Consider the following 113048-nt stretch of genomic DNA (forward strand, 5'->3'; position numbering starts at 1 on the left):
ATCGGTTAACTCGATCGGTACCGCAGACGGACCTGGATGCCTCATACACATCAGAATAAGAAATTATCCGACAGATTTCAGGTGCACGACACTAGGCATCTCGGCGCTGGTAGCGGTCGTACAGCAGCCCTCCGGCCGGACCGAGGAGCCCTTCAAGGATGCCTTCCGGCAGGCGTTCCACGCCGGACCTGCTTACGTCGGCGGCCCGGCGGAAGACCTCCGCCCTTTCCCGCAGGCGGTTCGCCACCGTTCCAGCGGCCTGGGTCATCGTGCCGAGTTCGGCCCGTACGCGGTCGTGGTGCGGGCCGTTCCAGCGCATCCGGGCCAATGCGTCGTGAACCGGCTTGAGGACGTCTTCGACGGCTTCCGCAAGATCGTCCGCTTCATGCGCCAAACGCATCATTTCATCATATTGCGACACCGCACCCCCGCCCCGCGTCTCATATCAATCATGGAGAATCCTTCCATATAAGGCGAAGCGCAGGTAGATTCCGCCCGGTGGAGCCCGAGCGACTGGTCGATCCGGAGGAGCTTGAACAGCTGGCGAAACTCCTCACCGATCGGCGGCAACTCGCCGAGCAGTACTACGCACGCGCCGGTCAGCTCATCGGCCAGGCGCAGGCAGGACCCATGGTCAGCGTGCTGCGCTGGGCCACGGACGCCCCCGCCGAGTTGCTGAACCGGGCCTCGATCGCCCGGGCCGCCGAAAAGGGCGGCGACCCGTTCGTCGCGCTTAAGGCATTCGGCCTGACGACGTCAATTGGGTCGGTATCGGCCAAGCAAGGTACGCGATTAAGTGGCGACCTTAAAGCTGTGCTCGAAAAGAACAAAACGGCCACCCCTGAGGAGCGGGCCGCCGCCGTCCGGACGTACTTCGCCAAGCTCAAGGCGGACGAACGGTCGTGGCTCACGGCCAACCAACCCAACCTGGTAGGCGGTCTGGACGGGGCCCCCAGCGCCGTCCGCTTCGCCGCCAACAAACTGCTCATCGAACGCGCCCTCACCCACGAGCAGCAGGAACTAGCCCACCTGAAGGCCACAGACCCGAAGAACCCGCAAGTAGCCGTCCTGGAGGCCCGGGTCGCCCGTCTGACCGAGTTCCAGCAGCCGCGCATCACCGGCGACGGCCAGTCCAAGCCCCGCCAGTTCCTCCTCTTCGACCCGGCCAACGACGGACTCGTAGCCGAGGCCTTCGGCGACCTGGCCAAAGCGGCCCACGTCGCCGTCATGGTCCCGGGCATCACCAACCGCCTCGACAACTACAAGGACATTGCTAAGGACGCTGAAGAGCTCATCAAGGACCGACGGACGGGTAAGGATCTCGCCGACACGGCGGTGATCACCTGGCTCGGTTACGACACCCCGGAGTTCGGTGATTCCCCCTTGCCGAACAAAGCCGAAGCCGGCGCTCCGGAGCTGCATTCCTTCCGCGCCGGACTGGAGCTGGCCAAGAGCGCCAAGGTCTCCCTCTTCGCGCACAGCTACGGCACCTTGCTGTCCAGCAAAGCGCTGCAGCAAGGCACTTCATTCAACGCGGTCGTGTTCATGGGCAGTCCCGGACTGGGCTCCAACATCGAGAATGTGGCCGACCTGAAACTTCCGTCCGGTACACCGGTATTCGCCATGCGCGCGCCTGGTGACTGGGTCTCCTACACGCAAGCCCACGGCAGGGACCCCTCGGAAATGTCAGGCATCCAACGGCTGGCCACCGGACGGTCGTCTGGCCATTCGCAGTACTACATGGCCGACAACATCGCACTATCAAACCTACAGACGGTGCTCGTCGGGGACGGTTGCCTGCAGACCTTCACCGGCTCACCCGACCTGGACGACGAGAAGCCTGGAGCGGGGTTCGCCCGGATGTTGGTGCGAGAGATGCAGAGCCATGTTCCGCAATGGAAGACCGGTGAGCTGGGCGCAGCCCTTGATCCCATCATCAAGGGGCTGCAAGCGGGGACCGTCGATACGAACGCACTGTCGCTTGGTGCCGCGACTGTCGGCAGAGGAACCATCCTGGCCGCGACAATGGCCGGGTTGCACACGGCGGGGCTCGACGGCTACTTCTCCACCCAGGACGTCGCGGACATCATCGCCAAGAGCATGGGAGAGGCCATCAAGGAGTTCGGCACTGCCGTGGATCAAGAGATTGAGAGAGGTCTGCTCCCATGAAGGATCAGGAAGCTTGGCGAGCCGAAAGCTTCGTCACTCTTTTGTCGGCATCCCCCTCGAACCGGAGCAGCCCGACATGACGATCGGCATGCCCTACAGACGCACCCTCGCGATTCTCGCGCTGCTCTTCGGAGTGACCGCCTGCACGGACGAATCGAGTACCGCCATGACTCCCGAACAATCCCGACAAACCTTGATCAATGAGGCGAAGGCCATCATCCAAGCCGTTCTCCCAGGCACGGAACCGCGGGTGGTCGTGCAGACTAAGGACGCCCCCTGCGGGGGGGCGGTCGGCACCGACCACTCCAGCGTCGAAAGCCTCATCAATGTACACAGTGACGCCGTTGACAAGTCGCTGACCTCAGAAGCGGTGTTCAACAAGGTTGTAGGCGTCCTTAAGCAGCGAGGATGGACCATCAACTACACCCAGAACTATGTAGCTGGGGCCAAGCGGAAAGGCTTCGGGGGGATCAGCGCGGGGGTAGGTGACTCTCCAGTTGGGATCAACATCTCGGGCGACACCGAATGCGTGACGAACCCGGATGCGTAGGGCGTGCGGAGTCACGCCGCCAGTTCGGCACGCAGATTGTCACGGAACTCTCGTACCGCCACCGTGGTGTCGTACGGCTCCAGGCGGTCTGCGAAGCCGGTGATGAAGTCCACCGAGCGAGCCGAGCTGAGCGTCTTGGCCATCGGGATCGCGGCCCGCGCGGAGTCCAGGGCCTGCCCGAGTTCGCCCATCGCCAGGTAGGCATCGGCGGCGTGCACCAGGTTGAACTGAGCCGAGCGGGGAGCGCGTTCATGGAACGCCTCCACGGCCGCTTCGGCACACTCCGCCGCCCGCTGGTGCTCACCGAGCAAGCTCCAGCAGCGCCCCGCCTCCGCGTTCAGTTCCACCTCCTCGTGTAGGGCGATCCACGCCGGATCACGATCGGTGGCACCTGTGGAGTGGACCCGTTCGGCCTCGACGAGCAGGCCCTCAATCTGTCGGGCGCTGTGCTTGTCCCCCGTCTCGGCGGGCCTTGCCCGCAGGGCTGTGGCCCAGGCTTCTCTGATCATCAGCAGTGCCGTCACACGCGGCGGTGCCTGCCCGCAGCGGGCCGTGTCGGCCGCGGCCCGTGCCAGCCGGACTGCCCATACGGGCTGCTCGGTGTGGATGGCCTGCTGGGTCAACGTCGACAGTACCCAGGCCCCCGTGATCGAGTCGTCCCCCGCCTTGGCAAACCTCAGCGCCTGCCCGAAGTGGTGCTGAGCTCGTCCATGATGATGCATGTCGAATGACGTCCAGCCCGCCATCCAGCTCATGCCCGCCGCCGCGCTCAGCAGCTTGGCGCCGACCTGCTCGTCGTAGCGGCCGTGGAGCAGGGGGGTGACGTTGCTGTTGAGGTAGCGCAGGACCACCGGGCGGACCAGGCCCGCGCCGAACTGGTGGTCCATCTGGCTGAACGCCTGGCGGGCCTCGTTGACGCGGGTGACGTCCGCCATGCCGACCGCCCGCCCGGAACCGGCGTGACCGGTGGACGCGGCCGGACTGTCGTACGTCCAGGATGTCAGCCACTCCCCCAGCGCGGCGGGTACGAACGGCAGCGTGGCCAGCAGGTGACGGCGGGACGGATCCATCTCGAACCTCCACAGAAGGTCGGCCGACTTCACCGTAGCCTCCAGCGAGCCGCCCCCACAGTCCACCAGCGGCCAGCAAGGTGTCTCCACGAAGGCCCACCCCTCGACCCACCGTTCCACGTCGATCGCCGCGACGCCGAACACGGCCGCCATCCGCGCCCGGTGCCGCGCACGTACCCCCTGCTCACCCCGCTCCCACCGCGCCCACGTCGTCGGCGACACCCCGACCGCCTCCGCCGCCGCCTCCTGGCTGAGCCCCTTCCGCCGCCGCGCCCTGACCAGCTCCGGACGGCCCGCCTCACGCTCCAGCGCCCCCATGACCACCCCATCGGTAATCGTTCGATCGCTTCCTGTGACGACGATTACACCCCGGCCACCCGCACGCCAAGCCCTTCCGGGCAAACGACCAGAGATCGACCACCGCTGGTGCCGCCCTCCCCCGCTCCCGGCCAACGAGCAGGCAGCCACGTTCATTCGGCTCGCCCGTTGACCTTTCCTGCTGTCCACCGCCACCGACAGCGAACGGAGCCCCTTTATGCCACCCGCCGACCGCACCTCCCAGGAACCCGAGGACCACACCCCCGACCCCCTGGATCGACCGGAACACTTGGACCAGGAGCCTTCTGCGGACAACCGCGACATCCGCGTACTCGTGCGGACCCTTCCCCACGGCTCGGCCGCGCGCCACGCCCGTACCGTCATCCGCGAAGTCCTCCAGCAAGCCGGCCTGACCCAGGACGCGGTGACCGACGCCGAGATCATCGCCGGCGAACTGGCCGCGAACGCCGAACGGCACGCCCGCCAGCCGTACGAGCTGCGGATCTTCCACCTCGACGGAGTCCCCACCTGGTGTGAGATCGTCGACGGCGACCCGGACCCCGAGAAGATCCACGACGCCTTCCAACGGCTGTCCACGCTCCCCGAGCCGGACCTGTCCCTGCTCGCCGAGAACGGACGCGGCCTGCTGATGACCTACGAACTGTCCCAAGGCCACTGCCAGGCATACCGGACGACCACGACCACCAACGCCCCCGGCAAAGCCGTCGCCTTCGCCCTCCCCACCGCCTCCGGAACGCACCTGACCTCCGCCCTCCCTCACGTCAGGGCTTCGCGCTCAAGCGGTTCCTGGACCGGGCCGCCGGGCCGGGTCGCTCCGACGAACGCCGAGCGGCACGCTCCGCAGCCGTAGGAGCTCATCACCCGAAGCCGGGCGCTAAACCGGGCGCTAAAGAGGAGCTTCCGGCGTCCGGTACGGCCTGATGGCCGGGCTCACCAGGGCCTGGCACCCGCCGGCAGGGGGCGTTCGAGGATTTCCCGGGTGAGCATGACGCCGGTGATGCTCGCCGCCAGTAGCAACGGCTCACCTCTTTCCGCCGCGCTATCGCCGGGCCCTACGGGGAATCCGGCCTGCTCCATGAGAGGGAGGAGATGGTCCGGGTCGCTCCCCCATCGTGAGCTGCTGGAAGCGTCCGGGTCGAAGCCGGTGACCACACTGCCGTCGCGGGCGTATGCGAACGCTTCCGAGGCGTTGTCGTTCCTGACCACCGACACGGCTCGGGTGCCGGCCGACAGCTCCTCGATCGCCCCCAGGCACTCCTCTCCGTGCACCTCGAGGAGCACCGCCCAGTCGCCGATCCGCGCGGCCAGCACGGTATCGGGGAACAGACCATCCCGCATGAGCTCGGCGAACGTCATGGAGCGGACGGACGCGGCGGGGACTCCGAATCTCGCCAGCGCCTCGTGTTCGTCAACGCCCTCGATGAACGTCAGGCACCATGTGTCGTCGACTTCGTAGTCATCCGCCAGCCAGGCGATGTCCTGCTTGCTCAAAGCCGTCATGACGCCATCCACGTGCTCGACTCGGGACAATTGGACCCGGGTCAGGCCGCCGAATGCGGGCGGACTGACCCGGGGCGACGATCTGCGGAGAGACCTTACCGGAGGGCCGAGATCCTGATCAGGGAACTCGGGACAGGAAGACTTACTGCAGATCGAGCCAGAATCGGTCGCGGCGGAGTACGTCCAGGATCGTGTTCTCCGCTTCGATGTCAGCGGCCGTCGCGAAGTCACCCGCGGATTTCTGGATGCGCGTCAGCGGCGCACCGTACATGGCGCGTACGACGGCGGCTCCCGCCTGCGCCGCCTTTACGGTCAATTCCCCGTCAGTGATCAGCATGTGCGCAGGATAGCCGTGGCTGCTCCACCGCCTGATCGACGAGATCGACGAACGTGGCTTCCCGACCGCCGGCACATCGAACGGCCATGGCTCACGCGGTGCGGGCGGGGGCGCGGAAGACCTGGCGGGTGTGCCATTCGATGTTGGCGGCGTCGACGGGCGCGTGACCTGGTTGTGAGCGGCGGATCGGGCGTTCGGCCAGAGCGAAGACCATCGCCCTGGCGGCGGGCGTCCGGCCGACGAACTTCGCCGAGACGGTGATCGTACGCTCGCCGGTCATGCCGAGGACGCCCTTGTCGAACAGCTTGTGGTGAATCGAGCACAGGCACAGTCCGTTGGCGACGTCGTCCGGCCCCTCGAACGCCCGCCAGCGGACGTGGGCGGCGTCGAGGCCGACCGTGGTGCCGTCCAGCCAGCCGTCGTACGCGCAGAACGCGCAGCAGTACTCGTACGCGATGAGGACCTTCTCGCGGAAGGCGGGATCACGCCGGAGCGTCGTACGCGCCGGGACGCGGGCCGGATCGGCCGCGTCGTAGGTCTCCAGATCGAGTCCGGTGAACTGACAGATGTCCTCGTGCAGTGAGGGTTCGAAGTTCGCGTCGAGCAGGTGCCGTGCGAGGCGGACCACCAGGTGGGAGTCGTCGGACAGTGCGCGCAGGAGGTCGGGGTGGAGCCGGCCGGCGGCCTGGGAGTCACGAAGACGGCCCAGCTCCGGGCCAGGACTTCCCGGTCCGTTCACGGTGTCGACGAGCCAGATGCCGTCGTTGGTCAGGTGGTGGAACGGGTAGCCGGGGCTGGTCTGCCTCGGCGGCCCGAACTCCTTGAGCAGGCGCTTGAGGTCGGCCTCCGCGCCGCTGAACGGGATCGGCCGACCGCCGTGTCGCTGGAACCGGCCGAGGGCGTAGAGCAGGAGGAGCGGCTTGTGCGGCGCTCGTTCGCCGTCGCGCGTCCAGCGCCTGACATCGGCGACGCGCTGCACCCAATCCATGGCCCATCACCTTACGACGATGCTTCGTCGTGGCGACAGGTGTCGGTGTCCGACGATGACGAATCGCGAGGAGCCGAGCCGATGGATGGCCGGACCCGGAAGCGGTGACCGGTACGGTGACGGGGCTCCGAATACCTTTGTGCATCGAGTTCACATGTGCTGTAATTGACGCAGACGCACACCAGTGCACTCGTGGAGAGGACTTGGATCGTGATCACCCCCGTCACGCACCTGGACGAGTTCCGTGCCCGCGCCTCGCGGGCGAGTCGCCGTTCCCGTCACCTTGAGCTTCGGCGTGGCCGGGCCATGCACCTGCTCGACATCGAGAATCTCGTGGGCTCGACCCGTCCGACGACCTCCGAGGTCGAGGAGGTGATGACGATCTACGAGGCGCTCGTGCCGACAGGGCTCATGGACCACTACGTCGTGGCCGTGAACCACACCGCGCTGCTGGCGGTGGGGATCGCGTTCCACGGGGTGCGGTTGCTGGCCCGGTCCGGGCCCGACGGCGCCGACAGCGCCCTGGCCGAGACGGCCTACCAGGACCGTATCGACCTGCGGTTCGAGCGGGTCGTCATCGGATCCGGTGACGGCTTCTTCGTCGACCTCGCCCGGTGGCTGACCGAAGCGGGCCTGCACGTGACCGTCGTCTCGCGTCCCGGTTCTCTCAGCCGGCGCCTGTCCACCACCGTCCGCGACATCATCCCTCTCGAACCGCCCACGCAGCACGCCGCCTGACAGACCGCCCTCACCTGCCGCCGCCGGGCCCACGCCCGGCGGCAGCAGACCCGGTTCAGTAAAGGCGGGTGAGGGTGATGTCGTCTCCGATGATCTTCTGGGCGAGGAGGAGTTCCACCTCGGAGGCGTCGGCGGGGCTGGGGCCGACGATCACGTCGGCTGCCGCGAACAGGGAGTGCAGCCCGTCCGCGCCCTCCTGGCTGATGCAGGGCACCCCGGCCGGCTCGGCGTCCGTGTAGATCACCTTGGCGATCGACCGGCCGTCGGAATCGTGGAACCCGTGGGCCAACGTCCATCCGTGATCGAGGGAGGTGCCCATGTCCAGAGCCGAGTTCCCGAGGAAGGTGACTCTGAGCTGCGGCGCCACCCAGTGCTCGGCGTTGTGCAGGTAGCCGGCCGGTGACAGGTAGGCCCACGGCTCTGTGAGGAAGGTGCCCACCATGAGGCGCCGGGCGTGGATGAACTCCTCGTAGCCGTCGAGGAACCCGGTCACCCAGTCGACGAGATCAGGTTGCAGGTGGGCCATGGACTCGCGAAACGACGCGAGGGAGCGCTCGTCGCGGTCCAGGGACCGGCGCAGGGAGTCAAGGGTCGGCGGCTGCCCGGTCAACTCGTCCCACCGGGCGAACGCGTGCGTCATGTCCCCGTCCCCGAAGAACCCCCGGGGTCCCGTCGCCTGCATCGCCTTGGCGAGCAGCGCGAACCGGACCAGTGGATGGGCCTGGTCCTGTGCCGCGAGCGGGTCGCCCAGCAGGACCCATCCGGTGAACATCGCCATGAGATCGGCGATCGGGGGCGCCCCGGCGAAGGCGAAGGCGTTGCCCAGGTAATGCAGAGCCACGCCGTAGCGGTTGCCGGCCTGCATCATCAGGGTCAGGAACCGCCCCGCGACGTCCTGCCCCAGGGAATCGGACGCTTCCTGCGCCTGGACGAGGAATGCCGACGCCTCCTTCAGGTGCGCCCCCGTGAGGCCGAGGCCGCCGCCCCCTTCCGGAGGCGCCTCGAACTGGATGAGCCGGGCGCGGTATCCCTCGCACACAGTGATGAGATGCGCCAGACTCGTCGAATCCGTCGACATGACATTTATCTTCTTATATACGGAGTAATCGGGATTTTCCGGAAGAAAAGGAAAATCCATGGGTAACGTGAGTCTTTCGCCCATGTCGGCGAGCATGGCCGCCCAGTCCTCACGCTCACCCGGCGACATGCGGCACCACGTGGTGATCGGTACGGGTAACGCGTCCGCCCGGTCCCAGATCCCGTTCCCGCGCAGGTTGACCAGGAGCTGGATCAGGTTCAGGCCCAGCACCACGCGCGTCCGCATGTGCCGTGCTCCAGCCGGGGACAGCAGGAAGTCGTGGAAATGCCGCACCTCATGAGGGAGCACGGTAGTGCTGGAGACGGCGTCCAGGAAGGCCGGATCATCCAGCTCGGACAACCGCTCAGGCACCTCCACGCCGAGCGCGTAACGTCGCAGCTGGTCCCACCTTTCGGCCGAACCCACCGTCAGCGCGATTCCGGGGAACCTCGGGTCGAAATCGCCGAAGACCGTGCTCACGGCTCGGTCATCCCGGTCACCAACCGGAAGGCCGCCTTGATCTCCTCCTGGGTCAGATCGGTCTTCGCCTCGATCGTCACCTTGCGCAAAGGCCCCTCGAAGACCAGCTTCTGCGTCTTGCCCGCTCGCATGCGTTCCCAGAGCTGGGGGATGATCGGACCCTCGATGAACAGCGCCGAGACGAGAGCGACGATCGACTCCACCGTGCCCAGGTCGAGGGCCAGCCGGCCTGGATCGGCCACGGGTGCCCGGGCGACCACGGTCTCCCCCGCGCCGGTCAGCTCCTCCGCCAGAAACGACACGGTCTCCTCGTCGGCCAGGATCCGGATCCTGCGCTTCGACCCGCTCATGCTCACCATCCCTTTTCGTGTCAGTGAACGCCCCTCGCACGCCCGTACGGTCACGCTGGGTCCCCGGAGTCGGTGGCGAACGAAGCGTCGGGCGACGAGCGCCCCGGACATCGGGGCGTTTCTCGTGAAGGATTCGCGACTCGACAGCCCTACGACAATCGTTCGCAAATGAGGCATATGGATACAGCGAGGCGTCATTTTACGTCCAGAGCCGGGCTTCATCACGGGAGATTGGCATGAATACCAGACGGCGGAGTCGGTGGATTCATTTCCTCTAGCACTGACTGCGGCCGGGCGTGAATCACGTACACGTGCCCCGGACCAGAACCTTCTTCCTCCAGCCTTCTAGACTACGTTGGCATCCACATGGGATGTGCTGACGTGGGAACACGTTGGACGAGGAGAGCTGGAGGCCGGCGATCAGCGGAGACGAGGCGACCGTCACGTCGGCCGACATCGCGCGCATGGCGGGGGTCGGGCGCGCCGCGGTGAGCAACTGGCGGCGCCGGCACGAGGACTTTCCCGAGCCGGTCGGCGGCACGGCGACCAGCCCGACCTTCTCCCTCAAGGATGTCGAGGCGTGGCTGCTCGGCCAGGGGAAGGTCGAGGAGCTGCCCTTGCGGGAGCGGGTCTGGCAGCAGATCAGAACGGCCACCGACGAGATCCGGCTCGGCGAGGTGGCGGCCGAGGCCACCGAGCTGCTGCGCGGCCAGGGCAGGCCCCGGCTGGTGCCGCGGACAGCGTGGAAGCTCATCAAGGAGTACGCGCAGGAGCGCGGCACCGCGGAAGCGACCCGATTCCTGCTGGACCGCTACGCCGAGGTCCACTCCCGCCGCCTGGTCGAGACGCCCGCCGAAGTGGCGGACTTCATGGTGAGGCTGGCCGGGCCGGGCGTCCACACGATTCTGGACCCCGCCTGCGGCCTGGGGATCCTCCTCGCGATGAGTGGAGCGGAGCGCGCGTACGGGCAGGAGTGCGACGGCTCTCTCGCCCGGCTGTCGCAGACGCGCCTTTCGCTGGACGGAGTCGAGGGCGAGGTGCGGGCCGGCGACTCCCTCCGTCAGGACGCCTGGCCGGGCGTGACCGTGGACGCCGTGCTGTGCCATCCCCCCTTCAACGAGCGCAACTGGGGATACGACGAGCTGACGAGCGACCCGCGCTGGGAGTACGGCCTGCCGCCCAAGTCGGAGTCGGAGCTCGCCTGGGTCCAGCACGCGCTCGCCCACCTGAACCCCGGCGGTGTGGCGGTCCTGCTGATGCCCGCCATCGCGGCCAACCGCCGATCGGGGCGGCGCATCCGCAGCAACCTGCTCCGCCGGGGCGTCGTCCAGGCCGTGATCGGCCTCCCGCCGAAGATGGCGTCGGGGACCGGCCTTCCCGTGCACGTCTGGGTCCTTCGCAAGCCCGCGGGCGACGGCCGTACGCCGTCACGCGTGCTGATGGCCGAGGCCGGGCCCGCCGGTTTCGACGCGATCGCCGAGCGGTGGCAGGCATTCCAGGATGATCCCGACCGCGAGGTGGACGTGCCGGGTGAGATCCGCACCGTCCCGATCATCGATCTGATCGACGAGGACATCGACGTGACTCCGGCACGGCACGTGGGCGTTGCGGACGAGGCGGGAGGCGACTACCCCTCCTTCCGCGAGCAGTTCGTCCGCCGCCTCGAACGTCTCGCGACGCTGGTGCCCGACGCGCTGCCCGGTAAGGCCAGGGAGATGCCGATGGTCCTGCTCTCGGAGCTGGAACGGACCGGAGCGCTGACGATCCACCAGTCCGGCAGGTACGACGTCGACGGCACGGGTGAGCTCGTACTCGACGCGAGCCGCCTGTTCACCGGAGGACCTGTCGTGACGCGCACGCGGCCCGAGGACAGGGTCGTGATCCGGCCGGGTGACGTGGTCGTGGCGACGCGCGACCGGGAGATCGCCGCCGAGGTGATCGAGGACGCCGGTCTCCTGCTCGGCCCTCGTCTCACCCTTCTCAGGCCCGACGCCGACCGAATCGACTCGTACTTTCTCGCGGGGTTCGTACGCACCCTGTCGCTGTCGACGGGCGGCACCCAGTCGGGCCTGACGCGCTTCGATCCACGGCGTGCCCAGGTGCCGCGCCTCCCTCTTCCCGGGCAGCGCCGCTACGGCAAGGCGTTCAGGAACCTCTTCGCCTTCGAGGCGGAGCTCCGCGAGGTGCACGGGTCCGGCCTGACGGTGGCGGCGTCCGTCGCCATGGGGCTCGCCAGCGGCGCGCTGGACCCCCCGCCACCGGCATGATCTCAGCCTTGGTCGTCCAGGGGGCTTGTACGAGCTGACGCGTCGGCCGGTGCCCGGCGGGCAAGGTCGGGCACCGGCGAGCGACCCTCGTCAGGCGGCGTCGAGGCGGCCCACTTCCTCGGGGGAGAGCTTCAGGTCCACCGCGCCGACCGAGTCGCGGATCGTCTCGGGGCGCGAGGAGCCCGGGATCGGGATCAGGATCGGCGACTTGGCGAGCATCCACGCCAGGCACACCTGGTGCGCGCTCGCTCCATGCTCCTTGGCCACGTCCTCGAAGGCGCCGAAGCGCGAGCCCAGCTCGCCCGAGCGGACGATGCCGCCGAACGGGCTCCACGGCAGGAAGGTGATGCCGAGCTCGGTGCAGAGCTCCAGCTCCGGCTCGCTGGAGCGGAAGGCCGGGGAGAACTCGTTCTGCACGCTCACCAGACGCCCGCCGAGGATCTCGTTCGCCTGCCGGATCTGGGCGGGGTCGGCGTTCGAGATGCCCGCGAAGCGGATCTTGCCCGCGTCGAGCAGGTCGCGGATCGCCCCGACCGAGTCCGCGTACGGCACCTTCGGGTCCGGGCGGTGGAACTGGTAGAGGCCGATGGCCTCGACGCCGAGCCGCCTGAGCGAGGCGTCGCACGCCTGCTTGAGGTGCTCGGGCGAACCGTCCAACCTCCAGGAGCCGTCGCCGGGGCGCACGTGGCCGCCCTTCGTCGCGATCAGCACGTCGGAGGTGTCGCCGCCGTACCCGGCGACGGCGCGGGCGATCAGGGACTCGTTGTGGCCGACCTCGTCCGCGTGCAGGTGGTAGGCGTCGGCGGTGTCGAACAGCGTCACGCCCGCGTCCAGCGCGGCGTGGATGGTCGCGACCGAACGCCGCTCGTCGGGGCGCCCCTCGATCGACATCGGCATCCCGCCGAGCCCGATCGCGCTGACCTGGACATCGCCGATGCGGCGAGTCTGCATGGGAGTTCCTCCTCGAATGAGTGGTACCTGTCCAGTCTTTCCTGCCCGCCGTCGATCCGTCCAACAGCCCCGGCGCACCGCGTCGGATTCGCCGGGCGACCACAGCGTGGAGGGGTCATAGGAGCAGGCGTACCGCCGCGACGAAGGTGAGGAGCAGTGTCACCCGTTCGAACCACGTCCTGTTGATGTGGTCGATGACCGCGCGACCGGCCGCGGCGCCGACGAGGACGGCCGGGGCGGTCACGGCGGCGAAGGCCAGCGAGGCGGGGGTGATGAGCCCGAGCCCGACGCTGAACGGCACCTTGAACGCGTTGATCGTCAGGAAGAACCACGCGCTGGTCCCGAGGAATCCCAGCATCGGCATGCCCGCCGCGAGCAGGTACAGGGCCATGATCGGGCCCGCGGCGTTGGCCGTCATGGTGGCGAAGCCGGAGAAGACCCCCGCGAAGGCGGCCACCGCCCGGTGGTGGGCCAGGGACGCCTCGGCCCCTCTGCGCCGGTTCCAGAAGTGGACGGCGATGATGACCAGCAGGATCACCCCGATGAGCCGTCTCATCTGCGCGTCGTCGACCCAGCGGACGACGACGGCGCCGGCCACCACTCCGGCGGCCACCCACGGGAAGAGCCTGAGCAGCCTCGGCCAGTCGGCGTGGCGGCGGTAGGAGGCCACGGCCACCACGTCGCCGACGAGCAGGAGCGGCAGGAGCGTGCCCGTGGAGCTCCTCGTCGGGAGCACGAGCGCGAACAGGGCGACCGCCACCGTCCCGGTGCCGGCGACGCCGGTCTTGGAGAACCCTACGAGGACCAGCGAAAGCAGCAGCACCGCCCACTGCGCGACGTCGAGGGACGGCATCAGCCTCGCCCGAAGGCGCGCCCCTCGACGTGCGCCCGGCCTGAGCAGCCGTGCGCCTGGCCCGGGAAGCCGTGTATCCGATCTCGGAAGTCGCGTGCCCGGCCTGGGAAGCCATGTATCCGATCTCGGAAGTCGCGTGCCCGGCCTGGGAAGCCGCCCGCGGCGTGTCGGCCTGGGGCGGGCATGTCCGGAGCGGACCCGATCTCGGGAAGGGCGTCGGGGGTCGCGTCTTCGATCGGCATGAAGCCCAGCATCCTTGGACAATACGACGGCCCGCAATCCTTTCCTCCGCCCGGTGGGCAGGCGTCCGCCGCCGCACCAGGTCTCGGCGGAACCTACAGGCGACCGGCCCGGTGCGCGGCCGTCCTCACGTGATGGCCACTTCGGCTTCGATCTCGACGGGGATGGAGTACGGGAGCTCGGCCAGGCCGACGGCGGAGCGGGCGTGTCTTCCCTGGTCGGGACCCCAGAGTTGGAGGATCAGGTCGGAGAATCCGTTGATCACCGCCGGCGTGTGGGTGAACCCGGGCGCGGTGTTGACCATGCCGAACACCCTCAGCCAACCGGTGATCCGGTCGAGGTCGCCGAGTTCCCGCTTGAGGCTCGCGAGGATGGCCAGACCCGTCAGCCGCGCCGCCTGGTAGCCCTGCTCGCGGGTGAGCCGCTCCCCGACCTTGCCCAGCGGCTCGGCCAGCGAGCCGTCCGCCGCCAGCGGCCCGTGCCCGGATACGAAAGCACGGTCGCCATGCACCCTGACCCAGGGGAACGGCAGCTCGGCACCCGTCGGCAGCCGCATCGGCTCGGGCAGCACGAGCCCCAGTTCGTCCAGTCTCTTCTCGATATGCATGAAGGCCATCCGTAGTGGCACCCTCTCCCCCAGGTCAAGTACGCGCAGCCCTGGTGCGCCGCACCGGGCGGGGACGGCACAATGGTCTGGGTGCCGGGTTATTCGTGTTCCGGGACACCGGCCGGAGGGAGTCGGTCATGGAGATGGCATGCGGGGTGCCCGCCGCCGGGCCGCGTTTCATGGAGATGGCATGACTCAGATACCGCGACCCCAGGTCTGGCCGACCCTGCGCGCCCGCGACGCCCGCACGCTCATCGCCTTCCTCGTCGAGGCGTTCGGCTTCGAGGAGACCGTCGTGTACGGCGAGGGCGACCGCGTCGACCACGCCCAGCTCGACTGGCCGCTCGGCGGAGGGATCATGCTCGGCTCCGTTCGTGAGCCCGGTGAGGACGACCCGTGGTCCCTGTCCCCTGGCACCTTCGGCGCGTACGTCGTCACCGACGATCCCGACCGGCTGTTCGCCCACGCCACCAGGGCCGGCGCGGAGGTGGTCCACGGGCTGCGCGAGACCGACTACGGATCCCGCGAGTTCGCCGTCCGCGACCCCGAGGGCAACCTGTGGTCCTTCGGCACCTACCGCGGCGAACCCCGCAAGGGCTGACCCCTGGCGCGCTTCCGTCACGACCGACGCGACGAGAAGCGGCCTCCACCGGCGGGGTGCCGGCCTCCGCCTGTGGACGTGTGTCGATAAATGTCGGGGTCCTTTGATAGACGTAGGCCATGGGTGTGACTGTCGATGAGTTCCTGGTGATGCTCGACCAGCTTCCCGAGGTGAAGCAGAGCGACGGCGACGACTGGATCGCGCTGAAGGTGCGCGGCAAGGGCTTCGGCTACCTGTGGGAGAAGACCGAGACCGTGGGGCTCAAGGCGACCATCGACGAGCAGATCGCACTGGTGGCCGAGCGGCCGGAGGTGTTCGAGCCCCAGTTCACCGCGGGCCGGTTCGGCTGGGTCGTGGTCCATCTCGCGAAGATCGATCCAGATGAGCTTCTGGAGCTGGTCACCGAGGCCTGGTGCCTCACGGCTCCCAGGCAACTGGTCGACGCCCACGAGTCCGGTCCGCTGGGGCGAGCCATGCCACCCACGCGCTGAGGCGCCCGAACCACGGCGGGGTGCGCTCGGCCGGCCGTACGAGCATCGGGGGGCGGAGGCGCGTCGCCGCGCCCCCGCCCCGCCCGAAGCCGTTGCTCCGCGGGTGCGACCGTCCTGCTGGAGACCGGACGGTCTCAGCGGGTGATCGTCGGAGCGGGTGTGCCCTGGGGCTTGGGGACGCGGATCGTGCTGGTCGGCTTGGAGCCGGCCTTGCGTGAGTCCGCGGTGATGTAGCAGTCGTAGTAGCAGTAGTAGGCGTCGCAGTAACGCAGGAAGCAGATCACGCCACTCGCGTCGTCGGTGGCTCGCGTGCACGCCGCCGCCGGTGACATCTTGGGCGATGCGGCCTGAGCCGTTGTCGCGGGGAACGCGACGAACAGACCGGCTCCGGCCAGCACCACGGCGGCCAGGGTTGTGCCGACATTACGCATGATTCCTCCTCGCTCCCGCCGCTGCCTGGACATCTGCCACAAGCAGTCGGCGAAGATCCTTTGAAACTCCAGTTGCCGCCACCCTAAGCCACTGAATAGTTACTCACAGTCATCGGCACGACCGGCGCGTCACCCATGGCGCCGGCCGTGGACGCGGCGCGTGGGGGCAGGTGCCGTGACGTTGGGCTCAGGGGTGAGTAAGGGGTCGAGCGGTGATCGGTAATAGGCTTGGCCGTCGATGTCCCGCAACCTAACGCCTCAGATTCACGGCCCCAAAAGGCCCTCCACGCTTCTGCTCGCATGCGCCGCCGGAGTCGCGGTCATGATCGTTGGAGGCGTCCTCGTACTCGACGGAGCGAAGGGGTCGTCCGCCCAGAGCACCCCGTACGGTTCGTCGGATCCGGCCGGGCGCCCGCAGGCGACGCACCCGGCTCTCGCCGCGTCCAAGCCGTCGCCCACACCGGGGCCCGGAGACACGTCACACCCGGACTCCAAGGACGAATCCGGCACTCCGAGGAAACAGCTCCCGGGTGAGCGAGATCAGCCGCCCGTGGTACGGGTCCCGCAGGCCGCGAAAGGCCGTTACTCCGTGGTTCAGGGGACCGCCCGGCCGCCGAAGAAGAGCCACGGAAAGGTGATCCGGTACATGGTGGAGGTCGAGAAGGGCCTTCCCTTCGAGAAGGAGGCGTTCGCGGCCGCGGTACACCGGACCCTCAATGACCCGCGTAGCTGGGGGTCCGGGGGCCGCCTGCGGTTCAAGCGTGTCGATCACGGGCCCGTACGGTTCCGCGTGGCCCTGTCCAGCCCCGCGATGACGAACGCGCGCTGCCTGCCGATGAGCACGTACGGCGAGCTTTCCTGCTGGAACGGCAGGCAAGCGGTCATCAACGCGAAGCGGTGGGGTCAGGGCATCCCGGGCTACCGCGGCGACCTGGCGTCCTACCGGGAGTACGTGATCAACCACGAGGTGGGCCACGCGCTCGGGCACGGCCACGAGTTCTGCCCCGGTCCCGGCAGGCGGGCCCCGGTGATGGTCCAGCAGACGATCTCCCTCCAGCGGTGCCGCCCCAACGCGTGGCCGTTCCGAAACGCCCGCACTCCCGAGAGCGCGTCAGCCGATCGGTGAGGCCGGGGTCACGGGCGGGGCTCGCGGAGCAGGCGTTCGCGGAGTTCGTTCTTGAGGACCTTGCCCAGGGGGTTGCGTGGCAGGGTGTCGACGCAGGCGAGGTGGGTGGGCAGGTACCACTCGGTCATGCCGCGCCGCAGGAGGTGGTCGCGCAGGCCGTCGAGGGTGGGCGGGGTGCCTTCGGGAACCACGACGGCGCACACCATCTCCTCACCGACGGTGTTCTGACACCCGACGATGGCCACGTCGGCGACGGCCGGGTGCCCCAGCAGTTCGTCCTCGACCTCCAGGACCGGGATCGGGTGCGGGCTGCCGACGCGGTCGGCGACCCTGGACAGGTAGCGCAGGCCACCGCGTCCGTCCTCCGCGACGAGGTCCCCGGTGTCGTACCAGCCGCCCGCGGTGTCCGGAGCCCACACGAGCCTCCGGCTGCCGAGCTCGAAGGTCCCCACGCACACCGATGAACCGCGCACCCACAGCCGGAACACCGCGCCGCCGACCTCCCGATCGCCGGAGGGGCCGGGGCGGCCGGACGCGCAAAGGGCGTCCGAGCCGGGGAGATCAGGGGAGCCTGAGGGATCGAGGGCGTCGGGGGCGTCGGGGAGGAGGCGGACCTCGCGGCCCGGGGTGGGGCGGCCGATGCTCTGGCCCGGCCAGTCGGGCGGATCGTCGGCGGCCGTCAGGGTGATCCCGCCCGTCTCGGTCATCCCGAAGCCGTTGACGAGCCCTGGGCAGAGCAGTTCACGGATCGGTGCGACGAACGAGGCGGGCAGCGGAGCTCCGGTGCTGGTCACCAGGCGCAGGCCGGGCAGGGGACGTCGCCGCCGCCGCTGCGCCCGGACCAGGTTGCCCAGCATCTCCGGCGCCCCGAGGAAATGGGTGACGTGGTGCCGCGCGAGGAGGTCCAGCCAGATGTCCGGGTCGCGGGTGTCGGCGAACACGGATGTGCACCGCGCCACCAGGGGTGTCAGCACGTTGGTACGCATCCCCACCGAGTGGGTCAGATCGGCCGGGGTGCCGACCCTGGGATCGCGCACGTCGCGCAGCGCGCCCCGCCTCGCCCGGGTGGAGGCGTACTGCGTGTTGGGCGTGTGCAGCACGCCCTTGACCTCGCCCGTCGTCCCGGAGGTGAACAGCACGAGGGACACCTCGTCGCTCCGGGCGAAGGACGTGCCGTCGCCGGCCGCGGCTGAGGGCGTACGTGCTCCCGGCGAGCCGGACGGAGCCGGAGTCCCCGAGCCGTCCAATCCATCCGAGCCGTCCGAGGGATCGGCCCCTGTGCCGGAGGACCCGTCCGAGCCGTCCGAGGGATCGGCCCCCGTGCCGGAGGACCCGTCCGAGCCGGGGAGGAGGGGGCCGAGAAGGTCGGTGAAAGGGATCGCGCCGGTGGTACGGGCGTCGCCGATGACCACGCAGTGACGGAGCCATGGCAGGCGGTCGCCGAGGTCGGCCAGAACGCGGGCGGGACTACGGCCGTCCGGCCTGTCGAAGAGACCCTCCCCCCGGCCGGCGGAGCCGTCCCCCCGACAGGCAGCGTCCCCTCGACCGGCGGCGACGTCACCCCGGCAGGCCGCGTCCCCTCGACCGGCGGCGACGTCACCCCGGCAGGCCGCGTCCCCTTGACCGGCGGGGGCGTCCTTCCGGCCGGCGGAGCCGTTCCAGCGGTCGACGGTGACGCACACGCTCGCCTGCGTTCCGGCGAGGATGCGCTCCACCTCGCGCGGCCCCATGGTCATCATCATCGGCACGGCGACCGCCCCGGCGTCCAGGCACGCGAGGGTCAGCGCCGCGGTCTCCCACCAGTTGGGAAGCTGGAAGGCGACCGCGTCCCCAGGGCGGACCCCGAGCTTCCGGAGCCCCGCCGACAGGCGGCCGACGTACACCGCCAGCTCGCCGAAGGTCACGGTCACCTCGCGCCCCTCGTCCCCGCGCCAGTTGACGAACGCCGTGCGGCCGGGGACCGCGGACGCCGCGTCGCGGAGGTCGTCGACGAACGACTCCCGTCGCCACCACCCCTGCGCGTAGTACATGTCCGCCGTCGCCGGCGGAACGCGCCGCGCGCCGACCAGGGCGCCTATCCCCCGCTCACCGCACTCCCGCATGACCGCCCCCGCTCACCGCACCCGCTCACCGCACCCGCCGCAAGACCGCCCCCGCTCACCACACCCGCACATGACCGCCCACGCTCACCGCACCCGCCGCGCGACCGCCCCCGCTCACCGGACCGGGCGGTTCACCGGACCGCCGTTTGGCCGCCGCCGGGCTCGGGGGGACGCAGGGTCAGGACGCGCCTGCGACGCCGGGCCGCCATGCTCTGGAACGCCGCCGTGTCGTTCAGGTGGGGGAACGGCTCGTCCGGCACGGGAACCCGGAGGAAGTCGCACAGCGGCTCCCACCCCTGGCACACCTCGTACACCAGCAGCCGGTCGGCGGGAACCGCGGCCAGCACGTGGGCGGTATGCCACTCGAAGACGCCCATCGCGTACTCAGGGTCCCCGAACCGGGCCCCGAAGGTGCCTTCCCAGATGACCCTCTCGCACATCCGCCGGCGGCACCTGAGCCCCCGGCAGGCCCCGTCCTCCAGCCTCATCAGCATCCCGGGCCATCCCGGCTGCCGGTGGCTGGACCGGTAGATCGTGTCACGCACGCTCGCGTACCACCTGCCGGTGTCCCGCACGGTGAGGATCACCTTTGCGTCCTGGTAGGCGTCCAGCAGTTCCTGCCAGAAGTAGCACGAGGGCCAGTCGACCGTCGCCTGGTATCCCTCCAGCAGCTCGTCCCAGGCCACCCGTTCCCCCTGTGCGGCCGCCTCCCATCCCCTGATCCGGTCGACATCGCCGTCGAGTGAGGACATGTGATGACATGGCCCACGGCCGAGACGCTCCAGGGCCGCTTTGAGCGAGTACGTTCCCGTCCGGCCCATGCCGGCCCCGATGACTTCCACCATGCGTTCCCCCTGTGCAGGACGGCGCTTCCGCACGCCTGGCGGGGACTTCGATCGCGAACCTGATCGCGAGCGCTGCGAGGGCGAATCCGCACCAGTCCCGCATGTCGTTCTTTCATCCTTACACGGCGGGAAGCGGTCCCCCGAGACCGGGGAGGCTCCCCCAAGGCCCGGCAATACTCCTTGACACGCCGTATTACAAGAGTGGGATCAGAGGTCAAGATCCCGTATGGTGACCGTCGTGATCCCGGGCTTTGTCTTCCGCGCGGACCCGCTGAAGTCGCGATGTGTCGACGGGCACTTCGCGCGGCAGGCCCGGACCTTACGGGACCTGGGCGGCGCCGTCGCGCTCGTGGACCACGACGCCCGCAAGGAGCGCGCGCTCTGACTGAGAAAGGGTCGCAGATGCGCAGAACGCTTGCGGTCACCGCCTCCATGGCGGCGACCTTGCTCGTCACCCTTCCCCCGGCCCACGCCGATCCGTCCGCCGCCCCGCCCTCCCGCCAGGAGGCCTACAGGTCGGCCGCCGCCGCGTACGGCGTGCCCGAGAACGTCCTGCTCGGCGTGTCCTACCTGGAGTCCCGCTGGGACACCAACCACGGCCTTCCCAGCGTCACGGCCGGGTACGGTCCGATGCACCTGACGGACGCGCGCACGGCCCTCGCCGGGGCCGTCCCCCATCACAGCGAGGGCGCGGAGGACCCGCGCGGCGACGACGCGCGCCCGTCCAAGCTCCCCAAGGCGTCCGAACCCGCGCAGCAGCCCGAAGCGGGGTCGCAGACGGCCGACGAGGCCGCCCGCCTCACCGGGCTCCCGGCGGAACAGCTGGTCAGGGAACCGAGTGCCAACCTGCTCGGCGGAGCGGCCCTGCTCGCCCAGTACCAGAAGGACCTGAAGATCCCGGCGAGCTCCGATCCGGCCGACTGGTACGGCGCGGTGGCCCGGTACTCGGGGGCGCAGGACGCCGAGACCGCCCGGCAGTTCGCCGACGAGGTGTTCACCACCCTCAAGGAGGGCGTGAGCAGGGTCACCGACGACGGTCAGAAGGTTTCGCTGCCCGCCTCACCGGAGATCGCTCCGCGCATGGAGCAAGTGGACCGCCTGGGGCTGCGCGAGGCCGAGGGCAAGACCGTCGAGTGCCCGAAGAGGCTCGCCTGCGAATGGTTCCCGGCGCCCTACCAGAAGCTGGGGGACGCCCCGGGCGACTACGGCAACCACGACCTGTCCGACCGGCCGCGCAACCAGCGGATCGACTACATCGTCCTGCACGACACCGAGGAGACCTACGACAAGACCCTCAGGCTCGTGGCCGATCCCACGTACGTGAGCTGGCACTACACGATCCGCTCGGCCGACGGTCACATCGCCCAGCACGTGAGGACCAAGGACGTCGCCTGGCACGCCGGCAACTGGTACGTCAACGCCAAGTCCATCGGCATCGAGCACGAGGGCTTCCTGGCCAAGGCCGGCTCCTGGTACACCGAGGCGATGTACCGCAGCTCGGCCCGGCTGGTGCGCTACCTCGCCAAGCGGTACGACATCCCGCTGGACCGCGCGCACATCCTCGGCCACGACAACGTCCCCGGCACGATCCCCGGCAACGTGGCCACCATGCACGTCGACCCGGGGCCGTACTGGGACTGGGGCCACTACTTCGAGCTGATGCGCCATCCGTTCACCTCCAGGGGCGGCGCGCACGGCGGCATGGTGACGATCAGGACGGACTACGCGAACCACCAGCCGCGCTACACCGGCTGCGACAGGCCCGGCGTGGACTGCCCGCCGCACGGTTCCGCGTCGGTCTGGCTGCACACCGAGCCGAGCGAGGACGCGCCCCTGGTGAAGGACATCGGGCGCAGGCCCGGCGGGGACTCGACGTACGACGTCTCCGACCACGGCGCCAGGGCCACCACGGGCCAGCAGTACGCGCTCGCCGGCAGGAAGGGCGACTGGACGGCCATCTGGTACCTCGGCCAGGTCGCGTGGTTCCGCAACCCCCATGACCACCCCACCGCGGTCAACGCCACCGGCCTGGTCGTCACGCCGAAGCCCGGCCGCGACTCCGTGCCGGTGTACGGCAGGGCCTATCCGGAGCCCGAGGCGTACCCGAAGGGCGTGCCCGTGCAGGCGATCGTCCCCCTGCAGTACTCGATCCCGCAGGGCCAGCGGTACGCCGTCGGCCTGGCGACGCGCGGCGAGTACTACTACGCGGTGACCTTCGACCAGGACACCCACACGGTGGTCAGGGGCCGCACGCTGTACTACCAGATCCAGCTCGGGCACCGGGTCGCGTTCGTCAAGGCCGACGACGTGTACATCGCCCCGTCGTCGCTCGGCGCACCGCGCTGACGCCGGCTCAGTAGTCGGGGAGGATGCCCCGCACTCCCCTGCCGGTCTGCGGGTTCTCGGGGGCCCGCACTCCGGTGAGGCTTTCCGCGAGGACGAGCGCCGTGGTGACGTCCGCCTTGGGGCCGTCCTCGCCGTCGGCGGTGACCAGGCCGAGCTCGCGCATCTCCACCAGGTGGCGGTCGGGCTCGCTGCCCGATCGGGAGTCGCCGGGGAACTGGGGGTCGAAGCTGAGGATCTCCTCGCCCCCCTCGTACAGCACGAAGGTCTGGTCGAAGTTCACGTTGCGGAACACGCTCACCACCACCGTGCCGGCCGAGAGGGGACGCAGGACCTGGTCCATGGTGGCGGCGTAGCCGTTCTCCTCGATCAGCAGCGCGCCGCCCTCGCAGGGCTCCGCCACCAGGAGGCCCTCCAGCAGGTCGTCCTCGTCGTCCTCGTCGGTGAGCGGTTCGACTCCGACGCGGCGCAGCGCCTCCTCCGGCGTGAGGTCGCGCACGAAGGTGAAGCAGTAGCCCGTGTCGCCGCGCGAGAACCAGTCGTATCCGGTGTGGCCGGTGCCGCTCACGTGAAACCCCCCACGTTCGAAGGATGGAGAGCGACCATTCTCGACCCGCGCGGTGACCATCCCGTGGCCCGGCGGTTGCCACGGCGTGCACATCGCCCGCCGAGAAACCGACGGCGATGAGCGCCTCCCGCCGAAGACGGCGATGCGCATCACCCGCCGGAACGAGACGCAGCGCGAACAGGCCGGACCGAAACGCCGACGGCGCCCGGCCCCGTCGTGGGACCGGGCGCCGCCCGGAGCGGAACTCAGTCGTTGAGGTGCTGGCGCAGGTAGGAGTCCACCTGGTCGAGGGCGATGCGCTTCTGGGCCATGGAGTCGCGCTCGCGGATCGTCACGGCCTGGTCCTCAAGGGTGTCGAAGTCGACCGTGATGCAGAACGGCGTGCCGATCTCGTCCTGGCGGCGGTAGCGGCGGCCGATCGCTCCCGCGTCGTCGAACTCGACGTTCCAGCGGCGGCGGAGCTGGGCGGCGAGGTCGCGGGCCTTGGGCGACAGGTCGGAGTTGCGCGACAGGGGCAGCACGGCGGCCTTGACCGGCGCGAGCCGGTGGTCGAGCCGCATGACCGTGCGCTGCTCCATGACGCCCTTGGCGTTGGGCGCCTCGTCGACGGTGTACGCGTCCATCATGAAGGTCAGCGTGCAGCGGTCGACGCCTGCCGCGGGCTCGATGACGTACGGGACGTAGCGCTCGCCGGAGTCCTGCTCGAAGAACGACAGGTCGGTGCCGGAGGCCGCCGCGTGGGTGGTGAGGTCGAAGTCGGTGCGGTTGGCCACCCCCTCCAGCTCACCCCACTCGGAGCCGGTGAAGTTGAAGCGGTACTCGACGTCGACGGTGCGCTTGGAGTAGTGCGACAGCTTGTCCTTCGGGTGCTCGTACAGCCGGAGGTTGTCGCGGTTGATGCCGAGGTCGACATACCACTGGAAGCGCTGGTCGATCCAGTACTGGTGCCATTCCTCGTCGCTGCCCGGCTTGACGAAGAACTCCATCTCCATCTGCTCGAACTCGCGGGTGCGGAAGATGAAGTTGCCCGGGGTGATCTCGTTGCGGAACGACTTGCCGATCTGGCCGATGCCGAACGGGATCTTCTTGCGGGACGACTGCTGCACGTTGAGGTAGTTGATGAAGATGCCCTGCGCGGTCTCGGGCCGGAGGTAGGCCAGGCCGGACTCGTCCTCGACGGCGCCGAGGTAGGTCTTGAGCAGGCCGTTGAACATGCGGGGAGCGGTGAAGGCGCCCTTGGTGCCGCAGCTCGGGCAGGTCAGGTCGGCCAGGCCGTTCTCGGGGGCCTTGCCGCCGTGCTTCTCGGCGTACGCCTCTTCGAGGTGGTCGGCGCGGTAGCGCTTGTGGCAGGACTGGCACTCGGTCAGCGGGTCGACGAACTCCCTGACGTGGCCGCTGGCCTCCCACACCTCGCGGGCGAGGATCACCGAGGAGTCGAGGCCGACGACGTCGTCGCGGCCCTGGACCATGGACTTCCACCACTCGCGCTTGACGTTGTTCTTGAGCTCGACACCGAGGGGACCGTAGTCCCAGGACGCGCGCAGACCTCCGTAGATCTCGCTCGACGGGTAGACGAGCCCGCGGCGTTTGGCGAGGCTGACGATCGTGTCCATGATGTCGGTACGGCGGGCCATCAAGAATCTCCATCCGGCTGGCGGTCGGGGTTGGGTTTATCGATCAGAGGGCGCGTCACCTGCCCGATCACCCCCAAGCTTAGGGGAACCGGTGACGCGACCCGCCCACAATCGGCGTCCAGGGCCAAGCCGCCCCTGGCGCGCGGTTCAAGGTTTGCTGACCAGAACCTCGAAGGCGCTTGGCTCATTGATCATCAGTGTCATGAGCGGATACATCTCCATGCGCGCGGCCGACAGGGCCCGGCGGTAGAACCCGGCGCCCTCCCACTCGCTGACGACCGCCCACAGGTCGGGCTCGTCCACGGATCTTCCGACGTGCCCGCCGAGATATCCGGTCTGGGCGGCGAGCGTGCCGAGGATCGACGTGGCCTTCTCGACGAACTCGTCGGCCCGCGCGTCCGGGACGGAGTACCTGATGAGGGCAAGCATGCCGTTCAGCATGCCAGTACGCATAGGGTGCCGTGACGAAGCCCTCCGACGTTAGGCTCGAAGCGTGGCCGACAAGCACGATCCCAGCGACTCCTCGCCGTCCTCGTCCTCCTCGCCGAAGCGTGGCGTGCCCGACCATCCGCTGGCGCAGCGCGGGCGGCCCACCGGCCGTACGGGCGCCGGTCGCACGGCGTCGCGGCCCCTTCCCCGGGGCGAGCACTTCCTCACGCCGGGGGCCACGGGCCTGCGCCGCACGGTGGAGCAGAAGAGCGCGGCCCCGCTGGTCTTCCTGTACGGGCTGCCGCGCTGGGTCCTCCCTGTCGTCCTGGTGATCCTGCTACTGGTGGGGTTCGCCGTGGCCGACTGGCGGGGTGGCGTCGCGGTCCTGCCGGTGATCGGCTTCGTGGGCTGGCTGGCGTACATGTCGTGGCCGTCGCTGGGCACGGGGGCCCGGATCCTGCGCGTCGCGCTCGCGACGTTCCTGATCGCCGTCGCCGCCGCCCGTTTCGGGCTGTTCTGAGGGACGCGCCCAGCAACGATTTTGACAACGGTTTTCATTCTGGCGCATACTTGTGCGCGTGATGCCCTTTTCGTCCGGATACAACCGGCGCAAGCCGTCCACATACCGGCGCCCTCGCGCCATCTCCCTCCTCCTCGGCGCCGGGGCTCTCCTCGCCGCGACCGCGTGCTCGGCGGGCACCAAGGCCTCCGCGGACGAGCGGGGCACGGGCAAGCCGAGGGTTCTGGCCGCCTTCTATCCCCTTGAGTGGATCTCCACCCGCGTCGGCGGATCGGACGTCACGGTCACCGGGCTGACCCAGCCCGGCGTCGAGCCGCACGACCTGGAGCTGACCCCGCGCCAGATCGCCGACATCGAGCGGGCCGACCTGATCGTCTACGTCAAGGGCGTCCAGCCGGCGGTCGACGACGCCGTCCAGGAGCACGCCAAGGACCGGGCCTTCGACGCCGCCTCCACGATCACCACGCTGCCGGCGGGCGCGGAGGAGCACCAGGAGGGCGAGGACGCCCACGGGGGGCCCGGCTACGACCCGCATGTGTGGCTCGACCCGAGCAGGCTGGCCACCGTGGTCACCGAGCTCGGCAAGAGGCTGGCACAGGCCGACGCCGCGCACGCCGCCGCCTACACCGGCCGGGCCGACTCGGCGGCCGGGGAGCTCGGCGCCCTGGACAAGGAGTTCCGGCAGGGGCTGACCACCTGCTCCAGCCGCACGATCGTGACCGGCCACGCCGCCTTCGGCTACCTGGCCGACCGCTACAAGCTCAAGCAGGTCGGCGTCAGCGGCGTCGACCCGGAGGCCGAGCCCTCCCCCGCCCGCCTGGCCGAGGTGGCCGGGGTCGCGAGGCGGGAGCGGGTGACTACCATTTTCACCGAGGAACTCGTCAGCCCCAAGGTCGCCGAAGTCCTCGCCAAGGAGGTCGGCGCCACGACGGCGGTTCTCAACCCGATCGAGAGCCGTCCCCCGGCAGGGGACTACCTGTCCGCCGCGCGCGCGAACCTCTCCGCTCTCCGCACCGCACTTGGATGCTCATGACGCGATCAGCACAGGCGACCGGCGTGGCCCCGGCGCAGTCGCCGGGAGCCGCGCCCGTCGCGTTCGCGATGGCGGCCGGCCATGTCAGCCTCGACGGGCGGCCCGTGCTGCGCGGCATCGACCTGCGGATCGAGGCGGGCGAGGTGGTGGCCGTCCTCGGCGCCAACGGATCGGGCAAGTCCACGCTCATCCGGGCCCTTCTCGGCCTGACGCCGCTGTCGGCCGGCTCCGCCGAGCTGTACGGCGTGCCGCCCGGCCGGTTCCGCGACTGGTGGCGCATCGGCTACGTGCCGCAGCGCCTGTCCGTCGGCGGAGGGGTGCCGGCCACCGTGCGCGAGGTGGTGGGCTCCGGCCGCGTGGCCCGGCAGCGCCGGCTGCGCCGTACGAGCGCGGGGGACCGGGCGGCCGTGGCCAGTGCGCTCGACGCCGTGGGTCTCACCGGACGGGCCGGCGACCCCGTGGGGTGGCTGTCGGGGGGCCAGCAGCAGCGGGTGCTCATCGCCCGCGCGCTGGCGGGCGAGCCGGACACGTTCGTCATGGACGAGCCGACGGCCGGCGTGGACGCCGAGAGCCAGCGGCACCTGGCCGCCACGCTCGCGACGCTGGTCGAGCAGGGCAAGACCGTGCTGCTGGTCGCCCACGAGCTGGGGCCGATGGCGCCGCTGATCACACGGTCGGTCGTCCTGCGCGACGGCCGCGTCCTGCACGACGGCGCGCCACCCGCCGGGCCGGGCCACCGTCATGACGGCCCCGTCCTCGACGGCGCGCCGGACGGGACGAGCTGCCACCCCCACCCCGGCCACGAGCAGGCGCGTCCCCATGCCTACGAGGTGTCCGGCGGGCCGATGAGCCCGGGGGCCACGCAGTGATCGAGATGTTCGAGTACGACTTCATGTGGCGCGCGCTGATCGCCGCGCTGCTCGTGGGCCTGGCGGCTCCCGCCGTCGGCACCTTCATCGTCCAGCGGCGGCTCGCCCTGCTCGGCGACGGCATCGGCCACGTGGCCCTGACCGGCGTGGCGCTCGGCTTCCTCACCGGGACCGCGCCCGTGCTCACCGCCGTCGCGGTGGCGGTGCTCGGGGCGGTGACCATCGAGCTGGTCCGCGCGCGCGGCCGTACGACCGGGGACGTCGCGCTCGCGCTGCTGTTCTACGGAGGCATCGCGGGCGGGGTGCTGCTCATCGGGCTGGCCCCCGGCGGCAGCAACTCCACGCTCACCTCCTACCTGTTCGGCTCGATCAGCAGCGTCACCGCCGAGGACGTGTGGGTCATCGCGGTGCTCGCGGCCTTCGTTCTGGGCGTGGTGGTGATCTTCGGCCGCGAGCTGTTCGTGCTCTGCCAGGACGAGGAGGTCGCCAGGGTCAACGGGCTGCCGGTGCGCTTCCTGAGCCTGCTCATCGCGGTGACGGCCGCGCTCACCGTCGTGATCGCGATGCGCGTGGTCGGATTGCTGCTGGTCAGCGCCCTGATGGTGGTCCCGGTGGCCACCAGTCAGCAGGTCACGCGCGGCTTCACCACGACCATGCTGCTGGCCATGGCGCTCGGTGTGATCGCGACGGTCGGGGGGCTCACGTCCGCGTTCTACGCGAGCGTCGCGCCGGGGGCCGCGATCGTGCTCCTGGCGCTCGCCGGCTTCGTCCTGGCCCTCGGCGTGGGTAGATTCGTACGGCGAGGTCGTTCACAGGAGCCCAGTACATGAGCGTACGGTCATGCCGTACACAGGCCCAGTACATGAACGTGTGGTCATGCCGTGCATGGGAGTGCAGCCGATGACGAACCGCCGAGACGCCGTGCGGGACATCCTCGTCCACAGTGAGGGTTTCCGGAGCGCGCAGGACATCTACGCCCAGATGCGTTCCGACGGCGCCAAGATCGGGCTCACCACCGTGTACCGCGCCCTGCAGGCGCTGGCCGACTCCGGCCAGATCGACGTGCTGCGCACCGACGACGGCGAGTCGGTCTACCGGGCCTGCGCCACCGGCACCCACCACCATCACCTGGTCTGCCGCCACTGCGGCCGTACGGTGGAGGTGGCCGGGCCCGCCGTCGAGCGGTGGGCGGAGGGCGTGGGCGCCGAGCACGGCTTCACGGCGATCACGCACACCGTGGAGGTCTTCGGCACCTGCCCCTCCTGCTCGGCCATCGCCTCGGCGGGCTGACCGCCGGTCCGGCGGCCCCCGGGTACGTCCCCGGCGGGCCGTTCGCCGTCCGTCCCGGACCGGCCGCCTCCTGGCCACGTCCCGGACGTCTCTCCCTGGAGCAATCTTGTACGGGCCCCCCGACCGGATACGCTTCCGGGACCGGGAGTCCGGAGCGCGAGCGGCTTCCGCGCCCCCCGGCGACCGTGCCGCCGCCCGCACCACGTCCAACAGGAGAGACCATGCCATTCAGCCATGACATGGTGTGCTCGCTCGCCGCCGTGGCCGACCTGGTCAACACCGCGCCCGAAACGGGCGGCCCGGACGGCCTGACCGGCACCGGCGATCTCGACGCGTTCGTCAAGCGCCACGAGATGAGCGGCATCGAGGTGGTCGGCGCGGCCGACCTGGAGCAGGTGCGCGCCCTGCGCACGACGTTCCACGAGGTCTTCACCGCTCCCGACTCGGCCACGGCGGTCACCCGGCTCAACGTCCTGCTCGACCGCACCCAGATCACGGCCCGCCTGACCGAGCACGACGGCTTCCCCCTGCACGTGCACTACTTCGCCCCCGGGGCCTCGGTGGCCGAGCACCTGGCCGCCGACTGCGGAGTGGCGCTGGCCCACCTGCTGGTCGAGGGCGAGTGGGAACGCCTGCGCACCTGCTCCGCGCCCGACTGCGACAAGGTCTTCGTGGACGAGTCCCGCAACCGTTCGCGGGTCTACTGCGACAGCCGCACCTGCGGCAACCGCATGCACGTCGCCGCCTATCGCGCCCGCCGCAGGGCGTGAGAAGTCCCCCGCGAGGCTGAGGCGGCGCGGGGTGCGGACCGGTAGATTCTGGCGCGACAGAAGCGGACCAGGTCCGCAGATCTCCCGAAGTATGTGAGGCAAGATGTTCGGGATCATTCGCCCCTGCGGGGAACACTCCTGCCCATCGCTGCACCGCGCCTGGCTGGCGCACCTGTGCGGGCTCTGCCTCACCCTCCGCGACGGACAGGGCCAGGGCGCCCGGCTGGCCACCAACTACGACGGGCTGATCATCTCGGTGCTCACCGAGGCTCAGGGGACGGCCGCCTCACCGCACCGGACGGCCGGGCCGTGCGCGCTGCGCGGCTTCAGGCAGGCCGACGTGGTCGACGCCCGCGCGGAGGGGGTACGGCTGGCGGCCGCGGTCTCGCTCGTCCTCGCGGCGGGCAAGCTCCGCGACCACGTGGCGGACGGCGACGCCGCCCCCGGCACCGGCCCGGCCCGCAGGCTCCTGGCGGCCCGGTGGGAGGCGGCCGGCGCCCGCATGGGCACTTCGGTCGGATTCGACGCCGGCGTGCTGACCGCGACGATCGACCGCCAGCTCGACCTGGAACGCCGCCTCGCCGCGCCCGGGGCCCCCGGTGTGCTCGCCCCGGAGGGAAGGGACGACTTCAGGGGTGGGGCCGTGGCCACGCTGATGGAGCTGACGAGGCCCACGGAGGACGCGGTGGCCGCCGCGTTCGCGCACACGGCCACCCTGTCGGGGAGGGCGGGCAACGCGGCCCCGCTGGCCGAGGCGGGCCGGTTCTTCGGTCGGATCGCCCACCTGCTGGACGCGGTGGAGGACCAGGCGGACGACGACGCGCGCGGGGCGTTCAACCCGCTCACCGCGACCGGCGCCACCCGGCAGGAGGCCTGGCGGCTCTGCGACGACGCCGCGCACGGCCTGGACCTCGCCCTGCGCGAGGTGGAACTGGAGGACCGGCACCTGGTGCAGGTGCTGCTCGGCACCGAGGTGAGCCGGGCGGTGGAGCGGACCTTCGCCCTCACGGCGCCCGGAGCCTCCTACGAACGCCCCGGGTTCGTCCGCAAGTCCGCCGCCGGGGTGGCGACCTTCTTCACCTGCGGGATGTGGCGCCCGAGGTGGAGCAAGAGGAACGGCCGCCCCTGCGACGACCGCTGCTACCTGCGGTCCTGCGACGGCTGCGGCACGTGCGCCTGCGACGGCGCGTGCTGCGACTGCTCCCTCTGAGCGCCCTGCCCGAGTGCTCAGACCTGGTTGGGGAGGGCACCGCCGTACCTGCGGTCACGCTTGGCGAACGCCTCGCAGGCCTGCCACAGGTCACGGCGGTCGAAGTCGGGCCAGAGCTGGTTGAGGAAGACCATCTCGGCGTACGCCGACTGCCAGAGCAGGAAGTTGGACGTGCGCTGCTCGCCGGAGGACCGTACGAACAGGTCGACGTCGGGGATGTCGGGCTCGTCGAGGTAGCGGGCGAAGGTGCGCTCGGAGACCTTGTCGGCCCTGACCCTGCCGGCGGCGATGTCCTGCGCCAGCTTCACCGCGGCGTCGACGATCTCGGCCCTGCCCCCGTAGTTCACGCAGAACTGCAGGGTCAGCGTGCGGTTGTCGCGCGTCATCTCCTCGGCGTCCTGGAGCTCCTTGATGACGCTCTTCCAGAGCCGGCCGGGCCGCCCGGCCCAGCGCACCCGGACGCCCATGGCGTGCAGCTCGTCGCGGCGGCGGCGGATCACGTCGCGGTTGAACCCCATCAGGAAGCGGACCTCGTCGGGGGAACGGCGCCAGTTCTCGGTGGAGAAGGCATAGGCCGACAGGTTGGGGACGCCGAGCTCGATGGCCCCCTCGATCACGTCGAACAGCGAGGCCTCACCCGCCTTGTGACCCTCGGTCCTCGGGAGCCCGCGCGCCTTCGCCCAGCGCCCGTTGCCGTCCATGACGATCGCCACGTGCCGGGGGACCAGCTCGCGCGGGATCGGGGGCGGGACCGCCCCGGACGGGTGAGGGGTGGGCGGGCGGACGTTCACGGTCGGTTTCTCCTGTGCGTGTCTGTCGGGAGGTGGGTGGGTGTGTCTGTCTGGGTGTCCGTGGGAGGGCCGGGCGCGGCTCAGACGCGCTCGACATGTCGTAGCGAGCGTATTCCGTGTTCGAGGTGCCATTGCAGGTATGCCGCGACCAGGCCGCTGCACTCGGTGCGGTGCCGCTGCTCGGAGGCGTCGGCGGAGTCCCAGTCGCCGCGGATGAGCGCGATCATGAGGCCGATCGTCTCGGCGGCGGGCACGGCGGCCCCCGGCGGGCGGCACCCGCCGCAGACCACGCCGCCCGCGGCGATGGCGAAGGCCCTGATCGCGGGGGTCGAGCAGCGGGCGCAGGAGTCGAGCGCGGGCGCGTAGCCCGCGACCGCGAGGGACCGCAGGAAGTAGGCGTCCAGGACGAGCCTGGCCTCGTGGCCTCCCTCGACGAGCGTGCGCAGCCCGCCGAGCAGCAGCAGGAACTGCCGGAGCGCGGGCTCCTTCTCGCCCACCGTGAGCCGGTCGGCGGTCTCCAGCATGGCGGTGCCCGCGGTGTAGCGGGGGTAGTCGGAGACCAGCGACTCCCCGTACGGCCGGAGCGTCTCGACCTGCGTGATCACGTCGAGCGAGCGCCCAGTGTGGAGTTGCAGGTCGACGTGGGTGAACGGCTCCAGTCGCGCGCCGAACCTGGAGGTGGTGCGCCGGACCCCCTTGGCGACCCCCCGCACCTTGCCGGTGCGCTTGGTCAGGATCGTGACGATGCGGTCGGCCTCGCCCAGCTTCTGGGTGCGCAGCACGACGCCCTCGTCACGGTAGAGGTTCACCCGCCCAGTCTAGGGACGTGCCGCAGCCCGAGGACGAATCGGATGCCGGCCCGATGCGGCCGCCGGGCGAGCCCGGCACCGGCTTCCCCCAGGTGAGACCACGAATCGAAAGGGAACCCAGGGACACACGAAACAGGATGTGACACCCGCAAGCGACGAATCGATCTCGGGTCAACCATGGATGCCATCCTTTGGAAGAACAGTCACTAAACTTTGCTCCCTGGCGACACCCCCTGTTAATCGCCTCCGCCCCCCGCACGCTGCCTGAAAGGGTGACATGACCCGCGTGGTCCTGCTGGGCGCATCGCCCGGCCCGATCGGTTCTCCCGAAAAGCACGTCCCGCCCGGTCGCCTGGTGCTGACGTCGCTACCCGGCTCGCCCACGGTCCTATCCCGGCTGCACGGCCAAGTGGCCTCGATGGACCCCGAGCCCGTCGCCCTCGTCCGTCAGGGCGACGCCGGCGACTACCGGTCGTTCCCCGGCACGGTCGTGGAGTCCGGCGACCTGGCCGGGGATCTGCGCGCACTGGCCGACGCCGTCGAGCACACGACGGACAACCTCTTCCTCATCCCCGCCGGCGTCGTGATCCACGACGAGCTGATCTACCAGATCACCAAGTCCAAGCGGGGCGCGCTGGCGCTGATCGTCAAGGAGCCGCGCCAGGAGGACGAGCACGGCGAGCCGATCCAGCCGGACATCCCGATCGAGGAGGCCGAGCCCGAGATCGGCGACCGCGTCCTCGAAGGCCTGCCCGTACGGCTGCGCGCGGGCCGCTCGCGCGTCATCTCCGCCGGTTCTGCCTATCACCAGGTCACCCGGCCGAACGCGGTGGCGCTCGGCCCGCTCCACCTGCACCAGCGCCACGCGGCCACCCTGGCCGAGACGGCCCGCGAGCTCGCCGACCTGGCCCACCTGTTCGGCCCCGAGGACGACCTGGTCCAGCTGATCGTGCTCGGCCTCGTCCGCAGGGGCGTCTCCGTCGGCACCCGCGGCCGCAGGGACCTGTTCTTCTCCCGGGTCGGCTCCCAGACCGAGGCCGACGCGGCCGTGGCCGCGATGTCGGAGTTCGACGAGGACCGCGCCCGCCTGAACAACGCGGTCAAGGGCGCCGACGGCTTCTTCACCACGTACTTCGTCAGCACCTACTCCCGCTTCATCGCCCGGTGGGCGGCCCGGCGGGGCCTCACGCCCAACCAGGTCACGCTGATCTCGATCGCGCTCGGGGTGCTCTCGGCGCTGGCCTTCGCCACGGGCACGCGCCCGGGCTGGGTGGCGGGCGGCCTGCTGATCTACTTCGCCTTCGTGTTCGACTGCGTCGACGGCCAGGTGGCCCGGTACGCCCGCAAGTTCGGCGTGCTGGGTGCGTGGCTGGACGCCACGTTCGACCGCGCCAAGGAGTACATCGTGTTCGCCGGCCTCGCCGTCGGCTCCATCGTCGCCGGTCAGGGCGACGTGTGGACGCTGGCGCTGGTCGCGCTGTCGGTGCAGTCGGTGCGGCACCTGCTCGACTTCTCCTTCGGCGCGGCCAACCGGCGCAAGCCGCCCGTGCCGCTGCCGACGCTGGCGCTCACCGCCACCGACGACCGGCCGCTCCGTGAGGCGCTGGAGCAGCGCCGGGCCTCGCGCAGCACCGGCGTGCGCGGGCTGCTCAAGCTGTGGACCCAGGCCGGGCGGTTCCGCGCCGTCCACTGGGCCCGCAAGATGATCGTCTTCCCCATCGGCGAGCGCTTCGCCGCCATCGCGATCACCGCGGCCATCTTCGAGCCCCGGGTCACGTTCCTCACGCTCGTGATCTGGGGCGGCGTCGCGGCCACCTACACCCTCACCGGACGTCTCATGAGGTCGCTCGCATGATCACCCATCCGCAGGCCGCAGCCGCCCCCGTTCCCGATCCCGACGAGGAGCGCCGCCGGATCCAGACGGCCCGCCTGCTCGCCTACCGCGACGACGGGCCCCTGGTGGCGCTGCTGCGCGACAAGATGGGCCCGGGGCTGCCTCCGGTGCCCGCCGGGCTGGCCTCGCTGCTCGCCGTGATCGCCATCGGCGTGACCGGCGTGCTTGGCGACGGCGCCGCGCCCGCCAAGGGGGCGGTCATGCTGCTCCCGGTGCTGGTGATGGTGGCGCTGATGGTGCCGACCGCGCCGCGCGACCACCTCGGCAGGTTCGACTGGCTGGTGCCGCCGCTGATCAGGGGCACCGAGTTCCTGACGGTCATCGTGCTCGGGCTGGCCGCCGGCACGCCCAAGTGGCTGCTGTTCGTGCTCATCTACGTCGTCGGCTACCACACCTACGACACGGTGTACCGCACGCGGCAGAGCATCTGGCCGGCTCCGTGGGTGTTCCAGGCCGGGCTCGGCTGGGAGGTCCGGCTGCTGCTCCTCGGCGCCGGCGCGGCCCTCGGCCTGCTGACCTGGGTCGTCGCCGTGATGTCGGTGTACCTCGGCGTGCTGTTCGCCATCGAGAGCGTCAAGAGCTGGGTCGGCCTCGACAAGCAGAGCGCCCTCGCCCAGGCCTCCGACGACCTGGAGGCATCCCCCGAGGACGCCCTGGAGCAGGCGACCGGCGAGGCCGACAGGGGGTAGGACCCGCACGAGTACAGGACGCGGCAAAGGCCGGGTGCAGAAGGGGGCTCCCCTTCTCCACCCGGCCTTTCGCATGTGTCAGGCGTTCTCGCGCTGGAAGCGCCGGGTGCCGGCGGCCACGCCGGCGAGGACGAACAGACCAAACTTGGAGTTACTTGAACTTTGGAGTGACTACTAACTGTGTACCGGAGGCGAAGCGGCTGTATACAGGCACCGTGGAGTTGGATGCGCTTGATCGTGCGATTGTCGGAGCCTTGGTCGAGGACGCTCGCTCGACATACGCCGAAATTGGGCATCAAATCGGGCTTTCGGCCCCTGCGGTCAAGCGGCGGGTCGACCGACTGCTGAGCACCGGAGCCATCACCGGCTTCACCGCGCGCGTGGAGCCCTCGGCACTCGGCTGGACCACCGAGGCGTACGTCGAGCTCTTCTGCCGGGGCAAGACCTCCCCCGCCGAGATCGGCATGGCCGTCGCGCGCCATCCCGAGGTGATCTCCGCCTGCACGATCACCGGCGAGGCCGACGCCCTGCTGCACATCCGCGCCAAGGACGTCCGGCACGTCGAGCAGGTGATCGAGCGCGTGGCCTCCGAGCCGTTCGTCGTACGCACCAAGAGCGCGATCGTGCTCTCCCGCCTCATCGACGACCCCCCTCACTCACGTAACGGAGCGCCCCATGAGGTCTGAGGCCGGTGGGGCGCCACGGCACGCGCCGACACACCGATGAAACATCCCGTAACCCGCACGACCATCTGGTTGTGACCACTTAAACGGCTTTCCGCCCATACGCAACAAATCACCGCTTGCACGGCTGACAACGCAACCGATCCACGCGAGCGCGCAAGGTCCGCGCCTGGCCCGGACCTGCCGCCGTTCCTAGGCTGAAGCCATCCTTGACCAGCCGTTTCCGACGGAGTGATAGATGGCCCACAGCCGGCATTACCTCATGTGTCGTCCCGAATACTTTGCGGTCGAGTACGCGATCAACCCCTGGATGGACCCGAGCGCGGGGGCGGACGCCGCCACCGCCGTCCGCCAGTGGGAGCGTCTCAAGGACGTCTACGAGGAACTGGGCCACACGGTCAGCCTGATCGACCCGATCGACGGCCTGCCGGACATGGTCTTCGCCGCCAACGGGGCCCTGGTGGTCGGCGGCCGGGTCTACGGCGCGAAGTTCGCCACCGCCGAGCGCACCGCCGAGGGACCCGCCTACCTCAACTGGTTCACCGCCAACGGGTACGGCCCGGCCATGGAGCCGACGCAGACCAACGAGGGCGAGGGCGACTTCCTGACCCTCGACGACGTGATCCTCGCCGGCACCGGCTTCCGTACGGCGATCACCGCGCACAAGGAGGCCCAGGAGTTCCTCGGCCGCCCCGTGGTGACGCTCGACCTGGTCGACCCCCGCTTCTACCACCTCGACACCGCGCTGTTCCCGATCGACGGGCGCAACGTGGCGTACTACCCGGGCGCGTTCTCGCCGGGCAGCCAGGAGGTGCTGCGGCACATGTTCCCCGATGCCGTCCTCGCCTCCGCCGACGACGCCGCCGTGCTCGGGCTCAACGCCGTCAGCGACGGCCACAACGTGATCGTCAACGTCGAGGCGGGCGAGCTGTCCCAGGAGCTGAAGCGCCGGGGTCTCAACGTCATCCCCGTCGACCTGAGCGAACTGCGCAAGGCCGGCGGCGGTCCGAAGTGCTGCACTCTGGAGATCCGCACATGAGCAGAACCCAGGAACTGATCGAGCTCAGCGAGCGGCGCAGCGCGCACAACTACCACCCCCTGCCGGTCGTCGTGCGGGAGGCGCGTGGCGCCTGGGTCACCGACGTCGAGGGCAGGCGCTACCTCGACTGCCTGGCGGGGTACTCCTCGCTGAACTTCGGGCACGGCAACCCCAAGATCCTCCAGGCGGCCCAGGAGCAGCTCCAGCGGGTCACGCTGACCAGCCGGGCGTTCTTCCACGACCAGTTCGCGGACTTCTGCCAGGGGCTGGCCGACCTGTGCGGCAAGGACATGGTCCTGCCGATGAACACCGGCGCCGAGGCCGTCGAGACCGCGATCAAGGTGGCCCGCAAGTGGGGCTACGAGGTCAAGGGCGTCGCCCCCGGCCAGGCGAACATCGTGGTCATGGAGGACAACTTCCACGGCCGTACCACCACGATCGCGAGCTTCTCCACCGACCCGGACGCCCGTGACGGCTTCGGCCCCGCGATGCCGGGGTTCACGATCGTGAAGTACGGCTCCGCCGAGGCGATCCACGACGCGATCGACGAGAACACGGTCGCGGTGCTGATCGAGCCCATCCAGGGCGAGGCGGGCGTGCTGGTGCCGCCGACCGGCTACCTGAGCCAGGTCAGGGAGATCTGCACCGAGAACAACGTGCTGCTGATCGCCGACGAGATCCAGTCGGGCCTCGGCCGCACCGGCGACACCTTCGCGTGTGACCACGACGGCGTGGTCCCGGACATGTACGTGCTGGGCAAGGCGCTCGGCGGGGGCGTGGTCCCGGTGTCCGCCGTGGTCGCGAACGCCGACGTCCTCGGGGTCATCAAGCCCGGACAGCACGGCTCCACGTTCGGAGGCAACCCGCTGGCCTGCGCCGTCGGCAACGCCGTCATCGAGCTGCTGGGGACCGGCGAGTACCAGGCCAGGGCCAAGGAGCTCGGCGCGCTCCTGCACGAGAGGCTGAGCGCCCTGATCGGGCCGGCCGGCCAGGGCGGCCACGGCGTCGTCGCGGTACGCGGGCGGGGCCTGTGGGCGGGCGTGGACATCGATCCCTCGATCGGCACCGGCCGCCAGGTCTGCGAAGGCCTGATGCGGCGCGGGGTCCTCGCCAAGGACACCCACGGTTCAACGATCCGCCTCGCGCCCCCGCTGGTGGTCTCGGAAGAGGACCTCAACTGGGCCGTCGACCAGCTCGCCGCCGTCCTTTCCGAGCTGGCGGCCAAGTAGGGCGTCGTTCGCCTGCCGGGTTCGGCTCGCGCCTCAGGGCGCGAGCCGTACCTTGGTCAGCTCCTCGAAGGTGGGGCGGGCGGTGTGCCAGCGCAGCTCCGCCGAGCGGCCGTCGAGGTCCAGGGCGGCGAGCGCGTTGGGGAACCACGGGCCGTTGGTGATCTTCCAGCGCAGGCGCCGCCGGGGCAACCGGACCGTACGGGTGAGGACGCCGCCGATGACGCTGGCCACCCCGAACGACCCGATCACGTTGGCGAGGCGCAGCGTGCGGCTCAGCGGGTTGCGGATCGGCGAGCAGACCGCCTGGTAGATTCGGGCGGATTCCAGGTCGGCGGACGCCGGGCCCGCCGCCGCCAGGTACGAGTAGTGCACGTCCCCCGAGAGCAGCACGATGGTGGCGGGCGCCCTTCCCCTGCGCCCCGCGGCCACGTCGGCGAGCACGCCGCCCAGTTCCTCGAACGACCGGCGGAACGCTCCCCAGTGTTCGAGGTCGAGCGCCTGGCGGATCTTCTCGCCCCAGGCCGTCGCCCTGCGGCCCCACGCCCCGCCCGCGACGGCCTCGTTCCAGCTCTCCACGTCGAAGATGCCGCTCGGGAGGAAGACCGGGACCGAGGATCCGATGAGCAGGTGGTCGAGGTCGCCGGTGGCGTGCTCGGTGAACCAGTTCCACTCCTCGTCGTCGAGCATGCGGCGACGACGGGGGTCGAGCTGCCGGGCGCACCGGGTGTCGAGCATGATCAGGCGGGTCCTGCCGATGTCGCGCGTGTAGCTCCACCGCGTCGAGGAGGGATCCTCGTCGGCCCTCTTCGCGAACGCGTCGAGGGCGGCGGCCCCGTCGCCCTCGCTCCGGTGGAGCTCCGCGTACATGGGGTCGGCCTTGCGCTCGGACGGCGAGAGGTTGCCGAGGTGCTGGTAGACCCAGTACGCGCCGAGCGCGGAGGTGATCCGGGCGGACCACCACGGCACCTCGGCCATCTTCTCCCGCCAGGCCACCGAGGTGTTCCAGTCGTCGCGAACGTCGTGGTCGTCGAAGATCATCGCGCTGGGCACGGTGGACAGGACCCAGCGGACCACCGGGTCGGTCCAGGCCTGCCGGTACAGCTCGGCGTACTCCTCGAAGTCGACGATCTCGTCAGGCCCGTCCTGCCTGCGGGCGTGGATGAAGTCGAGCATCTCCTGCGAAGGCTCGTCCGCGTACACCTGGTCGCCGAGGAAGAGCACCAGGCTGGGCAGGTCCTCCCCCTGCAGCAGGCGCTGACCGTACTCGCGGAGCACGTCGACGCCGTGGGTGGCCACGTGCGCCTCGTCGTGGGGGACGGTGGTCCGGCAGGAGCCGAAGACCACGCGGCTGAGCTCCTCCAGCGGGCAGATCCGGCTGTCGGGGAAGCCCTCGACCGGCCACACGCGCTCCCCGTCGAGCTCGACGGTGTACGCCCCGGTGGCCTCGATGTCGACGATCGCGTAGTGATGACCGTGCACGGTGAAGGTGCGGTCGGCCGCGTGCGTACCGTCGACCGCGACCGTGACCTCGCACGGCTCGCTCGTCTCGACCCATATGGACGCGCTCGTCTCGTCGACGTACCGCAGCATCGGCCCTACCAGCAAGTCGGGCACTTGACCTCCCCTTTGGAGCAGCGTTATGAACCATATGCGCAAACTCGCCCTGGTGGAGGTCAGCCTTCGAGGGACCTGACCAGCAGTTCGAGCTCGTGCATGAGCCGCTCGGTGCGCTCGGCGCCGTACGTCGCGAGGATCGCGCGGTGGTGCTCGGCGATGCCCGCCTCCAGGCGGCTCAGAAGGTCATTGCCCCGATTTGCGAGGAAAACCGCCACTCTGCGGCGATCTGCCGGATCATGGCCCCTGTAGACCACCGCCCGCTCCACGAGCCGGTCGACCGCCTTGGTCAGCGTGGGGTGCGGCATGAGCGCGGCCTCCGCGAGGTCGCCCATGGTGTGACCCCGGCCGTCGGCGAGCGCCTGGAGGATCCGCCACTGGTCGACGGTCACCTCCTCGGCGGCGAGCACCGAGGCCAGGTCCCGGTTGACGCTCCGCTCGGCGCGGCTCAGAAGGTACGCCAGCGAGGACCCGAGCCCCGTCGTCGTCGCCGATCGCACGGAGGTCTCCCGCCCTCCGCCGTCCCCGGCCGATTCCCGCCCCCCGCCGCTCCCGGCCGATCTCACGGACGATCGCCGCGCCCATCCGTCCTCATCGGACTCCGCCGTCACCATCGAGGCTCCCTTCGTCCGTGAGTGCGCAAGGAGGATACTCTTGCACGTGGCCGATCCCGTCACGGTGGTCATCGACCCCCTTGAAGCTCACCTGCTCAGGGCCGAAACGCTCCGCGTCGGCCTGGTGGTGCCCGTCTCCGGCGTGCTCGGCCTTCTCGGCCCGTGCGCGATCAACTGCGCCATGCTGGCCGCCTCCGAGGTCAACGCCACAGGAGGCGTGCTCGGCAGGCCGGTCGAGCTGGTCCTCGTCGACGGTGGCCGGAGCCCGGCCCAGGTCGCCCGCGAGGTCCACGGGCTGGTGCGCGCGGGAGCCGTGCAGGCGCTCGTCGGCACCCACGCCAGTGACGTGCGCGTCGCCATCGAACGCTCGCTGGGCGGCGCGGTCCCCTTCGTCTACACGCCGCCCTACGAGGGCCGCGCGCGCGACCCCGGGGTCTACTTCCTCGGCGAGCCGGCGTCCCGGCAGGTCGGCCCGGGTCTCGACTGGCTGATCGACCACCGGAGTGCCAAGCGCTGGTTCCTGCTGGGCAACGACTACGTCTGGCCGCGCCTGGTCCACGCCTCGGCGCGCCGGCACATCCGGGCGCGGTCCGCGACCGTCGTCGGCGAGCGGTTCGTCCCGTCCGGCACCGCCGCGATGGCCCCGCTGATCGAGGAGCTGGCCGCCGTACGGCCCGACGCGGTGCTGCTCAACCTCATCGGCAGCGACCTGGTCACGTTCAACCGGGCCTTCACGGCGAGCGGGCTCGGATGCGCGCGGCTGTGCGGGGCGCTGGAGGAGCACGGCCTGCTGGCCATCGGTGGCGACTCCACCGGCGAGCTGTACGCCGCCATGGGCTACTTCGGGAGCATCGCCACCGACGCCAACCTCAGCCTGGCCGAGCGCTACGCCAGGCGGTTCGGCCCGTCCGCCCCGCTGCTGAACGGGCACGGCCACGGCTGCTACGAGGGCGTGCTCATGCTCGCGGCGCTGGCGGGCCGCGCCGGCAGCCTCGCCGTCCCCGCGATCGAGGCGGTCGCCGACGGCACCACGATCACCAGCGGCCGGGGCCGCCTCACCCTCACCGACCGCCACGTGCGGCAGCGGGTCTACGTGGGACGGGCCGACGGGCTCGACTTCCAGATGGTGACCTCCGCCTAGGCCGGGCCGTACGGCGTGACCATCACCGGCCCGTACGGTCTGACCGGCTTGGGCGGTGTGACCGTGCCCGGCCCGCGCGGTGTGCCCGGCAGGTGCGGTGTGACCGGCAGGTGCGGTGTGACCGGCGGGTGCGGTGTGACCGGCGGGTGCGGTGTGACCGGCGCGTAAAACTTTCAATGGAAATCTTTTCGTTTTCAAGGAATACCCCTATCGTACGGCTCTGCCCCCGCGTTTGAAGGAGCCGTCCATGTCTTCTCCCTCCGATATCTCGCCATCGTCCGCGTCCCCGCCGGGCGCCGGTCCCGGCGTGGAGCGCTTCGGCTACAAGCAGGAGTTGCAGCGGTCGTTGAGCTTCACCGACCTGCTGATCTACGGCCTGATCTTCATGGTGCCGATCGCGCCTTTCGGCATCTTCGGCGGCGTCTTCCAGGCCTCGGGCGGCATGGTGGCGCTGGCCTACGTCATCGGCATGGTCGCGATGGCGTTCACGGCGCTGTCGTACTCCCAGATGGCGCGGGCCTTCCCGATGGCCGGCTCGGTCTACACCTACGCGGGACGCGGGATCTCCGCCCCCGTGGGCTTCCTCGCGGGCTGGGTGATCCTGCTCGACTACGTGCTCGTGCCCGCCCTGCTGTACCTCGTGGCGAGCGCGGCCATGGCGTCGTTCGTCCCGGCCGTGCCGATCTGGGGCTGGCTGATCGGCTTCATCGTGCTCAACACCGTGGTCAACTACCTCGGCATCGAGATGACCGCGCGCATGAACAAGATCATGCTGGTGGCCGAGCTGATCGTGCTGGCCGTCTTCCTGGTCATCGGGCTCGTCGCCCTCGCGCAGGGCAAGGGGCACGGCAACGCGCTCAGCCCGCTGTTCGACTCCTCGACGTTCTCCTGGCCGCTGGTGTTCGGGGCCGTGTCGGTGGCGGTGCTGTCGTTCCTCGGCTTCGACGGCATCTCGATGCTGGCCGAGGAGAGCCGCGAGGACACCCGGAAGCTCGGCCGGTCGATGATCTACGCGCTCGCGCTGGCGGGCGTGCTGTTCGTCGTGCAGACCTGGGTCGCCGCGCTGCTCGCGCCCAACCGCGAGGAGCTCCTCACCAAGGGCGACCCGGCGGGCACGGCCTTCTACGACACGGCCGCGTACGCGGGCGGCCACTGGCTGAGCGTGCTCACCGCCGTCGCCACCGCCGTGGCCTGGGGCTTCGCCAACTCCCTCGTCGCCCAGGCTGCTACCTCGCGCCTGCTGTTCGCGATGGCCCGCGACCGCCAGCTCCCGAGCTTCCTCGGCAAGGTCCACCCGAAGCACAAGGTGCCGGTCAACGCCACCTTCCTGGTCGCCGTGGTGTCCCTGGCCCTCGGGCTGTACATGAGCTCGCGCGACGACGGCATCACGCTGCTGGGCACGCTGGTGAACTTCGGCGCGATGACGGCGTTCCTCGCCCTGCACGTGTCCGTGGTCGTGCACTACGTCGTGCGCAAGGGCAGCCGCGACTGGTGGCGGCACCTCGTCGCCCCGGCCATCGGCTTCCTGATCCTGCTCTACGTCGTCATCAACGCCAAGGTCGCCGCCCAGGTGCTCGGCTTCGTCTGGCTCGCGATCGGCGTCCTCGTCCTCGCCGGCAGCTACATGATGGGCCGGCGTCCCACCCTGTCCGCGATCAACACGGAGGTCTCCGAGTGAACGTCGTCTCCTACCAGCCCAGCGCCGAGGAACTGTCCTACACGTTCGGCGGCCGTCCCGCCGTGGGCAGGATCAAGCCGGGCACGGTCGTGGAGCTCTTCACCGAAGACTGCTTCGGCGGACGGGTGCGCGGCTTCGAAGACCTCCCCTCGAAGGTGTGCGAGTTCCCGTACCTGAACCCGGTCACCGGGCCCTTCCACGTCGAGGGGGCCGAGCCGGGCGACACGCTCGCGCTGCACTTCGTCTCCATCGAACCGGCACGCGACTGGGCGGTCTCCACGACGTTCCCGCACTTCGGTGCGCTGACCGCCACCCACACCACGGCGATGCTGCACCCGCCCCTCGAAGAGGTCGTGTGGCTGTACGAGGTCGACGTGGACAAGCGGGTCGTGCGTTACCGGGCCAGGCGCGGCGACTTCAGCGTCGAGATGCCGCTCGACCCGATGCACGGCACCGTGGGCGTCGCCCCTGCCGCTTCCGAGGCGAGGATGACGATCACGCCGGACGCCCACGGCGGCAACATGGACACCCCCGAGCTGCGGGCCGGGGTCACGGTCTATCTGGGCGTCAACGTCGAGGGCGGGCTGTTCTCCATCGGTGACGGGCACTGCCGCCAGGGGCACGGCGAGGTCTGCGGCACGGCGGTGGAGGCGGCGATGAACACCGTCGTCGCCGTCGAGCTGATCAAGGGCGTCGCCACTCCGTGGCCGCGCCTGGAGGACGACGGGCACCTGATGTCGACGGGTTCGGCGCGCCCGCTGGAGGACGCCTACCGGATCAGCCAGCACGACCTCGTCACCTGGACGGCGTCGCTGACCGGGCTCGACGAGCTGGACGCCTACCAGTTGATCAGCCAGGGCGCCGAGGCTCCCGTGGGCAACGTGTGCGACACCAACTACACGATGGTCGCCAAGCTCCCGAAGGCGTACCTCGGCGGCCCGGAGGTCTACGAGTCCGCCCACACCCGCCTCCGCGCCCTCGGCGCCCAGTACCTCTCCTCCCGTTGATCTCGCGCGACCGATCATGAGACGAGTGGCCTCTCCTCCCGCCTGTGGCCGGGCCCGTAATCCTGAACGGGCCGACGGCCGCGGCAGCGCACTGAACCGGTAACCGGCCGGCGCGCGACATGCCCCTCCCCGTCCCATGGCACACCCCTCCCCCGCGTGCCGGACGGGTGAGGGGTGTGTCTTTCACCGCCGAAAGCCCCTGCGCCCTCCGAGAGGATCGCCTAGCAGGAGCCCTTCGCGCCGAGGGCCTGGGCGACGATGTCCTCGCACACGGCGTGGGTGGCGAGGGCGTCCTCGGCCGAGATGACGCGGCCGTCCCGCACCGAGGAGAGGAACTCGTGGCAGAGCCGCTCGATGCCGCGCTGCCGGGCGACCGGGGTCCAGTCACCGCGCCGGGTCACCGTCTCCCCGCCGGAGTGGTCGGCCACGTCGCCGAGGTTGACGACCCTGCGCTTGCCGCCACCGCCGATCACCTCGCAGGTCTCCTCGCTCGCCCCGCTGACCCTGCTCATGATCCCGATCGCCGTGAACGAGGAACCCCCACCAGAGGGCGGTCCGGAGAGGTGAAGGACCACGTGTTCCAGAAGCCCGTCACGGAGCCGCAGGTCTACCGACATTTCCGAAATATCGCCCGGCGCGAGAAATCGCAGCGTATCCACCACGTGGATGAAGTCGTCGAAGACCACCCGGCGTGGGTCGTCCGGCTGCCCTGCCCGGTTCTTCTGCATGATGATCAGATCACGCGGAAGCTCCCGCAGCCCCGCGTACCCAGGGGCGTACCTCCTGTTGAACCCCACCATGAGCGACCGCCCGCGCTCGCTCGCCAGCCGTACGAGCTTCTCGGCGTCGGCCAGGTCATAGGCGATCGGCTTGTCGACGTACACGTGCGCACCGGCCAGCAGGAGCGACTCCACGATCTCCACATGCGCCCGGGTCGCCGCGTGCACGAACGCCGCGTCGATCCCGGCGTCGATCACCTGCTCGACCGAGGTGTGCCTGGCCGGGACGCGATAGGCCTCCCCCAGGCGGTCGAGCGTCGCCCTGTTCCGCGTGCAGAGCAGCAGATCGATCCCTGGAGTCGCCCCCAGAACCGGCAGATAGGCCTTCTCAGCGATGTCCCCGAGCCCGATCATCGCCACGCGCGTGGTCTCCATCCCGAGAGACTACGGCCGCCACCGCCACCACCGTGCCCGGCGGTCACGAAACCCTGGGTCGACCGGCTGAGCAAGCCACCAGAGGATTCGCATGTCACGTCTTGGAGCGCCGGACGCCCTTCTCCTTGGCTGCCGGCGCGACGTACGGCTCGGTCCCGCGCGACGTCAGCCGCCATACGCCCGAGCGGAACTGACTGGCTTCACTGCACATCGCGGACAGATTGTGCGCGATCAATGTCGTGCGCTCCTCGACCTTCGACTCCCCCGGCAGAAGGAACACCACGACTTTGGCCTTGAGGTAGGCCTGATGCTCATGCGGGCGTTGGAAGATGTGGATGTCCGACGCGATCACTACCCAGCCGTGCTGCCCGACCATCGGGAGCCATTGATCATCAGGCGCACCGAGTGCCTTGTCTCGCGATCCGAACAACTCGGCCGGCGTATGGACCTGATAACCCCAGGCCTGACAGCAGTTTGCGCACGCTGCGGCTGACGCTGTTCTCATCGAGATAGAACTCAGGCGGCGTGGCCCAGGAGGATGCGGGTGGCGGTTCTGACGTCGTCGAGCGTGACTCCGAGCTCATCGACGATCACCTCGGGCGCCTCGCCTGCCTTCATCATGGCGGCGACCTCTGCTACCCGCGTGCGTGTACCGGCGAAGATAGGTTGCCCGAACGCCCGAAGCGGGTCGACCACCACATTCGAGGGAAGGCAGCTTCGCAGGCGCAGACTCCCGGGAAAGCCGTCCTCGGCACGCATGACGTAGTCGAGGTAGTCGGTCACTATCTCGCGGATCACATGCTGACCGGTTCTGGCCTCGATGAGCCCCGCACCGGCTTTGGTGCGTGAGAAGTCCCAGAGAACGTCGATGCCGTCCGTCGCCAACTCGGGAGCAAGGAGGGCGTACTCGTGCCCGAATTCCTTCTGCAGCCGTTGAAGCGCCGGCCGAATCTTGTGCGGCTTCACTCCCGCCCGCTTCAGTGCGTCCAGGACGTACGCCTCGGCCATGGCCACGAACGGCACGGTCGCCTCCCGCGACCCGGCAAAGGGAAGGACATGCAGAAGCGGACTTCCCCGTTCGTAACCCCGCGCCCAGCGGTTGAAGGTCTGCTGCCGGATATCGAGGAAGCGTGCGGCATCGCTCTGATTCAGCAGACCAGCCTGGGTCCTGATGTCGTCCATGTCGCGTTCCTCCTCCCCTTGCCGTGCCCGTCATCATCATCGCCGATCGACCATTCACCGGATAGGGCGCCCCGCCGCAGATGCACCGGCGTGCGCCCTTTCATCGATCACGTTCCGAGTCTCCGTGCGCGACACTCTGATGTCACCGCAGAGGACCCGATCCACTTTCGCTTACACAGCGTAGGGTCCTGGCTACGAGATCGCACGGTGAACGAGGTCATCGGCGGTCGGGTTGATGAGCGGTGAGACGGCGCCAGCGGTGGCGAAATCGCGGGTGGGATGGGGCGTACGCCGGCTGGGAGGCGTGGTGATCATTTGGTGGGGGTGGCGGTGCGCAGCCAGGCGATGGTGTGCGGAAGATACGTCAGGCTGTGCGGCTGGTCGGGGTCCGCGGGAATCCACGCCGTCTTCCCGGCCAGGAGCGGCGCGACGAAGCGGTCACCGAACATCGACTGGTCGGACATCCCCGGCCCGAAGAAGTCGGATCCGCGTACCTCGGTGATCCGTACCCGCCCCGCCTGGTGGGCGGCGAGCGCGTCGGCCCACATCTTCGCCCTCACCCGCCCCTTCGTCCCGGGCGCGGCCAGGGGCAGATCCTCGGTCATCGGGCTGTCGACCGGCCCGTACACGTAGAGGTTGCCGAGGGTGACCAGCACGGCCCCGCTCCGCTCCGCCGCCGTCAGCAGCGCCGTCGCCATCGGGGGCCAGTCCTGCGCCCAGCGGTGGTACCGCGGGTTCGCGCAGTTGTAGAGGGCGTCGGCGCCCTTCGCGAGGTCGGTGAGCCGGCTCGCGTCCCCGGCGTCGGCCGCCACCCGGGTGACCCCCGCCACGGCCGGACCGGATCCGGACCTGGTGACGACGACGACCTCGTGACCGCCCGCCGCGAGCGACTCCGCGAGCTGCGAGCCGACCTGCCCGGCGCCGACGATGACGTGCTTGCCCATGATTCGACCTTCCTATCTGTTCGGGGGGTCGTGCTCAGACCTGGTTCCAGACGATCCGCAGGATCGCGTTCACGACGAAGAGGGCGGCGAACACCACTGACGTGGTGATGAGGCCGGCGCCAGCGGCGGCGGCGATGCCACCGCCGAACCAGACGATCTCCAGGGCGGCGCGGGCCAGACCGTGCACCGGGAGGCTCGCCTTCGGCGACCCGAAGACGCCCCATACGACCGCGAACACGACAGGACCGCCGACTCCCAAGAGGATCTTCAGCCACCACTCGGAGCCGAACGTGAAACCCCAGTAGCAGACGGCCCCGTAGACGCTCAGCTCCAGGAAGAACATCAGGGCGGCGTTGGCGCCCTTGGACATGGCCGACATCTTCGCGCTCCCGCTTGTGAGGTTTACATCGCTCCGCTTCGAGAGCAATGCTCTCTCAAGAGAGCACGTGTAGTCAAGAGCACTGCTCTCGAATTAACCCAACGCTCTCCTCACGAGCGATGGATCATCGAGTCCGCTGGATCCAGGGCCGAGCAGCCGAACGACCAGAAGTCGCCGCAGATGGAGCCGGCGTGCGGGAATCCACCGGCCGGCCGGCACCGAGGACGAAATCGACGATCGCCGAGGTGAAAGCCCCGGGTTCTTCGAGATGCCCCAGATGGCCACTGTCCTTCAGCAGGACGAACCGAGAGCGCGCGATGCCCTCGTGCAGCAGCCGTCCCCAAACGGGTCCGCAGACGAAGTCGTGGCCCCCGCTGATGACCAAGGTGGGCGCGGTGATGTCGCGGAGCCGGTCGCGGCTGTCGAAGGGGTCCTCCCCGGCGCGCATCGGGTCGACCCACGCGCGCACGGTGGCCCGGATGGGGGCCAGGTCGGACTCGTGGGCCCAGTAGTCGGCGAAGTAGGCAGGCAGGACGGCACGCAGACCCTGGGTGCAGGATTCGTTGTCGGTGGCGGCCAAGGTCTTCCGGAAAGCCTCCGGGATACCGGCCGCCTCAGGCTGGCCGGGGTGACGCTCCGGGAGGAGGTCGAGGTTGCTGAGCGCCTGGTTCCAGAACTCCTCCCCCGTGCGTGGCGAGGTGTCGTACAAGATCAGGCCCGCCAGGACGGTGGGGTGGGTGAACGCGTAGCGCTGCGCCACGAGTCCGCCGTGGGAGTGGCCGAGCAGGAACGGTCTCGGCGCGCCCAGATGCTCCACGACGCCGTGCAGGAAATGGGCGTAGGTGTCGATGCGGTAGTCCTGCGGCCGGGACAGGTGTCCCGATCCGCCGGTTCCGATCGGCTCCAGGTAGACCAGCGTCAGATGCTGCTCCAGTTCCGGCATCCGCAGGTACTCCCAGCCGATCCCGGGCCCGCCGGAATGGACGAGGCAGAGCGGGCCGGAGCCCGCCACGTGGAAGCGCTGAAGGACGCCCTGAACGCTCATGGTGTGTGTACCGGGCAGCAACGGGTCGGAGGCGGGGCTCACATGGGCTCCTGACATGGACAGTGCTGCCCCGGGATTCCCGGGGCAGCACTCAGGGGGTCGCGCCTGGGCTGAAGCGGCGGCGCGGGTTGTCGACGAGCGTCACGTCGATTCGGCGGTCAGGCGGCGGCCTGGCGGATGAGGTCGGCGACCACGGCGGGCTGGGAGACGTAGACGGCATGGCTGCCGACGGCTTCGACGACCGACGCTCCGGCGCGCTCGGCCATGGCGCGCTGAGCCGGCGGCGGGATCATGCGGTCGTCGATGGCCACGAGGTACCAGCTCGGCTTGTGCCGCCAGGCCGGCTCGGTGACCGCTCCGCCGAGGGCGTCCACACCCCAGGGAACCTGAGCGTCGGCCATGAACGCGGCCGTCCGCGCGGGCAGGTCGGCGGCGAACGCGCCGTGGAACTTGTCACGGTCGAGGTAGAGGAAGCCGTCGCGCGGGGGCAGGATCGGCGGAACCGGCGCCCCGGGCGGCGGGTCGGCGATGAGCGTGGAGACCGATTCGCCCTTGTCGGGCGCGAACGCCGCGATGTACGCCAGCGCCGCCACGTTGGGGTGGGTGCCGGCTTCGCTGATGACGACCCCGCCGTAGGAGTGGCCGACGAGCACGGCCGGGCCGTCCAGCGCGTCCAGGACCTGGCGGGTCGCGGCGACGTCACCGTCGAGCGACAGGGTCGGGTTCTGGACGATCCGGATCTGGAAGCCGTCGGTGGCGAGGTCGTCGTAGACGCCCTGCCACCCGGACCCGTCCACGAAGCCGCCGTGCACGAGCACGATGTTCGTGATGGTTGTCATGGTCGCTCCTGCGCTGGCCGAACAGGCCCGATGCCTGTTCAATGTGCTTCATTCAAGTCGCGTGGACGATCGCGGACCACGCAGAACAGCACGCAGAAATCCCGAGACGACCGGCTCTGGGCGGCTCAGCGAAGAGCGTCCGCCAGGTCGCGGCAGCGCCCGGCCGGCCCCGCGTCACCGATCGCCTCGAACGCCTCGGCCGCACGCGCGTAGGCTTGGCTGCTCTCCTCGGTCCGGCCGTCCTCAGCGAGGACGGCCGCGAGTGTCTCCAGGGCGCGCGCCTGTGAACCGAACATCTGGAACGGCTCCATGAGAGCGATCGCCTCGGTCAGCGTGGTGATCGCTTCGGCCCTGCGGCCGAGCCGCCCGAGACATTGGCCGACGCGGGCCAGCACCTGAGGCCGGGTGAGCGACACGATGTCCGGTGACATCCCCGAGTCCTCGTCGTCCAGCAGGGCGCGCACCATGAGGAGATGCTCCAGCGCCGCCTCATGGCGTCCGTCGCTGACCAGGCAGTCGCCGAGATTGCTCAGGCTCTGGCAGTAGGCGTCGATGTCGGCGTCGGCCTTGAACATCTCCGAGGCCTTCGTCAGGGAGTCGAAGGCCTCGCCGGTCCGTCCAAGGTGCAGCAGCGCCGTTCCCGCGTACTGGTGCGCCCAGGCGATCTGTGCTGTGGCACCGCTGCGGATGGCGAGGTCCAGCGCCTCGGCCGCGTATCGCATCGTGGCTTCCAGGTCGACGGGCGGCACCAGGTGCACCCAGGCCAGATAGTTGAGCTGCGTGGCGTGCTGCGGCGTGTCGCCGAGTGCGGCGGCGGCCTCGGCGCCGAGCGTGAAGACCTCCCGCCAATGCGGCCCGTGAATCCATCGGTCGGAGAACCAGTGCATCGACTCGGCGCAGTCCAGGACGTCCAGGTGCCGGGCCGCCCCTGACGCGTACCGCAGCGCGCCCAGCCAGTTGTCCGCATTGACGCGCAGCCAGTGCTCGGCCTCCTCGGCGGAGGCGAAATCCTCCAGATCGGCATCTGACCGGCCGGGACGGTCAGGCTGGGGGCCGAACCACCGCCCCGCCATGGTGGCCATCCGCAGCAGCCACGACGTCATCGTCTCGGCGAGCGCGTCGCGCCCGGCCCCGGTCTCCTCCGCGTGCAGCCGATCGCGGGCGAACAGCCGGACCAGGTCGTGGAAGCGGTAACGGCCCGACGCGCCGTCCTCCAGCAGGCCGAGGTCGACGAGCTCGTCGAGGGCGTCCCAGGCATCCTCGACCGAGACGCCGCCGAGCACCGCGGCGAGGGCGGCGTCGAAGTCCCGGCCGGGCACCAGGGCCAGCCGGCGGAAGACCCGCCGCGCGGGCACCGCGAGTTGCTCGTAGGACATCCCGAACGCGGTCGCGATCTTGAGGTCACCGGCTCTGAGCTGGTCGAGGCGCCGCTCCTCATCCGCCAGCCGGCCGACGAAGTCGGCGGCATGCCAGCCAGGCCGGCTGACCAACCGGTTCCCGACGATCCGCAGGGCCAGCGGCAGGCCGCCACACAGCTGAGCAAGCTCGCTGATCGCCGCTCCGCCGTCCGAGTAACCACGCTTGCCCAAGATCCCCGTCAGCAACTCGGCCGCTTCCACCGGCGGCAACGGGCCGAGACTCAGCCTGTGGACACCCTCCAGACCGGCCAGCAGCCGCCGGCTCGTCGCGAACGCTCTGCTTCGGCCGCTGCCTGGAAGGACCGGGCGTATCTGCTCCTCCGACCCGGCGTTGTCGAGCACGACCAGGGCGCGCCGCTCCCGCAGCAGCGACCGGTATAACGAGGCGCGCTCCAGGGGGTCGTGGGGCATGTGCCGATCGGCGGTGCCGAGCGCACGGAGTAGTTGCGTCAGGGCGTCGTACGCGGAGACAGGCCGGGGAGACATGCCGAACAGGTCGACGAAGAACACTCCGTCCGGAAAGTTCGGCCGCAGGACATGGGCGGCGCGGACGGCGAACGTGGTCTTGCCCAGACCGGCAGAGCCGGTGATGAGGGCGACGCCGGCGGCACCCGGCGTGTCGCCGGCGCGCACGAAGTCCTCCACCCAGGCGAGCTCCCCGGCACGGCCGGTGAAGTCGTCAACCGTCCGAGGCGGCTCACACAGGCCGGTCGGACGCGTCCAGTGATCCCTTAGCCGGCCCTCTCGGGCCAGATCGATGAGCTGCGTACGGTCGTCCTCCCCGAGCGAGAGCGCCTGCGCCAGAGCGGTGGCGGTCCGGTGCTGGGGTCCTGTGCTGCGTCCGCGCTCCATGTCCGACAGGGTCCGGGCACTGACCCCCGATGCCTCGGCGAGCTGTTCCAGTGTGAGACGTGCCGCGTGCCGATGGTGGCGCAGCAAATCCGCGAAGCTGGGCGGGGTGGAAATGGGGCGCTCCTTCTCGTCACCTGCGGGAGACGGCTCCGAGCTTACGGGCCAGGGTCGCCGGGCCCAAGGGCCGAGAAGATCGTGCGCCGGAGCTGGTGATCGTCAGGGCAGATCCCGCACCGACCCGCCAGGACCCTCAACCATCCGCCGTGACTGAACCGTCGACAAGCCGGTCTCTCTGGCGGAAGGATCCGGACCGATCCTTCCGGTGGGTCCAGGTACGGCCGGACCGCTCCGTCTCGGGATCGTCGCTCTCGTTTCATGTCAGTGCTCTGGTAGCGTGGGGAGGATGAACGCCAGCCGTACCGCGCGCGAACGTGTCCGTGCCGAGCTGATCAGTGAGATCAAGGATGTGGCGCGGCGCCAGCTGGCCGTCGAGGGGGCGGCGGGGCTGTCCCTGCGGGCCGTCGCCCGGGAGCTGGGCATGGTGTCGTCGGCCATCTACCGCTACTTCCCGAGCCGCGACGAGTTGCTCACCGCGCTCATCATCGAGGCGTTCGACGCGGTCGGCACCGCCGTCGAGCAGGCCGACGCGGCGTGCCCCCGCGACCGTCACCTCGACCGCTGGATGGCCGCCTGCCGGGCCGTACGCACCTGGGCGCTCGCCCATCCGCACGAGTACGCGCTGATCCACGGCTCGCCGGTGCCCGGCTACGTCGCGCCCCAGGACACCGCCGCGCCGGCCGCCCGGGACGGGATCGTCATGGGGGCCATCCTGCGCGACGCCCACGTGGCGGGCGAGTTGTCGCCGATGGCCGGGCTCCCGCCCGCCCCCGCCTCCTTCGCGCCCGACGCCGCGCGGTTGCGCGAGGCCCTGTTCGTCGACCTCCCCGACGACCTCATCCTGCGTGCGCTGGAGTCCTGGACCTACATCTACGGCGTGGTCAGCTTCGAGCTGTTCGGCATGTACAAGGGCGTCATCGAGGAGGACCGCGACGCGACGTTCGACCACACGGCCCTGGTCCAGGCCCGGCTGCTGGGCCTGGACCGCGGCGCCTCCTCCGGCGGGTGACTAGCCCTCCTGGTCCAGCGTGACCTGGAGGTTCACCACGGCACCCCTCCGGATGACGGTGACGGGAAACGTCGCCCGGGCGCGCTTGCCCCTCAGCGCGTGGTCCAGCTCGGTGATCGTCGGCGTCCGCACCCCGTCGAAGGACGTGATGACGTCCTCCGCCTGGAGGCCTGAGGCCTCCGTCGCGCTGCCGTGGTCGAGGAAGACCACCCTGACCCCGGTGCCGCCGCTGTTCCTGAGATACGCCGACAAGGCGCCCTGCGTGCCGGGCTTGATGATGACCGTCAGCGGCTGGACGGCCCCGTCCAGGGTGAAGGTGCCGCTGAACCGGCCACCGGCCAGCGGGGCGTCACCGTCCGCCGCGATCTGCACGTCCAGGGGACGGACGAAGGTCCAGGTGCCGGCGCGAAGCTGGGCGGTGGCCGATCTGCGGTCGGGCGCGATCGTGTCCGGGCAGACCGCCCCCGGGCAACGCAGGTTCAGGCCGACGATACGGGTGTGCGCGGGGGCCTGGATGGTGAGGTAGCCGGGCCGTCGCCGGGTCTGGCCGTCCGGCGGATAGGAGACGGGCTTGGCCGGGCCCGGCGCGTCCAGGTCGGGGACGTTCCGCTGGGGCGGCAGCGACCGGACCGGGCCCGCGAGGCTCCGCCGGGAGGCGGGAGCCGCCGCGTCGGCGGAGGTGGCGCCTGCCACGAGCAGACCCGCGCCCAGGACGACCGCGGCGCACGACTTCACACTCTTATGGATCATGCCTTCTCCTCCTGATAAAAACGATCAAGAAGGAGTGTGACACCACGAACACGGAGAGTCACGAATCGGGGCCGGGTCCGACCGGATGGGCATGCTCAGAGCCCTTCCCAGAGGGCGCTCACCGGCATGGCGCGCATCCGATCGCCAAAGGGGAGGGTCTGCGTGCCCGTGTAAAGAACGACTCCGACGATGAAGTCATCACCAAGGCGATCGGCCAGGTGTCGCAGCCCCCTGAAGTCGTCGGACCGAACGGTCGATGATGCTTTGATCTCGATGCCGATCACTTGGCCCTGGCGGTTCTCCAGGACGGCATCCACCTCGACCTGGTCCTTGGTGCGATAGTGGAACAACTCGGCGCGCTGCTCGGACCAGGTCAGCTGGCGGGCCAGTTCCATGAGGACGAACCCTTCAAGGAGGGGGCCGAACAGACCCTCTGGTCGCACCAAGCTCCTGGAGTCGGCGCCAAGAAGGTTCGCGGCCACCCCCGAATCCACGAACGCGACCTTCGGTGTACTGATCGCACGGCTGCTGATGTTGCGTGACCACGCGGGGATGCGCTTGGTCAGGAACACCTCGTCGAGCAGCGCCAGATAACGATGGACAGTCGTCGCGGACAGCCCGGCGGCGGTGCTCATCGCGTTGGCGACCAGAAGCTGACCCGACCGCGCGGCCAGCAGCCGCACGAGGGCACGCATCTGCGGTCCTCGTTCGATCTCCGCCAACTGGCTCACGTCTCGTGCGATGAGGTCGGACACGTACGAGTCGAAGAACCGCTCTCGCCGCCGAGGATTCGATCGAGCGACAGCCTCGGGAAAACCCCCTCTGACTATCCGCTCCGCGTACTCGTTGCGCGTGACCGCCGACGTGTGGCTGAGACGCTCACCCTCGGCGAAGAGGGCGTCCACGAAGCCGTCGGCGGTGCCCTCGATCTCGCCCTGAGAGAAGGGCCAGAGCTCGATGGTCTCCATCCGGCCGGGCAGTAGATCCGGAAGCGCCCTTAGGCCCAGCACTCGCGCTGATCCGGTCAGCAGATAACGACCTGGCCGCGGGTGGGTGTCCACCTGCTCTTTGATGGCCAGTAACAGATCGGGCACCCGCTGGATCTCGTCGATCACCATGAGTTCCGGGAAGGCGACGAAACCGGCCGGATCAGTGAGGGCGGCCTGCCGAACCACAGGCGTGTCGAGATTGCGCCACTCGGCCGCACGGTCCTTGGCCAGAAGCCGGACCAATGTGCTCTTGCCACACTGGCGCACACCATTGACGAGCACGACGCGGGTATCGGCCAGGGCCTCCCCGACAGCCACACTCGCGTGCCGAGGAACAACCCTGCCGAGAGGGGTCTGCGAAGGGATGACCACCAGGTCAGCATGACACAGTGGACCCTCCAACGACATGTTGGCCGCCGGTTTCCTGGCACGCTGGTCGCAAGGTTACTGCCACTTTGGCCGGAGGTCTGCTGGCACGTTGGACGCTACTCTGCCGACATGCTAGACGCATGTGTCGATCCACCTAGCAGGACAGGTGTGGCCCGCGCAGGGCTGACCAACTGGACGCGCTCACCCGTCTCACGTTCGGTTCCGTGTACGGTTTCAGCCTTTACATATCGCGCCCCATGGCGGCTGCGGCTGCCAGGATGTTGACGTAGTCGCGCAGATGGGCGATCTGCCCGTTGCGCACGGTGAGCACAACGATGTTGGGAAGCGCGAACTCGCCGGTGGACGCGCTGGTCCCGAGGGCTTCCTGCTCGACGATGATCGTGTCTGGATCGTTGGTGTCGTAGATGGCAAGGGTGCGGTAACGCTCGTACTTGAACGTGTTGGTCTTCCACACTGCGGCTGTCCAACGCACGATCTCGTCCCGGCCCACAAGCCGGGACGGCACGCCCGGGCGTGTGAACGGGAACTCATGGACCGCGTCGACCGCGTACATACGGCCCATGTCATGGGCGGACTGGCGGATAGAGGCTTTTCGCCAACGCTCCAGAACCTCACGCGGACCGGCTTCTTGCTCGCCGAGCGCCGCTCGCCTGGCGGTTATCCTGCGATAGCTGATCTTCCAGCCGCCGGGTTGGCGCGTGACGATGTCGTCGTAGACGACACTGCCGGCCGTTCCGTCGGCCTTGATGCCGATTCCTTTGGATCGGACCCGCGCCGAGCGATCGTCGATTTCGGTGATCACGATGTTGGTGACGTGGTGGCCGACCGGGTTGGCGTCGCCCAATGCGAGCGCGGCCTCACGTATGGCCGCGGTCCCGTGCAACGAGCCGAGGCCGAAGTCGTCCAGGTCATAGGTGACATCTGGGGTGAACAGCTCACCCGCTCGGTCCAGCTCGCCCGCGTCCGTGAGGTGGCCATGGAGATTGATCAGGTCGTTGATGTCGATCCGGTCGTGTTCCGTCAGCGCCATTGGGGTGGCCCCTCCATGCTCGGGGTGAGCCGTGCCAGTAAAGTGAGGCATGGTCCGGTTAGATGGGGGCACGGTAGCGGACTGTGTCCCCGGTTAGCAAGGGTGTGGTGATTGCGCTGGCAGGCCACGAATCGCGGTCGCGTGCCGGGCGTCCGAGGCGAGCAGACGCCCGACGTAACTACGAGCAGTTGGTCGAGCAGGCGCGAATTGCGTTCGCCGAGTTCGGCGTGGACGCCTCCTTGGACGAGATCGCTCGGCGGGCAGGAGTGGCCAGCGGGACGCTGTATCGGCATTTCCCCGCTCGGCTGGATCTCATCGAGGCTGTCCTCGCCGAGCAGATAGCCGGGTTGGTCGACCTTGGTCGCGGGCTGCTGTCAGCCGAGGACGAGTTCGACGCGTTGTCCACGTGGTTGCGTGCTGCGCTCACGCATGCCTTGACCTATCGGGGCCTGGCGGCCGCGGTGATGAACTCGGCGCTCGACCACGGGAATGGCCTGGTATCGACCTGGCATGCGGAAATGTTCGAGGTAGGGGCCGCGTTGCTGGCGCGGGCGCGGCAATCAGGCATGGTCGTCGCCGTTGCGGATGAAGCGGATGTGCTGAAGATGGTCGGCGCCATCGCCTGGGCCGCCCAGGACGCCCCGGACCGCTCAGCTCAAGCCGACCGCCTGCTCGCCCTCCTCATGAACGGACTACGTCACGGCGGCCTTCCGCATCAAACTGGCAATTAACAACCATCCCATTCGTCTCTTAGATGGGACGGTTTGGGGCCTCGTCGCGTACGCGAAGGCGGTGAGCCGGCGCCCATGACGGAGAGGGCGCCGGCTCAGGGGTCGGGGATCAGGGGCGGGAGGCGCGGTTCACGGCGGAGAGGATGGCCTTGAGGGAGGCGGTGACGGTGTTGGCGTCGACGCCGATGCCCCACAGGACCCGGGCGCCGACCTGGCACTCGACGTAGGCGGCGGCCCTGGCGTCACTGCCGGCGCTCATGGCGTGCTCGGTGTAGTCGAGCACCCTCACCTCGACCCCGACGCTGCTCAGCGCGTCGACGAACGCCGAGATGGGCCCGTTGCCCACGCCCTCGATCTCGCGGATCTGGCCGTCGACGCGGATGTCGGCGCTGATGGCGTCCTTCTCGTCGACCTGCGAGACGTTGCGGTGGGCGAGCAGGCCGAAGCGGCCCCAGGGCTTCGCCGGGTTCGGCAGGAACTCGTCTCTGAAGACGTCCCACATCTGGGCGGGGGTGACCTCGCCGCCCTCGGCGTCGGTGTGGGACTGGATGACGCCGGAGAACTCGATCTGCAGGCGCCGCGGCATGTCGAAGCCGTGCTCGGCCTTCATGATGTAGGCCACGCCGCCCTTGCCGGACTGGCTGTTGACCCGGATGACGGCCTCGTAGGTGCGGCCGACGTCCTTGGGGTCGATCGGCAGGTACGGCACGGCCCACGCGAAGTCGTCGACCGGCACCCCGGCCGCCGTCGCGTCGCGCTCCAGCGCCTCCAGGCCCTTCTTGATGGCGTCCTGGTGGGAGCCGGAGAAGGCGGTGTAGACCAGCTCGCCGCCGTACGGGTGGCGAGGGTGGACGGGGAGCTGGTTGCAGTACTCCACGACGCGGCGGATCTCGTCGATGTCGCCGAAGTCGATCATCGGGTCGACGCCCTGGCTGAAGAGGTTCATGCCCAGCGTGACCAGGCAGACGTTGCCGGTGCGCTCGCCGTTGCCGAACAGGCAGCCCTCGATGCGGTCGGCCCCGGCCTGGAAGCCCAGCTCGGCGGCGGCGACGGCCGTACCCCGGTCGTTGTGGGGGTGCAGCGACAGCACGATCGAGTCGCGGTAGGCCAGGTTGCGGTGCATCCACTCGATCTGGTCGGCGTAGACGTTCGGCGTGGCCATCTCGACGGTGGCCGGCAGGTTGATGATGACCTTGCGGTCGGGGGTGGGCTGCCAGACGTCGTTGACGGCGTCGCAGACCTCGACGGCGTACTCCAGCTCGGTGCCGGTGAACGACTCCGGCGAATACTGGAAGTAGATCTCGGTGTCGCCCATCTGGGCGGCGAGCTTCTTGCACAGCTTCGCGCCCTCGACGGCGATCGCCGTGATGCCGTCCTTGTCCTGGCCGAACACCACACGGCGCTGCAGGGTCGAGGTGGAGTTGTAGAGGTGGACGATGGCCTGCTTGGCGCCCCGCACCGCCTCGAAGGTGCGCTCGATCAGCTCGGGCCTCGCCTGGGTCAGCACCTGGATCACCACGTCATCGGGGACGCGGCCCTCCTCGATGATCTGCCGTACGAAGTCGAAGTCGGTCTGCGAGGCGGCGGGGAAACCGACCTCGATCTCCTTGTAGCCCATGCGGACCAGCAGCTCGAACATCTGGAGCTTGCGGTGGGGGTCCATGGGGTCGATCAGCGCCTGGTTGCCGTCGCGCAGGTCGACCGCGCACCACTGGGGGGCCCGTTCGATGACCTTGTCGGGCCAGGTGCGGTCGGCCAGGCGTACGGGGGCGAACGCCTCGTAGCGCTGGAAGGGCATGGGGCTGGGCTGCTGCTGGGGATACATATCGCGTGCTCCTGATCGGTTTCGGAACCGGGGCGGCACACGTCAGGACTTCACACCTGAACTGGTCTGACGAATCAGAGAGAGGTCGCCACCGGGATTAACCCTCAAGCGGCCGACGCGCATGGCTCGCTCCGCGGCGAGGGAGCCGGCCTCTTACAGGCCCTCGCCGCGGCAGCTAAGAAGCAGCCCGCGCAGCATACCCAGACCGTAGCAGACCCCGGGGAGTCACCGGAACGCGACGGCCGATCACGGGGGTCGGACCCCTACCGGCCCTCGCCGGGTGCCGGCCGCCCTTCACCCCGTAGGCTCCGAATGGAGACAGGAGGCACGAGATGCAGGATGGCGAGATCCTCACCAAGATAAGGGAACTCATCGCGGAGGAGCACCTTCTGCGTGAGCGGGTCGGCACGGGAGAGGTGTCCGCCGACGACGAGAAGGCCCGCGTGAGCGAGCTGGAGCAGGCGCTGGACCAGTGCTGGGACCTCCTGCGGCAGCGCAAGGCGCGCCGGGAGTTCGGCGAGGACCCCGACTTCTCCACCCCGCGCCCCGTCGACGAGGTCGAGGGCTACGACCAGTGAGCCCGGCCCCAAGCGCGTACGACGGCCAGGGTTTCGTCAAGAAAGCGTGGCCGCCGCGGTCGGGTCTTTGCCCCTCGTTTCGCCAATAGGCGGCTTTAGCAGGCTGTAATCGAACTACAACCACATGTAGCACGATTGTCAGTCCGTGGCGGGGGGTGTGTCGTGCGAGCGCTACGCGACCATGAGGGGGTGGTCCCGTGACGTCCACCCAGGCACCCCGGACGGAGGAGCCCCGCAAGCCCGTCCGCAAGGGCCAGATCATCATCGGCTGGGCGACCACCACCGACCACAAGGTCATCGGCAACCTCTACCTCGTCACGTCCTTCCTGTTCTTCCTGCTCGCGGGCGTGATGGCGATGATCATCCGTGCCGAGCTGGCCCAGCCGGGACTCCAGTTCGTCACCCAGAAGCACTACAACGAGCTGTTCACCATGCACGGCGCGCTCATGCTGCTGCTGTTCGCCACCCCGCTGTTCGCCGGGTTCGCGAACGCGATCATGCCGCTGCAGATCGGCGCCCCCGACGTGGCGTTCCCCCGGCTCAACATGCTCAGCTACTGGTTGTTCCTGTTCGGCGGCCTGATCGTCATCGCCGGGTTCTTCAACGCCGACGGCCCGGCGGACTTCGGCTGGACCGCCTACGCGCCCCTGTCCACCGACACCTACTCACCCGGGATCGGCAAGGAACTGTGGATCGTCGGGCTGGTCATGTCGGGACTCGGGACGATCCTCGGCGCGGTGAACTTCATCACCACGATCATCTGCATGCGCGCCCCGGGCATGACGATGTTCCGCATGCCGATCTTCACCTGGAACATCCTGCTCACCAGCGTGCTCGTGCTGCTGGCCTTCCCGGTGCTGGCCGCCGCGCTGCTGGTGCTGGAGATCGACAGGAAGCTCGGCGCGCACGTCTTCCGGCCCGAGAACGGCGGCGCCCTGCTGTGGCAGCACCTGTTCTGGTTCTTCGGGCACCCCGAGGTGTACATCATCGCGCTGCCGTTCTTCGGCATCGTCACCGAGGTGTTGCCGGTCTTCAGCCGCAAGCCGGTCTTCGGCTACATCGGCCTGGTCGGGGCGACGATCGCCATCGCGGGGCTGTCAGCCGTGGTGTGGGCCCATCACATGTTCGTCACCGGTCACGTGCTGCTGCCGTTCTTCTCGTTCATGTCGTTCCTCATCGCCGTGCCGACCGGGGTGAAGTTCTTCAACTGGGTGGGCACGATGTGGCGGGGCCACCTGTCCTTCGAGTCGCCGATGCTCTTCTCCGTCGGCTTCCTGGTCACCTTCCTCCTGGGCGGGCTCACCGGGGTGATCCTCGCCTCGCCGCCCCTGGACTTCCACGTGAGCGACACCTACTTCGTGGTCGCGCACTTCCACTACACCGTCTTCGGCACCGTCGTCTTCGCGATGTTCGCCGGGTTCTACTTCTGGTGGCCGAAACTCACCGGCAGGATGCTCAACGAGACGCTGGGCAAGTGGCACTTCTGGACGCTGTTCATCGGCTTCCACACCACCTTCCTGGTGCAGCACTGGCTCGGCACCGAGGGCTTTCCGCGCCGCTACGCCGACTACTCCCCGAGCGACGGCTTCACCACCCTCAACATGGTCTCCTCGATAGGCGCGTTCATCCTCGGGGCCTCGACGCTGCCGTTCCTGTACAACATCTGGCTCACCTGGAAACACGCCCCGAAGGTGACCGTGGACGACCCGTGGGGCTTCGGCAACTCGCTGGAATGGGTGACGTCGTGCCCGCCGCCCCGGCACAACTTCCTGTTCCTGCCGCCGATCCGCTCCGAGCGCCCGGCGTTCGACTACCACTACTCCCACCTTGCCATCGAGACCGAGCGGGCGGGGCGGTCGCCGGCCTGACGGGTCAGACGGCCAGCAGGCGGTGGACCTCCTCCTCGTGGAGTTCCTCGGCGCCGCCAGCGCGTACCACGTGGCCCGCGTCGAGGATGATGAAGCGGTCGGCGAGCCGGAGCGCGAGGTCGAGGTACTGCTCGACGAGGAGCACGGCGAGCCCGGAGGCGTGCAGGTGCTCGATGGCCTCCTCGATCTCCAAGATGATCGACGGCTGGATGCCCTCGGTGGGCTCGTCGAGGATCAGCAGCTTGGGGCGGGTGACCAGGGCCCGCGCCATGGCCAGTTGCTGCTGCTGGCCCCCCGACAGGAAGCCCGCCCGCCGTTTCAGCAGCGGCTTGAGCCGGGGGAAGACCGTGAGGGCCTCCTCGATCGCGGTGGGATCCTTGTGCGGGGAGGCCTCCACCGTCACCAGGAGGTTCCCCATCACGCTGAGCTGCGGGAACGTCTCGTGCCCCTGGGGGACGTATCCCAGGCCGAGCCGCACCCGCTCGTGGGGCCGCAGCCGCGTCACGTCCTTGCCCTCGAACGTGACGGTGCCCGCCGTGGCGGGCAGCACCCCCATGACGGTGTTGAGCAGCGTGGTCTTGCCCACGCCGTTGCGTCCCATGACGCAGACCAGGCTGCCGGGCCGCACGTCGAACGACACGCCGAACAGCACGCGCGCCCTGCCGTACCCCGACTCCAGTCCCTGTACCGACAGCATCACTCCACCTCTCCGGTGCCCGAACCGGCACCGGCACCGGCGCCCGTTCGCGCACCCTCACTCGCACCTGAACCCACGGCCGGGCCCCCGCCCCTTTCCTTGGCACGGCCGAGATACACCTCCTGGACGCGAGGGTCCGCCCTGACCTGGTCGACGGAGCCCTCCACGAGCACCTTCCCCTCGTGCAGCACCGTCACCTGGGACGCGTACCGCCGCAGGAAGTCCATGTCGTGCTCGACCACGATGACCGTGTGATCCTTGGCGATCTCGGTGAGCAGCTCGCCCGTACGCGCCCGCTCGTCCCCCGACATCCCGGCGACCGGCTCGTCCAGGAGCAGCAGCCTCGGGCGCTGGGCGATGAGCATGCCGATCTCTAGCCACTGCCGCTGGCCGTGGGACAGCACCCCGGCCGGCCGGGCGGCGAGCGCGTCGAGCCCGGTGGTCGCCATCGCCGCGGCGACGGTGTCGGACACGCCGCGCCGCCGCCGAGTCAGCGACCACAGCGGCCGGCGGAACGAGGCGGCCAGGTCGAGGTTCTCCACGACGGTCAGCTGCTCGAACACCACCGAGGTCTGGAACGTGCGCCCGACCCCCATGCGGACGATCTCGTGTTCCCTGCGCCCGACGAGGTCCCAGCCCTCGAACCGCACCGAGCCTCCGGCCGGCCTGGTCAGGCCGGTGATCACGTCGATCAACGTGGTCTTGCCCGCGCCGTTCGGGCCGATGAGGAAGCGCAGCTCCCCCTGCTCGACCGTGAAGTCGACCCCGTCGATCGCCCGGAACCCGTCGAACACCACCGACAGGTCCCTCACCTCCAGCAGCGCGCCGCTCATGCGCGTGCCCTCCTCGGCGGCAGCAGGTCGCGTACGGTCGCGGCCAGGCCGAGGACGCCCTTGGGCGCCAGCGTCATGACCAGGATGAACAGCGCTCCTTGAAGATAGAGCCAGCCGTCGGCGAACTCCTCGCTGAAGGAGGTCTTGGCGTACCCCATGACCACCGCGCCGAGCACGGCCCCCGCCAGCGAGAACCGCCCGCCGACCGCCACCGCCACGACGAGCTCCAGGGACGGCACGACGCCGAGCAGCGCGGGCGAGATGATGCCGACGACGGGTACGAACAGCGCCCCCGCGAGGCCGGCCATGCCCGCCGAGACGGCGAAGGTGATGGTCTTGACGGTCGCCGGGTTGTACCCGAGGAAGCGCACCCGGTCCTCGCCGTCCCTGATCGCGACCAGCAGCCTGCCGAACCTGCTCCGCACGAGCTGCCAGGCCACCAGGTACAGCGCACCGAGGACGGCCGCCACGACGACGTACAGCCCGCGCTGCGTGCCGTCGACGGCCAGGTCCTGCCCGAACAGGTCGAAGAAGTTGGTGAGGCCGTTCGTCCCGCCGGTCAGGCCCTGCTGCCCGACCAGGAGGATGACCATCGCGGCGGCCAGCGCCTGCGTGAGGATCGCGAAATAGGCGCCCCGCACGCGCTGCCGGAACACCAGCGACCCGAGCAGCACCGCGAGCAGGACGGGCCCGATGACGGCGAAGGCGACGGCGAAGATCGGGTTCTCGAACGGGATCCACAGCGCGGGCAGCCTCTCGACGCCGCTCCACACCATGAAGTCAGGCAGGTCGCCCCCGGCGTCGTGGAGCTTGAGGTACATGCCCATGGCGTAGCCGCCGAGCCCGAAGAAAACGCCCTGGCCGAGGGTGAGCATGCCGCCCTGGCCCCACGCCAGCCCGATGCCGAGCGCCACGATGCCGAAGCAGAGGTACTTGGCCAGGAGCCCGAGCCGGAAGGGCTCCAGCACCAGCGGCACCACCACAAGCGCCACCACGGCTATCAGGACGAACACGGCCGGCCCGCGAAGCCGGGCGAGCCAGGGCCGGCCGGGCTCCGGCGGCGCGAGCCGGACGACGTCGCGCACGGTCGTGGTCATGTCAGCGCCCGCGATCTGAGCACGAACAGGCCCTGCGGCCGTACCTGGAGGAACGCGATGATCGCCACGAAGACGATGACCTTGGCCAGGCTGGCGTCGGTCCAGAACTCCGCGTACGAGTTGAGCAGCCCCAGCGCGGCCGCCGCGATCACCGCGCCGCGCAGTTGCCCGAGGCCGCCGGCGACCACGACGAGGAACGCGTCCACGATGTAGTACGTGCCGAGGGCGGGGCCGACGGGACCGATCAGCGTGAGCGCGACCCCGGCGACGCCGGCGAGGCCCGAGCCGATGAAGAACGTGAGTTGGTCCACCCGTCCGGTGTCGATGCCCATGACGGCGGCGAGCCGGCGGTTCTGCATGACCGCCTGCATGCGGCGCCCCTGGGACGTACGGCTCATGTAGCCCCAGATCGCCACGACACTGGCGACGGCCAGCGCGAAGATGAAGAGCCGGTTGTACGGCAGGATGCCGAAGCCGCCCTGCAGCCAGGCCGGCGCCCGCACCTGCACGTTGGGGGCGCCGAACAGGTCCCTCGCGAGTTGCTGCAACACCAGGCTGACGCCCCAGGTGAGCAGCAGGGTGTCGAGGGGGCGGCCGTAGAAGTGCCGGATCGCGGCGCGCTCCAGGATCAGGCCCATGAGCCCGGCCACGCCGAACGCCACCGGCAGCGCCACCAGCACCGCCTGGCGTCCCGCCCAGCCCTGGAGCAGGTACGCGGTGTAGGCGCCGGCCATGATGAACTCGCCGTGCGCCATGTTGATCACGCCCATCTGGCCGAACGTGAAGGTCAGGCCCAGCGCGATGAGCAGCAGCACCGCCCCGATCGAGAGCCCGATGGGAAGCTGGTTGACTATGGCCTCCATCGCGGCCTCACCTCCCGCGCCCTTCCCCGCGTGTCCCCCCGCCGCGTCGTCTCCGCCCGCCGCGTCATCTCCGCTCGCCGCGTCGCTTTCGCCCGCCGCGTCATCTCCGCTCGCCGCGTCGCTTTCGCCGGCCGCCGGGCGGCCGTGTCGCTGTCGCTGTCGCTGATGGGGCTCTCCTCGTGCTCGTGCCTGTCCTCGCCCCTGGTCCCCTGGTCCCCTGGTCCCTTCGATCGGTTCCGGAACGCGGGCCGCGCCGCGTCTCCGCGCCGCGGTCATGTCCGCGGTCGGGTCGCGCCCGCGTTCCGGACCCGTCGTGGGTGGCCGGGTGGAGACTCCCCCTCGACCCGGCCACGTTCATGTGGGCCGCCTCGCCGCTAGGCGAGACCACCGGCCCAGGGGTAGGTCTTGAGGTAGGGGTCGGGCTTGATCGGCTTGCCGGAGTTCCAGACCTCCTTGATCTGGCCGTCCGGTTCGACGACGCCGATCCTGGCGGTCTTGTACATGTGCTGGTTCTCGCCGTCGATGGTGACGGAGCCCTCGGGCCGTTTCAGGGTGATGCCGCCCGCGGCCTTCTTCACGGCCTCGACGTCGGTCGAGCCGGCCTTCTTGACCGCCTCGGCCCACAGGTAGACGGCGTTGTAGCCGGCCTCCATCGGGTCGGAGGTCACCCGGTCGGCGCCATACTTCGCCTTGAATGCCTCGACGAACTTCTTGTTCGCCGGGTTGCCGGTGGTCTGGTAGTAGTTCCAGGCCACCAGGTGGCCGGCGACGTTGTCGACGCCGATGCCCTTGACCTCCTCCTCGGCGACGCTCACCGACATGACGGGCATCCGCTCGGCGGTGATCCCGGCGCTCTTCAACTGCTTGAAGAAGGCCACGTTGCTGTCGCCGTTGAGCGTGTTGAACACCGCGTCGGGTCGGGCCTGGACCACCTTGTTCACGAGCGTGCTGTATTCGGTGTGGCCGAGCGGGGTGTATTCCTCGCCGAGAACCTGCATTCCGTTCGCCGCCGCGTACGCCTTGATGATTTTGTTGGCCGTACGCGGGAAGACGTAGTCGCTGCCGACCAGGAAGATTTTCTTCTTGCCCTTTTCCCTGAGATAGTCGAGGCCGGGCACGATCTGCTGGTTGGTCGTGGCGCCCGTGTAGAAGATGTACGGCGAGCTCTCCAGGCCCTCGTACTGCACGGGGTACCACAGCAGGGCCTTGCGCTTCTCGAAGACCGGGAGCATGGCCTTGCGGCTCGCCGACGTCCAGCCGCCGAAGACCGTGGCGACCTTGTCCTGCGCGATCAGCTTGGTGGCCTTCTCGGCGAAGGTGGGCCAGTCGGACGCGCCGTCCTCCACCACGGGCACGAGCTTCTTGCCGAGCACGCCTCCGGCGGCGTTGATCTCCTCGATCGCGAGCAGTTCCGCGTCACGGACGGTGACCTCGCTGATCGCCATGGTGCCGCTCAGGGAGTGCAGGATGCCGACCTTGGTGGTGGAGGAGTCCCCTCCCGCCGCCGTCGTGCCGCCCGTGGTCGTCGAGGACTGACCACCACAGGCCGCGAGCCCGGTTGCCAGGACCGCCATCGCGGTCCCGATACGCCAAGCTGAATTCCGCAATTAATCCTCCTTGCCGATACGGCCCCCGCACCGACCCATCTGCCGCCAAGGTGATCGAGTGAGGTTTCCCGCCGAGGTCGCGGTTGTTAATTGCCGTTTACCGGGTCATCACCGAAACAACATGATGGGTCCGGCCGGCATGGCCGTATAAGGCACCCGGCGGGCACCACGATGAACTCCGGGAAGCCCCGTCACCGCCGGAGAGCCTTTGCCGTGAATTCACCCGCCGGGCCGGCGGACGAGATCTCCCGCCCCGCGAACGGCCGACACACAGCGGAAATGCCGATGTCACGTCACGGAAACGGTCGTTGCCTAGTGTCCGGCCATGCGGCTCACCCCACACGAACAGGAACGCCTGCTCATCCACGTCGCGGCGGGCGTCGCCAGAGACCGCCAGGCCAGGGGGCTGCGCCTCAACCATCCGGAGGCGACCGCGATCATCGCGTCCTTCCTCCTGGAGGGCGCCAGGGACGGCCGTACCGTCGCCGACCTGATGGAGGCGGGACGCAAGGTCCTCCGCCGCGAAGACGTGATGGAGGGGATCCCCGAGATGCTGGAATCGGTGCAGATCGAGGCGACGTTCCCTGACGGCACCAAGCTCGTCACCGTCCACCGGCCCATCCAGTGAGCGCCGAGCCCATGGTGCCCGGCGAGATCGTCTTCGGCGAGGATCCCATCCCGCTGAACCCGGGCCGCGAGCGCGTGACCCTCCGCGTGGTCAACACCGCCGACCGGCCGATCCAGGTCGGATCGCACTACCACTTCGCCGCCGCCAACCCGGGGTTGTCCTTCGACAGGGACGCCGCGTGGGGCAGGCGGCTCGACGTGCCCGCCGGCACCGCCATCAGGTTCGAGCCCGGCATCGAGCGCGACGTGGCGCTCGTGCCGATCGCCGGACGCCGGATCGTCCCCGGCCTGCGCCTCGAATGGGCCGGGCCCCTCGACACACGCGCACCTGACGGGGGTTCGCATGACTGAGCCGACGATCGGCCGTTCCCGGTACGCCATGCTGTACGGCCCGACGACCGGCGACCGCGTCCGGCTCGCGGACACCGACCTGTTCATCGAGGTCACCGACGATCTGAGCAGGGGGCCGGGCGCGGGCGACGAGGTCGTCTTCGGCGGCGGCAAGGTGATCCGCGAGTCCATGGGGCAGGCCAGGACCACCCGCGCCGAGGGCGCCCCCGACCTGGTGATCACCGGCGCGGTCGTCCTCGACCACTGGGGCGTGGTGAAGGCCGACATCGGGGTCAGGGACGGGCGGATCACCGCCATCGGCAAGGCCGGCAACCCCGACACGATGGACGGCGTCCACCCCGACCTGGTGATCGGCCCCTCCACCGAGATCCTGGCGGGCAACGGCAAGATCCTCACCGCAGGGGCGATCGACTCGCACGTCCACCTGATCTGCCCGCAGATCGTGGACGAGGCGCTGGCGGCGGGCGTCACCACGATCATCGGCGGCGGCACCGGACCGGCCGAGGGCACCAAGGCCACCACCGTCACGGGCACATGGTATCTGGCGCGCATGCTGGAGTCGATGGACGGCATGCCCGTCAACGTCGCGCTGCTGGGCAAGGGCAACACCGTCAGCGCCGAGGGGCTGACCGAGCAGCTGCGCGCCGGGGCCTCGGGCTTCAAGCTCCACGAGGACTGGGGCACGACGCCCGCCGCCATCGACGCGTGCCTGCGCGTGGCCGACGCCACGGGCGTGCAGGTGGCCATCCACACCGACACCCTCAACGAGGCCGGGTTCGTCGAGTCGACACTCCAGGCCATCGGCGACCGGATGATCCACGCCTATCACACCGAGGGGGCGGGGGGCGGGCACGCGCCGGACATCATCCGCGTCGCGGCCTACGCAAACGTGCTGCCGTCCTCGACCAACCCGACGCGCCCGCACACGATCAACACGCTCGACGAGCACCTCGACATGCTGATGGTCTGCCACCACCTCAACCCGGCGGTGCCGGAGGACCTGGCCTTCGCCGAGTCGCGTATCCGCCCCTCGACGATGGCCGCCGAGGACGTGCTGCACGACATCGGCGCGATCTCGATGATCGGATCCGACTCCCAGGCGATGGGCCGGGTGGGCGAGACCGTCATCAGGACCTGGCAGACCGCCCATGTGATGAAGAGGCGCAGGGGCGCCCTGCCCGGGGACGGCCGGGCCGACAATCTCCGCGCCCAGCGCTACGTCGCGAAATATACGATCTGCCCGGCCGTCGCCCACGGGCTGGACGAGCACGTCGGCTCGGTGCAGGTCGGCAAGCTGGCCGACCTCGTGCTGTGGGAGCCGGCGTTCTTCGGAGTGAAGCCGCAGCTCGTGGTGAAGGGCGGCGTCATCGCCTACGCGCAGATGGGCGACGCCAACGCCTCCATCCCGACGCCGCAGCCCGTGATGCCCCGGCCGATGTTCGGCGCGGCGCCGGTCACCGCGGCGGCCACGTCGCTGCACTTCGTCGCGCCGCTCGCCATCGAGGACGGCCTGGCCGACCGGCTGCGGGTGGCCCGCCGCCTGGTGCCGGTCTCCGACGTGCGGCGGCGCGGGAAGGAGTCCATGCCGCTCAACGACGCGCTCCCGGCGATCGAGGTGGACCCCGACACGTTCGCGGTCCGCGTGGAGGGCGAGCTGATAGAGCCCGCCCCGGCCGAGGAACTTCCCATGGCCCAGCGCTACTTCCTGTTCTGACATGAACGCGGCGCTGCTGTTACTCGCCGACTCCCGGCTCCCCGCCGGTGGCCACGGCCACTCGGGAGGAGCCGAGGAGGCGGTGCGGATCGGGGCGATCACCGGCCCGGAGGACCTGGCGCGGTTCCTCCGTGGCCGGCTCGCCACGACCGGCCTGGTCGCCGCCGCGCTCGCCGCCGCCGCCTGCGAGCTGTGCGCCTCGGGCGAGGACGGGACGCGCGCGTGGCGCGAACTGGACGCCGAGGCCGACGCCCGTACGGCCTCACCGGCGCAGCGCGGCGCGAGCCGCACGCAGGGCAGGCTCCTGCTGAGGACGGGCCGCCGGATCTGGCCGTCCACGGCGCTGGACGCCATGGCGCGAGCCGTGCCGGAAGGCGCGCACCACCCGATCGCCCTCGGCGCGGTGGCGGCCGCGGCGGGATGCGCACCCCACGACGCGGCGCTCGCCACCGCGTACACCTCGATCACCGGATCGGCCACCGCGGCGGTCCGGCTCCTCGGGCTCGACCCCGTCGTCGTGCATCGCGTGCTCGCCGGTCTCGTGCCCGACTTGGAAGGCGTGGCGCGCACGGCTCGCGCCCGCACCGCGTGGGAGGACCTTCCCGCGCATGCCGCTCCCGCACTCGATCTGCTGGCTGAACAGCACCTACGCACGGAGGTACGGCTCTTTGTCAGCTAACCACGACGACCGTCACCACTCTCCCGACCCGCATGGACGGGCGCTGCGCCTCGGCGTCGGCGGCCCCGTCGGGAGTGGCAAGACCGCGCTGGTCGCCGCTCTGTGCCGCACGCTCGGCCCGATACTCCGCCTGGGCGTGGTCACCAACGACATCTACACCACCGAGGACGCCGACTTCCTGCGCAGGGCCGGGGTGCTCGACCCCGAGCGCATCGTCGCCGTGCAGACCGGCTGCTGCCCGCACACCGCCATCCGCGACGACATCGCGGCCAACCTCGACGCGGTCGAGACCCTGGAGGAACGCTTCGGCCCGCTGGACCTCGTGATCGTGGAGAGTGGCGGGGACAACCTGACCGCGACCTTCAGCAGGGGGCTCGCCGACCAGCAGATCTTCGTGCTGGACGTGTCCGGCGGCGACAAGGTGCCGCGCAAGGGAGGCCCCGGCGTCACCACCGCCGACCTGCTGATCATCAACAAGACCGACCTGGCGAAGCATGTGGGAGCCGATCTGACCGTGATGTCCAGGGACGCGGCGGCCGTACGCGACGGCAAGCCGGTCCTGTTCACCTCGATCAGGGAGGTGCCGGAGGTGTACGCGGTCGCCGAGTGGGTGCACGGCGTGGTCGAGTCCTTCGCCCACGCGCGGGAGCACCCGCACGGCCCCGCCGTCCCGACGAGCAACGCCTGAAGCCGGCGAGCCGCGTACGAAAGATGAGCACCACGACCGGTACGGGTGACCCCTCGCCGAACAGGAGGTCGCCCGACGCGCGGGCGGCCGTCGCGACCGAGCGGAACAGGAGGTCGTTCGACGCGCGGGCGGCCGTCGCGACCGAGCGGGCGGGCGGCCGTACCGTGCTGGGCACGCTCAGGTCGGACCCGCCGCTGACGTTGCGCCAGACCGGGCCCCGCACGGTCCATCTGGTGGCGACCGCGGCGGGACCGCTCGGTGGCGACCATCTCGCGCTCCACATCGACGTGGCCCCGGGCACCTCACTGGAGATCGCCTCGGTCGCGAGCACGCTGGTGCTGCCCGGTCCTGGCGAGTCGGTGTCGGTCGTCGAGGCGCGGGTGGGCGCGGGCGCCACGCTGCGGTACGTGCCCGAGCCGACCGTCCTCGCGGCCGGGTGCGCCCACCGCGTGATCGTCCGGCTGACGCTGGAGGAGGGCGCGTCCGTGCACTGGCGTGAGGAGATCGTCTTCGGCCGCCACGGCGAGCGGCCGGGCACCTGCCATGCGCGCTTCGACGCGACGATCGGCGGGGTGCCCCTGCTGCGCCAGGAGTTCCTCGTGGGCGACCCGTCCGTTGACGGCAGCCCGGCGGTGTACGGCGACGCACGGTGTGTCGGCAGCGTCCTGCTCACCGGCTCCTTCGCGGGGGAACCCGCGCCGGACCCGGCCTCAGAGAGGCCGGGCACGTCCCCGGCCTCGGAGAAACCGAGCGCGGCCCCGGAGAAGCCGGACCGGGCTTCGGTGAAGCCCGTTCCGTCCTCGGAGAAGCCGGGCGCGGCCGAGGCGGTGCTGGCGGAGGGCTGCGCCGTGCTGCCCCTGGCGGGGCCGGGCACGCTGATCTCGGCCCTCGCCCCCGACGCCGCGACCCTGCGCCGGCGCCTGACCTGGGGGGAGGCCCAGGTACGGCGGTGACGCCGTGATCAGTCGTAGAAGCCGAGACGGCGAAGCTGCTTCGGGTCGCGCTGCCAGTCCTTGGCTACCTTGATGCGCAGGTCGAGGTAGATGTGGGTGCCCAGCAGGGCCTCGATCTGCTTGCGGGCGCGGCTGCCGACGTCCTTGAGCCGCGCGCCCTTCGGCCCGATCACGATGGCCTTCTGCGAGGGGCGCTCGACGAACATCTGGGCGTACACGTCGAGGAGGTCGTCGCGGCCCTCCCGGGGGGTCATCTCCTCGACCACCACGGCGATGGAGTGCGGAAGCTCGTCCCGCACGCCTTCGAGGACCGCCTCGCGGATCAGCTCGGCGACCAGCACCTGCTCGGGCTCGTCGGTGAGCTCTCCCCCGGCGTACAGCGGAGGGGACTCGGGGAGGCGCTCGACCAGCTGGTCGGCGAGGACGTCGAGCTGCTCCCCCGACTCCGCCGAGACAGGGATGATCTCGGCGAACTCCGCGAGCTGCGACACGGCCAGCAACTGGGCGGCGATCTGCTCGCGGGTCGCGAGGTCGCACTTGGTGACCACGGCGACCACCGGGGTCTTCTTGACCGCCGCGAGCTTCTCGGCGATGAAACGGTCGCCCTTGCCGATCGGCTCGTTGGCGGGGACGCAGAAGCCGATGACGTCGACCTCGGTCAAGGTGGACAGCACCAGGCTGTCCAGACGCTCGCCGAGCAGGGTGCGCGGCCGGTGGAGGCCGGGCGTGTCGACGATGACGAGCTGGGCGGCCTGCCTGTTGACGATGCCGCGGATGGCGCGACGGGTCGTCTGTGGCTTGGACGAGGTGATCGCCACCTTGGCGCCGACCAGCGCGTTCATCAGCGTCGACTTGCCGACGTTGGGCCTGCCGACGAAGCAGGCGAATCCGGCACGGAACTCAGCGGCTGAAGAACTCACGCCACCCATTGTCGCCGATCAGATGTACCGCCCCTTCACGCTGCCGTCCGGAGCGGCCAGGAAGACGACGGCGTCGCCGAGGTCGCGGACCACCGCGAGGTCCCGCTCGGCGGGCTCCTCGACGTCGCCGACGAGGGCCGCGGCCTCCAGCGAGACGGCCCCGCTGGACACGGCCATCGCGACCGCGACCTGCACGGCCGACAGTTTCAGCGAGGGCAAATCGACGTTGGTCGCGGTGTAGGTGCGTCCGGTCTCGTCGCGCACCGCGCCGCCCTCGGCGGTCCCGTTGCGCGCGCGGGCCGCACGGGCCAGGGTAATGATCTTGCTGTCCTCAGGGTCGAGGATGGTCTCAGTCACGGGCACAGGCTACTGGGCGGCCTCGTGGACCTTGGCGGCGAGGACGGTGGCCAGCCTCTGGGTCCGTCCGGGGTCGAGCTTGGCCAGGCCCGTGTGGACGAGCGAGATCACCATGTCGCCCGAGCGCACCACGACCAGATGCATCTCGTACGGGTAGCCGCCGACCCTGCCCTTGAACCTCCGCGCCTCGACCCCGTCCCCGATGTCGCCCACGGGCAGCGGGGAGCCCACCAGGCGGTCGCCCCCGCCCGCGCTCTTCACCGCGGCCACGGGGCAGTCGCGCATCAGGTCCGCGACCGTACGGAGAGCCTGGCGGGCCCCGGACGGGGCGTAGGCGGCGAGCACGACCCCGGCCGTCTCGCCCAGGCGGTTGCCCCGGAAGCTCGTGGACTCCGCCGTCGTCGCGGACGCGAGGTCGGACGCCTTGCCCTCGGCGAGCTCGAAGAGCCTGCCGCACTCCCGCTTCGCCGGGACGAACGGCGGCTGCCAGGCGGCCTCGGCCCGCTCGGTGAAGTCCACCGACGGGTCCTCGACCTCCGCCAGGGCCTTGCGCGCCCGCGACAGCTCCTGCTTGCCGGCGGACCCGCCGAAGACGCCCTCGCCCAGGCCGCAGGACGCCGTCATACCGGTGAGCAGGGCGAAGGCAAGGACCACACCGGTGATGCGCATCGTGCTCCCCCGAACTCCCGCCGGACGGGAATCCCCGGTTCCCGCCTGCGGGAATTCTTCCCGATCAACAAAAGGCGCAATCTCCCCGCGAACTGACAGATCGAAAAGAACCGTAAAGCCCAGTTGGCTAGGCTGCTCGGCCCCTCACGCGGGGCGAGGGCGTGACCGTGGCCTGATCGACAGCGGGGTGGACACGCGCCATCCGCAGGTGCGGGTCGCCAAGTCGGTCGACCTGACCGGCACCGGGCCTCTCGACTGCGTGGGGCACGGCACGGCGGTGCCGGGAGGACGGGCATGGACCCCGTACATCCGGAGCGGGACCCGGCCGATATCGTCGAAGGGCACCGGGAACGGCCGGCGAAGGGGGAGGCCATGGCATCGCTTCACGCGAGGACGCTCACGGAGGCCTACCTGTTCGTCGACCTCACGGCCGTGGCCACCGAGCGGGGCGACGCCCTGGAGCCGGTACGCGACTACGCGGCCCACACGAAGCTGACCGAGGTGGCGGGCGCCTGGAAGCTGCGCTTCGACGGGCGCGACATCGGCCTGCGGCTCGCCTTCGACGTCTTCGTGCCCTTCGAGAGCGAGTTCCAGGCCAGGCGTGAACGCCTGCGGTTCGGGGAGGGGCCCTCGGAGCTGATCGACGCCGGACAGTGGCGGGTGGCCGGCGCGGGGTACGCCCAGCGGGCCATGCGCGACGACCTGCGCCACCGCGAGGACCCCGGGGACGCCGCGCTGTCCGAGAGCGTCGTGGTCGGGTGGGAGTGCGCCAGGGACGCCGCCGCCGAGGTGGCCAAGTTCCTCCCCGAGGGCGCCGCAGAGGTGCCCGCCACGGCGTTCTGGTCGGAGATGGGCGAGACGGCCCTGCGCGACGAGCCCGAGCTGTTCACCCGGGAGGCGGTGGAGAGCGACATCGCCTTCTTCCAGCAGAGACGTGACCACCTCATCGCCAGGCACGCCGACCGGCATCCCTGACGAGCCACCGTGCGGACGCGGCGGGCGCGGTGTCCGCGAAGGTTCACGGTTCACCCGCCGTACAGCGGCGTCGAGTTCGCCGTCCCACATCCCGCCGCACCGGCGCCGGAACGAGGATGTTCTTGAGCATGATCTCGGCCGCGCCCTTGAACGCCTCCCCGTCCTGGGCCGTCCAGTCCCTGGGAGGCACGTCGCCGACGTGCTTCTTGAGGTCCGTCCCCAGGCCTTCGATTCCCTTGGCGATCTCGTCCCACTTGTCCCCCGCCCCCGACAGGCTGCCGGGGCCGGGAGGCGATGCCCGCGATGGCGAGCCCGATCATGCGCCCTCTCACCGGGTTCACCTCGGGAACGTTCGGATCAGGGATGCCGGGAACGTTCGGATCGGGGATGCCTGGGACGTTCGGATCGGGAACGTCCGGCACGCTGGGGTCAGGGACGTTCGGGTCCGGCACGTTCGGGTCCGGCACGTTCGGGTCCGGCACGTTCGGGTCCGGCACGTTCGGGTCCGGCACGTTCGGGTCGGGGACTTCGGTGGTGTCCGGATCGGCAGAGGGGGAGGTCACCGAACTTTGCCTGTTCAGCAGCGCTTCTATGCCCAGTTGCCCGCTCACTCCCGCCCCCGTCCCGCCCTGACAGCACGTGATCAACCGTTGAATCGCAGACTAGCCCAGCCCTCATCGGGCCGTACAGAAAGGCTCGAAGCCCGTCTTCCGGCCGTGTCCGGGCGTGAACCCCCACTTCACCGGCACGATGCCCGTCCCCGCACAGGCGCTTCTATGCTGTCCGCGATGACCCGCCAGGCAAGGGTGAGGTGGCATGCAGACTCGTCGCGATCTCTACCAGGCGCATCGGCTGATGATGCAGCGCCTGGGCATGGCCCTGCTCCAGGGGGGAGCCCGACGTCCCCCATGCGCAGGCACAACTCAGCGCGGAACCTGCCGGCCCGACCAGGCCAGAACGGGCCAGCCACGAACAGACCAGACCAAGATCCGACCCCCCCAGAACCAGTCGGCCCAACCCCACCAGACCGACGCCCAACCAGACCAGACTCGGTCAGGCCAGCACCCGTCAAACCGCACCCGGCAACACCAGGGCGCGTCGGACCGGTCGGCCCCATCAAGCCCAAAGGGTGCCTCACCCGCCCAGCGCAGGTGAGGCACCCTTTTGGGCGTGTCGGACCCGGCCGGTCTCCCGGCCAGGGCCGCCACGCGTCCCCCCCAGCTCTGCCGGTGCGCCGTGAACCCCTCCCCGGTACACCGGCCCTCCCCCTTGCCGGCGCCCCGAGCCGGTGAGCGCCTGGGGACAACCTTCCACGACCCACTTGCAAGACGCTTAAAGGTCGCTTGCCACGGTCGCGGCGACCGGCGGCGCACTCGGGTGAACTCCTCCCCGGCACACCGGCCCTCCCCTCACCGGCGCCCCAAGCCATCGGCGCCTGGAGGGAAATCCTCGCACTTGCAAGTCATTCGAATCCGGCTTGACGCGTATACCGGCGATCGCCCCCTAGAGCCCTCCAACCGCCTGCCAGCATGCTCGCCAGGTGACCATCGACTCCGACGACGACGTCCCAAATCGCTCACACCCCGCCGTCTCCCCCCACCACGGCCTGCCGGACCCCGTCCACCACGTCCACCCCGTTCATTCCGTCCACCCCGTCCAGCTTGTCCAGTCCGTCCACCCCGACCTGCCGGACCACGGCCACCACCGGTACCCCGTCGGCCATGACCTGCCCCGCGGCCCGGAACGCCGGCGCCTGGTCGAGCATGTCCTGCGCGGCGGGCTCCTCCAGCTCGCGATCCTGCGTCCCGACGGCGCCCCCGTCCTGTGCGACGTGTGGTACCGCGCGACCTTCTCACCCGACCGGCTGCACTTCCTGGCCCGCCCCGAGCGGCTGCTTCCCGGCGACCTGCGGCTCGACAGCCGTGTCGCCGGCTCGATCGTCACCCCTCCCCCGGCCGGACCCGGGCCGCGCGAGTTCACGGTCACCTTCACGGGCACCGCGCGGGAGTTGGCGGGTCGCGCCGCCGCCACAGAGCTTGCGGGTCACCTCACCCGCTGGCCCGTCCTCGCCGACACCACCGACCCCGTACGGCTGAAGCGCGGCGAGGCACCCGAGCGGATGTACCGCGTCGAAGTCACCGAATGGACCATCCTCGGCCACCAGGACGGCACCGAACGCCCCCGCACACTCCCCGCGAGCCCCTGATCCGCCCCGGCGCACGCCCGCGGCCGGACACCCACCCAATCCGGGCGGGCTGTCAGCCGCGGGCGGCGCAGCGGGCGAGTCCCTCGCGGGCGGCCCTCACCCAGGCGGGGGCACCGACGGCGGTGGAGATCTCCAGCGCCGCCCGATAGTGCTCCCGCGCCTCCTCGGGCCTGCCGAGGTAGAGATCGATATCGCCGAGCACCTGGGCCACCGGCCACAACGAGATCACGGCCGACCCGTCGGTGACCGGCCGCCTCGCGTAAGGCAGCAGCGCCTCGCGGGCCCACAGCACCCGCCGCCGGTCGTCGATCGCCACGCCGAGCAGCCCGCGCACCACGACGAAGAACCGCCCGAAGAAGTCGGGCCTGACACGGGAGAGATCGTCGCCGAGCACGGCGTCGGCCTCATCCGGCCGCCCGGCCCGTACCAGGGCGAGCGCGTGGGGCTCCCGTGCCATCTCCCAGTGGCCGGCGATCAGATCCGCCTCGGCCGCCAGCTCGCCCACGGTGTCGTCGAGCAGGTGCAGGCAGTAGCGCGCCATGAAGGACAGCCCGATCTCGAAACGCCAGGCGCCTGCCTTGCTGTGCGCCCGCGCCGCCTCCCGGTAGAGCTCCTCGGCCTTGCCGTAGTCCTCCGCGATCGCGTACCGGAATGCCCGGTAGAAGCCGGCGAGGGACGCCTGCATCGGCAGGTCGTACCGCGCCGCCAGCCGTTCCACGGCGCTCGCCTCCTCGTCGGCCCTCACCCAGTCGTAGGACGCGATGGCCTGCTGCATGAGGATGAGACGCGCCAGCACCTCCGCCACGGCCATGCCGTGCGCCTGCGCGAGTTCGAGCAGTTCGGTCCCGATCTCGCGTCGCTCCGCGAGGCCGTCGCCGCGGAAGGTGTGGAAGTAGCGCGCGTTCAGCGCCTTGGCCAGCAATCCCGGATCACAGAGCCGCCTGGCCATGGCGAGCGCCTCTCCCGCGGCCTGCTCGCCGCGCGTGGTCGCCTCACCGCCCAGCTCGGTGGCGAGGGAGCAGAGCAGCGCACACCTGGCGTGGCCGTCCCCCGGGCCCAGCTCGGCCAGCGTGTGCTCAACGACCTGGACGATCTCGTGGGACACCACCCCGTACTCGCGGATGCTCCACAAGGCGGGCACGTCGAAGGCCACGATGACCCGTGCGGTCAGCTCCGGATCGCCCAGCGGCAGCGCCAGCCGCACCGCCTGCTCGCGGTGCTCGCGCGCGGCCGACAGCTCGTTGGCCAGCGCCAGCGCGCGCACTCGCCGCATGAGCAGTTCGAGGTCCTCGCCGTCTCCGAGGTGGAGGGCCCTGTCCCAGAGCGCCGCGGCCTCCGAGTACGCGAACCTGCGCTCCGCCCGCTCGGCGGCGAGGACGGCATAGTGCGCGGCCTTGACCCGTTCCCCGCCCGCGGCGAAGTGGTGGGCCAGGGCCGCGACCTCGTCGCTCCTGAGCGCTTCGAGCGCGGCGGCGACGCGGGCGTGCGTACGCGTACGCCGTAGTCCCGAAATATCGTCGTAGAAGGTATCTCGGACCAGGGCGTGGGCGAACCGGAGGCGTCCTGGCTCGGGTTCCACGAGCAGGCCGGCCATCAACGCCGCCTCCAGGGCGTCGACCACCGCCTCCTCACCCCCTCCGTTCACCTCGGCCAGGACGTCCACGTCGATGTCCCTGCCGATCACCGCCGCCTCCCGCATCACGGTCTGCGCGGGGACGGGCAGCCGCACGAAGCGCCTCCGCAGCACGTCCCTGACCCCGGCGGGGACCACCGAGACCGCCGCGCGTTCCCCCTCGGACGCGATCAGGCGTGCGGTCTCGCGGACGAAGAAGGGGTTGCCCCCCGTACGGTCGGCGACGGCGGCGACCGCGCCCGCCGACACCTCGCCACCGGATAACGAGCGCAGCAGATCCCCGGTGGCGGCCCCGTCCAGCCCGTGGAGGGCGACGCGGACCGGTTCGCGGGCCGCGAGTGCGGCGGCGGTCTCGGTGAGCCGCGCCGCGCCCTCCTCTTCCCGGTAGGTCAGCACGAGCAGCACGCGGTCACCGCGAAGATCGGTTACAAGGTGGGTGAGGACGGCGAGGGTCTCATCGTCCGCCCGGTGCAGATCGTCCAGGACGATCAGCAGCGGCGCGGCACGCGCGACGTGGCGCAGGTACGCGGCGAGCGCCCGCCGCGCCCTGAACCGCCCACTCGAAACATTCCTCTCAAAACCCTTGGAGTTGACCGTCACTCCCCCGCGGACCATCGCCCCACCGGCATCGGCCGCTCCCCCGGGGATCCCCGGCGCGGCAGGCGCCGACCAGCCGCCGGGCGCTCCTCCGGCACTAGTGCCTACGGACCCCCCTCCAGCGACCACCCCTTCGCCGGCGCTCACGGCCCCACCACGGCCCGCTGGACGGTCGTCGGACGCTCCGCGAGAGATGCTCTCGCCCCCTCCTTCGCCCGAAGCGCCGGGGACCTGGACACCGCCCTCGTCCGCGAGAGGCCCGAGCGCGGTGGCGAGCGCCGCCTCGGCGGGGAACCGTTCCATCAGGCCGCGCAGGATCTCGGTCCACGCCCAGCCCGGGGGCGCCCCGTCGGTCTCCGGACACCGGCCGACGGCTACCTGCCAGTCGGCGTCGAGCAGTTCCCGCGCGAGGCCGTCGGCCAGAGCGCTCTTCCCCATGCCCGCCTCGCCGATGACCACGGCCGGCCGCACGCGTCCCGACCTGGCCTCCTCCGCCGCGCGGAGCAGGGCCGCCATCTCGGCCTCTCTGCCATAGAGACGGTCGGCTCGCATGTCATAGAGACGTCGGTCCTCCCTGCCATGAAGGCGGTCGGCTTCCGCTCCGTGGGCATGGCCGGCTTCCGCTCCGTGGGCATGGCCGGCGTCCACGTCGGTGACGGGCTCGGCGTCCGGCCTGTGCGCGGGCGGATCATCCGCCGCCGTCACCGGCGAGGCCGGTGAACCATGCGGGTCGCCGGAAACAATGATCGGCACCGGTCGCGAGATCGGGGGCGGGGTCGGGACGTCCAGTCGGGGGGACTGGGCGAGGACATCGGCCTCCATCCGCTGGAGGGCGGGACCCGGGTCGACGCCCAGTTCCTCGGCGAGCGTCCGCCTGGCCTGGCGCAGAGTGGCGAGCGCGTCGCCCTGCCTGCCCACGTGGTAGAGGGCCAGCGCGAGCAGCCGCCAGCCCTCCTCGCGCAAAGGGTGGGCGCCCACGTATCCCTGCAGGTCAGGGACGACCTGCGCCGCATCGCCGAGGGTGATCAGAGACGCGGCCCGCTGCTCCACCGCGAACGCGTGCAGCTCCTCAAGCCTGGAGATCTCGGTCATCGCCCATTCGGCGGAGGAGAACTCCGGGTAGGCGGATCCCTGCCCGAGCCTCACCGCCTCGTCGAGTACGCGCGAGGCGGCCTGCGCGTCCCCGGAGCGGAGCAGCTCGATGCCCTGCCGTGCCCGCGCCTCGAACCGCCACGCGTCCACGTCCTCGGCGCGCAACACGTAACCGGGCGGGACGGTGACGAGGAGCCGTGCGGGGCTGCGGGTGCTCCGGCCCGGTTCCAGTGCCCGGCGCAGGTTGGAGACGTACGCCTGGATGGAGGCGAGCGCGCTCGGCGGTGGCTGGTCCCGCCACAGATCGTCGATGATCCTCTCGACGGGCACCACCTGACGGCGGGCGACGAGCAGCCGGGCGAGCACCGATCGTGGCCGGGGACCCCCGAGCTCGACCGGCCCAGAATCGCCTAGGACCTCGAAAGTGCCGAGCACCCGGAAAAGAACCACGACATGTGAGTCTATATGTCGTTACATACCCCGACCCGTAAACGGGGAAAGGGTAGGGGTGGCCGGGCGGAAGGCGGGCGGCCCGGCAACGGGATTTCGGGCGGGGTGAGTCAGTCGCGTTCGGCGGAGGCGTGCACGGCGACGTCCTCGGCGGGGGCCACGCGGTGCACGACGACCGTGCTGATGCGGTTGCGGCGGCCGGCGGTGCTCTCGGCGGTCAGGCTCAGGCCGTCGACGGTGGCCCGGGAACCGGCTATGGGGACCCGGCCGAGGGCGTGGGCCAGCAGGCCGCCGACCGTGTCGACGTCGTCGACCTCCAGCTCGATGTCGAACAGCTCTCCCAGCTCGTCCACGGAAAGCCGAGCGGTCACCCGGGCGCTCCCGTCGCCGAGCCACTCGACGCGCGGCGCCTCCTGGTCGTACTCGTCGGCGATCTCCCCGACGATCTCCTCAAGGACGTCCTCGATGGTGACCAGGCCGGCCGTGCCGCCGTACTCGTCGATCACGATGGCCAGGTGGATCTGCCGCGCCTGCATCTCGCGCATGAGCTCGTCGATCGGCTTGCTCTCGGGCACGTAGGTGGCCGGGCGCATCAGCGAGCCGACCTTCTCGTGCTCGGCGTCGCCGCCCGCGGTCGACTCGTGGACCCGGCGGACGATGTCCTTGAGGTAGGCGATGCCGACCACGTCGTCCTCGTTCTCGCCGACCACGGGGATGCGGGAGAAGCCGCTGCGCAGCGCGAGGGACAGGGCCTGGTCGAGGGTCTTGCCCCGCTCGATGAACACCATGTCGGTGCGCGGCACCATCACCTCGCGGACCAGGGTGTCACCCAGCTCGAACACCGAGTGGATCATCTGGCGCTCGTCGGGCTCGATGACCCGGCGCTCCTCGGCGAGGTCGACGAGATCGCGCAGCTCCGCCTCGGAGGTGAACGGGCCGTCCCGGAAGCCCTTGCCCGGCGTGAGCGCGTTGCCCAGCAGGATCAGCAGCTTGGGAAGGGGCCCGAAGATGCGCGTCAGCCCGTACACGATCGGGGCGCTCGCCAGCGCGACCGGCTCGGCGTGCTGCCGGCCGAGTGTGCGCGGCGAGACCCCGACGATGACGTAGCTGATCAGGATCATGACGCCCGCGGCGGCGGCGTACGCCTGGCCCTCGTCGCCGAACCAGTCGATGAACAGCAGCGTCGCGATCACCGTGGCGATCAGCTCGCAGCTGAGCCGGAGCAGCAGCAGCAGGTTCAGGTAGCGGGGCGGGTCGGCGACGATCGCCTGGAGGCGCTGGGCACCGCGCCGCCCCTTGCGCGCGAACTCCTCCGCGCGCACCCGCGAGATGCGTGCGAGAGCCGTCTCGGCGCTGGCCAGAAGGCCGCCGATGACGATCAGAAGGGCGGCTGAAAGCAACCACCCGCTGGGGGAACTCACGGCTCCCGCCGCACCTCCCGCCACGCGTCGAGCAACTCGCCCTGGAGTCCGAACATCTCGGCGTGCTCCTCGGGCTCGGCGTGATCATAGCCGAGGAGGTGAAGGATGCCGTGGGTGCAGAGAAGCTCAAGCTCGTCGCGGGTGCCATGGCCTGCCTCCGCCGCCTGCTTGGCCGCGACCTGCGGGCACAGCACGACGTCGCCCAGCAGGGCCGGGTCGAGCGGGGCGTCGCCCTCCTGGCGGGACCCGCCCGGGCTCGGCCGCAGTTCGTCCATCGGGAATGCGAGCACGTCCGTCGGCCCGGGCTCGCCCATCCACTGCTCGTGGAGCTGCGACATCGCCGCCTCGTCCACGATCAGGATGGACAGCTCGGCGAGCGGGTGGATGCCCATGCGCCCGAGCACGTGACCGGCCAGCTTGACGAGCGAGGACTCGTCGATCTCGACGCCCGACTCGTTGGCCACCTCGATACTCATGGTGTTTCTTATCTCCCCCGAGGGCGCTTGGCGCCCTTGATGGCATGAGGCTCGGCGGTCGCGAGGTCGTAACGGCTGTAGGCGTCGACGATGTCGCTCACCAGCTTGTGCCGCACGACGTCCGCGCTCGTCAGCCTGCTGAAATGGATGTCCGGAATGCCCTCCAGGATATCCTGGACGACCTTCAGGCCGCTCTCGGTGCCGCCGGGAAGGTCGATCTGGGTGACGTCACCCGTGACGACGATCTTGGCCCCGAAGCCCAGGCGCGTGAGGAACATCTTCATCTGCTCGGGCGAGGTGTTCTGCGCCTCGTCGAGGATGATGAACGCGTCGTTGAGCGTGCGCCCGCGCATGTAGGCGAGCGGCGCCACCTCGATCGTGCCCGCAGCCATCAGGCGCGGGATCGAGTCGGGGTCGAGCATGTCGTGGAGCGCGTCGTAGAGCGGGCGCAGATAGGGGTCGATCTTCTCGTACAGCGTGCCGGGCAGGAAGCCGAGCCGCTCCCCCGCCTCGACCGCCGGCCGGGTCAGGATGATGCGGTTGACGTCCTTGTTCTGGAGGGCCTTGACCGCCTTGGCCATCGCCAGATAGGTCTTGCCCGTGCCTGCGGGGCCGATGCCGAACACGATCGTGTGCTTGTCGATCGCGTCGACGTAACGCTTCTGGTTGACCGTCTTCGGGCGGATCGTGCGCCCCCGCGCCGACAGGATGTCGAGGGAGAGCACGTCGGCGGGGCGGCCGGAGCTCATGCGGAGCATGGCGATGCTCCGCTCCACCGCGTCGCCGGTGAGCTGCGCGCCCGACCGGACGATCTCCACCATCTCCTCGAAGAGCCGCACCAGAAGGCTGCTCTCCTCGGGGCCTCCGCTGATGGTGATCTCGTTGCCGCGGACGTGGACGTCGGCGCGGAACGAGGCCTCGATGACCCGCAGCAGCTCGTCACGGGAGCCGAGAAGGCTCACCATGGAGTACTGGTCGGGGATGACCACCTTGGCCTGCGTGCGGGACGGGCCCTTGGTGCGCGGCGGTTCGCTGGTCTGCGCGCCGTTCGGCGCGCTGCGGGAATCGTGTGACTCGGACATGGGCGGCCCTGCGGCCTGCTCGCCTCCCGGCCTGGTGTACCTGGTGTACTTGTCTGTCGCGCTCGCTAGGATGACCGTGCAGTCGCCTGGCATCCGGCCCGACCGCGCCGCTGGCTAAGCCCATCGTATCCGGGCCGGGCTCAGCCCGGAGGCCACTGCATGGCCCGGCCGCCGAGCACGTGGCCGTGCACGTGGAACACCGTCTGACCGGCCTGGGGGCCGGTGTTGAACACCAGGCGGTAGCCGTCGCCGGCCACCCCTTCCTGGACGGCGACCGCGTGGGCCGTCTTGAGCACCTCGTCGGCGAGCCCGTCGTCGGCCGCCGCGAGCACCGCGGCGTTCTCGTAGTGGTCCTTGGGGATCACCAGCACATGGGTCGGGGCCTGCGGGTTCACGTCGCGGAAGGCCACCGTGCGGTCGGTCTCGTAGACGATCGCGGCCGGGATCTCCTTGGCCACGATCTTGCAGAACAGGCAGTCTGTCACGCCCAAAGGGTAGTCACCTCTGTTGCCAATCGGTAATACCGAGGAGGTCCCGTCGAAAGATCCTCGCGGATAGGGTTGGTGTGCGACACTTCAGCGTCAGACAGCGGTCAGTGTCGGCGAGGCCACCGGCGAGGACACAAGTGGGTCATGCCCCCTAAAGAACCGGCAGAGAGTAAACCCTCTGGGAAGGCCGTGCGTCCAACAGATGTGACCACCGAGACCCTCGTGGCCGAAAGGTCGCTGGGGGCGGTGCCCGTCGGATGGGACGCCGACATGGCCGTTACGGCGCTTTACAGCGCCCACTATCGGTCGCTCGTGCGTCTCGCCATGCTGTTGGTGCGCGATACCGCCACCGCGGAGGAAGTCGTGCAGGACGCGTTCGTCGCCCTCCATGGGGCGTGGCGCCGCCTGCGCGACACCGACAAGGCACTCGCCTACCTGCGCCAGTCGGTCGTCAACCGATCGCGCTCAGTGCTCCGTCATCGTGCCGTCGTGGAGAAGTACGCCCCCAAGGGCCTCCCCGACGCGCCGAGCGCGGAGAACGGAGCCATAGGAGAGCTCGAACGGTCCGCCGTCATCGAGGCGCTCCGCGGGCTCCCCACCAGGCAGCGCGAGGCGTTGGTGCTGCGGTACTACGGCGATCTCTCCGAAGCGGAGATCGCCGGCGCCATGGGCATCAGCAAGGGTGCGGTGAAGAGCCACACAGCCCGCGGCATGGCCGCCTTACGCACCGTACTGGAGCAATTGTCATGACCGAGTCCCCCGACGAGTACGGCGAGGTCCTCCGCCGTGTCTTGCGCGCGGAGGCGGATTCTGTCGTGCCCTCCGCAGAAGGACTGCAGATCATCCGCACCCGCATCGACCAACGTGGTCTGCGGGGTGTCTTTTGGTGGCGAGCCGCCGCCTCGGCCTGTGGGGCCGTCCTGGTGGCGGCCACGGTCGTGATGGTCGTGCCTCCACTGCGCGAGCACATCACCACCGACCAGCGCATCACCCCCGTGCAGTACGACACCTCGCCGCCTGACGAGTCGAGCACGCGCAGGCCGGGGAACGGCGTCCAGCCGCCGGTCGGCGGCACAGAGCGCCCCGCCCAGGCCAGCCCGACCATCGCCTCGACGCCGATCACGACGCCGACGCCCACCCCGACGACCGCTCCGGGCAACGACTGCGCCACCACGGTGCCGTCGGACGCGGTGCCGTCGGCCGAGGCGCCGGAGCCGGAGCCCTGCCCCTCGGGCACGGGCGACTCCCAGCCGGAGCAGACCACCAAGCCGGGGCCGACGCCCACCCCGACGCCCATGCCGACGAAGACCACCAAGCCGACCGTGAAGCCGAGCAGGACCCCGACGGCGGACCCGACCCCGGACCCGTGCCAGCAGTGCTCGCCGGCGCCCACCGATCCCCCGGCGGCGCCGACGGTCACTCCCGAGTTGACGATCGACGCCCAGTCGCCCGCGCCCCCTGATTAGGCCGCTGATCAGGCCGCCTGGCGAGGAGGGTGAAGGTCAGCAGCGCGAGGTCATCGGCGTCACGCGTCCGGTACGGGCGCGCGAGGCCCGGGCGCGCCGACTCCACGTAGGCCGTGGGCGCGACCAGTCCGGGCACCACCCGGGCGTTCCACCCGGTCGCGGCGGCGGCGTCGAGGAAGTCCCGCGCCCGTAGCCGGTTGGGGACGCCGGGGAAGCTCATCGCCCGGTAGAGCGGGGCGGGGTAGCGCAGCATGTTGAGCGGGTCACGCGACCGGATCCCGCGCATGTGCGTCATGCCGTCGATGTGGTGGCACATGACGCCGCCCGGAGCGACCAGCTCGGCCAGCCGTGCGAACGTCGCCGGGACGTCGTCGAAGTGTTCCAGCGCCGCGTTGCTCACCACCAGGTCGAACGGCCCGGCGACGCCGGGCATGCCGGGAAAGGCGGTGACCCGGTAGTCGAGCCGGTCGCGCTCCACCGGACGGCCGAGGCAGGCGCCGAGCGCCTCGTAGAACGCGGGGGCGGTGTCCGACGCCAGCGGGAACAGGTCGGCCGCGGTGTAGGACTCCGCGCCGCGGGCGAGCATGATCGCACCGGTGCCGAGGTCCGGCCCGGGGCCCAGTTCCAGGACCCTGCGGCCGGTGAAGTCGAGATCGCCGTCTCGCGCCCACCGCTCGACCACCCCGGTGACGTAGGCGACGCCGCGCCCGACCTCGTCCGCGCCGAACGGGCGCGGGGTGCGGTAGCCGCGCAGCCGGTGACGCACCGCGTTCGCCAGGCCCATCCCGAGGCCGGCGCTCCACCACACGGCGCGCGGGTGGCGGGTGGCCGCGTAGGTCACCTCGCCGGGCCCGGCGGCGCGGTCCCGCGCCTCAGAAGCGGTCATAGGAGTCCTGCCGTCCTCTCATGGAGCGGTCCGGTCGCGGCCCCAGGCGCCGGCGACCGCGGCGGGATCGGTGACCGTGGCCTGCCCGCTCGCCGCCCGCAGGGCGGTGAGGAAGTCGTTCAGGCAGTACGCCTCTGCGCCGCCCGTCCAGTGGCTGCGCCAGCTCGATCCGGTGCAGTCCCACGACTCCCCCTGGCCGGAGTCCACGATCCGCTTGCCCCGCATGAACCGGTACGCCTGGAGCACCCGCCACGTGCCGGGGTAGCCCCTGAGGAACTCCGCGAGCTGGTCGGGCGAGGTATAGCGGTAGTCGTTGGCCCCGGTGACGCTCGGCACCCAGCGGGCGCACAGCAGCGAGGGGTCGTCGCACCTGCCGGCGGGCAGGCTCCAGGTGCTCTGGAAGTACGGCGGGGCGACGCCGGACCGGCCGGTGACGCCGGTGCCGTACTTGCGGCCGAAGGCGAAGCACGTGGAGACGACATCCTGCTGGATCGGCGTGGTGAGCCTGTCGTCGGGATAGGCGAACAGCCCCCAGGCGCGGGTGTGGCCCCGGCTCGCCAGCGGGGCGAGTGATCCGCATGATTCCGCCCGCTGCTGCTCGGGGGTCAGCGTCGTCATGTTCCGGTAGCCCATGCCGTGGCTGACGAACGTCCAGCCGTACTGGTCACGAAGGGCGGCGAGGTCGGCCCAGTTGGCGTAGTCGACGAAGCCGGCCAGGCACTGCCTGTTCTGGTCCAGGGTCCGGTCCACGACGACGGTTCCGCTCGCGGGAAAGCCCCGCGCCCTGAATTCGCGGGCGACCTCGTCGAGCTGTACGGCCCCCCGCAGCGGGCGGCACGCCCGGTCGACCGCGCTCCACTGCGACCGGGACATGAGCAGGGTGACATACCTCCCGTCGGAGCCGGGGTCGTAGTCGAACCCTCGCCAGCGCGAGCTCTCCCTGCCCGCCTTGTCGACGAACCGCACGGTGACGCCGTAGTGCCCGGCGGCCGGAGCCCCCCACTGGTAGGACCAGGTGGACCCGGTAACGGTGGCGGCCCCCCAGCCGGGCGAGGCTCCCCAGGTGCCGCCCGCCTGCCACCATCTGCCGGTGTCCCTGTCCTGGACGCCGACGCGGACCTTGTCGACGGCGACGTCGTCGGTGACCGTACCGGCCACGCGGACGCCGGGCGAGGTCAGGCCCTGGTCGGGGAGCGGCGCGGTCACCTCTCCCACAGGCGGTTCGGCGTCCGGCCCCGGCGCGGTGACCGAGAAGGGCAGCCACGGGTGCGCGGTGTCGAACAGGCCGATCGCGTCGGTGGCGAACACCGAAAGGCCGTAGTCGCCGGGGCGAGGCGGCGTCCAGGTGAACGTCCAGCCGACCTGGCTGAACGCGAACTGGCCCGCCGGGGAGGCCGTCCACGGCATGCCGCCGTCCGGACCGGTCAGCGTCGCGGGCAGGGACTGGTAGTCGCCCCAGGTGCCGTCGCCGCGCGCCCACAGCTTGGCGGCCCGATCGTAGATCGCCACGCTGACGGAGACGACGCCCCGGTTGTCGGAAGCGCTGCCGGTCCAGGTGATCGGGCGCTGGTCCGGGTAGGAGGCCCGCCCGGCGGCCGTGACCGAGGGGGGCGCGCCGTCGGCGGCGAACACGACGGACGGCGAGATGGCGGTCACCCCTCCCCCGTCCCGGGTCGCCACCTCCAGCAGGTAGTCACCGTCCTTCGGCGGGGTCCAGTCGAAGGACCACGCCACCCTGCTCGCGCCGGCCGCGCCGATCGTGACCGGTTGCCGCTCGTAGGCGCCCCAGGTGCCGTCCGCGTGCCACCAGGCGTGCGCCGCCCTGTCGAGGATCGTCACACCGGCCCACACGACGCCTCCGGACGCCTGCCCGGCCCCGCGGATGGTCATCTTCTGCCCCACCGGGACGACGGCGCCCGCGACGGGCTCGGCGATCACACCGGCCGGTGCCGCCGGATCCGCCGGGAGGTCCACGACCGTGAACCTCCGGTACGGCAGGGCAGGGTCGTAGGACCCGTCGGACGCGACCGCCTTGGCCTGGACGAGGTAGTCACCGGGCTCGGGGGCCGGCCAGGTGAAGCTCCACGAGCCTCCGTCCAGGACGGCCAGCCGGCCTTCGTAGTCGCCCCAGCTCCCGTCGGCGTGCCACCAGAGCTTGCTGACCCTGTCCTGGACGGCCACCACCATCTGGGCCGCGCCGCTCAGCGTTCCGCGCACCAGGATGGGCGCCCGCGTGTAGAGGGCCCCGTCCGCCGCGGGCTCGGCGATCGTGCCGGACGGGGCGGCCGCGGCGGGCGGGGCGGCCACGGCCACCAGGCCGGCGGCCACAGCGAAGGCCACCAGGCCCGCGAGCAGTGTTCGGACTCTCATCGTGTTCTCTCAGTCGCCGGGACGGCCATGCGGAAATCGGGTTCTGTCACTCAGCGGGACGGCCGATGCGGAAATCGTGGTCCGTCACTCACCGGGACCGCTCATGCGGATCAGGCGGCGGACACCGTCGAGGATCATCGGCGCGAACACGATGGCCAGCAGCGTCACCGCGAGACCGAGCAGGGTCCACGGGGTGCCGATCGACGACGCCACCGTGTCGATCTCGCGGGCCGCCCCCGCGGCGAGGGTGGGATCGATCAGGCCGTTGCCCGTCGACCCGGGCGTCTCGGACACGGGCAGGCCGTTCTGGTCGACGGCCACCGTGCCCCCTCCGGTGGCCCCGCCGGCGGTGTCGGGCGTGGTGGACCCGGGTTCGCCTCCGCTCGCCGCGGCCCCCGGGGTGGCGGAACCGGACGCGGCCGGTCCAGCGGTGGCCTTGGGGCCGTTGCCCGCACTGGGTCCTGTGGTGGCCTTGGGACCAGTGGTGGCCTTGGGGGATTTGCCGGCCTTGGGACCCGGCGCCTTCGTGCTCGCGCTCGCGCTCGGCGTCGGACTGGGGTTCCCCGTACCCTTGTCGTCCTTCTTGTCATTGTTCTGCTGGTTGTTATCGCTGTTCTGATTGTTCTGGTTGTTGGTGCCGGTGTTGTTGTTCTGCTGCGGAGGGGGATCGTTCGCGGTCTGCTCGCCCACCTGGCCGCATTTCTTTCCGTCCGGCAGTTGCAGGTTCTCGTAGTACTTGCCCCACGTGTCGGGGTTTCCGGGGACCGAGGGATGACCCGGCACCTGGCCGAGCACGTCGAAACCCTGCTGGATCAGGTTCGAAGGCAGCGGGGAGTAGCCGATCTGGTCGACGTTCTTCTGGCCGTCGGTGATCGAGTAGAGGACGAATCTCGCCAGGGTCTCGCCCTTGCCCGCGTCGAACCCCTCGGTGGGGACGATGATGTAGTTGTAGCTGGAGATCGCGTAGGCGCTGGGGTGCGGGTGCGTGTGCACGTTGTCGAGCTTGTACGTGCCGTCGCCGTTGCGCTCGGCGGCGGTGAGGGCGATCGCCTGGTTGCACGCCGTGGGCAGGGTGTACTGACCCGCGGCGTTCTTGATCTTCGCCACGGGCACGTTGAGCTGGATGGCGTAGGCGTACTCCGCGTATCCGATCCAGCCCCAGCTCGCGTTGCCGTTCTTCACCTGGATCGCGACGCGGTCGGAGCCGTCCACGAGGTCGGTGTCCGGCCGGTTCGGCCACACGTCGGTCGGGCCGCACACCTGGTCGGTGCACTTGGACGACTTCTCGGTGGAGCACCCGTTGGGGTTGCCGCCCACGCCCTGCATGTAGGCCTTCCACCGGCCGGGGTCCATCTGGTTCAGGTAGTCGGTGAACACCGCCGTGGTGCCGGAGCCGCCGGCGCGGACGACCGGGCGCACCCGGACGTGCGGGAGCCGCGCCGCGAGGCCGGGGTTGTCGTCCTTGATCGCCTGGTCGTCCCAGAAGATCTCCTGCTCGGCGCCCTTGTTGGCGCACGAGAACATGTTCTGCGTGAACAGCCTCACGAGGAGGCCGCCCGAGAGCTGGAGGTCGGTGATCGGCCTGCCCGCGTTGTCCTTGAGGTTGACCATGATCGCGGTGCCGCCGGCGACGAGCGGCATGTAGGTGAACTTGAAGGGCGGATCCTGCTCGACGCCGAGCCCCCCGGGGAAGTTGTAGGAGACGTCACTGGAGGCGAAGTCCGCCTGGCGCGTGGCGAACTCCTGCCGGCCCTGAGTCGATCCCTTGGGCGCGAAGTTCACGCTCAGCCCCTGCAACCGGGCGACGTCGGACATCCACTGCTGGATCGCGACATAGGCGAAGGTGGACCCGGACCCGTTCACGGGCGAGGCGGCCCACGCGGGCGCGGCGCCCAGCGACGCGGGCAGGATCATGAGCGTCAGCACCACGAGCAGCCGGGCGCCTCGGCGGAGGATTGGCATTCCTGTGCTCCAGAAACTCGCGGGCGGCTCAGCCGAACCGGCCGTTGACGTAGTCGGCGGTCCTCGGGTCCTCGGGATCCGAGAAGATCTGCTCCGTGGGGCCCTGCTCGACGACGCGCCCCGGCTCGTTCTCGGCGGCGAGGAAGAAGGCGCAGTGCTGGGAGACGCGCTGCGCCTGCTGCATGTTGTGGGTGACGATGACGATCGTGACCTGGTCCTTGAGTTCGAGGATGGTCTCCTCGATGCGCCTGGTCGACGTGGGGTCGAGAGCCGAGCACGGCTCGTCCATGAGCAGGACGTCGGGGCTGACGGCCAGGGACCTCGCGATGCAGAGCCGCTGCTGCTGGCCGCCCGACAGGCCGCCCGCGGGGGCGTCCAGCCGGTTGCGCACCTCGTTCCACAGGCCCGCCCTGCGCAGGCTGGCCTCGATGAGCTCGTCGCGGTCGCGCACCTTGGTCCCGGTCAGCTTGAGGCCCGCCGCCACGTTGTCGGCGATCGTCATGGCGGGGAACGGGTTCGGCTTCTGGAACACCATGCCGATGCGGCGGCGCACCTCGGTGAGGCGCAGGCCGGCTCCGTAGATGTCGTCGCCGTCGAGCAGCACCGAACCGGCGAGCGTGGCGATCGGCACCAGCTCGTGCATGCGGTTCAGGGTCCTCAGGAAGGTGGACTTGCCGCACCCGGATGGGCCGATCAGCGCGGTCACGACCCCCGCGTCCATCTTGATGCCGACTCCTTCAAGCACCTTCCGCGAGCCGAACCAGCAGCTCACGTCCACTCCCTCAAGGACGCCGCCGGCGGGGCGGGCGTCCGCCTCGGGCATGGGCCGGGTGTGCTGGACGTCTGGCACGGTCATGACGTCCGTCCTCTCCGCATCGGATACGCCTTCAGCGGCCACGGCGCTGCCCGCCACGGCCGGGGAAACGGGCTCGGCGCCGCCCAGAGCCCGCGGAGCCCGCGATCCGGGCCAGCACGAACAGCAGCAGCACGACGACCAGCAGGATCAGCGCGCCGCCCCAGGCCCGCTCGACCTGGGTCTCCTGGGAGCTCCTGATCTGGGTGAACACGAACAGCGGCAGGTTGTCCTGGTGGCCGGAGAACGGATTGGTGTTCAGCACCGTCGTGCCACCCGTGGTCATCAGCACCGGCGCGGTCTCGCCGACCACGCGCGCCATGCCGAGGATGACCGCGGTTGCGAGACCCGCCCGCGCGGTCGGGAGGACCACCAGCAGCACGCTGCGCCAGTACGGCGCGCCGAGCGCCAGCGCGGCCTCGCGCAGGCTTCCCGGCACGACACGAAGCACCTGTTCCGCCGTGATCGTCACCGTGGGGAGCATGAGGATCGCCAGCGCGAGACTGCCGAGGATTCCCGACTGCAACCAGAGGTGCGGCTTGATCAGCAGGGAGTAGACGAACAGACCCGCGACGATCGAGGGCAACGCGGTCATGGCGTCGGCGACGAGCCGCACGGGACGGGCGAGGGGGCCCTGGATCTCGCTGAGGTAGACGGCGGTGAGCACCCCCAGGGGCACCGCGATGGCCGTGGCGAGCGCCAGTTGCTCCAGGGTGCCGATGATCGAGTGGAGGGCGCCTCCCTCGGTCGCCTTCGAAAGCGGGCCGACGATCTGCATGGTCTCGGTGAAGAAGTTCGGGCGCAGCACCTTGAGGCCCCGGTAGCCGACGTACCCGATCACGAACACGATCGGCGCGAAGGCGAACATCGCCCCGGTGCCGATGAGGACCGTGACCAGCCGGTCCTTCGCCGCCGGCCGGCCCTGGCCGTCCTTGGTCACCAGCCAGTGGATCGGCAGGAACAGCGCGTACCAGACCACGGCGAACGCGACCGGCATGACGCGGAACGGCAGCAGCCGCGTGAAGAGCAGCCACGTGAGGAAGAACGCGGCCACGAGCGAGCCGGCCGTCTCCATCATGTCCGTCCAGCGCCACGCCCTGGGGCGCCGTCTCGGCGGGACCTTCCGGGGCGGGCCGGCGCCGGCGTCCGTATCGGGCCGCCGTTCCCCGGTCCCCGAGGTGCTGGGCAGTGCCTTGGTCTCCGGCGCCGTCATGCGCCGGCTCCCGGTCGTGACCTGTTGGCCACCAGGGCCGCGAGGAAGTTGATGGCGAAGGTGACGAGGAACAGCGCGAGCCCGGCGGCCATGAGCGCGCTGAGGCCGAGCTCCTGCGCGTCCCTGAACTCGATGGCGATGCCGCTCGCCACGGTGATGCCGCCGTTCTCCAGGATGCGGGGTTTGATCTCGAAGGCGATCGAGAGGATGAGCGTCGCGGCGAGCGTCTCCCCGAGCGCGCGGCCGAGTCCGAGCATCGAGCCGCCGACGATGCCGCTCCTGCCGAACGGCAGGATGACCGCCGTGATCATCCCCCACCGGGTGCCGCCCAGGGCCAGCGCTCCCTCGCACTCGTGCCTCGGCGCCTGTGCGAGCACCTCACGGATGATCGAGGTGGTGATCGGTATCGCCATGCACGCGATGATCAGCCCCGCGTTGAACAGGGACCCTCCCGTGGCCGAGGCCTCCATCAGGGGCATCCACCCGCCGAACTGCGCGACGGCCCAGTCCTCGATCGGCTGGAGGAGCGGCACGAGCAGGAACAGGCCCCAGATGGCGAAGATCAGGCTGGGGATGGCCGCCATCAGGTCGACCAGCGACGTGAGCCCCCTGCGGAGGGACCGGGGGGCGTACTCGTTGATGAAGAGCGACGTGCACACCGCGACCGGCACGGTGATCACCATCGCCACCGCCGCGCTGACGAAGGTGCCGAACATCATCGCGGCGACGCCGAACTTCGGTGGCTGACCGTCGGGTGCCCATGGCTGCGTCGTGAGGAACGACAGTCCGGCCGTCCTGAGCGCGGGTAATGCCCCGATCAGCAGGAAGACACCGATGAGGGTGATCAGCACCAGGGTGGCCCCGGCGCCGGACGCCACGAAGGCCCGGTAGAGACGGTCGGCGTCGGTGAGGCGGGCTTCCAGCTTTCGCGGTTCCTGAGCGTGCGGCCCCTTCTCGGGCATGTCACTCGTGACCGACCCCTCGGGGCCAGTTGGCTGCACGTCGATCCCCTCGTAGGCGTGTGGTGAATGCGTGAGCGGGTTTCCCCGGTCAACTGCGTTTCCCGAGGTCCGTGGCCAGTGTCGAGCCAGGCCCATGGCCGGTGCGATAACGGCGCGTGAACGGGCGCGGGCACGTGCCCGACACCTTTCCTTCGCCATTCCACGGCCTTTTGGGGTTGTTTCCAGCGGCGGAATGCCGGATGAACGACGCCGGACGGCACCCCGACGAATGTCCGCAGCCATTGTCCGGAGGAAGTCCCGGACGCTTCCCTATACGGGGGGAACCGCGCGCGTTGACGCACGGCCCCCGTTCCTGGATATAGGAGAGCGGACGTGTTGCGACGTAGACGTTGGGCACTGCTGGCGGTCGCCGTGACGGGAAGCTCCGCCGTTCTGGCGGTCACCCCTGTCTCGGTGCAGTCCGCGGCCCGCGCCGCGGAGGAGACCCCCACGGTCGAGGTGTGGTCGGCCGACGGCGGCGCGAGGCTGGACGGTGTTCCCGCCCAGAAGCTCGGCGCCGCGCAGGAGGTGACCGTCCGCTGGAAGGGCTTCACGCCGAACTCGGCGGTCGTCCTCACCCAGTGCGTCGATCCCGTCCGAGCTTGGTCGGAGTACGACGGCGAGGCCTACGGCTGGAAGGACTGGCACCCCTTCCAGTGGTGCGCCCACCAGATCCGCCAGTCAGGCACCACCAAGCCGGACGGCACGGGGTCGGCCGTTTTGACGGTCAAACAGGGCACGATGACGCCCTCCACGGTGTACGAGAACGCCAGCGGCGGCGTGACGGCGAACTACCCCTTCACCTGCAACTCGCGGAACGCACCCTGCATCGTGATCGCGAGCGAGTGCGAGTGGCAGCAGCCGCTGAAGTACGTCACAACGCCGTCACCGGCGCTGCTTCCCCAGACGACGCCGCCGCAGGGCATCAAGGAACCCGCCCGCGCGGCCGCGAGCGGGGACCTCGGTTTCGCCGCCGGCGGCGACGGAGCACCGGTCACCGCCGCCGTTCCCGCGCTGGTGTCACCGGACTTCCCCACCGAGAAGCCGCCGCCCCCGCTCGACCCGATCACCGGCGAGCGCGTGGGCGACCACATCCACGGCAGCGGTGCCTCCAACGTGGTCACGGCCTTCGAGACCTGGCTGACCGACGTCCGCGCCCTGCCGAAGGCCGCCGACGTGAGCTTCTCGCGCACGACGTCCGTGCAGGGAGCCGGCACGCTCAAATCCGGCTTCCAGAGCGGGTTCGAACGCGGCGCCGACTTCTCCGTCACCGGGATCCCGTACGACCGTGACACGGCGGGGGGTGAGGTGGCGTACGCGCCCATCTCGCTCACCGCGCTCGCCGTCGCGAACGAGGTCGAGATCGCCGGCCGTCCGATCCGCGAGGCGCGCCTGACCCCCACCACCCTGGCATGGATGCTCGGCCAGGCCTCCGCGCCCGGGGGCGGTGCGCTCGCCTACCTCAACGACTACACCAGCGGCTGGAGCGCGCTGGGGCAAAGGTCGCTATTCAGCGTGGACAACCACGGCTGCGAACTGCCTCCCCGCGACGTCGTCAGCGTCTTCCGCCTCGGCCAGTCGGCCCAGAACCAGGTGCTGTCCTCGTGGCTCGCGGCTAACATCCCGGCCGACCTGTTCAAGCGTGAGTTCCCCAACAGCGATCCGGGCGGTCTCGAACTGCTCGCGGGCGCCGCGGGGACCCGTGGCACCCAGAGCGGCGCCGAGACCGCCCGGCAGATCGCGACGCAGTTCGGCGACCTGACCAAGCTCGACCAGTCGGGCAAGCCGGACCCGAACGCCAAGACGCTCAGGAACCAGAGGGCGGCCCTCGGCTACGTGGACATCACCGAGGTCAGGGCCCTCGCCGAACGGGGATTCCCGCTGGGGGTGTCCGCCCTTGCGAACGCCGCCGGGACGTACGTCAAGCCGACCAAGGAGTCGATCCTCGCCGCCTTCTCGTCGATGAGGAAGAACGACGACGGCACCTACACGGCGGTCTTCGACGACAAGGGGAACGCGGCGGCCTACTCCCTGCCGATGGTCCACTACATCGCGGTGCCGAAGGCCGACGCGAACGGCCAGAACCCGTTGCCCCTGGAGAAGCGCAAGGCGCTGTCGCTGTTCGTCAGGTACGCGGTCAGTGACAAGGCGCAGGCCCGGGTCGAGGAACTCGGAGGCGCGCCGCTTCCCCAGGCGCTCCGCGACCAGGCCGTCGCGGTCGCCGACATGCTGCTCATCACTCCCTCCCCGACCCCCACGCCGACGACGTCGCGGTCGAACACCGACGGCGGCTCGAACGGCGGCTCGAACGAGGGCGGGAACAACGGCGGGGGCGGCCGTTCGGAGAGCGGAACCCCCGGCCCCGAGGACACCGGCGCGGCGTTGCTCGACGGGAAGGCCACGCCGAAGCCGACGCCGGCCGTCACGGTCACGAAGACCCACCGTCCTCTCGCTGCCCCCGCCAACGCCGGGAGCGGCGCGAGCAGGACCACGGCCCCGCCGGGTGGCGGCGGTTCCACGGGCACGCAGCCCGTCGGCGGCCCCGCGACCACGGGGACGCAGGACCCCGGAGGGGCGCCCGCGGCGGGCCCGCAGCCCCAGCCGCAGCTCAGCCCGGTCGCCGGCAGCGGCTCGGCCCCCCAGCAGGTGGCGGACGAGGGCAGCGTGCGCGGCGGCACGATCCCGGCGCCCTCGTGGGTGATCCAGACCGGCATGCTGCTGATCCTCGGCGCGGTCGCCCTCTCGCTGGGAGGCACGTGGCGCGGTTACCTGCTGTGGCGTGCGCGGTCCAGACCGGCTCTCCCGGCCGCCACACGACCCGCCGCAGGCCCCGCCCCCGGCGTGGGCCCCATCCCCGCCACGACCACGGCACCCGGCGTGAACGCCGCCCCCACTGTGACCATGCCGCCGGCATCGGACCCGCGCCCATGACGCCGCTGGACACCACGGGCGGACCGGCGCCGTACGCGGGGGCCATGGAACTGGCGGACCAGGCCATCCAGAGGCTGGAGGAGATCGTCTCCCGCGTCTCGGGCACCGGCGACGGAACCGGGCACGCGAACGCCCTGGTCCTCGCGGGTTCGGCGTCGGTGCTGCTCGGACAGCTGGAGCTGACCGTCGCGCCCGGCGACGGCGCGGGCAGGGCCTCGGCCGCCACCCTGCGCTCGCGCTACGACACCGCCCTTTTGGCCCTTGGATCGGCCTCCGCTCCCGCGCGGCCACCGGCCCCCCAGCCGTACGGCGCGGCCCCGTGGGTTCAGGTCGCCCCCGGGCAGTGGGCACAGCTCGCCCCGCCCGCCATGGTCCCCCCGTTCCCCGGAATGCCACCGGGGTACGGGCCACCGGCGGGGTACGGGATGCCCGGGGGGCACGGGATGCCGCCGGGATACGGTCCTCCGGCGGGGTATCCCGCCGCGCCGGTCCACACCGCGCCCTCGGCGTACGGCATACCGGGGCCCGGCGTGGCGGCGCCGTTCGTCCCGCAGGCACCCGCCACCAAGCGCCGCAGCCTGCGCGCTCTGGTCGACGGGCTCCCCCCGGAGATTCGGCGGCTCGGCGGCGTCGCGATGACCGGGCTGACCGTGATGGGCGCGCTGCTGGTCGCCTTCTCGCTGTACGGCTCCCTGTTCGGCCATCTGACCTACGAGCGGAACCAGCGGGTCATGATCGACCAGCTCAACGAGAAGTTCAAGGTCGCGGCGGCGATCGCCGCCGCGCCCGTCGCCGGGGACAAGAACCTCGCGGCGATCCCGGCGCGCGACGAGCCGATCGCCCTGCTGGAGATCCCCGGCATCGGCGTGCGCGAGGCCGTGGTCCAGGGCACCGGCACCGCCGAGCTGAGGTCGGGCGTCGGCCACTACCGCCCTTCGCCGATGCCCGGCCAGGTCGGCAACGCGGTGCTGGCCGGGCACCGGAACCTCTACGGCGCCCCCCTGGCCCGCATCACGGAGCTCAAGCCGGGAGACAAGGTCGCCGTCACCACGCAGGAGGGCCGGTTCACCTACACGGTCGAGACCACGATGCGGGCCAGGACCGGTGAGCAGGACTTCCTCTCGCAGGCGACGACCGTCAACCGGCTCACGCTGCTGACCACCTCGGATGGGGACCGGCCCGGAGGCCGGCTCGCCGTGGTCGCCAGGCTCGACGGCCAGGCCGCGTCCCTGAAGACCCACGACGACGGCGGGGTCACGGTGGACGAGCTCGGCCTCGGGCGCGATCCCTCGGCGTGGTGGCCGACCCTCGGGTGGGGCGCGGTGTTCTTCGGCGTACTCAGCGGCACGCTGGTGCTCTACCGCCGGTGGCGCCGTACGTCCACCTACCTGATCACCACTCCGGCACTGATGGCCACGGCACTGATCTGGTTCGAGGCACTCGCGCGCCTGATCCCTTCGACGTTCTGAACCGTGGAGGCCACCATTCGCCGCGGCAGGCTCGCGTTCACCCCGAAGACGGCATGGGGGCTCGCCGACCAGGCGCTGGCCAGCGCGAGCAGCATCGCGCTCACCGTGGTCGTCGCCCGCGAGGTGGACATCTGGGCGCTGGGGGCGTTCGCGGTGGCCAACACGTTCTACATGATCATCCTGGGCTTCTCGCGGACGGTCGTCTCCGAGCCCCTGCTGGTGCGGTTCAGCCACGTCAGCGCGACGGAGCACCGCCGGGGCACCCGGCAGTCGACGGGGCTCTCGCTGGTGATCGGGCTGCTGGGCGGCGCCCTGCTGCTCGCCGCCTGGCCGATGTACGGAGACGCGGTGGCCGAGGCGATCGTCCCGCTCGCGATCTTCCTTCCCGGGCTGCTGCTCAAGGACGCCTGGCGGTTCGCGTTCATCGCCGCGGGCCGCCCCGGGCAGGCCATGCTCAACGACCTGATCTGGGCGGGCGGCCAGGTCGCGGGCGTCGGCTGGGTCCTGCTGTCGGGCCGTCCCGGCCTGGGCGGGCTGGTGACGGCCTGGGCGGCCTCGGCCGCCGTCGCGGCGCTCGCGGGATCGGCGCAGGCCCGCCTGCTGCCCTCCCCCCTGGGCGCGGGCGGCTGGATCCGCGGGCACCGCGACCTGCTCCCGGCCTACACGGTCGAGTTCCTCGCCCGCGCCTTCGGCCGCAACCTGGCCCTGCTGGCCGTGGGCTGGGTCGGCGGGCTCCCCACGCTGGGCGCGATCCGCGCCGCCGAGGTGGTGTACGGCCCGCTGAACGTCGTGCTCCAGGCCGGCAGCCTGGTGGCGATCCCGCAGGCGGTGGGCGCGGCGAGACGTTCCCTCGCGACACTGCGCGCCACGGTGGTCGCGCAGTCGGGAGCGCTGACAGCGCTGGCCGCCTGCTACGCGGCGCTCACCCTGGTCTTCCCCGACGGGCTGGGGAAGGCCCTGGTCGGCGGCTCGTGGGCCCAGGCGCAGGCCGTGCTCCTCCCGACGGCCCTCATCTACGCCGGCGTGGCAGCCATGACCGGGCCCATCGTGGGCCTGCGCGCCCTGGGCGACAACCGCCGCAGCCCAGCGGTGCGCCTCGCGCTCGTACCGCTCACCATCGGCTGCGGCGTGGCCGGGGGCCTGCTGGGCGGGGCGGTGGGGGCCGTGACGGGCCTGGGCCTCGCCAACCTGGCCGGGGCCGCGCTCTGGACCAGGCAGTTCCACAACGCCCTTGTCAAGCCCATCCAACGACCCTCCCGAGGAGACACGATGGAACTCTCGGAATACGGGCGACGGTATCGCGGGATCATCCTTCCGCTGGCCGCCATCCCCATCGTCGCCGCGCTCGGCGGCGCGAGCTGGACGGTCGTCCAGCCCTCCACCTACCGGCACGTCGTCGAGCTGCAGGTGGCCGCTCCCTCGGACACGGCGGGCCCCGCCGTCTCCGAGCAGAGCATCGCCACCTTCCGCACGCTCGTCACCTCTTCCACCGTGACCGCGAGGGTGGTGCGCGAGACGGGCGCGGACGCGGACGCGGTGGCCGGGGGGCTGTCCACCACCAGGCTCGACAACGGCAAGGAGCGCGGGGCCGTGGTCCAGGTGGTCTTCTCCGGGACGGACGCCCGGCAGGCCGCGGTGATCACGAAGGCCGCCGCCGTCGCCGCGGTGGACGAGCTGATGCGGCCCTACGTCGAACGGGCCAGATCAGACACGGAAGGGGCGAAGCGGGCCGCCCAGGACCGGGCGAAGGCCCTGACGAAGGCCATCAACAAGAACGGGCTGGCCCCCGACCAGTACCGGGTGCTCTACGCGGAGATCACCCGGCTGCGATCGGAGCTCACGGCGCCGACCGGGGTGCGTGACAAGGCGGAGATCCTCCAGGCGATCGACGATCGGCAGAAGCAGCTGACGCGGCTCACGCGGGACCTCGTGCCGTTCATGTCGGCCCAGAACGAGGCCGACCAGGCGAACCGCTACCTCATCCAGGTCCAGCAGAACCTCCGCCAGGCCGAGGCACGGCTCGCCCAGTCCAAGGCGTCCATGACGCCGGTGACCGCAGAGGGGGTGGAGGTCGGGAAGGGACCGCTCGCCGCCCGCGCGGCGGCCATGGCCGCAGGGATCGGAGCCCTGCTCGCGGTGGTCATCCTGGTGCTGCGCGAGCTGCTGCGCCAGCGCCGCCCGGTCGCCCACCTGAGCCCCTCCCGCCGCGTCTCGGCCATGCGCGTGGCCTCCGGCCCCCCGCGCGTCGAGGTGTCCCCGGGCGACGTACGGGTGATCGAGCGGAGCGACCGCGCCGACCAGCACCGGCTCAACTGAGAGCCCCGGCCCGTCTGGCTCGGCCGCTCAGGTCGCGTAGCCGGACCGTACGAGGTGGGCGGCGAGCGAGCGATCGAGCAGGTCGACCTGGTCCGGGGTGAGGTCCCGGCGGAAGGCGTCGGTGCGGCCCGCGGCGAAGGTGTGCCTGGCGAACCCGCGCTCGAAGCCGGCCGTCCAGGACAGCCCGAGGAAGTCCAGGATGATCTCCAGGTGTCCGCGCGGGTCGGCGACGACGTCCTCGTAGCGCACCTCCAGCCACACTCCCGCGGGCAGCGACTCGCGTGCCAGGTCGTAGGCGTCGATCAGGTGCTTCCACGCGATCCCGGCGAGGTGGACATGGGACCGTCCCGCGTCGTCCCACTCCCGCCGGTACGGCTCCGGCAGCGGGCCGAAGTGCCAGCGATCAGGGCCGAGGTGGCCGCGCCACCAGGGCATCTGCGACCACGAGTTCGCCACAGCCCGCCCGTCCCTGACGACGTGGACGAACCGCGCCCCCGGGAAGACCTCGCCGAGGAACCCCGCCCTCGGCCAGCCGGTGAGCTTGTGGAGGTAGGCGGGAGCGCCCTCGGCGGCGGCGCGGGACTCGAAGAAGGCCCGCGTGCGGGCGGCGAGCCACGGTGTGACGTCCGAGGCGAGCAGGTCGCGGAACGGGTCGACGAGCAGGGGGGACACCTCGCGGGCGAGCGCGGAGTACGCCTCGGACGGCGCGTAGCGAAGGCGGCCCTTGGCGGTCAGCCGTGGCGGCACCCTGCGGTAGATCGCGCCGCTGCGCCGGCGCACCCAGCGGGGACAACGGGCGTACCGGTCGTCGAGGTTGGAGACGAACCCCACGTCCGGGTGCCGGGCCAGCACCTCGTGGACGAGCGTCGAACCGCAGCGTCCGGTGCCGACGATGAAGCCGTACACGGGGTCCTCCTTGGAACACGGGCAGGGAACACGCCGGAACCGGGCCAGGCTCGCGAGAGCCTGGCCCGGAGGGGTGTCGCGAGCCGGCTGTCTCAGTTGACGTCGAAGGTGACGCACTTGTCGCCGGTCGGGCGGATCTTCACGAAGCCGTTGGCGGCGATGGCCTGGTCGATGGCCACGCCCCAGTTACGGTCCACGTTGCTGTTCTGGATTCCGGGGTTGGGGTCGCCGGCGGGCTTGCTGTGGAGGGCGTTGGGCTTGCACAGCCAGCCGTTCGGGCCGACGTAGCCGGCGATCCAGGGCGGGCCGTTGCGGCGGATCACGTTGAACAGGGTGCGGTTGAACTGGTAGGTGCCGTCCTGGATGGTGGTGGCCGACGGGGCGACGCCGCCCACGTTGATCAGCGCCGTGCCGCTGAGGCTGCAGTCCGCCTCACCGGTGCTGTACTTGCCGTACGACAGGGCCCAGATCGAGCGGCCGCGGTCGGCGGTGCCGAGGTTGTTGATCGGGGTGCAGTTGTTCTCGAACAGGGGCTGGCCTCCGGTGGCGGAGACACAGGTGTTCGGGTCGCCGCCGAGGAAGGACGACCACGCGGAGTAGGTGCCGGAGCTGGTCTGGATGCCGTGGACGAGGATCGGCGCGTTGGCCCCGCCGAACTCGCTCCAGTTGCGGGTGCAGCCGCCGGGGCCCGTGCCGAGGAAGATCTCCTTGAGCTGGGCCACCGACAGGTTGGCGACGGCGTCGGACGCGCCGCCCTTCCACTTGGGCACGGCGATGGCGTCCTTGGCCCAGCCGACGTAGGTCAGCGGGTCCTGGGCGTTCTTGCACTCGCTGGGAACGCTGGCCGGAGCCGAGGAGGACCGCGCGTAGCTGTAGTAGATCGTGCCGGTCAGGCCGTCGTTCTCCTGGCACAGCATGCGCAGGCCCGCCGAGGAGCCCTGCGGGAAGTGCTCGACCGCCATCTCGTGGTCGTAGTTCTCGGTGGTGACCGTGTTGGTCGTGTCGGCGAGACAGGTCCACTGCGGGGTCGCCGGCGGGACGGTCAGGTTGCAGCCCGGCGACTGGTTGAACAGCTTGTCCAGGTCCTGCATGGCGAAGTAGGTCGTGTCCGACCCCGCGCCCGTCATGGTGAAGTTGAACTTGCCGTCGGAGAAGGGAGGAAGCGCCGAGGCGGGAAGGGCGAACGCGCAGACCGCGACGATCATCGTGATCATCGCGACGGCGCGCCTGCTCACACTTCCCATGCGGGACTTCCGGTCATGGATTTCGCTGGACATGAATCCTCGATCCTCTGGAAACACCGAGCCGCGGTTGAGCCCGAGCATTCCGACGCGAGGAGCGGGAGTGTTCGGCGCGGCACCACAGGGATCATCAACGCGGCCCGGCTCGCCGCCAACCAACTTCGCGTGTCCGCCACGAGAACACGAGGCCATAAATGCGCATATTCCGGATTCTTCTTTTCCTTCCATGACTTTGTGGATTGTTTACCTTATAAGCACTTTACGGATGATGGCTCGGCATTTCGCGGCTGGATAGTGCCGTCCTATGAGACGACGGCTGATCACAATGTCGATGGCGATGAGCGGCCTTCTTGCCGTGACCGGATGTGCGGTCGGCGCCCAGGAGCGGCCCGTCCCGGCGCGGGTGCGCGAGGTGACCTCCTCCCCGCTTCCCCGGGCCGCGTCGGACCAGATCGCCGCGGGCGGAACCGTGCGCGTCACGCCGAAGGGACCGGTGCCCCACCAGCTCGTCGCGGGCACCGGTGAGACGATCACGTGGCGCAACGAGACCGCGAAGACCATCTCCGTACGGCTGATCGACGGCAGCGAACCCTCGGGCGAGGTGAAGCCGGGGGGTTCGTACACGCACGTCTTCGACACGGCGGGATCGTTCGCCTACCGGATCGGGAAGTCCGGCGACCCGGCGGGTGTCGTCGAGATCCTCCCCCACACCGACGGGACGCCGGTGACCGGTCCCTGACGAGCCTGCACCGCCGTGGCGTCAACCGGCACGGCAGGCGATGAGCGACTTGGTCAGCCCGGCGAAACGCTCGGCGAGCAGTTCGGAGTCCGGGAAGTAGTGCCGCATCTGGGTGCGGCTCAGCAGTTCGATCTCCAGCACCATGGGAAGCGCCTCGGCCCGGTCGCGCGGACGCGTCCCCCACGACAGCGGCCATCGCGCCGCCAGCGCGGTCCGCACCGGCAGCGGCAGGAACTGGAACATCGGGAAGACCCAGTGCGGCTCGATCGGGAAGTACAGGTACGGCACCTGCACCCAGTGACGGTCGGACAGGCGGTGTACCGAGTCGGCGAACCGCCTGCGCATCTCGTGCCCGCCGACGTGCTCCATCACCGAGTTGGAGAAGGCCAAGTCGAAGCGCCGGCCGGCGAGGTGGCCGGGCAGGTCGCAGGCGTCGCCGATCTCCACGGTGACCCAGTCGGGCACCTCGTCCACCGGCGGCTCGAAGTTGACCAGGTGGACGTGCGCGGGCCGCTTGGGCGCGCGGGTCCAGGTCCGCACGGTGCCGCCGAGATCGATGATCTCCATTCGCTCCAGGTCGGGGAACCGCTCCAGCAACATCATCATCCGCCGCGTGCGCAGGCGGGTGTTGAGCGAGTCGGGGCGGCCGATGAGCCGCTCACGCACCCGCGTGCCGAGGTCGGGACGTACTCCGTCCATGTCCACTCCTTCGTACGTCATCTCGCCTGCTTCTCCATGGCGCGCCTGGCCTCGGCGTAGATCTCCGCGAGAGCGGTGAGGTGGCTCTCCGAGGAGTACCGGTCGGCGGCCACCGAGCGCGCCGACCTTCCCATCGCGAGGCTCTTCCGGGGATCGCGCAGCAGCGCGAGCGCCGCCGACGCCAGCTCCATAGGGTCGTCGGGCGGGACCAGCCGCCCGGTGGCGCCATCGGTGACCAGCTCCGACACCCCGCCGAGCACGGTGCCGACCACCGGCACGCCGCACGCGTACGCTTCGAGGATCGTCATCGGCTGGTTCTCGTACCACCGGGAAGGAACCAGCAGGGCCGTCGCCGAGACCAGCAGGTCGAGCACCTCCTGACGCGATATCCGGCCGAGGAAGCGCACCCGGCCCGGCGCCAGGTCGGCGGCCATGCGCTCCAGGCGCTCCCGCTCGGGACCGTCACCGGCGATGACCAGGCGGGCGTCCTTGCCGAGTAGACCCATCGCGCGGATGGCCGTGTCGATGCCCTTGGTCTCGTGCAGCCGCCCGACGCAGACCAGCGGACCGCCCGGCTCCGACTTGGGCGTGACCCCGCTGACCTCGGCGAAGTTGCTGAGGACGCGCAACCGGTCGGGGTAGATCCCCGCCCGCGTCATCTGCCCCGCCAGGAACCTGCTCGGGCTGACGAAGACGTTCACGCCGTCGTAGGCGCCGAGGCGGCGGTGCAGCCAGGTCTCGGTGGCCAGCATCGCGCTGGCCGCGCGTGAACCGTCCTTGCATCGGCGCCGCACCGCCTCGATCGGGCCGCCGTCCACGCACGCCGTGCAGACCTTGCCGTGGTCGAGGAAGCTGTAGGTCGGGCAAGCCAGCTTGTAGTCGTGCAGCGTCATGACCACGGGCACGCCCGCGTCGCCGAGGGCCGCCACCACCGAGGGTGAAAGCTGGTGGTAGACGTTGTGCAGGTGGGCGACGCCGGGCCGGAACTCCTCGACCACCTTGGCGATCCCGCGTCGGGCGCTCCTTGACCACAGCATGCGTGCCGCGCCCTTGGCCTTGCCGATGGGACTCCTCGGCATCGGGTTCAGCTCCACGTACCGGGGGAAATGGCGCTCGTACTCCGACGGGACGTTGTCCGGGTGGCGCATGGCGAAGAACGCCACCTCGTTGCCGCGCCCGGCCTGCGCCTCGGCGAGGTCCATCATGTACGACTCCGCGCCGCCTCGGCGGTGGAGGAACTTGTTGACGTGCAGCACCCTCACGGGGTCTCCTTGCCCGCTACCACGATGCGCTGGGCGAGCCCGGCGAACACCGCGAGATACCACATCACGACCACGGCGGTCATGATGTTGTCGGCCATCGCCGAAACACTGAAGGCGACCACACAGCCGGCGAAACCCACGGCCGTCCCGCGAGACAGGCTGACCTCGGGCGCGCCCCTCCTCGGGTCGGTGGCGCGCAGTGCCCGCCGCGCGGTGTCGAACAGCGCGGCGAGCAGGCCAAGGTAGGCCAGCAGTCCGACGGCCCCTGTCTCGACCAGGGCGCGCAGGTAGTCGTTGTGCACCTCCTTGAAGAGGATCAGGCGTGTGGTCCCGAGCCCGAGTCCGGTGACCGGGTTGCCGGGCAGCAGGCCGAGGGCCGCGATCCAGTGGTCGAACCGCCATACCAGGGAGTTGGCCTCAAGGCCCCCCGCCGTATAACTGCTCGCCAGGTCGGAGAACCGCTGGAGCACCGACGGCACCGTGGCGACCACTCCTCCGGCGACGACGACGAGGCCGTAGATGACGCGCCGGTCCTGGAGCAGGCCGACCACTACGAGACCGGCGAGACAGGCGATCCACGGACCGCGCGCGGCGGTCGCCAGCAGGGCGGAGCCGAGCCCGGTGACGAACACGACCAGGGCCACCCTCGCCCATCCCCGGACGTGCCACGCCAGCGCCAGGCCCATGATCAGGAGCATGAAGCAGAACATGCCGAGCGCGTTCGGATGCCAGAACGTTCCGGTCGGCCGCATGAGGCCGTCGAGGTCCATCAGCCCGTCGCCGGTCGTGATCTGGTAGGCGGTCACGAGCACCGGAAGCACGGCCGAGGTGAAGACGGCGCAGAGCAGAGGCATGCGCATACCGGGCTCGTCGGCGAGCAGCCGTTCGACCACGAAGATCATGACGACGAACGCGGCGATGCGCGACACCTCGCCGACGCTGACCGCCGGCGCCCGCGAGCCGAGCAGGCTGAGCAGCGAGGCGCCGAGGAACGTCACCGCCGCGACGGGCAGCGCGGGGTGGGGGCGCTCACCGGCGGGGCGGCGTCCCTGCACGATCAGCCAGGCCACGCACGAGAGCAGGAACAGGACGCCGAGCATGGTCGAGGGGTCGAGCAGGCTCCAGCCCGTCTGCTCCCCTCCGTCGGTGGCGCCGCCCGCCAGCTTGGTCGCGTCGAGCGCCGCCCGCACCGTGAGGACGACGATGACGAACAGGGTGAACCGCGTGACGGCCATGACGGTCAGCGCGAGCGCGATCACGAGGGCGACCGGAAGGACGACGTCGGTCCGCGACCCGCCCGACGCGAACGTGATGCCGCAGTGGACCGCGAGGATGACCGCGAGGACGCCGGCGACGTACAGCCCCTTTCCCGGCGAGACGCGCGGCCTGCTGTGCGAGGCGGTGTGCGGGATCATGTCGGCTCAAGCCAGCGCAGCGTGTCCGCGAGAGGCGCGGGGACGGTGACGATGACGGGCGTGGCCCCCACCTCCAGCGTCCCGCCCGGCCAGGTGCGCGACCGGCCGTCCGGCAGATCCGTGACGGTGGTCTCCCCGGCCGTCTCCCCGGCCGTCTCCCCGGCCGTCTCCCCGGCCGTCTTCCCGGCCGTCTTCCTTGCCGTCGCGCCCGCCGTCTCCCCGGCCGTCTCCCTCGCCGTCCTTCCTGCCGTCGCGCCCGCCGGAGGGGACAGGGAAACGGTGCCCCCTCCGGCGCTCCACATCACCACCGCCGTCGTGGCTCCCTGGTCGACCAGCCCTCCGTCCAGGCCCGGCAGCGTCAACCGGTGCCAGACTCCGGCCGGGAAACGCTTCCTGAACTGGTCGAACACCGTCTTGGCCGGGCGGGCGACATCGTCCACGCCGTACAGCCCTCTCCAGTGTTCCTCGGAGACGACCACGCCCGGCCTGTAGAACAGCGGGAGGTAGACGACGCGCTTGACCCCGCGGGCGAGCAGGATGGTGACCAGCTTGGCGACCTCGGCGCCATGGGCCACGGGGTCGTAGTCGCCGCCCGGCCAGTAGGACCCCACCTCCCAGCCCTCGATCGGCATCGCCGGGCCGGCCTGCGCGCGGATGTAGTCGACGACCTCGGGGAGCGCCGCCCAGGAGTCGTAGTAGTGGAGCTGGTAGGCGTCGAACACCCCGGCCCTGTCGAGCTCGAAAGCCGCCGCGTGGGCGGCGGTCGCCCGCCGCCCCGCCGGTGAGTCGATCACCGCCCGCAGTTCGCCGGCCGTGGCGGCCGGGGGGAACCGTCCGTCGCCCCGGGCGTAGAAGGCGCGGTAGAAGGCGAGCGCCCGGTCCGTCCGGCCGGCGTCCAGCATCGTGCGGGCCACGACGACGCCGTAGCTCCCGCTGGTGAGCCCCACGTCCAGCAGCCGCGCCAGCGGATCGGCCCGTCGTACGGCCTCCGCCCCGGCGCGGCCCACGTCACGGTAGGCGAGTGGGTCGCCGCCCCACATGTTCCTCGCGTCGATCTCGTTCTCGATCCCGTACATGTGCACCCCCCTGGCGGCGTAACGGATCACGGCGTCGCGGACGAATGCCTGGTAGGCGGCGATGTCGGCGGGAGGGTAGGAGACGGCGATCCGGGGCCTGCCGGCCGCCGGCCGCCCGTTCGCCCAGCATGTTCCGACGCGGATCCGCAGCATGACGCGGTAGCCGTACGAGAGCAGGCCGTCCACGACCCGGTCGTCGAGATCCCAGTAGCGCTCACCCTGGCGTGCCTCGATGGCGCACCAGACGAGCTCGTGGAACGTGCCACCGCCGCCGTATGCCTCGATGTCGGCGTCGTACTTCGGCGGATGCTGGTAGCCGTCCCACTTCAGGCCGAAGGGCTGCTCGGGCACCTGCCGGGTGGCCGTCGTCCCGACGGGAGCGGGGCCCCCGGGGTCGGCGGCGCAACCGGTGGCGGCCAGCATGGCCACGATCGCGAGTACGGCAGAGGCCACCCGGATCACGTTTCTCCCTCCGCACGGACAGCCATTTATAGCGCCGCATATCCCGACCGCGCAGTCACCATTACGCGAACCCCGAAATACGCGTAGACAACTGACTGGGGTCGTAACTTTTCCCTTACGGCGCGGGGTTCGGACATTTCCAAACCTGCAAAACCTAGCTGCTGTACAGCAAATGCTCGCGCAAGGTGGGGCGCCGGCCCGGACGGCCGCCCCCACCCAGCTCACGGACGGGTCCGGCCGTGAAAGGAGGCGCGATCTTATGGGCACCTTATGGAAGATCGGCCATACGGCTCATGAATGATGGAGAGCGCGAGTATGAACATCAGGCCGGTGCGGTCCGGGCCCGGCCGGCGGCACACCTCGGGGCCATCGCGGGGACCAACCAATGGTGAAGAGCGCGGAAATACCCTGATCCCCCCTTTCCGCGCCTTCCGCGATTCCCTAACGTCCAGGCCAAAGACGCGTCCCGTGCTTGTTTTATATGGGGAGTTCCGGCATGCCCGCCGCAGAGACTTCAGGATCCCTCGCATATTCCCCGACGCCCGCCGGCCCGGAGGTGCTCCGCATCGCCATGATCGGCCAGCGCGGCCTCCCGGCCACCTTCGGAGGCATCGAACACCACGTGGCCCATCTCGGGAGGCGGCTGGCCGCCCGAGGGCACGAGGTGACCGTCTACTGCCGCGCCAACTACGTGTCCGAGCGCAGGGACGCCATAGACGGCGTGCGGCTGCGGCACCTGCCCACCCTCGGCACCAAGCACTTCGACGCCCTCGCCCACAGCCTGCTCTCCACCGTGGCTGCTCTGGCGGACCGGCACGACATCGTCCACTACCACGCGCTCGGCCCCGGCCTGTGCTCCCCGCTGCCGCGCTACCTGTCGCGCGCACGGGTCGTGCAGACCATCCACGGGCACGACGACCGCAGGCAGAAGTGGGGTGGCGTGGCCAAGGCCGTGCTGCGCGGCGCCCGCTGGCTGAGCGAGCACGTCCCCGACGCGGTCATCGGGGTCTCCGACGAGATCACCGACGAGTACGCCCTGGTCCGCGACCGCCTGACGGTCCACATCGGGAACGGGGTCGAGCGCCCGGTCCCGGCCGTACCCCCCGACCCCGTCATCCGGCGCGGGCTGCTTCCCGGCAAGTACGTGCTGTTCGTCGGGCGGCTCGTGCCGGAGAAGGCCGTCGACCTGTTGCTCAGGGCGTTCAGCGGGGTGGAGGGTGATGTCAGGCTCGCCGTCGTGGGCGGTTCGTCCTTCACCGACGGCTACGTCTCCCGGCTGCGCGAGCTGGCCGCGTCGGACTCCCGGGTGCGCATGCTGGGCTACGTGTACGGCGACGAACTGGCGTCCCTCTACCGCCATGCCGCCGTCTACGTGCAGCCCTCGCACCTGGAAGGGCTGCCGCTGGCCCTGCTCGAAGGCACGTCGTACGGCCTGCCCACGATCGCCAGCTCCATCGGCTGCCACCGCGAGGTGATCGCGGAGGAGGGGCCGGGGGGCCGGCTGTTCCGCGAGGGGGACGAGGAGCACCTCCGGGACGTCCTGGCGCGGGTGCTCGCGGCGCTCGACCACGAGAAGGAAGGCGCGCGGGCCAGGGCCGAGGACGTGCTCGGCCGCTACTCCTGGGACGTCGCGGCCGACCGTACCGAGTCGCTCTACCGCTCGCTGCTCGCGGCACCGGCACGAAGGCGGTGACCCGCGCTAGCGGCCGTCCACCGTGACGTCGTCGAAGGGCAGCAGGCCGTCCACCAGCGGGAACACGACGAACCACAGAAGCAGCACCACCGCGCCGATCAGCAACGCGGAGCAGAGCGGCTTGCCGAAGCGCCCGCCGGGAAGCCGCTCCCAGATCCACGGGAATATCACGGATGCCCCTTCAGCTCGGCCGGTCGGCCGCGTGACTTGGCCTGCTCCCGCACCAGCTCGGCGTGGACGACGAGGCGCTGCCAGTTCTGGAACTTCGGGTTGCAGGTGGTCAGCGTGAGCATCGCCTTCCGCGGCGCCTCCCCCGGGCGGCCGGGGGACGGGGCGATCACCTCCACCTGGCGCGGCAGCACGAGACGCTGCCTGACCACCCGGTAGACGAACCAGCCGGTGCGGGTCTCCGCCACGATCACGTCACCCCGGTCGAGCCTGTCGACGTCCCAGAAGACCGACGAGATGCGATGGCCGGCGATCGCCACGTTCCCGATCTGGCCGGGCTGGGCCGTACGCGGGTAGTGGCCCGGCCCCTTCCTGAGGTCGGCCTGGGACACGCCCTCGACCACCGCCCACTGCCTGCCGAGCTTGGGAATGTGGATGCGGGCCATCGGCTGGCCTTCGACCGGGCGTCCGGCGCTCGCCGCCCAGCTCCGGTCCAGCTCGCCCGCGAGGGCGTTCTGCTCGGACTCGATCCGCCATGCCTTGCCGTAGGTCGCGTAGGCGGCGAAGAGCACCAGCACCAGCCCGGCGGCGAGCATGAGCTCACCGAGCATCCGCCCCACCCGCCGGGAGGGGGGCTCCCAGTCCTCCTCAGCCCGGCGGCGTGACGGCGCGTCCCACTCGACGAGGTGCGTCACAGGTCGTCGCGGAGGTAGACGGTCCTGCGGGAGGCCCGCAGGGTGATGCCACCACCCGCGATCAACCCGATGCCGAGGGTCATCAGCGGGATGACGTACCCGTCCCCCGTCTTGGCCAGATTGTCGTCGTCACCGGTGTTCACGGCGGGGAGAGTGGTGTGCTGCGTGACGGTCTTCCTCGGGGTGGGAGACGAACTCGGCGAGCTCGATCCGGACGGCGAGGGAGAAGGAGAGCCGGAGGCGCTCGGGCTGGGAGACGAGCTGGTCGTGGGGCACCCCGACGTCGTGCCGAGCGGGCTCGGGCTGGGGCTCGCGCTCGGGCTCGTACTGGCGCTGGGGCTGGCGCTCGGGCTGGGGCTCTCCGTCATCGTCCGGGCGTGGACCAGCACCACGTTCGCACCGCCGGTGACCGCGCTGAGGGCCTGCGAGGAGGAGGGGGTCGCGGACCCCGAGGGATCGGCCGAGGCCGAAGGGCTCGCGGACGCCGAGGGGCTCGCGGACGCGGAGGGGCCGGCCGACGTCGTCGGGGCCGAGGTGGGACAGGTCGCCGAAGGACTCGGTGACGGAGAGTGCGAGACGGTGCTCGACGGGCTGACGCACGGGCTCGGCGTGGGGTCGGCCGAAGGGCTCGACCCGGCCGAAGGCGTCGCGCCGACCGAGGCGGACGGGCTTCCGGACGTACACGGGGAGGAGCTCGGACTCGGCGTCGAGGACCCGCTCGGCGTCGGGCTTCCGGAGGTGAGCAGACCTTCCCCCGCGCCCAGGGCGGGCTCCTGGTCGTAGGTGAGGGCGATCGTCACCGGCGTCAGCGCCTCGTCGTCGCCGAGCAGCCCCGCGAGCGCGCCGGCCGAGGCCTCGGTGGCCGTCGCGGGCACGGCGGTCCACGTGACCGCCTGTCCTCGTACGTCCGCGGTGTCCTTCACGACGCTCAGCCGGGCGAGCTCCGTAAGGGGCTTGCCATCGGCGTCCGATGCGCCGGGCACGGGCACGCCGGAAGCGTTCTCCGTGGGGGTGACCATGGGAACGGCGCCGGCCGGAGGCGTCTCACCGGCGCCGGTGGGAGCCGGTGCGGCGGTGGGCGTGGGGCCGGGCGTACCGACCTCGGCGCGCAGCGTCGAATCCGCCCCGTCGATCACGACCACGGGGTTGGCGATGACCACGCCCTTGTGGTCACGGACGACGGTGACGCTGCCGCCGTAGGTCACGGTGCCCGTTCCGGTCTCCGGATCGTAGGCGCCTCCGGCGGCGGGAAAGCGGAACACGCCCTCACGGTCGCGCTCCGCTCCGCCGGAGAGGGTGACCTCGACGTGGTCCCCGGCACCCAGCCGCTCGGCGACCGCCCAGGTGAGCGACCCGCCCGTCACCTCCCGCACGGTGGGCGCCGGTGCCGAGACCGTGGCCATCGCCCCCACGGTGGCGAGGCCGCCGGCGAGCAGTTGCACAAGACCCAGCGTGCTCAACCAGCCGACGCGCCGGCGCGCCGACCGCATCCGGCCATTGGACGTGCTCCTCATCGAACCAACCATCCAGAATCTGTTCGCGCCGGCCGTACCGGGGCGGTCGCCCCGGCCTCCGCCCGCGCCTCGAACGCCGTAGTGAACACCCCAAGGAGGACGACCACGAGCGCGATGACCATCGCCAGCACCAGAACGACGCGCATAGGCCATCCGAGCAGGTCCCAGGACCTCGGGACGCGCGCCGGAGCGACCACCCAGGCCACCGGCGGGTACACCGGCACGCCGGGGTCGCCCGGCACGGGGAGAGTCGCTTCCTGCCGGCCGGAAGCCGCCTCGGGCTCGCTGCCGGCCGCCGCGGGCGGCCCGCCGTGGATCACGATCGCCGCGGCGCCTGGCGCGCCGCCACGGCCACAGCGATGCGGCTTCCTGGTAGCAACATGTCTCTCTGCCTCTCACCGTGTCCGCCCGACCAGGGCGAGGACAGCCTGACCAGCTTCGGTTACGGCAAGGGGTGAGTCCGGAGGCGCATCGGTGTTGCCGCTGTGAAGCGTCTGCCGGAAGGTGCACGTCGAGCGACACAGAGGTTGCCGCCAGACGTCCTGCGGGACAAGAACCGGAAAGACCTCGGGTGTTTCCCCAGGAGAGGGCCCGCCGCCAGGGGTTCCGCGCTATAAGCCGCGCGAGGCGGGGCCGCCGTCCTCGCCCGGCCTCACCAGCGGCCGTACGTAGATGGCGGCCAGGGTGACCAACGGCCCGAGACGGCGGCCGGGGTCACCAGCGGCCGGAGCGGGTGAGCAGCACCGCGGCGGCGGCCACGCCGGCCGTGGAGGTCCGCAGCACGGTGGGGCCCAGCAGGGCCGTCGTGGCGCCCGCCTCCCTGAACCGCTCGACCTCCTCGCCGGTGATCCCGCCCTCGGGGCCGACCACCGTCACGATGTCGCCGGACGCGGGGAGGGCGAGCTGGGACAGGGGCGCCTCGGCCTCCTCGTGCAGTACGGCCGCGACGGCCGCGCCCCGCAGCAGAGCGGCCACCTCGGCCGTCGTGGCCTGCTCGGTGACCTCCGGCAGGTGGAACCGCCGGGCCTGCTTGCCGGCCTCCCTGGCGGTGGAGCGCCAGCGGGTCAGCGCCTTGCCCGCGCGGTCGCCCTTCCACTGGGTCACGCACCGGGCGGCGGCCCAGGGGACGATGACGTCCACCCCGGCCTCGGTCATCATCTCGACCGCCA

At 70.4% G+C, this 113048-nt stretch carries 107 protein-coding genes (1 of these 107 running past the window's edge); 45 read left to right on the plus strand and 62 right to left on the minus strand.

The genetic code is table 11. The features are described from left to right. Window positions 1-91: 91 nt before the first annotated feature. Window positions 92-400, minus strand: coding sequence for a hypothetical protein (locus tag ACGFIV_RS01930; protein WP_392831125.1), 309 nt, complete (start codon window positions 398-400; stop codon window positions 92-94). Between the two features lie 98 nt (window positions 401-498). Here ACGFIV_RS01930 and ACGFIV_RS01935 point away from each other — a divergent pair, with 98 nt between their 5' ends. Both ACGFIV_RS01935 and ACGFIV_RS01940 read left to right on the plus strand, forming a co-directional pair. Then, window positions 499-2169, plus strand: coding sequence for an alpha/beta hydrolase (locus ACGFIV_RS01935; RefSeq protein WP_392831128.1), 1671 nt, complete (start codon window positions 499-501; stop codon window positions 2167-2169). Between the two features lie 13 nt (window positions 2170-2182). Beyond that, the gene (locus ACGFIV_RS01940; protein ID WP_392831131.1) at window positions 2183-2719 is read left to right on the plus strand and encodes a hypothetical protein; all 537 of its coding nucleotides are present in this window, start codon (window positions 2183-2185) and stop codon (window positions 2717-2719) included. Window positions 2720-2730: 11 nt separating this feature from the next. Here the strand turns inward: ACGFIV_RS01940 and ACGFIV_RS01945 are convergent, their stop codons facing one another. Further along, the gene (locus ACGFIV_RS01945; RefSeq protein WP_392831134.1) at window positions 2731-4107 is read right to left on the minus strand and encodes a helix-turn-helix transcriptional regulator; all 1377 of its coding nucleotides are present in this window, start codon (window positions 4105-4107) and stop codon (window positions 2731-2733) included. Window positions 4108-4324: 217 nt separating this feature from the next. Here ACGFIV_RS01945 and ACGFIV_RS01950 point away from each other — a divergent pair, with 217 nt between their 5' ends. Beyond that, entirely contained in the window at window positions 4325-4978 is a 654-nt protein-coding gene (locus tag ACGFIV_RS01950) for an ATP-binding protein (protein ID WP_392831137.1), read from the plus strand. Window positions 4979-5058: 80 nt separating this feature from the next. Here the strand turns inward: ACGFIV_RS01950 and ACGFIV_RS01955 are convergent, their stop codons facing one another. From ACGFIV_RS01955 to ACGFIV_RS01965, 3 genes are all read right to left on the minus strand, one after another. Continuing rightward, window positions 5059-5628, minus strand: coding sequence for a DUF6461 domain-containing protein (locus ACGFIV_RS01955; protein ID WP_392831140.1), 570 nt, complete (start codon window positions 5626-5628; stop codon window positions 5059-5061). Between the two features lie 142 nt (window positions 5629-5770). Further along, window positions 5771-5965: a hypothetical protein gene (locus ACGFIV_RS01960; protein ID WP_392831143.1), complete on the minus strand. Its 195-nt coding sequence runs from the start codon at window positions 5963-5965 to the stop codon at window positions 5771-5773. A 91-nt stretch (window positions 5966-6056) separates the two neighbouring features. After that, window positions 6057-6953, minus strand: a complete 897-nt coding sequence (locus ACGFIV_RS01965) for a phosphorothioated DNA-binding restriction endonuclease (RefSeq protein WP_392831146.1) — start codon at window positions 6951-6953, stop codon at window positions 6057-6059. A gap of 210 nt (window positions 6954-7163) precedes the next feature. On the opposite strand from ACGFIV_RS01965, the gene ACGFIV_RS01970 reads away from it, so the two are divergent. Further along, a complete protein-coding gene (locus tag ACGFIV_RS01970) occupies window positions 7164-7691 on the plus strand; it encodes a hypothetical protein (RefSeq protein WP_392831148.1) in 528 nt (175 codons plus the stop codon). A gap of 55 nt (window positions 7692-7746) precedes the next feature. Here the strand turns inward: ACGFIV_RS01970 and ACGFIV_RS01975 are convergent, their stop codons facing one another. After that, window positions 7747-9249 (minus strand): hypothetical protein, encoded by a 1503-nt coding sequence (locus ACGFIV_RS01975; protein WP_392831151.1) that lies wholly within the window; start codon window positions 9247-9249, stop codon window positions 7747-7749. Beyond that, window positions 9246-9599, minus strand: coding sequence for a hypothetical protein (locus tag ACGFIV_RS01980; RefSeq protein WP_358546426.1), 354 nt, complete (start codon window positions 9597-9599; stop codon window positions 9246-9248). The genes ACGFIV_RS01975 and ACGFIV_RS01980 overlap by 4 nt, the downstream gene beginning before the upstream one ends. Window positions 9600-9991: 392 nt before the next feature. On the opposite strand from ACGFIV_RS01980, the gene ACGFIV_RS01985 reads away from it, so the two are divergent. Beyond that, complete coding sequence (locus ACGFIV_RS01985) at window positions 9992-11866, plus strand: N-6 DNA methylase (protein ID WP_358546423.1); 1875 nt, start codon at window positions 9992-9994, stop codon at window positions 11864-11866. A gap of 90 nt (window positions 11867-11956) precedes the next feature. Here the strand turns inward: ACGFIV_RS01985 and ACGFIV_RS01990 are convergent, their stop codons facing one another. The 3 genes from ACGFIV_RS01990 to ACGFIV_RS02000 all read right to left on the minus strand — a co-directional run bounded on the left by ACGFIV_RS01990 (window position 11957) and on the right by ACGFIV_RS02000 (window position 14526). Beyond that, window positions 11957-12817 (minus strand): aldo/keto reductase, encoded by an 861-nt coding sequence (locus tag ACGFIV_RS01990; protein ID WP_358546421.1) that lies wholly within the window; start codon window positions 12815-12817, stop codon window positions 11957-11959. A 115-nt stretch (window positions 12818-12932) separates the two neighbouring features. Beyond that, window positions 12933-13670, minus strand: a complete 738-nt coding sequence (locus tag ACGFIV_RS01995) for a sulfite exporter TauE/SafE family protein (RefSeq protein ID WP_358546418.1) — start codon at window positions 13668-13670, stop codon at window positions 12933-12935. 367 nt (window positions 13671-14037) lie between these two features. Continuing rightward, window positions 14038-14526 carry a RidA family protein gene (locus ACGFIV_RS02000; RefSeq protein ID WP_358546415.1) on the minus strand — a complete coding sequence of 163 codons (489 nt, stop codon included), beginning with the start codon at window positions 14524-14526 and terminating at the stop codon, window positions 14038-14040. A 181-nt stretch (window positions 14527-14707) separates the two neighbouring features. Between ACGFIV_RS02000 and ACGFIV_RS02005 the strand changes: the two genes are divergently transcribed. Together ACGFIV_RS02005 and ACGFIV_RS02010 are read left to right on the plus strand one after the other, a co-directional pair. Continuing rightward, a complete protein-coding gene (locus ACGFIV_RS02005) occupies window positions 14708-15118 on the plus strand; it encodes a VOC family protein (RefSeq protein ID WP_358546412.1) in 411 nt (136 codons plus the stop codon). Window positions 15119-15237: 119 nt separating this feature from the next. After that, on the plus strand, window positions 15238-15609 hold the full coding sequence (locus ACGFIV_RS02010) for an MmcQ/YjbR family DNA-binding protein (protein ID WP_358546410.1): 372 nt from the start codon (window positions 15238-15240) through the stop codon (window positions 15607-15609). Between the two features lie 134 nt (window positions 15610-15743). Here the strand turns inward: ACGFIV_RS02010 and ACGFIV_RS02015 are convergent, their stop codons facing one another. Next, the gene (locus ACGFIV_RS02015; protein ID WP_358546407.1) at window positions 15744-16040 is read right to left on the minus strand and encodes a hypothetical protein; all 297 of its coding nucleotides are present in this window, start codon (window positions 16038-16040) and stop codon (window positions 15744-15746) included. Window positions 16041-16362: 322 nt separating this feature from the next. Here ACGFIV_RS02015 and ACGFIV_RS02020 point away from each other — a divergent pair, with 322 nt between their 5' ends. Beyond that, window positions 16363-17166, plus strand: a complete 804-nt coding sequence (locus ACGFIV_RS02020; protein WP_358546404.1) for a DUF3152 domain-containing protein — start codon at window positions 16363-16365, stop codon at window positions 17164-17166. Window positions 17167-17174: 8 nt separating this feature from the next. Here ACGFIV_RS02020 and ACGFIV_RS02025 read toward each other — a convergent pair whose 3' ends face one another. Together ACGFIV_RS02025 and ACGFIV_RS02030 are read right to left on the minus strand one after the other, a co-directional pair. Continuing rightward, on the minus strand, window positions 17175-19268 hold the full coding sequence (locus tag ACGFIV_RS02025; RefSeq protein WP_392831160.1) for an AMP-binding protein: 2094 nt from the start codon (window positions 19266-19268) through the stop codon (window positions 17175-17177). 131 nt (window positions 19269-19399) lie between these two features. Then, window positions 19400-20113, minus strand: coding sequence for a sulfotransferase family protein (locus ACGFIV_RS02030; protein WP_392831163.1), 714 nt, complete (start codon window positions 20111-20113; stop codon window positions 19400-19402). A gap of 238 nt (window positions 20114-20351) precedes the next feature. Between ACGFIV_RS02030 and ACGFIV_RS02035 the strand changes: the two genes are divergently transcribed. Further along, window positions 20352-20498 carry a hypothetical protein gene (locus tag ACGFIV_RS02035; protein WP_358546398.1) on the plus strand — a complete coding sequence of 49 codons (147 nt, stop codon included), beginning with the start codon at window positions 20352-20354 and terminating at the stop codon, window positions 20496-20498. Between the two features lie 17 nt (window positions 20499-20515). Next, a complete protein-coding gene (locus ACGFIV_RS02040; protein ID WP_358546396.1) occupies window positions 20516-22459 on the plus strand; it encodes an N-acetylmuramoyl-L-alanine amidase in 1944 nt (647 codons plus the stop codon). Window positions 22460-22466: 7 nt separating this feature from the next. Here the strand turns inward: ACGFIV_RS02040 and ACGFIV_RS02045 are convergent, their stop codons facing one another. The 3 genes from ACGFIV_RS02045 to ACGFIV_RS02055 form a co-directional block, all read right to left on the minus strand. Continuing rightward, complete coding sequence (locus ACGFIV_RS02045) at window positions 22467-23024, minus strand: DUF6461 domain-containing protein (protein WP_358546393.1); 558 nt, start codon at window positions 23022-23024, stop codon at window positions 22467-22469. Window positions 23025-23269: 245 nt separating this feature from the next. After that, entirely contained in the window at window positions 23270-24658 is a 1389-nt protein-coding gene (locus ACGFIV_RS02050; protein ID WP_358546391.1) for a glycine--tRNA ligase, read from the minus strand. Window positions 24659-24805: 147 nt separating this feature from the next. Next, window positions 24806-25087, minus strand: coding sequence for an antibiotic biosynthesis monooxygenase family protein (locus tag ACGFIV_RS02055; RefSeq protein WP_358546389.1), 282 nt, complete (start codon window positions 25085-25087; stop codon window positions 24806-24808). Between the two features lie 64 nt (window positions 25088-25151). On the opposite strand from ACGFIV_RS02055, the gene ACGFIV_RS02060 reads away from it, so the two are divergent. The 7 genes from ACGFIV_RS02060 to ACGFIV_RS02090 all read left to right on the plus strand — a co-directional run bounded on the left by ACGFIV_RS02060 (window position 25152) and on the right by ACGFIV_RS02090 (window position 30779). Then, window positions 25152-25607 carry a DUF6703 family protein gene (locus tag ACGFIV_RS02060; protein ID WP_358546387.1) on the plus strand — a complete coding sequence of 152 codons (456 nt, stop codon included), beginning with the start codon at window positions 25152-25154 and terminating at the stop codon, window positions 25605-25607. 61 nt (window positions 25608-25668) lie between these two features. After that, window positions 25669-26640 carry a metal ABC transporter substrate-binding protein gene (locus tag ACGFIV_RS02065; protein WP_358546520.1) on the plus strand — a complete coding sequence of 324 codons (972 nt, stop codon included), beginning with the start codon at window positions 25669-25671 and terminating at the stop codon, window positions 26638-26640. Then, window positions 26637-27509, plus strand: coding sequence for a metal ABC transporter ATP-binding protein (locus ACGFIV_RS02070; RefSeq protein WP_392831171.1), 873 nt, complete (start codon window positions 26637-26639; stop codon window positions 27507-27509). The genes ACGFIV_RS02065 and ACGFIV_RS02070 overlap by 4 nt, the downstream gene beginning before the upstream one ends. Next, a complete protein-coding gene (locus ACGFIV_RS02075) occupies window positions 27506-28339 on the plus strand; it encodes a metal ABC transporter permease (RefSeq protein ID WP_358546385.1) in 834 nt (277 codons plus the stop codon). The genes ACGFIV_RS02070 and ACGFIV_RS02075 overlap by 4 nt, the downstream gene beginning before the upstream one ends. Before the next feature lie 70 nt (window positions 28340-28409). After that, the gene (locus ACGFIV_RS02080; protein WP_358546383.1) at window positions 28410-28799 is read left to right on the plus strand and encodes a Fur family transcriptional regulator; all 390 of its coding nucleotides are present in this window, start codon (window positions 28410-28412) and stop codon (window positions 28797-28799) included. Between the two features lie 221 nt (window positions 28800-29020). Beyond that, window positions 29021-29569, plus strand: a complete 549-nt coding sequence (locus tag ACGFIV_RS02085) for a CGNR zinc finger domain-containing protein (protein ID WP_358546380.1) — start codon at window positions 29021-29023, stop codon at window positions 29567-29569. Window positions 29570-29672: 103 nt separating this feature from the next. Further along, entirely contained in the window at window positions 29673-30779 is a 1107-nt protein-coding gene (locus tag ACGFIV_RS02090; RefSeq protein WP_358546377.1) for a DUF5685 family protein, read from the plus strand. A 17-nt stretch (window positions 30780-30796) separates the two neighbouring features. On the opposite strand, the gene ACGFIV_RS02095 is transcribed toward ACGFIV_RS02090, so the two are convergent. Both ACGFIV_RS02095 and recO read right to left on the minus strand, forming a co-directional pair. Next, a complete protein-coding gene (locus ACGFIV_RS02095; RefSeq protein WP_358546374.1) occupies window positions 30797-31570 on the minus strand; it encodes an isoprenyl transferase in 774 nt (257 codons plus the stop codon). 80 nt (window positions 31571-31650) lie between these two features. Further along, window positions 31651-32379 (minus strand): DNA repair protein RecO, encoded by a 729-nt coding sequence (gene recO, locus ACGFIV_RS02100; RefSeq protein ID WP_358546372.1) that lies wholly within the window; start codon window positions 32377-32379, stop codon window positions 31651-31653. Window positions 32380-32656: 277 nt separating this feature from the next. Here recO and ACGFIV_RS02105 point away from each other — a divergent pair, with 277 nt between their 5' ends. The 5 genes from ACGFIV_RS02105 to rocD all read left to right on the plus strand — a co-directional run bounded on the left by ACGFIV_RS02105 (window position 32657) and on the right by rocD (window position 37913). After that, the gene (locus tag ACGFIV_RS02105; RefSeq protein WP_358546369.1) at window positions 32657-34234 is read left to right on the plus strand and encodes a CDP-alcohol phosphatidyltransferase family protein; all 1578 of its coding nucleotides are present in this window, start codon (window positions 32657-32659) and stop codon (window positions 34232-34234) included. Beyond that, on the plus strand, window positions 34231-34962 hold the full coding sequence (locus ACGFIV_RS02110) for a DUF5941 domain-containing protein (RefSeq protein WP_358546366.1): 732 nt from the start codon (window positions 34231-34233) through the stop codon (window positions 34960-34962). Before ACGFIV_RS02105 ends, ACGFIV_RS02110 begins: the two co-directional genes overlap by 4 nt. 215 nt (window positions 34963-35177) lie before the next feature. Then, window positions 35178-35648 (plus strand): Lrp/AsnC family transcriptional regulator, encoded by a 471-nt coding sequence (locus tag ACGFIV_RS02115; RefSeq protein WP_358546364.1) that lies wholly within the window; start codon window positions 35178-35180, stop codon window positions 35646-35648. Between the two features lie 235 nt (window positions 35649-35883). After that, entirely contained in the window at window positions 35884-36684 is an 801-nt protein-coding gene (gene ddaH / locus ACGFIV_RS02120; RefSeq protein ID WP_358546362.1) for a dimethylargininase, read from the plus strand. After that, entirely contained in the window at window positions 36681-37913 is a 1233-nt protein-coding gene (gene rocD / locus ACGFIV_RS02125) for an ornithine--oxo-acid transaminase (protein ID WP_358546359.1), read from the plus strand. The genes ddaH and rocD overlap by 4 nt, the downstream gene beginning before the upstream one ends. A 33-nt stretch (window positions 37914-37946) precedes the next feature. Here rocD and ACGFIV_RS02130 read toward each other — a convergent pair whose 3' ends face one another. Next, on the minus strand, window positions 37947-39527 hold the full coding sequence (locus tag ACGFIV_RS02130; RefSeq protein ID WP_358546356.1) for an alkaline phosphatase D family protein: 1581 nt from the start codon (window positions 39525-39527) through the stop codon (window positions 37947-37949). Between the two features lie 59 nt (window positions 39528-39586). Continuing rightward, window positions 39587-40027 (minus strand): MarR family transcriptional regulator, encoded by a 441-nt coding sequence (locus tag ACGFIV_RS02135; RefSeq protein WP_358546354.1) that lies wholly within the window; start codon window positions 40025-40027, stop codon window positions 39587-39589. 160 nt (window positions 40028-40187) lie between these two features. On the opposite strand from ACGFIV_RS02135, the gene ACGFIV_RS02140 reads away from it, so the two are divergent. The 3 genes from ACGFIV_RS02140 to ACGFIV_RS02150 all read left to right on the plus strand — a co-directional run bounded on the left by ACGFIV_RS02140 (window position 40188) and on the right by ACGFIV_RS02150 (window position 43967). Next, entirely contained in the window at window positions 40188-41282 is a 1095-nt protein-coding gene (locus ACGFIV_RS02140; RefSeq protein ID WP_358546351.1) for a substrate-binding domain-containing protein, read from the plus strand. Window positions 41283-41529: 247 nt separating this feature from the next. Continuing rightward, entirely contained in the window at window positions 41530-42960 is a 1431-nt protein-coding gene (locus tag ACGFIV_RS02145) for an APC family permease (protein WP_358546348.1), read from the plus strand. After that, complete coding sequence (locus tag ACGFIV_RS02150; RefSeq protein ID WP_358546345.1) at window positions 42957-43967, plus strand: acetamidase/formamidase family protein; 1011 nt, start codon at window positions 42957-42959, stop codon at window positions 43965-43967. Before ACGFIV_RS02145 ends, ACGFIV_RS02150 begins: the two co-directional genes overlap by 4 nt. Window positions 43968-44188: 221 nt before the next feature. Here the strand turns inward: ACGFIV_RS02150 and ACGFIV_RS02155 are convergent, their stop codons facing one another. From ACGFIV_RS02155 to ACGFIV_RS02190, 8 genes are all read right to left on the minus strand, one after another. Then, window positions 44189-45121 carry a Gfo/Idh/MocA family oxidoreductase gene (locus ACGFIV_RS02155; RefSeq protein WP_358546342.1) on the minus strand — a complete coding sequence of 311 codons (933 nt, stop codon included), beginning with the start codon at window positions 45119-45121 and terminating at the stop codon, window positions 44189-44191. Between the two features lie 94 nt (window positions 45122-45215). After that, window positions 45216-45626 (minus strand): hypothetical protein, encoded by a 411-nt coding sequence (locus ACGFIV_RS02160; RefSeq protein ID WP_358546339.1) that lies wholly within the window; start codon window positions 45624-45626, stop codon window positions 45216-45218. 11 nt (window positions 45627-45637) lie between these two features. Next, window positions 45638-46303 carry a DUF433 domain-containing protein gene (locus tag ACGFIV_RS02165; RefSeq protein ID WP_358546336.1) on the minus strand — a complete coding sequence of 222 codons (666 nt, stop codon included), beginning with the start codon at window positions 46301-46303 and terminating at the stop codon, window positions 45638-45640. Window positions 46304-46614: 311 nt separating this feature from the next. Then, entirely contained in the window at window positions 46615-47247 is a 633-nt protein-coding gene (locus ACGFIV_RS02170; protein WP_358546333.1) for an NAD-dependent epimerase/dehydratase family protein, read from the minus strand. 34 nt (window positions 47248-47281) lie between these two features. Then, window positions 47282-47626 (minus strand): YrdB family protein, encoded by a 345-nt coding sequence (locus ACGFIV_RS02175; RefSeq protein ID WP_358546330.1) that lies wholly within the window; start codon window positions 47624-47626, stop codon window positions 47282-47284. 124 nt (window positions 47627-47750) lie between these two features. Then, window positions 47751-48713: an alpha/beta hydrolase gene (locus tag ACGFIV_RS02180; RefSeq protein ID WP_358546327.1), complete on the minus strand. Its 963-nt coding sequence runs from the start codon at window positions 48711-48713 to the stop codon at window positions 47751-47753. Window positions 48714-48829: 116 nt separating this feature from the next. Further along, the gene (locus ACGFIV_RS02185; RefSeq protein ID WP_358546324.1) at window positions 48830-49510 is read right to left on the minus strand and encodes an alpha/beta hydrolase; all 681 of its coding nucleotides are present in this window, start codon (window positions 49508-49510) and stop codon (window positions 48830-48832) included. A gap of 125 nt (window positions 49511-49635) precedes the next feature. Next, window positions 49636-51867, minus strand: a complete 2232-nt coding sequence (locus tag ACGFIV_RS02190; RefSeq protein WP_392831191.1) for an ATP-binding protein — start codon at window positions 51865-51867, stop codon at window positions 49636-49638. A 316-nt stretch (window positions 51868-52183) separates the two neighbouring features. Here ACGFIV_RS02190 and ACGFIV_RS02195 point away from each other — a divergent pair, with 316 nt between their 5' ends. After that, the gene (locus tag ACGFIV_RS02195) at window positions 52184-52906 is read left to right on the plus strand and encodes a TetR/AcrR family transcriptional regulator (RefSeq protein ID WP_358546319.1); all 723 of its coding nucleotides are present in this window, start codon (window positions 52184-52186) and stop codon (window positions 52904-52906) included. On the opposite strand, the gene ACGFIV_RS02200 is transcribed toward ACGFIV_RS02195, so the two are convergent. The 3 genes from ACGFIV_RS02200 to ACGFIV_RS02210 all read right to left on the minus strand — a co-directional run bounded on the left by ACGFIV_RS02200 (window position 52907) and on the right by ACGFIV_RS02210 (window position 56065). Next, a complete protein-coding gene (locus ACGFIV_RS02200) occupies window positions 52907-53656 on the minus strand; it encodes a PDZ domain-containing protein (protein ID WP_358546316.1) in 750 nt (249 codons plus the stop codon). Between the two features lie 95 nt (window positions 53657-53751). After that, the gene (locus tag ACGFIV_RS02205) at window positions 53752-54963 is read right to left on the minus strand and encodes an ATP-binding protein (protein WP_392831195.1); all 1212 of its coding nucleotides are present in this window, start codon (window positions 54961-54963) and stop codon (window positions 53752-53754) included. 292 nt (window positions 54964-55255) lie between these two features. After that, window positions 55256-56065: a nuclear transport factor 2 family protein gene (locus ACGFIV_RS02210; protein ID WP_358546310.1), complete on the minus strand. Its 810-nt coding sequence runs from the start codon at window positions 56063-56065 to the stop codon at window positions 55256-55258. Window positions 56066-56253: 188 nt separating this feature from the next. On the opposite strand from ACGFIV_RS02210, the gene ACGFIV_RS02215 reads away from it, so the two are divergent. Next, window positions 56254-56796, plus strand: coding sequence for a TetR/AcrR family transcriptional regulator (locus ACGFIV_RS02215; protein WP_392831200.1), 543 nt, complete (start codon window positions 56254-56256; stop codon window positions 56794-56796). 109 nt (window positions 56797-56905) lie between these two features. Here ACGFIV_RS02215 and leuA read toward each other — a convergent pair whose 3' ends face one another. Then, window positions 56906-58621, minus strand: a complete 1716-nt coding sequence (gene leuA, locus ACGFIV_RS02220) for a 2-isopropylmalate synthase (RefSeq protein WP_392831203.1) — start codon at window positions 58619-58621, stop codon at window positions 56906-56908. Window positions 58622-58953: 332 nt separating this feature from the next. Between leuA and ACGFIV_RS02225 the strand changes: the two genes are divergently transcribed. Both ACGFIV_RS02225 and ctaD read left to right on the plus strand, forming a co-directional pair. Beyond that, on the plus strand, window positions 58954-59199 hold the full coding sequence (locus tag ACGFIV_RS02225; RefSeq protein ID WP_358546304.1) for a DUF2630 family protein: 246 nt from the start codon (window positions 58954-58956) through the stop codon (window positions 59197-59199). Window positions 59200-59396: 197 nt separating this feature from the next. Beyond that, window positions 59397-61067, plus strand: a complete 1671-nt coding sequence (gene ctaD, locus ACGFIV_RS02230; protein WP_392831206.1) for a cytochrome c oxidase subunit I — start codon at window positions 59397-59399, stop codon at window positions 61065-61067. A gap of 4 nt (window positions 61068-61071) precedes the next feature. Here the strand turns inward: ctaD and urtE are convergent, their stop codons facing one another. From urtE to urtA, 5 genes are all read right to left on the minus strand, one after another. After that, window positions 61072-61764, minus strand: a complete 693-nt coding sequence (gene urtE / locus ACGFIV_RS02235) for an urea ABC transporter ATP-binding subunit UrtE (RefSeq protein ID WP_358546299.1) — start codon at window positions 61762-61764, stop codon at window positions 61072-61074. Further along, a complete protein-coding gene (gene urtD / locus ACGFIV_RS02240; RefSeq protein ID WP_358546297.1) occupies window positions 61764-62597 on the minus strand; it encodes an urea ABC transporter ATP-binding protein UrtD in 834 nt (277 codons plus the stop codon). Before urtD ends, urtE begins: the two co-directional genes overlap by 1 nt. Then, window positions 62594-63694, minus strand: coding sequence for an urea ABC transporter permease subunit UrtC (gene urtC / locus ACGFIV_RS02245; RefSeq protein WP_358546295.1), 1101 nt, complete (start codon window positions 63692-63694; stop codon window positions 62594-62596). Before urtC ends, urtD begins: the two co-directional genes overlap by 4 nt. Continuing rightward, the gene (gene urtB, locus ACGFIV_RS02250) at window positions 63691-64557 is read right to left on the minus strand and encodes an urea ABC transporter permease subunit UrtB (RefSeq protein WP_392831212.1); all 867 of its coding nucleotides are present in this window, start codon (window positions 64555-64557) and stop codon (window positions 63691-63693) included. Before urtB ends, urtC begins: the two co-directional genes overlap by 4 nt. Before the next feature lie 374 nt (window positions 64558-64931). Further along, the gene (urtA, locus tag ACGFIV_RS02255) at window positions 64932-66131 is read right to left on the minus strand and encodes an urea ABC transporter substrate-binding protein (RefSeq protein WP_392831214.1); all 1200 of its coding nucleotides are present in this window, start codon (window positions 66129-66131) and stop codon (window positions 64932-64934) included. A 358-nt stretch (window positions 66132-66489) separates the two neighbouring features. Between urtA and ACGFIV_RS02260 the strand changes: the two genes are divergently transcribed. The 6 genes from ACGFIV_RS02260 to ACGFIV_RS02285 are packed head-to-tail and all read left to right on the plus strand — an operon-like array spanning window position 66490 to window position 71176. Then, window positions 66490-66792, plus strand: coding sequence for an urease subunit gamma (locus ACGFIV_RS02260; RefSeq protein WP_262842735.1), 303 nt, complete (start codon window positions 66490-66492; stop codon window positions 66790-66792). Window positions 66793-66803: 11 nt separating this feature from the next. Beyond that, window positions 66804-67142, plus strand: coding sequence for an urease subunit beta (locus tag ACGFIV_RS02265; RefSeq protein ID WP_392831591.1), 339 nt, complete (start codon window positions 66804-66806; stop codon window positions 67140-67142). Beyond that, entirely contained in the window at window positions 67135-68856 is a 1722-nt protein-coding gene (locus tag ACGFIV_RS02270; protein WP_358546285.1) for an urease subunit alpha, read from the plus strand. The genes ACGFIV_RS02265 and ACGFIV_RS02270 overlap by 8 nt, the downstream gene beginning before the upstream one ends. A 1-nt stretch (window position 68857) precedes the next feature. Beyond that, entirely contained in the window at window positions 68858-69535 is a 678-nt protein-coding gene (locus ACGFIV_RS02275; RefSeq protein WP_392831218.1) for an urease accessory protein UreF, read from the plus strand. Next, window positions 69525-70223, plus strand: coding sequence for an urease accessory protein UreG (gene ureG, locus ACGFIV_RS02280; protein ID WP_358548128.1), 699 nt, complete (start codon window positions 69525-69527; stop codon window positions 70221-70223). Before ACGFIV_RS02275 ends, ureG begins: the two co-directional genes overlap by 11 nt. Before the next feature lie 23 nt (window positions 70224-70246). Then, the gene (locus tag ACGFIV_RS02285; RefSeq protein ID WP_392831222.1) at window positions 70247-71176 is read left to right on the plus strand and encodes an urease accessory protein UreD; all 930 of its coding nucleotides are present in this window, start codon (window positions 70247-70249) and stop codon (window positions 71174-71176) included. 8 nt (window positions 71177-71184) lie between these two features. Here the strand turns inward: ACGFIV_RS02285 and era are convergent, their stop codons facing one another. The 3 genes from era to ACGFIV_RS02300 are packed head-to-tail and all read right to left on the minus strand — an operon-like array spanning window position 71185 to window position 73122. Next, window positions 71185-72105: a GTPase Era gene (gene era / locus ACGFIV_RS02290; RefSeq protein ID WP_358548134.1), complete on the minus strand. Its 921-nt coding sequence runs from the start codon at window positions 72103-72105 to the stop codon at window positions 71185-71187. A gap of 9 nt (window positions 72106-72114) precedes the next feature. Continuing rightward, window positions 72115-72453, minus strand: coding sequence for a cytidine deaminase (locus ACGFIV_RS02295; RefSeq protein WP_358548136.1), 339 nt, complete (start codon window positions 72451-72453; stop codon window positions 72115-72117). A gap of 9 nt (window positions 72454-72462) precedes the next feature. Continuing rightward, complete coding sequence (locus ACGFIV_RS02300) at window positions 72463-73122, minus strand: hypothetical protein (RefSeq protein WP_358548139.1); 660 nt, start codon at window positions 73120-73122, stop codon at window positions 72463-72465. Window positions 73123-73494: 372 nt separating this feature from the next. Here ACGFIV_RS02300 and ACGFIV_RS02305 point away from each other — a divergent pair, with 372 nt between their 5' ends. The 3 genes from ACGFIV_RS02305 to ACGFIV_RS02315 all read left to right on the plus strand — a co-directional run bounded on the left by ACGFIV_RS02305 (window position 73495) and on the right by ACGFIV_RS02315 (window position 76303). Then, complete coding sequence (locus ACGFIV_RS02305; protein WP_358548142.1) at window positions 73495-74097, plus strand: hypothetical protein; 603 nt, start codon at window positions 73495-73497, stop codon at window positions 74095-74097. Window positions 74098-74400: 303 nt separating this feature from the next. Further along, window positions 74401-74730 carry a hypothetical protein gene (locus ACGFIV_RS02310; protein WP_392831228.1) on the plus strand — a complete coding sequence of 110 codons (330 nt, stop codon included), beginning with the start codon at window positions 74401-74403 and terminating at the stop codon, window positions 74728-74730. Between the two features lie 907 nt (window positions 74731-75637). Next, complete coding sequence (locus ACGFIV_RS02315; RefSeq protein WP_358548148.1) at window positions 75638-76303, plus strand: hypothetical protein; 666 nt, start codon at window positions 75638-75640, stop codon at window positions 76301-76303. Between the two features lie 52 nt (window positions 76304-76355). Here the strand turns inward: ACGFIV_RS02315 and ACGFIV_RS02320 are convergent, their stop codons facing one another. The 5 genes from ACGFIV_RS02320 to ACGFIV_RS02340 all read right to left on the minus strand — a co-directional run bounded on the left by ACGFIV_RS02320 (window position 76356) and on the right by ACGFIV_RS02340 (window position 83545). Next, window positions 76356-80075: a BTAD domain-containing putative transcriptional regulator gene (locus tag ACGFIV_RS02320; protein ID WP_392831232.1), complete on the minus strand. Its 3720-nt coding sequence runs from the start codon at window positions 80073-80075 to the stop codon at window positions 76356-76358. 110 nt (window positions 80076-80185) lie between these two features. Then, on the minus strand, window positions 80186-81496 hold the full coding sequence (locus ACGFIV_RS02325; RefSeq protein WP_358548154.1) for a hemolysin family protein: 1311 nt from the start codon (window positions 81494-81496) through the stop codon (window positions 80186-80188). Next, window positions 81493-81972, minus strand: coding sequence for an rRNA maturation RNase YbeY (gene ybeY, locus ACGFIV_RS02330; protein ID WP_358548156.1), 480 nt, complete (start codon window positions 81970-81972; stop codon window positions 81493-81495). Before ybeY ends, ACGFIV_RS02325 begins: the two co-directional genes overlap by 4 nt. Before the next feature lie 8 nt (window positions 81973-81980). Further along, window positions 81981-82937: a PhoH family protein gene (locus tag ACGFIV_RS02335; RefSeq protein WP_358548274.1), complete on the minus strand. Its 957-nt coding sequence runs from the start codon at window positions 82935-82937 to the stop codon at window positions 81981-81983. Between the two features lie 257 nt (window positions 82938-83194). Then, window positions 83195-83545: a histidine triad nucleotide-binding protein gene (locus ACGFIV_RS02340; protein ID WP_358548158.1), complete on the minus strand. Its 351-nt coding sequence runs from the start codon at window positions 83543-83545 to the stop codon at window positions 83195-83197. A 267-nt stretch (window positions 83546-83812) separates the two neighbouring features. Here ACGFIV_RS02340 and ACGFIV_RS02345 point away from each other — a divergent pair, with 267 nt between their 5' ends. Together ACGFIV_RS02345 and ACGFIV_RS02350 are read left to right on the plus strand one after the other, a co-directional pair. Then, window positions 83813-84292, plus strand: coding sequence for a SigE family RNA polymerase sigma factor (locus ACGFIV_RS02345; protein ID WP_358548277.1), 480 nt, complete (start codon window positions 83813-83815; stop codon window positions 84290-84292). Continuing rightward, complete coding sequence (locus ACGFIV_RS02350) at window positions 84289-85008, plus strand: hypothetical protein (RefSeq protein ID WP_392831236.1); 720 nt, start codon at window positions 84289-84291, stop codon at window positions 85006-85008. Before ACGFIV_RS02345 ends, ACGFIV_RS02350 begins: the two co-directional genes overlap by 4 nt. On the opposite strand, the gene ACGFIV_RS02355 is transcribed toward ACGFIV_RS02350, so the two are convergent. From ACGFIV_RS02355 to pstC, 6 genes are all read right to left on the minus strand, one after another. After that, entirely contained in the window at window positions 84959-85894 is a 936-nt protein-coding gene (locus ACGFIV_RS02355; protein WP_358548163.1) for a methyltransferase domain-containing protein, read from the minus strand. The two genes, ACGFIV_RS02350 and ACGFIV_RS02355, sit on opposite strands and share 50 nt — an antisense overlap. 18 nt (window positions 85895-85912) lie before the next feature. After that, window positions 85913-88264, minus strand: a complete 2352-nt coding sequence (locus ACGFIV_RS02360; RefSeq protein WP_392831239.1) for a hypothetical protein — start codon at window positions 88262-88264, stop codon at window positions 85913-85915. An 84-nt stretch (window positions 88265-88348) separates the two neighbouring features. Next, entirely contained in the window at window positions 88349-90226 is a 1878-nt protein-coding gene (locus ACGFIV_RS02365; protein WP_358548169.1) for a substrate-binding domain-containing protein, read from the minus strand. A gap of 28 nt (window positions 90227-90254) precedes the next feature. Further along, window positions 90255-91049 carry a phosphate ABC transporter ATP-binding protein gene (locus ACGFIV_RS02370; protein ID WP_358548280.1) on the minus strand — a complete coding sequence of 265 codons (795 nt, stop codon included), beginning with the start codon at window positions 91047-91049 and terminating at the stop codon, window positions 90255-90257. A gap of 64 nt (window positions 91050-91113) precedes the next feature. After that, window positions 91114-92292, minus strand: a complete 1179-nt coding sequence (pstA, locus tag ACGFIV_RS02375) for a phosphate ABC transporter permease PstA (RefSeq protein WP_358548172.1) — start codon at window positions 92290-92292, stop codon at window positions 91114-91116. Further along, complete coding sequence (gene pstC, locus ACGFIV_RS02380) at window positions 92289-93293, minus strand: phosphate ABC transporter permease subunit PstC (RefSeq protein WP_358548175.1); 1005 nt, start codon at window positions 93291-93293, stop codon at window positions 92289-92291. Before pstC ends, pstA begins: the two co-directional genes overlap by 4 nt. A 333-nt stretch (window positions 93294-93626) precedes the next feature. Here pstC and ACGFIV_RS02385 point away from each other — a divergent pair, with 333 nt between their 5' ends. Genes ACGFIV_RS02385 through ACGFIV_RS02395 form a run of 3 tightly spaced genes read left to right on the plus strand, consistent with a single transcriptional unit; the run spans window position 93627 to window position 100009 of the window. Then, window positions 93627-96224, plus strand: a complete 2598-nt coding sequence (locus ACGFIV_RS02385; protein WP_358548178.1) for a hypothetical protein — start codon at window positions 93627-93629, stop codon at window positions 96222-96224. Beyond that, entirely contained in the window at window positions 96221-97693 is a 1473-nt protein-coding gene (locus ACGFIV_RS02390; protein WP_392831244.1) for a sortase, read from the plus strand. The genes ACGFIV_RS02385 and ACGFIV_RS02390 overlap by 4 nt, the downstream gene beginning before the upstream one ends. A gap of 3 nt (window positions 97694-97696) precedes the next feature. Continuing rightward, a complete protein-coding gene (locus tag ACGFIV_RS02395; protein WP_392831247.1) occupies window positions 97697-100009 on the plus strand; it encodes a hypothetical protein in 2313 nt (770 codons plus the stop codon). A gap of 27 nt (window positions 100010-100036) precedes the next feature. Here the strand turns inward: ACGFIV_RS02395 and ACGFIV_RS02400 are convergent, their stop codons facing one another. Then, window positions 100037-100915, minus strand: coding sequence for a sulfotransferase (locus ACGFIV_RS02400; RefSeq protein WP_358548187.1), 879 nt, complete (start codon window positions 100913-100915; stop codon window positions 100037-100039). A 92-nt stretch (window positions 100916-101007) separates the two neighbouring features. Beyond that, window positions 101008-102192: a substrate-binding domain-containing protein gene (locus ACGFIV_RS02405; RefSeq protein ID WP_392831250.1), complete on the minus strand. Its 1185-nt coding sequence runs from the start codon at window positions 102190-102192 to the stop codon at window positions 101008-101010. A 301-nt stretch (window positions 102193-102493) separates the two neighbouring features. On the opposite strand from ACGFIV_RS02405, the gene ACGFIV_RS02410 reads away from it, so the two are divergent. Continuing rightward, the gene (locus tag ACGFIV_RS02410; RefSeq protein WP_358548192.1) at window positions 102494-102895 is read left to right on the plus strand and encodes a hypothetical protein; all 402 of its coding nucleotides are present in this window, start codon (window positions 102494-102496) and stop codon (window positions 102893-102895) included. 21 nt (window positions 102896-102916) lie between these two features. Here the strand turns inward: ACGFIV_RS02410 and ACGFIV_RS02415 are convergent, their stop codons facing one another. Genes ACGFIV_RS02415 through ACGFIV_RS02430 form a run of 4 tightly spaced genes read right to left on the minus strand, consistent with a single transcriptional unit; the run spans window position 102917 to window position 107800 of the window. Further along, window positions 102917-103594, minus strand: a complete 678-nt coding sequence (locus ACGFIV_RS02415; protein ID WP_358548195.1) for a class I SAM-dependent methyltransferase — start codon at window positions 103592-103594, stop codon at window positions 102917-102919. Window positions 103595-103611: 17 nt separating this feature from the next. After that, the gene (locus tag ACGFIV_RS02420; protein ID WP_358548198.1) at window positions 103612-104856 is read right to left on the minus strand and encodes a glycosyltransferase; all 1245 of its coding nucleotides are present in this window, start codon (window positions 104854-104856) and stop codon (window positions 103612-103614) included. Further along, entirely contained in the window at window positions 104853-106271 is a 1419-nt protein-coding gene (locus ACGFIV_RS02425) for an O-antigen ligase family protein (protein ID WP_392831255.1), read from the minus strand. Before ACGFIV_RS02425 ends, ACGFIV_RS02420 begins: the two co-directional genes overlap by 4 nt. Continuing rightward, a complete protein-coding gene (locus ACGFIV_RS02430; RefSeq protein ID WP_392831257.1) occupies window positions 106268-107800 on the minus strand; it encodes a hypothetical protein in 1533 nt (510 codons plus the stop codon). Before ACGFIV_RS02430 ends, ACGFIV_RS02425 begins: the two co-directional genes overlap by 4 nt. 505 nt (window positions 107801-108305) lie before the next feature. Between ACGFIV_RS02430 and ACGFIV_RS02435 the strand changes: the two genes are divergently transcribed. Next, window positions 108306-109502, plus strand: a complete 1197-nt coding sequence (locus tag ACGFIV_RS02435) for a glycosyltransferase family 4 protein (RefSeq protein ID WP_392831260.1) — start codon at window positions 108306-108308, stop codon at window positions 109500-109502. Between the two features lie 6 nt (window positions 109503-109508). Here the strand turns inward: ACGFIV_RS02435 and ACGFIV_RS02440 are convergent, their stop codons facing one another. The 5 genes from ACGFIV_RS02440 to ACGFIV_RS02460 all read right to left on the minus strand — a co-directional run. Next, window positions 109509-109673 (minus strand): hypothetical protein, encoded by a 165-nt coding sequence (locus ACGFIV_RS02440; RefSeq protein ID WP_358548207.1) that lies wholly within the window; start codon window positions 109671-109673, stop codon window positions 109509-109511. Further along, window positions 109670-110365 (minus strand): class E sortase, encoded by a 696-nt coding sequence (locus ACGFIV_RS02445; protein WP_392831263.1) that lies wholly within the window; start codon window positions 110363-110365, stop codon window positions 109670-109672. The genes ACGFIV_RS02440 and ACGFIV_RS02445 overlap by 4 nt, the downstream gene beginning before the upstream one ends. Further along, window positions 110362-111879, minus strand: a complete 1518-nt coding sequence (locus ACGFIV_RS02450; protein ID WP_392831266.1) for an HtaA domain-containing protein — start codon at window positions 111877-111879, stop codon at window positions 110362-110364. The genes ACGFIV_RS02445 and ACGFIV_RS02450 overlap by 4 nt, the downstream gene beginning before the upstream one ends. Then, window positions 111876-112199, minus strand: coding sequence for a hypothetical protein (locus ACGFIV_RS02455; RefSeq protein WP_358548214.1), 324 nt, complete (start codon window positions 112197-112199; stop codon window positions 111876-111878). Before ACGFIV_RS02455 ends, ACGFIV_RS02450 begins: the two co-directional genes overlap by 4 nt. 394 nt (window positions 112200-112593) lie before the next feature. Continuing rightward, window positions 112594-113048 carry the 3' portion of a 16S rRNA (uracil(1498)-N(3))-methyltransferase gene (locus tag ACGFIV_RS02460; protein WP_392831268.1) on the minus strand. The gene runs 271 nt beyond the window's last position, so the window shows 455 of its 726 coding nt (coding positions 272-726); its start codon lies beyond the right edge, outside the window; its stop codon occupies window positions 112594-112596.

Source organism: Sphaerisporangium sp. NPDC049003 (assembly GCF_043197795.1).
In the GTDB taxonomy this organism is placed as follows: domain Bacteria; phylum Actinomycetota; class Actinomycetes; order Streptosporangiales; family Streptosporangiaceae; genus Sphaerisporangium.

What these genes read in the sequence shown, in the direction of transcription:
- ACGFIV_RS02170 (WP_358546333.1), bottom strand. Translation starts at nt 47,247, where the DNA reads ATGGGCAAGCACGTCATCGTCGGCGCCGGGCAGGTCGGCTCGCAGCTC.
- ACGFIV_RS02335 (WP_358548274.1), bottom strand. Translation starts at nt 82,937, where the DNA reads ATGGTGAGCCTTCTCGGCTCCCGTGACGAGCTGCTGCGGGTCATCGAG.
- ACGFIV_RS01930 (WP_392831125.1), bottom strand. Translation starts at nt 400, where the DNA reads ATGCGTTTGGCGCATGAAGCGGACGATCTTGCGGAAGCCGTCGAAGAC.
- ACGFIV_RS02090 (WP_358546377.1), top strand. Translation starts at nt 29,673, where the DNA reads ATGTTCGGGATCATTCGCCCCTGCGGGGAACACTCCTGCCCATCGCTG.
- ACGFIV_RS02020 (WP_358546404.1), top strand. Translation starts at nt 16,363, where the DNA reads ATGATCGTTGGAGGCGTCCTCGTACTCGACGGAGCGAAGGGGTCGTCC.
- ACGFIV_RS02305 (WP_358548142.1), top strand. Translation starts at nt 73,495, where the DNA reads ATGGCATCGCTTCACGCGAGGACGCTCACGGAGGCCTACCTGTTCGTC.
- ACGFIV_RS02310 (WP_392831228.1), top strand. Translation starts at nt 74,401, where the DNA reads ATGGCGAGCCCGATCATGCGCCCTCTCACCGGGTTCACCTCGGGAACG.
- ACGFIV_RS02270 (WP_358546285.1), top strand. Translation starts at nt 67,135, where the DNA reads ATGACTGAGCCGACGATCGGCCGTTCCCGGTACGCCATGCTGTACGGC.
- ACGFIV_RS02175 (WP_358546330.1), bottom strand. Translation starts at nt 47,626, where the DNA reads ATGTCGGCCATGTCCAAGGGCGCCAACGCCGCCCTGATGTTCTTCCTG.
- ACGFIV_RS02065 (WP_358546520.1), top strand. Translation starts at nt 25,669, where the DNA reads ATGCCCTTTTCGTCCGGATACAACCGGCGCAAGCCGTCCACATACCGG.
- ACGFIV_RS01995 (WP_358546418.1), bottom strand. Translation starts at nt 13,670, where the DNA reads ATGCCGTCCCTCGACGTCGCGCAGTGGGCGGTGCTGCTGCTTTCGCTG.
- ACGFIV_RS01960 (WP_392831143.1), bottom strand. Translation starts at nt 5,965, where the DNA reads ATGCTGATCACTGACGGGGAATTGACCGTAAAGGCGGCGCAGGCGGGA.
- ddaH (WP_358546362.1), top strand. Translation starts at nt 35,884, where the DNA reads ATGGCCCACAGCCGGCATTACCTCATGTGTCGTCCCGAATACTTTGCG.
- ACGFIV_RS02350 (WP_392831236.1), top strand. Translation starts at nt 84,289, where the DNA reads ATGACCGAGTCCCCCGACGAGTACGGCGAGGTCCTCCGCCGTGTCTTG.
- ACGFIV_RS02425 (WP_392831255.1), bottom strand. Translation starts at nt 106,271, where the DNA reads ATGATCCCGCACACCGCCTCGCACAGCAGGCCGCGCGTCTCGCCGGGA.
- ACGFIV_RS02155 (WP_358546342.1), bottom strand. Translation starts at nt 45,121, where the DNA reads ATGGAGACCACGCGCGTGGCGATGATCGGGCTCGGGGACATCGCTGAG.
- ybeY (WP_358548156.1), bottom strand. Translation starts at nt 81,972, where the DNA reads ATGAGTATCGAGGTGGCCAACGAGTCGGGCGTCGAGATCGACGAGTCC.
- ACGFIV_RS02415 (WP_358548195.1), bottom strand. Translation starts at nt 103,594, where the DNA reads ATGGACGGAGTACGTCCCGACCTCGGCACGCGGGTGCGTGAGCGGCTC.
- ACGFIV_RS02000 (WP_358546415.1), bottom strand. Translation starts at nt 14,526, where the DNA reads ATGGCCTTCATGCATATCGAGAAGAGACTGGACGAACTGGGGCTCGTG.
- ACGFIV_RS02030 (WP_392831163.1), bottom strand. Translation starts at nt 20,113, where the DNA reads ATGGTGGAAGTCATCGGGGCCGGCATGGGCCGGACGGGAACGTACTCG.
- ACGFIV_RS01950 (WP_392831137.1), top strand. Translation starts at nt 4,325, where the DNA reads ATGCCACCCGCCGACCGCACCTCCCAGGAACCCGAGGACCACACCCCC.
- ACGFIV_RS02055 (WP_358546389.1), bottom strand. Translation starts at nt 25,087, where the DNA reads ATGCTTGCCCTCATCAGGTACTCCGTCCCGGACGCGCGGGCCGACGAG.
- ACGFIV_RS02355 (WP_358548163.1), bottom strand. Translation starts at nt 85,894, where the DNA reads ATGACCGCTTCTGAGGCGCGGGACCGCGCCGCCGGGCCCGGCGAGGTG.
- ACGFIV_RS02085 (WP_358546380.1), top strand. Translation starts at nt 29,021, where the DNA reads ATGCCATTCAGCCATGACATGGTGTGCTCGCTCGCCGCCGTGGCCGAC.
- ACGFIV_RS02050 (WP_358546391.1), bottom strand. Translation starts at nt 24,658, where the DNA reads ATGGCCCGCCGTACCGACATCATGGACACGATCGTCAGCCTCGCCAAA.
- urtA (WP_392831214.1), bottom strand. Translation starts at nt 66,131, where the DNA reads ATGGCGGTCCTGGCAACCGGGCTCGCGGCCTGTGGTGGTCAGTCCTCG.
- ACGFIV_RS01980 (WP_358546426.1), bottom strand. Translation starts at nt 9,599, where the DNA reads ATGAGCGGGTCGAAGCGCAGGATCCGGATCCTGGCCGACGAGGAGACC.
- urtB (WP_392831212.1), bottom strand. Translation starts at nt 64,557, where the DNA reads ATGGAGGCCATAGTCAACCAGCTTCCCATCGGGCTCTCGATCGGGGCG.
- ACGFIV_RS02390 (WP_392831244.1), top strand. Translation starts at nt 96,221, where the DNA reads ATGACGCCGCTGGACACCACGGGCGGACCGGCGCCGTACGCGGGGGCC.
- ACGFIV_RS02025 (WP_392831160.1), bottom strand. Translation starts at nt 19,268, where the DNA reads ATGCGGGAGTGCGGTGAGCGGGGGATAGGCGCCCTGGTCGGCGCGCGG.
- pstA (WP_358548172.1), bottom strand. Translation starts at nt 92,292, where the DNA reads ATGACGGCGCCGGAGACCAAGGCACTGCCCAGCACCTCGGGGACCGGG.
- urtD (WP_358546297.1), bottom strand. Translation starts at nt 62,597, where the DNA reads ATGAGCGGCGCGCTGCTGGAGGTGAGGGACCTGTCGGTGGTGTTCGAC.
- ACGFIV_RS02275 (WP_392831218.1), top strand. Translation starts at nt 68,858, where the DNA reads ATGAACGCGGCGCTGCTGTTACTCGCCGACTCCCGGCTCCCCGCCGGT.
- ACGFIV_RS02110 (WP_358546366.1), top strand. Translation starts at nt 34,231, where the DNA reads ATGATCACCCATCCGCAGGCCGCAGCCGCCCCCGTTCCCGATCCCGAC.
- ACGFIV_RS02405 (WP_392831250.1), bottom strand. Translation starts at nt 102,192, where the DNA reads ATGTCCAGCGAAATCCATGACCGGAAGTCCCGCATGGGAAGTGTGAGC.
- ACGFIV_RS02200 (WP_358546316.1), bottom strand. Translation starts at nt 53,656, where the DNA reads ATGATCCATAAGAGTGTGAAGTCGTGCGCCGCGGTCGTCCTGGGCGCG.
- ACGFIV_RS02265 (WP_392831591.1), top strand. Translation starts at nt 66,804, where the DNA reads ATGGTGCCCGGCGAGATCGTCTTCGGCGAGGATCCCATCCCGCTGAAC.
- leuA (WP_392831203.1), bottom strand. Translation starts at nt 58,621, where the DNA reads ATGTATCCCCAGCAGCAGCCCAGCCCCATGCCCTTCCAGCGCTACGAG.
- ACGFIV_RS02345 (WP_358548277.1), top strand. Translation starts at nt 83,813, where the DNA reads ATGGCCGTTACGGCGCTTTACAGCGCCCACTATCGGTCGCTCGTGCGT.
- era (WP_358548134.1), bottom strand. Translation starts at nt 72,105, where the DNA reads ATGGGTGGCGTGAGTTCTTCAGCCGCTGAGTTCCGTGCCGGATTCGCC.
- ACGFIV_RS02105 (WP_358546369.1), top strand. Translation starts at nt 32,657, where the DNA reads ATGACCCGCGTGGTCCTGCTGGGCGCATCGCCCGGCCCGATCGGTTCT.
- ACGFIV_RS01990 (WP_358546421.1), bottom strand. Translation starts at nt 12,817, where the DNA reads ATGCAGACTCGCCGCATCGGCGATGTCCAGGTCAGCGCGATCGGGCTC.
- ACGFIV_RS01955 (WP_392831140.1), bottom strand. Translation starts at nt 5,628, where the DNA reads ATGACGGCTTTGAGCAAGCAGGACATCGCCTGGCTGGCGGATGACTAC.
- rocD (WP_358546359.1), top strand. Translation starts at nt 36,681, where the DNA reads ATGAGCAGAACCCAGGAACTGATCGAGCTCAGCGAGCGGCGCAGCGCG.
- ACGFIV_RS02080 (WP_358546383.1), top strand. Translation starts at nt 28,410, where the DNA reads ATGACGAACCGCCGAGACGCCGTGCGGGACATCCTCGTCCACAGTGAG.
- ACGFIV_RS02040 (WP_358546396.1), top strand. Translation starts at nt 20,516, where the DNA reads ATGCGCAGAACGCTTGCGGTCACCGCCTCCATGGCGGCGACCTTGCTC.
- ACGFIV_RS02070 (WP_392831171.1), top strand. Translation starts at nt 26,637, where the DNA reads ATGACGCGATCAGCACAGGCGACCGGCGTGGCCCCGGCGCAGTCGCCG.
- ACGFIV_RS01945 (WP_392831134.1), bottom strand. Translation starts at nt 4,107, where the DNA reads ATGGGGGCGCTGGAGCGTGAGGCGGGCCGTCCGGAGCTGGTCAGGGCG.
- ACGFIV_RS02260 (WP_262842735.1), top strand. Translation starts at nt 66,490, where the DNA reads ATGCGGCTCACCCCACACGAACAGGAACGCCTGCTCATCCACGTCGCG.
- ACGFIV_RS02160 (WP_358546339.1), bottom strand. Translation starts at nt 45,626, where the DNA reads ATGAGAACAGCGTCAGCCGCAGCGTGCGCAAACTGCTGTCAGGCCTGG.
- ACGFIV_RS02010 (WP_358546410.1), top strand. Translation starts at nt 15,238, where the DNA reads ATGGGTGTGACTGTCGATGAGTTCCTGGTGATGCTCGACCAGCTTCCC.
- ACGFIV_RS02435 (WP_392831260.1), top strand. Translation starts at nt 108,306, where the DNA reads ATGCCCGCCGCAGAGACTTCAGGATCCCTCGCATATTCCCCGACGCCC.
- ACGFIV_RS02285 (WP_392831222.1), top strand. Translation starts at nt 70,247, where the DNA reads ATGAGCACCACGACCGGTACGGGTGACCCCTCGCCGAACAGGAGGTCG.
- urtC (WP_358546295.1), bottom strand. Translation starts at nt 63,694, where the DNA reads ATGACCACGACCGTGCGCGACGTCGTCCGGCTCGCGCCGCCGGAGCCC.
- ACGFIV_RS02370 (WP_358548280.1), bottom strand. Translation starts at nt 91,049, where the DNA reads ATGCCCGAGGCGGACGCCCGCCCCGCCGGCGGCGTCCTTGAGGGAGTG.
- ACGFIV_RS02185 (WP_358546324.1), bottom strand. Translation starts at nt 49,510, where the DNA reads ATGACAACCATCACGAACATCGTGCTCGTGCACGGCGGCTTCGTGGAC.
- ACGFIV_RS02145 (WP_358546348.1), top strand. Translation starts at nt 41,530, where the DNA reads ATGTCTTCTCCCTCCGATATCTCGCCATCGTCCGCGTCCCCGCCGGGC.
- ACGFIV_RS02360 (WP_392831239.1), bottom strand. Translation starts at nt 88,264, where the DNA reads ATGAGAGTCCGAACACTGCTCGCGGGCCTGGTGGCCTTCGCTGTGGCC.
- ACGFIV_RS02300 (WP_358548139.1), bottom strand. Translation starts at nt 73,122, where the DNA reads ATGCGCATCACCGGTGTGGTCCTTGCCTTCGCCCTGCTCACCGGTATG.
- ACGFIV_RS02005 (WP_358546412.1), top strand. Translation starts at nt 14,708, where the DNA reads ATGACTCAGATACCGCGACCCCAGGTCTGGCCGACCCTGCGCGCCCGC.
- ACGFIV_RS02450 (WP_392831266.1), bottom strand. Translation starts at nt 111,879, where the DNA reads ATGAGGAGCACGTCCAATGGCCGGATGCGGTCGGCGCGCCGGCGCGTC.
- ACGFIV_RS01965 (WP_392831146.1), bottom strand. Translation starts at nt 6,953, where the DNA reads ATGGATTGGGTGCAGCGCGTCGCCGATGTCAGGCGCTGGACGCGCGAC.
- ACGFIV_RS02015 (WP_358546407.1), bottom strand. Translation starts at nt 16,040, where the DNA reads ATGCGTAATGTCGGCACAACCCTGGCCGCCGTGGTGCTGGCCGGAGCC.
- ACGFIV_RS02165 (WP_358546336.1), bottom strand. Translation starts at nt 46,303, where the DNA reads ATGGACGACATCAGGACCCAGGCTGGTCTGCTGAATCAGAGCGATGCC.
- ACGFIV_RS02225 (WP_358546304.1), top strand. Translation starts at nt 58,954, where the DNA reads ATGCAGGATGGCGAGATCCTCACCAAGATAAGGGAACTCATCGCGGAG.
- ACGFIV_RS02410 (WP_358548192.1), top strand. Translation starts at nt 102,494, where the DNA reads ATGAGCGGCCTTCTTGCCGTGACCGGATGTGCGGTCGGCGCCCAGGAG.
- urtE (WP_358546299.1), bottom strand. Translation starts at nt 61,764, where the DNA reads ATGCTGTCGGTACAGGGACTGGAGTCGGGGTACGGCAGGGCGCGCGTG.
- ACGFIV_RS02195 (WP_358546319.1), top strand. Translation starts at nt 52,184, where the DNA reads ATGAACGCCAGCCGTACCGCGCGCGAACGTGTCCGTGCCGAGCTGATC.
- ACGFIV_RS02210 (WP_358546310.1), bottom strand. Translation starts at nt 56,065, where the DNA reads ATGGCGCTGACGGAACACGACCGGATCGACATCAACGACCTGATCAAT.
- ACGFIV_RS02365 (WP_358548169.1), bottom strand. Translation starts at nt 90,226, where the DNA reads ATGCCAATCCTCCGCCGAGGCGCCCGGCTGCTCGTGGTGCTGACGCTC.